The organism is Desulfobacula sp. (assembly GCF_030145145.1).
Taxonomy (GTDB): Bacteria; Desulfobacterota; Desulfobacteria; order Desulfobacterales; family Desulfobacteraceae; genus Desulfobacula.
Map to the genome: position 1 here is coordinate 57,672 of NZ_JAQYWD010000010.1, position 85,474 is coordinate 143,145.

General features: G+C 45.8%; 69 protein-coding genes and 2 pseudogenes. 46 read left to right on the top strand and 25 right to left on the bottom strand.

The window, feature by feature from the left end:
* Window positions 1-257: 257 nt before the first annotated feature.
* Complete coding sequence (locus tag Q1Q15_RS07400; protein WP_300458091.1) at window positions 258-917, top strand: transglutaminase-like domain-containing protein; 660 nt, start codon at window positions 258-260, stop codon at window positions 915-917.
* A 20-nt stretch (window positions 918-937) separates the two neighbouring features.
* Here Q1Q15_RS07400 and Q1Q15_RS07405 read toward each other — a convergent pair whose 3' ends face one another.
* Together Q1Q15_RS07405 and Q1Q15_RS07410 are read right to left on the bottom strand one after the other, a co-directional pair.
* Window positions 938-2,005: a hypothetical protein gene (locus Q1Q15_RS07405; protein ID WP_300458093.1), complete on the bottom strand. Its 1,068-nt coding sequence runs from the start codon at window positions 2,003-2,005 to the stop codon at window positions 938-940.
* 177 nt (window positions 2,006-2,182) lie between these two features.
* A complete protein-coding gene (locus Q1Q15_RS07410) occupies window positions 2,183-3,997 on the bottom strand; it encodes an acyl-CoA dehydrogenase (RefSeq protein ID WP_300458095.1) in 1,815 nt (604 codons plus the stop codon).
* A gap of 310 nt (window positions 3,998-4,307) precedes the next feature.
* On the opposite strand from Q1Q15_RS07410, the gene Q1Q15_RS07415 reads away from it, so the two are divergent.
* Both Q1Q15_RS07415 and Q1Q15_RS07420 read left to right on the top strand, forming a co-directional pair.
* Window positions 4,308-4,811, top strand: a complete 504-nt coding sequence (locus Q1Q15_RS07415; RefSeq protein ID WP_300458097.1) for a DUF523 domain-containing protein — start codon at window positions 4,308-4,310, stop codon at window positions 4,809-4,811.
* Between the two features lie 681 nt (window positions 4,812-5,492).
* A complete protein-coding gene (locus Q1Q15_RS07420; RefSeq protein ID WP_300458099.1) occupies window positions 5,493-6,215 on the top strand; it encodes a GntR family transcriptional regulator in 723 nt (240 codons plus the stop codon).
* 611 nt (window positions 6,216-6,826) lie between these two features.
* Here Q1Q15_RS07420 and Q1Q15_RS07425 read toward each other — a convergent pair.
* A pseudogene (locus Q1Q15_RS07425) lies at window positions 6,827-7,033 on the bottom strand (IS1380 family transposase); the annotation flags it as partial.
* A 369-nt stretch (window positions 7,034-7,402) separates the two neighbouring features.
* On the opposite strand from Q1Q15_RS07425, the gene Q1Q15_RS07430 reads away from it, so the two are divergent.
* The 21 genes from Q1Q15_RS07430 (at window position 7,403) to Q1Q15_RS07530 (ending at window position 32,271) form a co-directional block, all read left to right on the top strand.
* On the top strand, window positions 7,403-7,996 hold the full coding sequence (locus Q1Q15_RS07430) for a 4Fe-4S dicluster domain-containing protein (RefSeq protein ID WP_300458100.1): 594 nt from the start codon (window positions 7,403-7,405) through the stop codon (window positions 7,994-7,996).
* Window positions 7,997-8,011: 15 nt separating this feature from the next.
* Window positions 8,012-8,896 carry an NrfD/PsrC family molybdoenzyme membrane anchor subunit gene (gene nrfD, locus Q1Q15_RS07435; protein WP_300458102.1) on the top strand — a complete coding sequence of 295 codons (885 nt, stop codon included), beginning with the start codon at window positions 8,012-8,014 and terminating at the stop codon, window positions 8,894-8,896.
* A gap of 50 nt (window positions 8,897-8,946) precedes the next feature.
* Window positions 8,947-11,508, top strand: a complete 2,562-nt coding sequence (locus tag Q1Q15_RS07440; RefSeq protein WP_300458195.1) for a molybdopterin-dependent oxidoreductase — start codon at window positions 8,947-8,949, stop codon at window positions 11,506-11,508.
* Between the two features lie 71 nt (window positions 11,509-11,579).
* On the top strand, window positions 11,580-13,067 hold the full coding sequence (locus Q1Q15_RS07445) for a UbiD family decarboxylase (RefSeq protein ID WP_300458104.1): 1,488 nt from the start codon (window positions 11,580-11,582) through the stop codon (window positions 13,065-13,067).
* A gap of 24 nt (window positions 13,068-13,091) precedes the next feature.
* On the top strand, window positions 13,092-14,519 hold the full coding sequence (locus Q1Q15_RS07450; protein ID WP_300458105.1) for a CoA-binding protein: 1,428 nt from the start codon (window positions 13,092-13,094) through the stop codon (window positions 14,517-14,519).
* Window position 14,520: 1 nt separating this feature from the next.
* A complete protein-coding gene (locus tag Q1Q15_RS07455) occupies window positions 14,521-15,222 on the top strand; it encodes an acetate--CoA ligase family protein (protein ID WP_300458107.1) in 702 nt (233 codons plus the stop codon).
* Between the two features lie 2 nt (window positions 15,223-15,224).
* Complete coding sequence (locus Q1Q15_RS07460; protein WP_300458109.1) at window positions 15,225-17,042, top strand: aldehyde ferredoxin oxidoreductase C-terminal domain-containing protein; 1,818 nt, start codon at window positions 15,225-15,227, stop codon at window positions 17,040-17,042.
* A gap of 316 nt (window positions 17,043-17,358) precedes the next feature.
* Complete coding sequence (locus Q1Q15_RS07465) at window positions 17,359-17,685, top strand: antibiotic biosynthesis monooxygenase (protein WP_300458110.1); 327 nt, start codon at window positions 17,359-17,361, stop codon at window positions 17,683-17,685.
* 156 nt (window positions 17,686-17,841) lie between these two features.
* A complete protein-coding gene (locus Q1Q15_RS07470) occupies window positions 17,842-19,485 on the top strand; it encodes an NAD(P)/FAD-dependent oxidoreductase (RefSeq protein ID WP_300458111.1) in 1,644 nt (547 codons plus the stop codon).
* Window positions 19,486-19,536: 51 nt separating this feature from the next.
* Window positions 19,537-21,216 (top strand): NAD(P)/FAD-dependent oxidoreductase, encoded by a 1,680-nt coding sequence (locus Q1Q15_RS07475; protein ID WP_300458112.1) that lies wholly within the window; start codon window positions 19,537-19,539, stop codon window positions 21,214-21,216.
* Window positions 21,216-21,491, top strand: a complete 276-nt coding sequence (locus Q1Q15_RS07480; RefSeq protein ID WP_300458114.1) for a hypothetical protein — start codon at window positions 21,216-21,218, stop codon at window positions 21,489-21,491. Before Q1Q15_RS07475 ends, Q1Q15_RS07480 begins: the two co-directional genes overlap by 1 nt.
* Before the next feature lie 93 nt (window positions 21,492-21,584).
* Window positions 21,585-22,340, top strand: a complete 756-nt coding sequence (locus tag Q1Q15_RS07485) for an SDR family oxidoreductase (protein ID WP_300458115.1) — start codon at window positions 21,585-21,587, stop codon at window positions 22,338-22,340.
* Window positions 22,341-22,641: 301 nt separating this feature from the next.
* Window positions 22,642-24,486 carry an aldehyde ferredoxin oxidoreductase C-terminal domain-containing protein gene (locus tag Q1Q15_RS07490; protein ID WP_300458116.1) on the top strand — a complete coding sequence of 615 codons (1,845 nt, stop codon included), beginning with the start codon at window positions 22,642-22,644 and terminating at the stop codon, window positions 24,484-24,486.
* A gap of 235 nt (window positions 24,487-24,721) precedes the next feature.
* Window positions 24,722-25,741, top strand: coding sequence for a TRAP transporter substrate-binding protein (locus tag Q1Q15_RS07495; protein ID WP_300458117.1), 1,020 nt, complete (start codon window positions 24,722-24,724; stop codon window positions 25,739-25,741).
* A 298-nt stretch (window positions 25,742-26,039) separates the two neighbouring features.
* The gene (locus Q1Q15_RS07500) at window positions 26,040-26,243 is read left to right on the top strand and encodes a hypothetical protein (RefSeq protein ID WP_300458119.1); all 204 of its coding nucleotides are present in this window, start codon (window positions 26,040-26,042) and stop codon (window positions 26,241-26,243) included.
* Window positions 26,230-26,718 (top strand): TRAP transporter small permease, encoded by a 489-nt coding sequence (locus Q1Q15_RS07505; protein WP_300458121.1) that lies wholly within the window; start codon window positions 26,230-26,232, stop codon window positions 26,716-26,718. Before Q1Q15_RS07500 ends, Q1Q15_RS07505 begins: the two co-directional genes overlap by 14 nt.
* A 1-nt stretch (window position 26,719) precedes the next feature.
* Window positions 26,720-28,024: a TRAP transporter large permease gene (locus Q1Q15_RS07510; protein ID WP_300458123.1), complete on the top strand. Its 1,305-nt coding sequence runs from the start codon at window positions 26,720-26,722 to the stop codon at window positions 28,022-28,024.
* 448 nt (window positions 28,025-28,472) lie between these two features.
* Window positions 28,473-29,522, top strand: a complete 1,050-nt coding sequence (gene dctP, locus Q1Q15_RS07515; protein WP_300458124.1) for a TRAP transporter substrate-binding protein DctP — start codon at window positions 28,473-28,475, stop codon at window positions 29,520-29,522.
* Between the two features lie 95 nt (window positions 29,523-29,617).
* On the top strand, window positions 29,618-30,124 hold the full coding sequence (locus Q1Q15_RS07520; RefSeq protein ID WP_300458125.1) for a TRAP transporter small permease: 507 nt from the start codon (window positions 29,618-29,620) through the stop codon (window positions 30,122-30,124).
* A 2-nt stretch (window positions 30,125-30,126) separates the two neighbouring features.
* Window positions 30,127-31,437 carry a TRAP transporter large permease gene (locus tag Q1Q15_RS07525; protein WP_300458126.1) on the top strand — a complete coding sequence of 437 codons (1,311 nt, stop codon included), beginning with the start codon at window positions 30,127-30,129 and terminating at the stop codon, window positions 31,435-31,437.
* Between the two features lie 18 nt (window positions 31,438-31,455).
* Window positions 31,456-32,271, top strand: a complete 816-nt coding sequence (locus Q1Q15_RS07530; RefSeq protein ID WP_300458128.1) for a class I SAM-dependent methyltransferase — start codon at window positions 31,456-31,458, stop codon at window positions 32,269-32,271.
* An 89-nt stretch (window positions 32,272-32,360) separates the two neighbouring features.
* On the opposite strand, the gene Q1Q15_RS07535 is transcribed toward Q1Q15_RS07530, so the two are convergent.
* Window positions 32,361-36,050: a carboxypeptidase regulatory-like domain-containing protein gene (locus tag Q1Q15_RS07535; protein ID WP_300458130.1), complete on the bottom strand. Its 3,690-nt coding sequence runs from the start codon at window positions 36,048-36,050 to the stop codon at window positions 32,361-32,363.
* Between the two features lie 289 nt (window positions 36,051-36,339).
* Between Q1Q15_RS07535 and Q1Q15_RS07540 the strand changes: the two genes are divergently transcribed.
* From Q1Q15_RS07540 to Q1Q15_RS07560, 5 genes are read left to right on the top strand one after another with little or no spacing between them, the layout of a single operon-like run.
* Complete coding sequence (locus Q1Q15_RS07540; RefSeq protein ID WP_300458132.1) at window positions 36,340-37,761, top strand: MmgE/PrpD family protein; 1,422 nt, start codon at window positions 36,340-36,342, stop codon at window positions 37,759-37,761.
* Between the two features lie 9 nt (window positions 37,762-37,770).
* Window positions 37,771-40,173, top strand: coding sequence for a pyruvate formate lyase family protein (locus tag Q1Q15_RS07545; RefSeq protein ID WP_300458134.1), 2,403 nt, complete (start codon window positions 37,771-37,773; stop codon window positions 40,171-40,173).
* Complete coding sequence (locus tag Q1Q15_RS07550) at window positions 40,157-41,512, top strand: MFS transporter (protein ID WP_300458136.1); 1,356 nt, start codon at window positions 40,157-40,159, stop codon at window positions 41,510-41,512. Before Q1Q15_RS07545 ends, Q1Q15_RS07550 begins: the two co-directional genes overlap by 17 nt.
* A 35-nt stretch (window positions 41,513-41,547) precedes the next feature.
* A complete protein-coding gene (locus Q1Q15_RS07555) occupies window positions 41,548-42,150 on the top strand; it encodes a DUF4125 family protein (protein WP_300458137.1) in 603 nt (200 codons plus the stop codon).
* Between the two features lie 18 nt (window positions 42,151-42,168).
* The gene (locus Q1Q15_RS07560; protein WP_300458138.1) at window positions 42,169-43,338 is read left to right on the top strand and encodes a CapA family protein; all 1,170 of its coding nucleotides are present in this window, start codon (window positions 42,169-42,171) and stop codon (window positions 43,336-43,338) included.
* 80 nt (window positions 43,339-43,418) lie between these two features.
* Here the strand turns inward: Q1Q15_RS07560 and Q1Q15_RS07565 are convergent, their stop codons facing one another.
* The 6 genes from Q1Q15_RS07565 to Q1Q15_RS07590 form a co-directional block, all read right to left on the bottom strand.
* A complete protein-coding gene (locus Q1Q15_RS07565; protein WP_300458139.1) occupies window positions 43,419-44,726 on the bottom strand; it encodes a TRAP transporter large permease in 1,308 nt (435 codons plus the stop codon).
* The gene (locus Q1Q15_RS07570) at window positions 44,723-45,205 is read right to left on the bottom strand and encodes a TRAP transporter small permease (protein WP_300458141.1); all 483 of its coding nucleotides are present in this window, start codon (window positions 45,203-45,205) and stop codon (window positions 44,723-44,725) included. The genes Q1Q15_RS07565 and Q1Q15_RS07570 overlap by 4 nt, the downstream gene beginning before the upstream one ends.
* Window positions 45,206-45,288: 83 nt before the next feature.
* Window positions 45,289-46,341, bottom strand: a complete 1,053-nt coding sequence (gene dctP / locus Q1Q15_RS07575; protein WP_300458142.1) for a TRAP transporter substrate-binding protein DctP — start codon at window positions 46,339-46,341, stop codon at window positions 45,289-45,291.
* A 154-nt stretch (window positions 46,342-46,495) separates the two neighbouring features.
* A complete protein-coding gene (locus Q1Q15_RS07580) occupies window positions 46,496-48,883 on the bottom strand; it encodes a pyruvate formate lyase family protein (RefSeq protein WP_300458143.1) in 2,388 nt (795 codons plus the stop codon).
* A 27-nt stretch (window positions 48,884-48,910) separates the two neighbouring features.
* Window positions 48,911-49,834 carry a glycyl-radical enzyme activating protein gene (locus Q1Q15_RS07585; RefSeq protein WP_300458144.1) on the bottom strand — a complete coding sequence of 308 codons (924 nt, stop codon included), beginning with the start codon at window positions 49,832-49,834 and terminating at the stop codon, window positions 48,911-48,913.
* A 229-nt stretch (window positions 49,835-50,063) separates the two neighbouring features.
* On the bottom strand, window positions 50,064-50,939 hold the full coding sequence (locus Q1Q15_RS07590) for a helix-turn-helix domain-containing protein (RefSeq protein ID WP_300458146.1): 876 nt from the start codon (window positions 50,937-50,939) through the stop codon (window positions 50,064-50,066).
* 254 nt (window positions 50,940-51,193) lie between these two features.
* Here Q1Q15_RS07590 and Q1Q15_RS07595 point away from each other — a divergent pair, with 254 nt between their 5' ends.
* Window positions 51,194-53,716: a helix-turn-helix domain-containing protein gene (locus Q1Q15_RS07595; RefSeq protein WP_300458148.1), complete on the top strand. Its 2,523-nt coding sequence runs from the start codon at window positions 51,194-51,196 to the stop codon at window positions 53,714-53,716.
* A gap of 90 nt (window positions 53,717-53,806) precedes the next feature.
* Window positions 53,807-55,090 carry a CDP-alcohol phosphatidyltransferase family protein gene (locus Q1Q15_RS07600; protein ID WP_300458150.1) on the top strand — a complete coding sequence of 428 codons (1,284 nt, stop codon included), beginning with the start codon at window positions 53,807-53,809 and terminating at the stop codon, window positions 55,088-55,090.
* A gap of 46 nt (window positions 55,091-55,136) precedes the next feature.
* Here Q1Q15_RS07600 and Q1Q15_RS07605 read toward each other — a convergent pair whose 3' ends face one another.
* The 6 genes from Q1Q15_RS07605 to Q1Q15_RS07630 all read right to left on the bottom strand — a co-directional run bounded on the left by Q1Q15_RS07605 (window position 55,137) and on the right by Q1Q15_RS07630 (window position 63,289).
* Window positions 55,137-56,168, bottom strand: coding sequence for a fatty acid desaturase (locus tag Q1Q15_RS07605; RefSeq protein ID WP_300458151.1), 1,032 nt, complete (start codon window positions 56,166-56,168; stop codon window positions 55,137-55,139).
* Window positions 56,169-56,604: 436 nt separating this feature from the next.
* A complete protein-coding gene (locus tag Q1Q15_RS07610; protein WP_300458153.1) occupies window positions 56,605-59,733 on the bottom strand; it encodes an efflux RND transporter permease subunit in 3,129 nt (1,042 codons plus the stop codon).
* 1 nt (window position 59,734) lies between these two features.
* Window positions 59,735-61,090 carry a hypothetical protein gene (locus tag Q1Q15_RS07615; protein WP_300458155.1) on the bottom strand — a complete coding sequence of 452 codons (1,356 nt, stop codon included), beginning with the start codon at window positions 61,088-61,090 and terminating at the stop codon, window positions 59,735-59,737.
* Window positions 61,091-61,095: 5 nt separating this feature from the next.
* Window positions 61,096-61,563 (bottom strand): hypothetical protein, encoded by a 468-nt coding sequence (locus Q1Q15_RS07620; protein WP_300458157.1) that lies wholly within the window; start codon window positions 61,561-61,563, stop codon window positions 61,096-61,098.
* Window positions 61,564-61,690: 127 nt separating this feature from the next.
* Window positions 61,691-62,341, bottom strand: coding sequence for a cobalamin-dependent protein (locus tag Q1Q15_RS07625; protein ID WP_300458159.1), 651 nt, complete (start codon window positions 62,339-62,341; stop codon window positions 61,691-61,693).
* A 159-nt stretch (window positions 62,342-62,500) separates the two neighbouring features.
* Window positions 62,501-63,289, bottom strand: a complete 789-nt coding sequence (locus tag Q1Q15_RS07630; protein WP_300458161.1) for a GntR family transcriptional regulator — start codon at window positions 63,287-63,289, stop codon at window positions 62,501-62,503.
* 348 nt (window positions 63,290-63,637) lie between these two features.
* Between Q1Q15_RS07630 and Q1Q15_RS07635 the strand changes: the two genes are divergently transcribed.
* From Q1Q15_RS07635 to Q1Q15_RS07680, 10 genes are all read left to right on the top strand, one after another.
* On the top strand, window positions 63,638-64,270 hold the full coding sequence (locus Q1Q15_RS07635) for a cobalamin-dependent protein (protein ID WP_300458162.1): 633 nt from the start codon (window positions 63,638-63,640) through the stop codon (window positions 64,268-64,270).
* 4 nt (window positions 64,271-64,274) lie between these two features.
* Window positions 64,275-65,618 carry a uroporphyrinogen decarboxylase family protein gene (locus Q1Q15_RS07640; protein WP_300458163.1) on the top strand — a complete coding sequence of 448 codons (1,344 nt, stop codon included), beginning with the start codon at window positions 64,275-64,277 and terminating at the stop codon, window positions 65,616-65,618.
* Window positions 65,619-65,696: 78 nt separating this feature from the next.
* The gene (locus Q1Q15_RS07645) at window positions 65,697-66,551 is read left to right on the top strand and encodes a dihydropteroate synthase (RefSeq protein ID WP_300458164.1); all 855 of its coding nucleotides are present in this window, start codon (window positions 65,697-65,699) and stop codon (window positions 66,549-66,551) included.
* Between the two features lie 142 nt (window positions 66,552-66,693).
* Window positions 66,694-67,503, top strand: coding sequence for a GAF domain-containing protein (locus tag Q1Q15_RS07650; RefSeq protein WP_300458166.1), 810 nt, complete (start codon window positions 66,694-66,696; stop codon window positions 67,501-67,503).
* Between the two features lie 148 nt (window positions 67,504-67,651).
* The gene (gene hypD / locus Q1Q15_RS07655) at window positions 67,652-70,012 is read left to right on the top strand and encodes a trans-4-hydroxy-L-proline dehydratase (RefSeq protein WP_300458167.1); all 2,361 of its coding nucleotides are present in this window, start codon (window positions 67,652-67,654) and stop codon (window positions 70,010-70,012) included.
* A gap of 189 nt (window positions 70,013-70,201) precedes the next feature.
* Entirely contained in the window at window positions 70,202-71,797 is a 1,596-nt protein-coding gene (locus tag Q1Q15_RS07660; RefSeq protein ID WP_300458168.1) for an ABC transporter substrate-binding protein, read from the top strand.
* A gap of 82 nt (window positions 71,798-71,879) precedes the next feature.
* The gene (locus Q1Q15_RS07665) at window positions 71,880-72,890 is read left to right on the top strand and encodes an ABC transporter permease subunit (RefSeq protein WP_300458169.1); all 1,011 of its coding nucleotides are present in this window, start codon (window positions 71,880-71,882) and stop codon (window positions 72,888-72,890) included.
* Window positions 72,891-72,899: 9 nt separating this feature from the next.
* Window positions 72,900-73,799, top strand: a complete 900-nt coding sequence (dppC, locus tag Q1Q15_RS07670) for a dipeptide ABC transporter permease DppC (protein WP_300458170.1) — start codon at window positions 72,900-72,902, stop codon at window positions 73,797-73,799.
* Between the two features lie 23 nt (window positions 73,800-73,822).
* On the top strand, window positions 73,823-74,794 hold the full coding sequence (locus tag Q1Q15_RS07675; RefSeq protein ID WP_300458171.1) for an oligopeptide/dipeptide ABC transporter ATP-binding protein: 972 nt from the start codon (window positions 73,823-73,825) through the stop codon (window positions 74,792-74,794).
* Window positions 74,787-75,764 (top strand): dipeptide ABC transporter ATP-binding protein, encoded by a 978-nt coding sequence (locus Q1Q15_RS07680; protein WP_300458172.1) that lies wholly within the window; start codon window positions 74,787-74,789, stop codon window positions 75,762-75,764. Before Q1Q15_RS07675 ends, Q1Q15_RS07680 begins: the two co-directional genes overlap by 8 nt.
* A gap of 164 nt (window positions 75,765-75,928) precedes the next feature.
* Here the strand turns inward: Q1Q15_RS07680 and Q1Q15_RS07685 are convergent, their stop codons facing one another.
* The 4 genes from Q1Q15_RS07685 to Q1Q15_RS07700 form a co-directional block, all read right to left on the bottom strand.
* A complete protein-coding gene (locus tag Q1Q15_RS07685; protein ID WP_300458173.1) occupies window positions 75,929-76,726 on the bottom strand; it encodes an alpha/beta hydrolase in 798 nt (265 codons plus the stop codon).
* A gap of 146 nt (window positions 76,727-76,872) precedes the next feature.
* Window positions 76,873-77,313, bottom strand: a complete 441-nt coding sequence (pspC, locus tag Q1Q15_RS07690) for an envelope stress response membrane protein PspC (protein ID WP_300458174.1) — start codon at window positions 77,311-77,313, stop codon at window positions 76,873-76,875.
* Window positions 77,310-77,561 carry a phage-shock protein gene (locus tag Q1Q15_RS07695; RefSeq protein WP_300458176.1) on the bottom strand — a complete coding sequence of 84 codons (252 nt, stop codon included), beginning with the start codon at window positions 77,559-77,561 and terminating at the stop codon, window positions 77,310-77,312. The genes pspC and Q1Q15_RS07695 overlap by 4 nt, the downstream gene beginning before the upstream one ends.
* 36 nt (window positions 77,562-77,597) lie before the next feature.
* The gene (locus tag Q1Q15_RS07700) at window positions 77,598-78,281 is read right to left on the bottom strand and encodes a PspA/IM30 family protein (protein WP_300458178.1); all 684 of its coding nucleotides are present in this window, start codon (window positions 78,279-78,281) and stop codon (window positions 77,598-77,600) included.
* A 250-nt stretch (window positions 78,282-78,531) separates the two neighbouring features.
* Between Q1Q15_RS07700 and pspF the strand changes: the two genes are divergently transcribed.
* The 4 genes from pspF to Q1Q15_RS07720 all read left to right on the top strand — a co-directional run bounded on the left by pspF (window position 78,532) and on the right by Q1Q15_RS07720 (window position 81,459).
* Window positions 78,532-79,611 carry a phage shock protein operon transcriptional activator gene (pspF, locus tag Q1Q15_RS07705; protein ID WP_300458180.1) on the top strand — a complete coding sequence of 360 codons (1,080 nt, stop codon included), beginning with the start codon at window positions 78,532-78,534 and terminating at the stop codon, window positions 79,609-79,611.
* A gap of 252 nt (window positions 79,612-79,863) precedes the next feature.
* Window positions 79,864-80,343 (top strand): 4Fe-4S dicluster domain-containing protein, encoded by a 480-nt coding sequence (locus Q1Q15_RS07710; protein ID WP_300458182.1) that lies wholly within the window; start codon window positions 79,864-79,866, stop codon window positions 80,341-80,343.
* Between the two features lie 32 nt (window positions 80,344-80,375).
* Window positions 80,376-80,765, top strand: coding sequence for a 4Fe-4S binding protein (locus Q1Q15_RS07715; RefSeq protein ID WP_300458185.1), 390 nt, complete (start codon window positions 80,376-80,378; stop codon window positions 80,763-80,765).
* A gap of 10 nt (window positions 80,766-80,775) precedes the next feature.
* Complete coding sequence (locus tag Q1Q15_RS07720; protein ID WP_300458187.1) at window positions 80,776-81,459, top strand: methylenetetrahydrofolate reductase C-terminal domain-containing protein; 684 nt, start codon at window positions 80,776-80,778, stop codon at window positions 81,457-81,459.
* Between the two features lie 62 nt (window positions 81,460-81,521).
* On the opposite strand, the pseudogene Q1Q15_RS25460 reads toward Q1Q15_RS07720, so the two are convergent.
* Window positions 81,522-81,626 (bottom strand): annotated as a pseudogene (locus Q1Q15_RS25460) (dual CXXC motif small (seleno)protein); the annotation flags it as partial.
* Between the two features lie 180 nt (window positions 81,627-81,806).
* Here Q1Q15_RS25460 and gpt point away from each other — a divergent pair.
* A complete protein-coding gene (gpt, locus tag Q1Q15_RS07725) occupies window positions 81,807-82,289 on the top strand; it encodes a xanthine phosphoribosyltransferase (RefSeq protein ID WP_300458189.1) in 483 nt (160 codons plus the stop codon).
* 49 nt (window positions 82,290-82,338) lie between these two features.
* Here gpt and Q1Q15_RS07730 read toward each other — a convergent pair whose 3' ends face one another.
* From Q1Q15_RS07730 to Q1Q15_RS07745, 4 genes are all read right to left on the bottom strand, one after another.
* A complete protein-coding gene (locus Q1Q15_RS07730; protein ID WP_300458190.1) occupies window positions 82,339-83,568 on the bottom strand; it encodes an argininosuccinate synthase in 1,230 nt (409 codons plus the stop codon).
* Window positions 83,569-83,739: 171 nt separating this feature from the next.
* Complete coding sequence (locus Q1Q15_RS07735; protein ID WP_300458191.1) at window positions 83,740-84,276, bottom strand: hypothetical protein; 537 nt, start codon at window positions 84,274-84,276, stop codon at window positions 83,740-83,742.
* A 101-nt stretch (window positions 84,277-84,377) separates the two neighbouring features.
* Window positions 84,378-84,914 carry a hypothetical protein gene (locus tag Q1Q15_RS07740; RefSeq protein WP_300458192.1) on the bottom strand — a complete coding sequence of 179 codons (537 nt, stop codon included), beginning with the start codon at window positions 84,912-84,914 and terminating at the stop codon, window positions 84,378-84,380.
* Window positions 84,915-84,989: 75 nt separating this feature from the next.
* Window positions 84,990-85,271, bottom strand: a complete 282-nt coding sequence (locus Q1Q15_RS07745; RefSeq protein WP_300458194.1) for a hypothetical protein — start codon at window positions 85,269-85,271, stop codon at window positions 84,990-84,992.
* Window positions 85,272-85,474: the final 203 nt, after the last annotated feature.

Sequence of the window (85,474 nt, forward strand, 5' to 3'; positions counted from 1 at the left end):
CTAGATACAAAGCGGATATATAAATACCCGAAGGTATCGTTTTGATAAAATAGTCGCTTTTTGGCTTAGAAAACTGTACAAAAGAGACAGCGTAGTAATGAACTCAGATTTATATGAACAACTCCGTAATGGACGGAGTCAAGCCTTTTTTATGGTGGTTTTATACTATTTCATGACCAGACGGGTAAAAAGCGCCATAAAGAAAGCCTGATTCCAAGTATAAAGTTGAGTAATGAAAATTAAATCAGGTCTAAAACATGGAAAAATATCTTACCCCTACTGACTATATTGATAGTGATCACCCGGCAGTGATTGCCTTTGCCCGGCAGAATTGTGAATCCGCTGAACCCCAGATTGAAAAGGCGGTTCATCTTTATTATGCCGTCCGGGACGGCATCCGATACAATCCCTACAGCCTCGATCCTTCAAAAGCGGCCATGAAGGCAAGTGCAATCCTGAATAAAGGCAATGGCTATTGCGTGGCCAAGGCAGTCGTTCTGGCCGCCTGTGCCAGAAGTCAGCAAATCCCCGCAAGACTCGGATTTGCAGATGTTAAAAATCATCTGAACACCAAACGGTTAAAGAAATTGATGGGAACGGATATTTTCGTTTACCACGGATATACAGAGTTGTTTTTAAATAATACCTGGGTGAAGGCAACCCCTGCATTTAACTTGGAACTTTGCCAGAATTTTAATGTAAGGCCCCTGGAGTTTGATGGAACAAAGGATTCCATCTTCCATCCGTTTGATAAATCAGGGAATCTGCACATGGAATATGTGAAGGAACACGGCACATTTTCAGACCTTCCCTGGGATCGCATTCTTGCCGAATCAATGGCGTGCTATCCATTGTATTTTGAAGATCTTGAAAGACGTTCCAAAGACTTTTCAGCAGAAGCGTTGGAAGAGAATTAATCCTATTTTATTTGCGGTCCTTAGTTTTGTCTGAATGCCGCAGATACCTCCCGGGTCAATTTTAATACGGTTTTGGCTGCATCAAGATCCAGGGAACCGGTACCGCAGCTGGGGGTAATAAAAGCCTGGGACAGGATGGTCTTTTTATCGATGCCGGTTTTATTGGATACCGCATCCATCTGGTCATGGAGCCGTTTAACCAGCCCCTGGGTTGTTTGTGCGGCAATGACCTCTGCGCTGTCCGTGGGAACAATTCCCCAGGCAAGTAGTTTCCCGAGATCTAAGTAGGCCTTAATCATTTCAGGGTAAAGGATAAATTTATCAAAAAAGGAATAGGCATCAAAGCTGATAATATCTATATTTGATCCTAAAAGCAGATCCCATTCTGTGTTGGCACAGACATGGACGCCGGCCAGACCGTTTTCAGCATGGATTTCCTGGACAATTTCTTCAATGCTCTGGGTCACATCCTCTTTGGTAATGGTAATATAGGCGGAGGTTCCAAACCCGGCCAATGCCGGTTCATCAATGAAAATAATGGGAACCACCCCTCTTTTTGAAAACTCCCTGGCCTGCCATCGGGCATTCATGGCCAGTTTTTTTATGGCGGCATCCTTTAGCTGGGCATTGTAAAAAATATCTCTGCCCTGTTCATCCTTTACTGCGGTTCCAAACGTGATGGGACCTGTCACCTGGCCTTTCAGGGCAACAAACGGTGTTTCTTTCTCATCCACCTGTTTTAAAAATTCAAAAAACCCTTTCCCTCGTGTGCCTGAAAGGGCAAACCGTGAGCCACCTAAATCTGCTCCGGATTCGGATACTGATAAGTAGTCTTCAAAATAAGCAATAAATTCTTCGTCAAATTCAGGCGTTGAGGTATCCAGAACGCTTTTTTCATTTCCTTCGATAAACCCGGGAAGACCGGCGAGAAACTGATGAATCATCCCTTCTTCCCTGTAAATCGGCAGTTGTATCCATAGCGGGATGTCAGGGGTGTGGTCAAGCACCAGTTGTGTTGCTTCTTCATGGTTGTCCATGGGGAGGCTTCCGATTAACAATGGCAATCCATTGGCCTTAAAATTTTCCATCTTTCTCTTTTCCATCCAAGTTAAGTTAAAAATCGGTATTTCCATATACGAAATGGATCAAGTATAGCATTTTTGTCACTGAATGAGAATAGGGGACCCGGAACAAAAAAAGCACCCGGGTGGCTGTTAAAACAGCCACCCGGGTGTAAAAATGCATCGTTTAAATCCGCAGGGGTCTTAACTGGGGAACATGGTGTCATCCATATCCACGGCAACGCTGCTGGTATTCATCAGGGCATTAAATCTGCCCAGGGTTATGGGCAGTTGGGTATCCACATAAAACTGAAGGGATTTGATGATGCCCGCATAAAAAGAGTTGTCTTTCTTTTTAGCCGTTTCAAGTTTTTCAGTGGCAATAGTGGCTCTCCAGAGCAGCATCCATGCCATGGTGACATCCCCTGTGGCATCCTGGAAAGGATGGGCATTGGCAAAGGCATTCAAGGCTTTCGCAGACATGGCTGTCTGACCCATGTGAACGGCAACTTCTGCCAGTTTGTTCATGGCTTCTTCTACTTTGGCCGCCTGCTTTTCAAGCCCGGACAAGGCTTTTGCAGCAGCGATAGTCTTTTGCATTTCAACAAACAGATCCATGATGGGCTTGCCTTTGTTAAGACCGAGTTTTCTTCCCAGGAGATCCATGGCCTGGATACCATTGGTGCCTTCATAAATCAGTGTAATTCTGCAATCTCTTAAGAGCTGCGCCATGGGATACTCTTCAATAAACCCGTATCCGCCGTATACCTGCATGCCCTGGCTGCAGACCTCAAAAGATCGGTCGGTGACATATCCTTTGGCAATGGGGGTCAAGACTTCAACAAAGCCCTGATATTTGTCTTTTTCTTTCTGGGTCGGCGCATGGCGGGCCATATCAGAACAATACTGAACAAAATAAAGAAGCGACCGCATGCCTTCTACATAGACCTTCATCATCATCAACTGCCGCCTGACATCCGGGTGTCGCATGATGGAGACGGATTTGGCTTCCGGGTTCATGAATTCAAGGATGTCTTTGCCCTGGATCCTGTTTCTGGCATAATCCAGGGCATACATATAGGCTGTTGTGGCGCAGGCGAAGCCCTGGAATCCCACCAGACATCTTGCTTCGTTCATCATCAGGAACATGGCTTTCATGCCTTTGTTTTCTTCACCAAGGAGCGTGCCAATGCAATGGCCCTTGGAACCCAGGGAGAGGGAACAGGTACTGTTGCCATGGATACCCAGCTTATGTTCTATGCCCGTACAGATGACATCGTTGAATTCACCCAGGGTTCCGTCCGGGTTTACCCGGTATTTTGGAACAAGAAACAGGGAAATCCCCTTGGTGCCTTCCGGCGCGCCTTCTATCCGTGCCAGAACCGGATGGATGATGTTTTCAGCCAGGTCATGCTCTCCGCCGGAAATGAATATTTTTTCACCAATGATGGAAAAGGTACCGTCATCATTTCTGACGGCTTTGGTGGTCAGCGCCCCCACATCAGATCCTGCACCGGGCTCGGTGAGGAGCATGGTGCCGGTCCATTTGCCGGTGAACATGTTTTTAAGATAGATGTCTTTTTGTTCCTGGGTACCGAAGCTTTCTACCAGGTGACCAGCGCCCTGGGTGAGGCCGGGGTACATCATAAAGGGGAAGTTTGCACCATTGAAATATTCAGCTGCAGCAGCAGCAACGGTTCTTGGCATCCCCTGGCCGCCCCATTCCGGATCTTCGGTAACCGCAAGCCACTCTCCCTCATTAAATATTTTATACAGCCGTTTGAATGACTCCGGGGTGGTGACCTTACCGTTCTTAAGTTTGCATCCCTGTTCATCCCCTTCTTTGTTGGCGGGCAGCAATTCTTTGACGGCAAAGTTTTTGGCTTCTGAAATCACAAGGTTGATGGTTTTTTTATTAAAATCAGCAAAATCATCATGAAGCCGGGAAAGTTTTTCTGCTCCAAGCTGTTCATGGACAACGAACTCAATATCCCTTCGATCGGAAATAACTTGTGTCATTTTTAGATATCCTCCTGCTAGTTATGGTGCAAAATTTATGTATGTTTAAAATTTGGGTTGTCAGATAATGAATTGATGCTCATTGATATATCCCCCATAATATTTCTTCCAAAATGAGTTTGATTATGGTTTTTAATAATAATATTGAACAATGAAAATAGAAAGTTATATAAAATATGATGTGGCATAAATCAAAAAATATCTCCTGTATTGCTCTGTTTTTCAAAAATGAATACTAATTCATTACATGAAACTTTTAATGTGTCAATGATTATTTTACAAATTCAGGACAATTCTATATAATCCCGGCATGAAAAAAATATTAATCAGTGCCTGTCTGGCAGGGGATCGGGTCAGGTATGATGGGAAGCAGGTGCCGTTAACTCACCCCTTGTTGAACAAATGGCATCAAAAAGGAATGCTGGTCACAATCTGCCCTGAAGTTTCAGGTGGATTGAGCATCCCAAGACCCCCGGCGCAAATTGTTAACGGGAACGGCCTGGATGTCTTGGAAGGCCGGTCCCGGGTTCTGGATATTGCGGGCCGGGATGTAACGGGTCCCTTTATCCGAGGGGCTGAATATGCATTCACTATTGCCCGGAAAAATAAGATTAACATTGCCATATTAAAAGAAAAAAGTCCTTCCTGCGGTGTCCGCCAGATTTATGATGGTCGGTTTGCCGCCCGTCTCATACCCGGATTTGGCGTTACCGCTGCCCTGTTGAAACAAAACGGCATCCAGGTTTTTTCAGAAAATGAACTGGATCGGGTAAAGGCTTTTTGGGAAGATGATTACCTTAGCCTGAGATGCTGATCTTAAAAAAAGTGCTCAAAGCCCCTGTGATTGCCCTGGAATAATATACATTTTTTATTGACAAAAAGACCAGTTTGATTTAAAAAGACAGACATATGGACATATTTCTTTTTAAGAAACAGGATAAAGCAAAAGGCAGGACGAGTTAAAAATAAGAAAGAGGGCCTTATTTTTCAGTAGATAGAGATTTTCCTTAATTGACAGTGGTTAAACTTTCTTGCAGCCGTTCTATCCTTTTTGGGAGGTTTGATTTGAAAGGCCGCTTTGGATGGATCGGAATTCACTTATGGTCAAAGAAAAAATCGTGGGAACATTCTGTATCCCTCTGCACTACTTTAAATTTATCATACCTGCGGGAGCTTTTCTTTTAATCCTTGACGAAAAATTTGTTTTATCCGAAAAGAGGAGTAAAATTTTTGTTTAGAAAACCATATTCAAATCCGGGGTCTAACGGATAAAAGTGGATGAGATATTATGAGGAATGAATCGGTTATGATTCGATATGGTTACGAACAGACGATTGGTGTTCGCTTTGCGTTATTTATATGCGGGGAATTTGCGCCCGGTGCATGGCCTTGGGCTACTCAATTGGATCCGTGGCTTCCTGCAAAGATATTTTAATAAATCGTTAAAAATTATCAGTAATAGTTTTTACATGTATTTTGAGAAGGATTTGTATTTATGGAGAAAAAAATTTCAGATCATATATTTGAGCCCGTCGAAACAAAACAAGCCTATAAAGAGGTATCTGAAAAGATCAAGACCGCCATTTTCAATGGGACATTAAAGCCCGAAGACAGGCTTCCTTCAGAAATAGCCCTGGCCAAGCAATTTCAAGTTAGCCGCCAGACGGTACGAGAGGCACTCCGGTTGCTGGAAATGTCAGGTTTTATAACTATCCGCAGAGGCAGTGCTGGTGGTCCGATTATTGAAAAAACGGTCTTGCATGCTGTCAGTAATGCTTTGTTAAATGCTCTACAGATGCAGAATGTCACTTTGAATGACATTACTGTTGCAAGAATTGAGACTGAAAAAAGTGTCCTACGGTATGCGATCAAAAATGCTGATCAAGCGGATATCAATGCCCTTTCGGAAAACATTTCTACAGCAAAACGAAAGGTGGAACAAGGGATTACGGTCTTCCCCGATAATGTTGAGTTCCATATATTGTTGGCCAGAGCCTCGAAAAATCCTGTTTTTATTGTTGTGGTTGAATCTATTTTAGCACTTGGAGCTGAATATATAAGTCGGTTCGGACTCAATTTTGAAGCTTCCAAGAAGACCCTTGCAGAACATGAAAAGATTCTGAAAGCGGTGATTGAACGAAATACAGAAGAAGCGATCCGTTTGATTAAAGATCATTTACTCAGAATTGGACATCGGAATAAATCGACCACCGAATAACGCGTCTATGACATTCTTATCTCTTCAGCAAAACTGATACACCTGGGGTGATGAAAATTAATGTAGAATAGCCGATCTTATCAACAGCACTTCCATAACCGATTATATAAATGTTGATGATACCGGGGCACCTCACAATGGAAAGAATGGATACTGCACTCATATTGGCAATCAATATTTTGCATAATTTGAAAGCTCTGGCAGTAAAAGTTGGATAAATTTTTTAAAGCGTCTGCGCATAGAATTATGATGACTTCATCATTAATGTTGATGCAGGCCAAGTCAATATTTTTTTACACGGGCTTTGTTGGGTGCATGCAAAAAGAACCGTTCATAAACTGATCGGGTTTACAGAAAAGCACACCAAATTATTGGAAAACACAAACAGGGAAAAAATGCCGAGACAGCTTTACGAGCTTAAAAAAGAGCTGTAAAAAATTATAAACATCCTTTTGGGTGGGAATATCTGAACGATCGAATATGTCAAAAAAAATAAAATTCCTCCCTTATATGAAGTGATGGCATCTGAAATAAATAAAGCCGTCACATAGGTATATCCGTCTTACCCCTTAATTTTTGAGATCTTACAAAAAGTTTATACGTATAAAACCTAACAGTTCTCCATCTAAAAAAGCGTTACAAGCTCGAACAAAAACTTTCCAGCCCCGCTTTGGCAGTTTGGAAAAACATTCTTTTATAAACTCAACACTGCCATTATTAGAATATGCACTTCCTGTAGGGAACCAATTATGGAGGCATTCTCGGATTTTGGCGACAAAGCATAGAAGTAGGGAGGGGTAGCTTCGTTGCCTTTTTTTTAGTTGTACCCCTTAGCTGTTCTGGGGATAGGCTGCTCCGGTCTGCATTATTGATAACCTCCAATCTTGCCCGTCTTCGGGGAAGTGGTAAACTCATCTTTATGGTTTGATGTCGTAACTAACTAATATTTAATGTAAATATTTTTTTTCCAGATGACTTCTAAGCAAACAACATTAAATGTGCAATTATATCCATTTTTCTGTTGACAACCGGATAGAATTCAATTTAATCTGTCAGACAGATATACAATCTGACACATGGACATAAGCATTTTTCCTCTCCGGTTGAACGGGGGGTAAAAATAAAAAGAATGAGGGTCATTTTGTTTCGAAATTTAAAAGCGGAGAGAATTTAAAATGCATTGGGGAATGGTAATAGACTTAAAGTCATGTATCGGATGTAATTCGTGCGTTCTTGCCTGCAAGGCTGGAAATGGAACACCTAAGGGTATTTTCTGGAATAAAATTCTTGAAAGGGAAACAGGAAAATACCCAACAGCAATACGCCAATTCTGGTCTATGCGTTGCATGCAATGTGAAAATCCCGCTTGTATGGAGGCCTGTCCTACAGGGGCAACATATCAGCGTGAAGACGGAATCGTCGTGATTGATGCGGAAAAATGTGTGGGATGTAAAGCTTGCATGCTTGCATGCCCCTATGATGCCCGCTCAATTTGGGAGGAAAGAATCCCTTATTTCAAAGAAGGTGAAACGCCCTATGAAAAGGTGGTCTACAAAGAGCATGTGGTAGGGGTGGTACAGAAATGTGATTTTTGTTCCGATAGACTCGATCGGCAACTCGAGCCGCGTTGTGTTGAGACTTGCCCTACTGGAACTCTGATTTTTGGAGATCTTGATGACCCCATGAGCGATGTGTCAAAAGCGCTGGGCCATAGACGTCTCGCGTTCCGGCTGCATGAAGAGCTGGGAACATCCCCATCAATTTATTACCTCGGATATTAGTTTAAGGAGAAATATATGAAAACCAAGGAGTTCATCATAGGTACAAGATCCCAGCAAGAGTGGGGCTGGTTATTGATTCTTGATCTGTTTTTCAATGGAACCGGTGCTGGCTTGTTCCTGATAGCCCTGATGCTGGGGTCTTTGAAACATATGCTGGCAGGTGTGGCATTAGTTTTTCTGGCGACCATATTTCTATTCATTGAGCTTTCCAAACCGGCAAATGTCTGGCGAATTGTTTTAAAACCTGGAAGGTCATGGATATCAAGAGGTGCCATTGGCATTTTTATTTTCTTTGCTGCAAGCTTCCTTTACATGGCAGTTTTATCAATGCAGGGCAATGGGTCGGCAATTGATGGAACAATAACATTTGGTTCTAACCATGCGTGGCAGATGTTCATGGGTGTAATTGCGGGATGCGCTGCCGTATATGTAGCCGTTTATCATGGGTTTTTACTGGCCAGCATGAAGTCTGTACCCCTCTGGAGCAATAGGGTTCTTCCCGCCCTTTTCCTGGTGTATTCCCTTTTGGGTGGATTGGGTGTTTTGATGGTGTTTCCTTTTGCATTGGAACAGCAGGCACTGCTTTTTTCATTTTTCGCCAAAATATGGGTTGGTATAATGGTGTTTGGTTTGCTGATGATGCTTAGTTTTAGTTCAATAAAAACAATTACAGGGAAAGTGGGATCTCTTGATTCAGCACCAAAAAATTCTCTGCCGGTCGGTCATATCGCGCTTATACTGGCTACATCCATTTTTATCCCAATAATCAGTATGCTTTACTTCCAACAGGTGGGGGGATATTTGATTTTATTTCCGCTATCCGGATTGTCGCTCCTCTTTGGGGCTTTTTTGCTCAGATACAGCATTATTAAACTTGCTGTGCAAAGGTCTGCTGTTTAATTGGAAATAACATTCAATAAGGTTAAGGATTTAATAATACGATGAAAGATATGAATAAGAAAGAGGACGTTTGGATTCACACTTCTTGCGATCAATGCCTTGGAGAGTGCGGGATTATGGTACGCCGCGTTGACGGTATTGTCAGGGAGATAAAGGGCGACCCAGAATGTCCCAACAGTAATGGTAAAATATGCGGCAAAGGTCAATCAGCAATTATGCGTCTCTATGATCCAAATCGGGTTTTACAGCCGATGAAGCGCACCAATCCAAAGAAAGGGCTTGGAATTGATCCTGGCTGGGAAGTTATATCATGGGAGGAAGCCCTGGAAACGCTGACAAAAAAACTGGTTGAAGTTAGAAAAAAAGATCCGAGGAAACTGGTCTTTTCAACTTTTGATACTTATGCTTTGTGTCACTGGCTTCCATCATGGACCCAGGCCTTTGGAACACCCAACATCTGGATCGTCTATTTTTGCGGGCAATATCTACATTCTTCCATGTATATCACAAATGGTACATTTCATTGTGATTTTGATGCCAAATACTGCAAGTATCTCCTTTTGGTCGGAAATCAATCCGGCTTTGGCGCAGGTCTTGGTCCGAATATAAGTGTTCAGGCTGTAGCCGAGGCTAGAAAAAAAGGAATGAAAGTCGTTGTGATTGACCCTGTCTGTAATCAGGCCGGTTCAAAAGCCGATGAATGGGTGCCGGTTCTACCGGGTACAGACGCGGCCCTTATGCTTTCCATGGCCAATGTCATGGTCAATGAGTTAAAGGTTTATGATATTGATTTTATGAAAAAATACACCAATGCGCCTTACCTTGTTCAAAAAGACGGGACCTACCTGAGAATGAACGAAAAACCCCTGATGTGGGATCCGGTGGACGTTATGGCAAAGCCTTATGATGCTGATTTCAAGGATTATGCTCTTGAGGGAACCTATGATGTAGATGGGGTTTCGACGACTACCGCATTTGATATTTTAAAAGCCCATTTGAAACAGTATACACCGGAAAGTGTTACAAAAATAACCACAGTCTCGCCCGCGACAATTCGCAGAATTACAAAAGAATTCAGCGAGGCTGCGAGTATTGGCACAACGATTACAATTGAAGGAGTAGCCTTTCCTTACCGGCCGGTGGCTGTCAATATCTACCGCGGTGCAGGGGCTCATAAACATGGCGTTGCAGTTGCGCTTGCGACTCAACTTTTGAACCAATTGGCCGGGGCACTCTATGTACCCGGAAGCCACAGGGGAATCAATCCGGTCGGTCCTCGTCCGAACAGGGACGCACCTCCTGGATTTGATATCATGCCGAATTGGGGATGGAACTTTGATAGCTATGAAGGATTGGTCAGTCCCACTCCAGGACTCCCCAGGGCCCCGAATTACTATCACTATGTGGCCAAACGTCCCGAGACGGTCATGCTCAGAGAACTTTTTCCCCTTTCGAGTACTAGGGCGGCTCACGCAGTATTAACCAGTGCAAATCCGGAAAAATATAAGCTCGACTATCAACCCGAAGTGTTGATAAATTGTCGGCGAAATCCATTTGCAGGAGGGTTTGATTACAAAGTGACAGCGGAGGCTTTTAAAGCTTATAAGTATATCGCTGTCTTTGCCACTCACTTTGATAAACTTTCTGATTTCGCGGATCTGTTATTGCCGGAAGCAGTGGGAATGGAAAAGCTTGAGGCCTTTCCCAATCTCCTCAATTGGGGGCACAACGGACAAAGCGCTCAATGGTACTGGGGGATCAAACAACCGGTTATCGATAAACCCATGGGAGAAGCACGTGACTGGAGAGATGTCATGATGGAGGTTGCCGACCGAATGGGAATTTTGGAATATGTATATGATAAATTCAACACATCTAACTCTATTTCACACCATTTTTCAGACCGCTATAAGCTGGATGTGAAAAAAAAGTACACCCCTGAAGAGCTTTGCGACAGGCGTTTTAAAAGTCAGTTCGGTGAAGAAAAAGGATTGGAATGGTTTAAAAAGAACGGTTATTTAAAATGGACAAGAAATATAGATGAACAATTCCCGCTACCATGGCTGAAGGTACGATTTCCCATCTATCACGAACTTTATGTAAGAGCCGGCCGGGATATGGAAAAACTGGTCAAAGAAATAGACCTTAAAGACTGGGATCTTGAAGATTATGTACCGCTTCCCACATGGAAACCTTGTGATTCCTATGATCGCAGGGGAACCCATGACCTCATTGCCATAAATTTCAGGGTTCCCACCCATGCCCAGTCTCATACTGCCAATAATGCCTGGCTAAATGAAGTTGCTGAACTCAACCCCTATACACAAAAGATAATGATTTCCCCCGAAGCCGCAGCCAACAATGGCATTGAAGATGGGGACACGATATGGGTTGAATCCAAAGTGGATCGCGCCCAGGGGATTGTCAAGGTTACCGAATGCATCCATCCGGAAGTGGTGGGCATATCCAGCCATTTCGGGACGATTGCCAAAGGCAAACCCATCGCGTATGGGAAAGGCGTTCAGTTCAACCGGCTTTTGCCCGGCGATATGGACCCGGTCAGTACCGGGGTTGACGCGTGTGTCAGGGTCAAAATTTATAAAGCTGGCTGAAACAATTCCTTAACCTGATGATTATGGACGGAAGTGATATTTTTTAAGCACCATCCAGAAAGGAGAACGATATGGAGCATCATATCAGCAAAGTTAGAGACTGTGTAAATTTTGCAAAAGAGACTGGAAAATTTATCAACATCAGCAAGGCTGTAGATCCGCATCTTGAAATGGCTTCAATTATCAAGGCGTTTGACGGCGGCCCACAGATAACATTTGACAATATTAAAGGGTATCCCGGTTCAAAGGTTCTGGCCAACCTCATGGGTAACCGGGATATGATAGCCGGATATTTCAACACGACAAAGGAAAAACTTTCAGAGCGGTTGATCCGCTGCATGCTGGATCCCATCAACCCTGTCGTTGAAAAAAATCCTCCCTGTCAGGGAAATGTCATTGATAAGGATATTGATGTACTCGGGACCCTGCCGGTTCTCACCCATACTTCAATTGATCTGGGTCCGGTTATTACAAGCGGTATCATAATGGTGAAATATCCTGAGGAGATGGCCAAAGAGGCGTTTGCCTTCAACCTTTCCTATCATCGCCTCAATCCCAGCAGAGGGCCAGACTGGCTCACGCTTGCCTCTTTGTACAACCGGCATTTTCTGGATGTGCTTCATTATCATAAAAAACGGGGGGAAGAATATCCCATCACCATAAATATCGGATTAGGACCCGGCCTCAACGTCATGGCTGCGGGCGGAACCTTGCCCCAGATAAGGACCCGGGGACTTGATGATCTAAGGGTTGCCGGCGGACTGCAGGGTGAAGCAGTAAGAATCTGCAAGGCCAGGACTGTGGATGCCTATTGTATCGCAGATGCCGAAATCGTACTCGAAGGAAAGATTCTTTACGGAGAACGTGTTTTCGAATATGACAAAGAAGCCCACACTTCGAAAAATCCACCCTATTATTTCCCGGAATTCATGGGTTATGAAGGTGTTGCAGAAAAAGCCTTCAAGTTCCAGGTCACAGGGATAACCTATAAGAATTCCCCATACTATTTGTCTCAAATGGGTGATTCCATAGAAAGTTCAAACCTGGGTGCCATTGTTTCCGAAGCCAGTATCTACAATGCCTGTAAGAACCATGCGCCAGACAGTTTTATAAACTGCCATATTCCTGATCCCATGAAAGGTATTCTGGGTGCGGTTATTCAATGCAAAACCAATCATATTATGGAAACCGGCATCTCCCAGGGATTGATTAATGCAGCATTTGGTGCGATCCGAAATTTGAAAATGGTCGTAGCCGTTGATGAAGACGTGAATATTTATGATCCTGAAGATGTCCTATGGGCCATAAATCTTCGTACAAAACCGGATCGCGATATCAATATCATCAAAAAGGCGGGGCTGGGAGAACTCTTCGAAACCAGATGGTCGGTCGATACAACGGTTCCGTTTACAAACAAATGGCGGGCCAGGAGACCCGTATATCAAAAAATTAACCTGGGGGATTTTGTTGAAAAAACAGATGTTGAAAAGGGATTATCCTTTTTAAGCGATTCAGCAAGACGTAATACGTTGGCAAATATTATTAAACCTTTAACTTGAATAAATCATTCAAGGACATGAAACATGAAACATGAAAATAATTTGTTAAACAACTTTTTTTATCCAAAAAGTGTGGCAATTGTCGGGGCTTCGGCAGACCCCAAAAAATCGGGAAATGCTCTTGTAAAAAATTACCTGGATTATGGTTTCAAAGGAGAGATTTATCCCATTAATCCCAAAGCCGATGAAATCCTGGGACTGAAGGCATATTCTTCAATCCGAACCGTACTTAGAGATATCGATCTGGTGGTTTTCGCGGTTCCTGCCAAGGTTGTCGTAAAGGTAATCGAAGATTGCGCTTCCAAGAACGTAAAGGCGGTTGTGGTTCATTCTTTCGGTTTTGCTGAAAGTGGTCCTGAAGGTAAGGGATACCAGGACAGGCTTGTCGCTGTTGCACGGGAATCTAACATTAAAGTGGTGGGACCAAACTGCCAGGGTGTGATGTGTGTGGATTCAAAACTGCCTTGGTCAAGGAGAAGCACCTTCCCGGAACAGGCAGGACACGTATCTGTTATTTCCCAGTCCGGTGGCGGTGGCGGATCATTTGTCAATCTGGCCGATGTCAGGGGCATAAAGTTCAGTAAGATAGTTACCATAGGCAATGAATGTGATGCCTCGGTCATGGATTTTATTCAATATTTTGGCGATGACCCGCAGACAAGAACACTATTTCTTTTTCTGGAAGGATTCAGGGACGGAGAAAGGATATTGGACGTTGTCAGACCTGCCTCTGTCAATATGCCCATTATCGCCTACAAGACAGGCCGCACAGCGGTTGGGGCAAAGGCTGCAGCCTCTCATACCGGATCTTTTGCCGGATCCATTGAGGTATATGACGGTGTATTCAAGCAGACCGGTATTATTCGCGCAGAAAGCCTTGATGATGGACTCGATTATCTCGTTGCCTTTGAGAATTTATGGTTTGGCGATAAGCAGATACAAGGATATCGAGTGGGAATCGTTAGTGGGCCCGGAGGACCGGGAGTGGCAGCAGCCGATGCCATGGTGGAATCAGGTCTGTCGGTCCCCCCGATTGCTGAGGCCAGCAAGCAGCGCTTAAAAGAGGCGATTCCAGGTGCCACCGCGGCAAATCCAATGGATATGGGAGATTTTTCCCTAGTTGGCAAGCTAAAGGAGGAAGGGCCTTATTCCAGCATGTCCAGAATCATGTCCGAAGACCAGAATATTGACATACTGGTCGTCATCGGTCCAGGGGAGTTCAACCCCGAGGGGTTCAGGGATGAACTTTATAATATCAAGCGGTTTTGTGAAAAACCCTTGATTGTAATCTGGCCATCGGCCGGGGGAAACGTTGAAACATGCAAAAAAGAACTCAGGGAAGCCGACTTTGCACTTTTTGACACCCAGGAGAGGGGTGCCAGGGCTCTTGGAGCAGTAAAAAGATATGATTCATTACGTTCCCGAATAAAAAGGGAGGTTGAAGGTGCCTGATATGGAAATGATAAATGCGCTTATGAATAAAGTTATAAAATCAGATAGAGAGATATTATATCCCTCGGAATCAGATGCCGTGCTTGACTATTACAAAATCCCGCAGCCCAAGTGGATGACAACGGGGAATAATGTTGAACAGGCCGTGCAGGCAGCTGAGCAGATCGGTTTTCCGATCGCCCTTAAACTGATTTCTCCTGATATACTGCACAAATCAGATGCGGGGTGTGTAAAGCTGGACCTGAATAATTCTCCGGAAGTTGAACACGCGTGTCATGACATTCTGGAAAAGGCTGCCCATGCCCATAAAACCCCCAGGATTGAAGGGTTTTTAATTCAAGAGATGGTTAAAGAAGGGCATGAGGTCATTATCGGGCTGGCCCAGGATGTCACTTTCGGTATGATAATTGTGTTTGGACTGGGGGGTATTTTTGTAGAAATTCTCAAAGATGTGGCCATCAGAAAAGTGCCGATTACACCTGCGGATGCAATGGACATGATCGAAGAGATCAAGGGTTATAAAATTTTGAAAGGCGCCCGGGGAAAAGTGGTTGCCAATATTGATCTGTTAAAAGATATGCTGTTGAAAGTTTCCCAAATGGGAATGGAACAAAAACAGATAACGGAGCTGGACTTTAATCCGGTTTTTGTGGATTCTCACCGGGCCCTTGTGGCTGATTCAAGAATCATTTTAAAGGGCTGATAATGTACCGAACAATAGAAATAAATCTTACAACGGGACGGGTTTCACGAGAAGATCTACCCGAGGATACCCGGAGGCAATACCTCGGTGGTGCAGGAATCGGTATCAAACTTTTATATGAAGCGGTTCCTCCCCATACAGTCTGGTCCGATGAAAACAACCTACTGATCTTCGCAACCGGCCCCCTAAATGGTACCAGTGTTCCGGGCTCTGGTACCATCTGCGCCATAACCAAAGGGTGCCTCACCAATGGCGGTGCATCGAGTCAGGCCAATGGATATTTTGGCGCTTATCTTCGTTCTTTAGGAATTGATGCCCTGATCATCCGGGGTATTGCAGAACAATGGAAATATCTTCATATTCGTGAAAATAAGATCGAAATCAAAGATGCCAGGCATCTGATCGGAAAAGATACGATTGATGTGGAAGTGCAGCTCAAAGAAGAATTGGGCAAAAAAGAAAAAGATGCCAGCGTTTACAGTATCGGCCCTGCCGGAGAAAACCTGGTCAGGTATGCCATGATTTCCGGAGACCGGGGACATGTTATCGCCCATAACGGTTTTGGAACTGTCATGGGTTCAAAACGGTTGAAATCAATTGTTGTGGACAGGGGTCATGAAAAACCCTTTGTCAATGATCCAAAAGGGTTGTCCGCATTATCCAAAGCAATGGGCGAACAGGCCAGAGCTCATCCGGTGTACGGACGAATCCATAAATACGGTACTTCTATGCTGTGGCCGATGTTGGCAAAGAACGGAATTCTGCCGGTAAAGAACTTAACTACAAATATTTTTCATGGCAGTGAGAAATTTTCAAGAGAATACTATGGCCCTAACTATGAGATGAAACGTATCGGTTGCTGGGCCTGTTCCCTTCATCATGTTCAGCATATGAAAATGAACCGGGGTTTAGAAGGGCAGCAGGACATGAAAGATCCTGAATATGAATGCAGTGCTGCCTGGAGTTCCCTCATCGGAAACGATGATTTTGAGTCCGCGGTTTTCTTAAGCGACCTTACTGACAGGCTTGGCATGGATGCCAACGAGGCTGGGTGGGTTATTTCCTTTGCCATTGAGTGCTATGAAAAAGGCATCCTGACAAAAAAAGACACGGACGGAATTGAGATGACCTGGGGCAATGTTGAATCCGTTGAAAATATGCTTCTTAAGATTGCCTGCCGTGACGGTTTCGGGGATCTTCTGGCCCAGGGTGTCAAGCAGGCGGCCGAGACAATCGGCGGGGAGGCATTGAATATCGGTGTTTATCTGGAAAGAGGACACAGCCCCCGTACCCATGATGCCAGAGCCAGGTGGGGTGATATACTGGACTATGCCACCGGAAGTATGGGGACCAGTGAAAGCAATAGTGTTGCAAGTGATGATCCATTTAACCCCGGAAATGTCGCCCAAAGCGTTGTCAGCGGTAAGATACGCGAATTTGTAGATTCCCTGGTTGTATGCAATATCGCCACCATGAGTTATATGGGAACGGAAATCGGCAACCTTATCAAGGCATTAAATTTAGTAACCGGTTGGGACTACACTGAGGATGAGGCCGTGGACATGTCCCTTCGGGTCATCAATCATTTCAGGGTGTTTAACCTGAGATGCGGGCATCGTCCGGATCAGGAAAGACCTTCGGTACGATACAGTTCCACTGCAGTTGACGGCCCTGCCAAAGGGAAAGGTATAGAACACGACTGGGATGAAATTTTGGAAAAGTATTACAGGCTGATGGGATGGGATCGTGTTTCAGGACGGCCTCTGCCTGAAACGCTTAAAAAATTTGGACTTGAATATTTAATTGCAGATATTTGGTGAAAATGGGGATCCATTTTAGCGAAAACCGAATCTTCTTATTTCGGGTAATAAAGGTGCAATTATATCCATTTTTTTGTTGACATGAAGATATAAATCATATTAATTTGTCTGACAAATGGACATATTAATTTTTTGCCTCGTTCTTCGAAACATCAGCTAAAGCAAAAGGCATGAGGATTTAAATGGAACTCAAAATGAAGTTAGAAATAGGGTTTGTCTATCAGCCCTTAGGTATAATAATCGCTCAGATATTGGGGTAAAATTTTAAACTTTCGGCATGGTGAGAAAGCTTTAGCCGGTTTACTTGAGAGGAGAAATGGCAATGTATGTAAAAATGGTTTTTCTAAAACTAAAAGAGAATAATATTATCAAATTCCAAGACACATATGTAAAGGAGGTCATACCTTTGGTTACTTCTCATAAGGGCAACAGGTTCACTCATTTACTCCTGGATAGAGATAATGACAATGAAGCGATTTCAATTACAGCCTGGGATAAAAAAAAAGATTTTGAGGCGTATTTAAATAGCGGTGATTTTAAGAAAACTTCAGATAAATATTCAAGCATGTATATAGAGCCTCCAATTGAAAAATCATACGAAGTGGTTGCAAGCTCTGATCCATTAATTATTCGAATATTTTGAGAATTTTTAAATTAAACTGTTCCATGAAAAAGACTAACAGTATCTAATACACAAAATAAAATATTTGTATATAAATTGGTGAAAAATAGACATGAGATATTAACAACATGAAAATCAAACGATTCGCCAGACAAAAAATTTTAAAGGAGAAAAAAAATGGCAGATGAAAAATTTGACGTGGTCGTGATTGGAGGAGGGTCAAAAGCATTGGTCACAGCCCTTTACCTGCAGGCCTATGGCGGGATGAATGTATGCTTATTTGAGAGGATGCATGAACTTGGTGGCGCGTGGTGTTCATTGGAAAGGCTTGCTCCTGGTTTTATCGGTGATACACATTCCAGCACCATGTCCGATTGGTATTTTTTGCCACTTTTGTATGATTTTCCTAAGTTTGAAGAATATGGTGGGAAATTCTTTGGATACAAAGCCGGGTTGTCTCAGGTTACAAAGGGGAAAGAGGAGGATTCATTACTAATTTACTCACATTTTGATGATCCCAATGGAGAAAAAAGCGCTAAAGAAATTGCTAGATACTCCGAAAGAGACGCAGAAACTTTTTTGAAATTTGACGATATGCATTTTAGGGAAGGAAGAAGAGAAGCATTACTTGAAACTATATTTTCAATCGCACCCACACCCGATGAATTAGACCCATCTCAAAAGTGGATGAAGGAATACATGAAGCGCAAAGATGCCATTTTAGATCCTCAATTGGCGATGATGTGTATGATAGACAGCGGTAGGGCGTTGTTTGAAAATCAAGAATACAGAGCTTTGATGACCAGTGTGATTGCGAGGATGGACATTAGCCCTATGAAACCAATGACTGGGCTAGGGTGGTTTATTGCTCAAGGTAGAAGAGAAAATAATCGGGTTGTAGGCGGGACGCATAACATAGCCCATGCTGTTATTAGACTCTTTGTAGAAGCTGGAGGCAAATTCTACTCTCGGAAAGAAGTTGATAAAATTACAGTTGAGAATAAAACAGCAACGGGTATCCGCTTGACTGATGGTACTGAAATTGATGCAAAAATAGTGGTGAGTGGCCAAGATCCTTACCAATTGGCCAACAGGTTTCTTGGAAAAGATCATCTGGACCGAAAAGTATGGATGAAGGTTAATGCGCTTGATCGTTCGGAAAACATGATTAATTGGTATACTTTTGCACTTCATGAAATTCCGCATTATACGGCAGCTGCACGAAACCCGGACATAGATACGGCACAATTTGTACACATTGCCAATGGCGATGATAAAGAGATGGCTAAGGAGGCCTGCTTAAGGTATGCCGGCATTGAGCCCCCTTGTCCTCAGGTGCGTGTATGCCCAACCAATTCAGATATTGATCCGACCAGGCAACCGGAGGGGAAAGCTACTCTTTTAGTAGAAACACTGACGTTACCAAAAACAGCAAGAACTGAAAAAGAATGGCTTGATTACAAGATGAAGATGGCAAAACATATGATAAATGAAATTAACATCGCTGCACCCAATATTACCTGGGACAGCGTTATCGGGGTGGATACAAATTGTCCTTATGATATTGGGAATAGACATCTTAACATGGCGACAGGTAATCAGCTGGTGGTTGATCCGAATCCTGGGACAAGTGGAAAATTTGCGCCAATTATCGAATGGGCACAGCATAGAATACCAGGAATAAAAAATTTGTATGGAACAGGTTCTGCATGGTCGTCATTTGCTTCGGCATATTGTGGTCAAGGGTATAAATGTTACAAAGCGATTGCGGAAGACTTTAATTTGAGAAAACCATGGGAAGAAAAAGGACGTCCTTGGTAGGCTGATATAGCTGTGAAAAAATATAAATAAAGAAAATTAAAGGAGAACAAAATGATTCCTATTCGACCTCATATGACAACGTACCCGGAATTCGTGGATGAATCCGTAAAAAACAATAAAAAATACAATTACGATGTGGTGATTATCGGTGCCGGGCCAAATGGTCTATCGGCTGCTGCTTATTTGGCAAAAACCGGACTAAGAGTTATTGTTCTTGAAAAACGATGCGAAGCGGGCGGTGGTTTGGCCACAGAAGAAGTTACCGTTGCGCCACATGCCCATAACACACATTCGATATACCATCTTATGGTAGATTATGCACCGGTCTACAAGGATTTTAATTTATCAGAAAAATATGGGTTAAAATATGTACACCCCGAGTTACAGTTTGCGCTTCCTCTTTCAAATGGAAAGTCAGTGAGAATTTACACGGATGTGGATAGAACGTGTGAATCTTTTGCCCAATTTTCAAAAAAGGATGCTGAAACTTATCGTGAAATTTTTTATACTTTTGAAAAATATATAGATAAATTTCTTGCACCTGCTACATATGTACTGCCAATGGCCGCACCGCTTCAAGCCGCAAAATTAGATGCACACGAGTTGGGAAGAGAGTTGAACGAGTTTTCCTGGAAAAGTCCAAAAACATTGGTTTGTGATCTATTTGAAAATACGCATATAAAAGCATTGATGCTATATGTCGCAGCCCATTGGGGCTTGGAGCCGGATGTAGATGGTATTGGGTATCTTGCTATGTTGTATATGGGTATGGCCAACAAATATAAATTATGTGTGGGCGGTTCTCACATGCTGGCACAAAATATTCAAAAGGCTGTGGTTGAAAATGGTGGCGTTATAAGAACCAGTCAAGTGATCAAACGTTTTATTATAGAGGACGGAACTGCTAAGGGCGTTGAATTGATCGATGGAACCATTATTGAGGCAAATAAAGCGGTCATAAGCACAATAGACCCTATACAAACTTTTAATAAGTATACAGGGAAAGAACATCTAAATGAGGATTTTATTGAAAAAATAGACAATTTTAGATGGGATCATTGGAGTTTGTTAACAGTCCATCTACTAATGAATGATGCACCTGTTTTTAAAGATCCGGAAATCAATAATGCATTTGTGTATGCTCCTGTTGGAATAGAAACATATGAAGAGTTGTTGGAAATGTGGGAAGGTGTAAGTGGTGGTAACGTTTGGACTAAAGGATTTAATTGTTGTTTTCCGACTGTCCACGATTCCTTGCAATCCTTTGGGGGGAAACATACGGCAGTGATTTCACAAATAGCGCCATATGATTTAAAGGAAGGAACAGACAAATATTACAATTTCGAATATAAGCAGGAACTAGCCGCAAGGTGTATCGAAACGCTTGCAAAGTATACGACGAATATTAATAGTTCAAATGTTCTCTGGACAGCCACGCATACCCCTCTAGACATCGCAAATAAATTTCCGAATATGGTAAAAGGGTCCATAAAAGTTGGCGCTTATGAGCCACTTCAAATGGGATTTTTAAGACCTAATGAAGATTGTTCAGATCATCGGACACCAATAAAAAATCTTTATCTTGGTGGCGCGAGTACACATTCTGGTGGTTTAATCACTTTTGGACCAGGGTATCAGGTTGCCAATGTAGTGGCTGAAGATTGTGGGGTGGAAAAGTGGTGGTCTGAATTGGAAAATGTAATAAAAGCAAAAGATGAAGGATTATTGTAATGTTAATGAGATCAACAGGGTTGGGGCGGACCGAACTAGAAGGTCACGTCACCGGTATAACTGTTAAGGGTGATTATGTCATAATTGCCATGAAAACAACAGAGCCGGTGAAGTGGCAGGTAAGAATTGCTGCTGACTTGCCGGACCTTTTATCTATGGCAAGATTGCTGGTATTCTCCCTTAAAGGGATAAAATTTTTTATAGTTCAATTCTTTAAATCGTTGCTCCTGCCGTTTAAGAAAAATAAGGGACGTGTAAAGCCTGAGGACTTTTGAGTTGCCTTGGTTAAAGCTTTACCACTAACGGAATGGATAAATATTCGACTTTCGTCGTTATTTGTTATTGTATTTAAGAATATGGAGAGACTGATGAGACTTAAAGATAAAGTATGTATAATAACAGGTGCCGGGCAAGGCATCGGAAAATATTATGCAAAAAAGCTTGCAGGAAAAGGCGCCAAAATAGTTGTTGCTGAATATAATGAAGAAAGTGGTCAGGCTGCAGCCAATGAAATCACTTCAAACGGTAACGAGGCTTGTTTTATACAGACGGATGTTTCCAATGAGAATAGCACGATCAACATGGCAGAAAAGACCGTTCAAAAATATGGCAGAATTGATGTGTTAATCAATAATGCTGCCATTTTTGCGAGTTTGGGGTTCAAATCGTATGACCAGATTCCTGTCGATGAGTGGGATCGAGTAATGGCGGTCAATCTAAAGGGCTTATGGTTTTGTTGCAAAGCAGTAATTCCGTATATGAAGGAACAAAAAAAAGGGAAAATAATCAACACCTCCTCCTCCGCTTGGGATTTGGGTAGGGCACAGTATCTCCACTATGTGACTTCCAAAGCCGGTGTTGTCGGCTTTACAAGAGGCCTAGCAAAAGAAGTTGGGGATTGGGATATCAATGTGAATTGTGTTTCATATGCAGGTGTTATTACGGAGATTGAGCGAGAAAGCTATAATACTGATGCCCAACAATGGGTAATGAACCAACAGTGTATCAAGCGACCGGGGGCTCCAAATGAATTGGTGGGAACCATTATTTTTTTGGCATCAGATGATAGTGATTTTATAAGCGGACAAACCATACATCCAAATGGTGGATTTTATTTTCATTAAAATCGAATGGGTTTTGCTGATCAAAATCCTAAGCACGGTATAGGAGATGAAAATGGAAGGAACTTTTACAACCGATAGGTGTTGCATTAACTCCACACATTTCAAGGAGGCAGGCCCTAAGGAAAATTCACACTATATTTTATGGATGTGTTGTTAAAAGCGGCTTAAAAAACGGAGGACATAATTTAAAATTTTTTTAACGTTAGGTTGACCCCAAAGGTATATGAGAAATTATGGAAAATGGGAAAACAGCCTATGAGACATGATTATTTTTAATTGACTACATCAGGAGTGAATATTCATGGGAATAAAAAAATTAAGAGGATATACAGGAAAACTTTTAAGGGTCGACCTAACGGATGAAAGTTCAAGGATTGAATATATAGGAGAAGAAATATATCGAAAGTATATAGGCGGAGCCGGACTTGGGATAAAAATACTTTATGATGAAGTGCCACCGAAAATATCGTGGTCCGATCCTGGAAACAGACTTGTTTTTGCAACAGGGCCTTTAAATGGAACAAGCATCCCCGGCTCCGGGACAATATGCGCAGTGAGCAAAGGTTGTTTGACAAACGGGGGGGCATCCAGTCAAGCCAACGGTTTTTTTGGGGCTTACCTCAAATTGTCTGGACTGGATGTGGTGGTCATACAAGGTGCAGCATCAAATTGGAAATATCTATACATTCATGATGGGAAGGTTGAAATAAAAAATGCTGACCATTTGCTTGGTAAGAACACTGATGAAACAGAACAGGTGATCAAAGATGAATTTGGTAAAAAAGATAGTAACATTAGTGTATACAGCATTGGGCCGGCTGGAGAAAATCTTGTAAAATACGCCATGATATCTGGGGACCGCGGGCATGTTTTGGCACATAATGGATTGGGCGCCATAGCCGGTTCCAAAAAATTAAAAGCGATTGCAGTGGAACGGGGAAAAGCGAAAGTATTGATAAAGGATCCAACCGGTCTCGCAGCATTGGCTAAACAAATTAGCAAGCAGGCAAAAGAACATCCTATTTATGGACAAATACATAAATACGGCACATCTGTGCTGTGGCCTATGCTTGCAAAAAACGGTTTGCTACCGGTTAAGAATTTGACTACGAATATTTTTCCCCATCCTGAAAGATTTTCTAGAGAATATTATAAAGACAAGTATGAAATGAAGCGAATTAGGTGTTGGGCCTGCCCGCTTCATCATGTGCAGCATATAAAAATAAAAAAAGGGGATATTGATAAAGTAGGGATGAAAGATCCTGAATACGAGTGTTCAGCTGCTTGGAGTTCATTAATCGGAAACGAAGATTTTGAATCCTCGGCAATATTAAGTGATCTTGCTGACCGCCTTGGTCTTGATTCTAACGAAGCCGGGTGGACTATGGCACTGACGATCGAATGTTATGAGAAAGGGATCTTGAAAAAAAAGGATACTGACGGGATACCAATGAACTGGGGTAATGTGGAAGCTGTTAAGGAAATGTTGAAAAAGATCGCAAATCGAGATGGCTTTGGAGACATAATGGCTGAAGGCGTCATGCATGCGGCCAAGAAAATTGGTGGAGAAGCCCCTTCTTTGGGTGTTTATTTGAATAGAGGCCATAGCCCCCGGACTCATGATGCAAGGGCCCGGTGGGGAGATATGCTCGATTATGCAACAAGCGGGGTAGGAACTAGTGAAAGTAATTCTGTATCGATGGAGGAACCATTTTTGCCCCAAAATGTCGCTTTATCGGTTAAAAAAGGTAAAATAAGAGAATTTGTAGATTCTCTTGTTGTGTGCAACATTGCAACAATGACATATGCTGGAACTGACATAGTGACTTTGATTGAGGCGCTCAACTTGGTAACAGGATGGGGATATAGTTTAAATGATGCTATTGAGATGAGCGAGAGGGTTGCAAACCTTTTCCGGGTTTTCAATATCCGACATGGTCACAAACCAGAGCATGAATGCCCATCAGTTCGTTACAGTTCTGTGCCAGTGAACGGCCCCATGAAAGGAATAAATATTAGAGAACATTGGGAAACCATGATTCAGGAATATTATAAGCTCATGGGATGGGATCTGAAATCTGGAAATCCCTTACTAGAAACACTTGAACGTTTAGAACTCGAATTTACAATCACCGATATTTATTAACAGCAAGATACGAAACCGTTCCTTTAAAGGAAGCGTGAACAAAGGTAAGCATAAAGAGGATCATCTGATTTGGCTTAAAATCGTATGTGGTATTAATTGGGAAGAAATAATATATAGAAATATATTCCACGATAAAGAATTTGAAATTGAAAGGAGGTGAATAAGACCACCGGTAAGGTAGCAATGCTCTATAACTTTAAGCGGATTAACCTTAATGACAAGGAGATGTACCAAAATGAAAAGAAAACCTTTTATAGTGACCGTTTCTTTAATAATGACTTCTTTGGTGTTTGTACTGTTAGATTATAAACCATCAATAGCTCAGACAGTTAATTTGAACTACGCTAATTTTCCACCTGCCTCTACCTTTCCTTGTGTGCAAATGGAAAGATGGAAAACTGAGGTTGAAAAGCGTACAAATGGCCGTGTAAAAATAAACACTTTTCCTGGTGGTACGCTCCTGAATGCTAAAAATATGATTAACGGTGTAATTTCAGGCGTTGCTGATATAGGTTGCCTGTGTATGGCATACCAGCCTGGTCGTTTCATAGTAACGAACGCGACGGGGTTACCCCTTGGATTATCCAATGCCCGGATAGGAAGTCTTGTTTTATGGGAAATATATAAAAAGTATAAACCCAAAGCATTTTCAAAAGTTAAGGTGCTGACAATGTTCAATACGGCTCCTTCAAACATTATGTCCAAAAAACCAATCCGAACACTGCAGGATTTGAAAGGTTACGAATTGAGAGCTTCTGGTAATGCAGCAATTGCCCTTGGCCTCTGGGGGGGAGCTGCCGTTGGAATGCCAATGTCCCAAACACCGGAAGCATTACAGAAAGGTACCGTCCAAGGTTTGTTTACAGCGCTTGAGGTTATGAAAGATTTTAAATTTGCAGAATATTTAAAATATGTAACAAGGACCGATACCCTTATGTATCCGTTTGCCGTCGTTATGAATAAAAATGCATGGAATAAGCTACCTAAGGATGTGCAAAAAGTATTTGACAACTTGAGTGCTGAACAATCAGAGTGGACAGGCAACTACATGGATAAACACGTCGAAGAGGCAATACAATGGTCTAAAGAAAACCATAATCTAGAAATCATACAATTACCAAAAGAAGAAAAGGAAAACTGGGATAGGATATTAGAACCTATGATCACTGACTGGATAGAAGAAGCAAAAGAAAAGGAATTGCCTGGTGAAGCAATTATAAAAGATATAAAAGCTTTTTCAACCCAGTTTAAATAGAAAAGGGGTTTATTTAAAAAAAGCAAAATGTTTATAGAATACGGCAGGTAGCTAATTTAAGGCGCTGTGTCAAAATCGTCCATGACAGAGTTGGGCAATCATAGGTATGAATAGCAAGTGCAAATAATGTATATTTTTAGTGGCCGATTTATTTATGTCTTTTTGCCTAAAGCAAACTAAAGTTTCTTTAGGCAAACGCTGATAAGATTCAGAAAATCAGGGGTACCGTGCGTTGGTTCTGTTTGCAGTCCTATTATTATTTTAACAGTATTTATATAATACTACTCAGGAGGGTAAAATGAAGAAATTTTTTTTCATTAGCCTGTTAATAGTGAGTCTAATCTTGTTTCCACTGATAATCTTGGCGGAAAGCGATATGGGCCAGGCCATTGTTAAAAATAAAGCTATCAACATCGTCATTTGCGGCAGTATGAAAGTCCTGCCTCCATTTATTGAAAATGCTGATTTTAATAAGGACAAGGTACGCTATGAATTTCATTAAGGCTCTAAATAGCAGGCTGAATAAAGTTTCATTGCAGATTGCCGGGTTTTTTTTGATAGCGATGATTCTGATTAGCTGCGGAAATGTTTTTTTAAGAATTGTTTGGATGCCTATTAAAGGCACATATGAACTGCTTGGTTTTTTTAGTGCCTTGGCTGCGGCCATGGCACTCGGTTATACCCAAATTAACCGCAACCACGTGGCCGTTGATATTTTGATCACACGGCTTCCCAAAAAAACAAGCAAGATCATTGACGGTTTCAGCTGTCTTATTGGTTGCCTGTTTTTCATTATTGCAGGCTGGCAAGTCTTTGAATGTGCGGAAATTTTACGCGAGTCCGGTGAAGTTACGGAAACACTAAGGATAATCTACTACCCCTTCACCTATGTTATGTCGATGGGGTTTTTTCTATTATCCTCAACATTGTTTGTCCAGTTTCTAACCTTGTTTGATAGAGAAGAAGGAGAGAAGTGAAATGGATTTGCTTTATGTCGGCCTTTTAGGAATAGTGATTTTGATTTTACTTCTTTTTGTTTTGGGCATGCCTGTAGGTTTTACTATGGCTGTTGTCGGATTTTTAGGTTTTGGGTATGTTATTTCCTTTGAAGCGGCTCTGGGTATGATCGGTACTGATCTATGGAGCACCTTTTCAAGTGACGGCTTTACAGTCATTCCCCTTTTTATCTTCATGGGGTTCTTGTCATTTAATACGGGAATTGCTGAACGGCTTTACCTTAGCGCATACAAGTGGTTTGGCCACTGGCGAGGCGGGCTAGCCATTGCCACCATCGGAGCCTGTGAGATGTTTGCCGCCATTTGTGGGTCCAACACGGCCACCGCAGCGACCATGGGTGCCGTTGCACTGCCGCAGATGAAAAAATATAAGTATGATATGGGTTTGAGCGCTGCTTCCGTAGCAATTGGTGGCGCCCTAGGAACCGTCATGCCGCCAAGCGTTGTGCTGATTATAATTGCACTGCAAACCGAGCAATCGATCGTAGATTTGTTTTTCGCCGGGATAATCCCAGCTCTACTGATGGGTCTACTGTTGATTGTTACAGTCTACATTCTGTGCCTATTTAATAAAAGCCTTGGCCCAGCGGGCCCTAAAACTTCATTTGGGGAAAAAATTCAATCTCTCTACTCCGTCGCGGAGGCTCTCGCCATATTCATCCTTGTTTTGGGAGGTCTCTATGCCGGCTTTTTTACACCAACCGAAGCCGGTGCCATGGGTGTATTTTTCACTTTGTGTGTGTCCCTCGTCGGTAAACGGCTCACCATGAAAAAGGTCATTGATGCGATGGATAGCACACTAAAAATATCGTGTATGGTGTTCATGCTAGTGTCAGGCGCCATTATCTTCGGTCGGTTCCTTGCCGTGACTCGCTTACCCTTTGAAGTAGCCAGTTTTATTTCTGGGCTCTCAATGCCAAGCTACCTGATTCTAACCTTTATTTTGATCATTTATCTGATTGGTGGGTGCTTCATGGATTCACTCGGCTTTTTGGTCCTGACCATCCCAATTTTTTTCCCCCTTGCAACCGCTTTGGGTTTTGATCCCATCTGGTACTCGATCATTCTAACCCTCGTTACGACCATGGGGGCAATTACCCCGCCGGTGGGGGTAAATATTTATGTCGTAAAGGCGTTGGACCCTGATATACCATTAGAAGATATTTTCAAGAGCATCAGTTTTTTTATGCTGGCATGCGTTATTACGATTATCATGCTATTTATTTTTCCGGATTTGGTTCTGTTTTTACCACGCATGTTAAAATAAATAGGATTTATTAGATAGGCGTTTTTTGTCTTAGTTGAAGCACGGCAAAATATTTAACAGCTGAAAAATACTTTCGGCTCGGCACGATTTTAATGCACTGTATCCTTGCCGGGAGTGCTTAAAATTAAAATATTACGGAAAACGAAATGCTGATTGACTTATTTTTGCTGCTTAGTTGATCAGCTTAAAATTGAAGCTTCTCATTTCGGGTAATAAATGAGCAATAATATCCATTTTTTTTGTTGACATGAGGATATAAGCCATATTAATATGTCTGACAAATAGACATATTGACTTTTTGCCTAGTTCTTTGAAGCATCAGCTAAAGCAAAAAGCATGAGGGTTTATATGGAACTCAGATAGATAAAAGAGATGTAATACGCCAAGGTTGCGTTATCGACTACGCGTAAATGCCATTTTTAATAATTTATTCAGAAAGGAGTAATCAATGAAAAGAGGACATTTTGCGAGTGTAGTAGGTTGTTGTTTATTGGTGGGGCTGATGGCCCTGATTGTTATACCGGCCATGGCCGAAGCAAAACCCATCGTTTTAAAATTTGGAACCTGGATGCCCGAGAGGCATGAGACAAGCAAGCAGTCACGCTGGTGGGCAGAGCAGATAACCATGCGAACCGACGGTAATCTCAAATTTCAATTTTTCTATGGAGGAGTTCTCGGAAAAGGCAAAGACCAGTTGGACGGATTGAAATATGGAATATTCGATGTCGGTCCTATCTTGCCGGCATACGACCCTGCTAAATCACCACTCTGGACCATACCCTACATTCCTTGGGCGATTCCCGATCCATGGGTCAGGATGATGTCAGTGAACGAAGTTTCAAGGCTTCCGGAAATGAAAAAAGAACTTGAAATGTGGGATACCATGTTTTTGTTCCCCTATGCACTGGGAGATATTTATCATCTCTGGACCACTAAAAAACCGGTTGCCGGAATTAATGACTTAAAAGGACTGAAAATTCGTTCCCTCGGTGAGATGGCTAAATCACTCAATGCCATTGGATCCAGTCCCGTTTCAGTGCCCATGCCGGAAGTTTATGACGCTTTGTCTAAGGGGATTTTTGATGGAGGCTGCTTTGCTACAGCACCTGTAATGGGCTATAAGTTATATGAAGTTTGTAAATTTAAAAGCACTATAAGGCTTGGTATGGGCGGCCCCATTTGGGTTATGAAAAAAAGTGTTTTCGAGAAATTACCTGACCAGATGAAAAAAGTAATCCAGGATGTTTCACTGGAAATGGCAAAACATATGGCTGAGAAGGAAGTTGAATTTTTGAAGAAAGCTGATGATGCTTTCAAGAGTGCCCATGTAAAAATCTTGAACTTTCCCGCGGAAGACCAGCGCGAATACGAAAAAATAGCAGTCATGCCTGTAATAGAAGACTGGATAAAAGACAAAGAAAAGAAAGGATTAGAAGGAAGAAAAGTTTGGGAAACTCTCAAAGATGCCGCGTTAAGATATGAAAAAATAAAAAATTAATCTTAATATTTAAGGCGGTGATAATATTCGGCAAATGCCTCTTCTTGATGTAAGGGGACTGCATATTCTCAATTTTGATTAGGAGATATCCACAATTGAAACATCTACTAAGGCTCATGGGAAAATCCACAGATGCCATCGAAAAGGGATCAAACGCCTGTTCGGGATGGTTGATTATTTGTTTGTTATTAATTGTGACTGCAGATGTTTCCTATCGATTTGTATTTAATAAGACCATTGCAGGGGCATATAGTCTTTCAGAATTAATAATGGTGGGTATATGTTTTCTTTCAATGTCTTATACCCAAAAGGAAAAAGGTCATGTCGCAGTGGATTTTTTCATTCTTAAACTGGAAGGCCGAACCTTACACTTTGTGGAAATAACATCTTCCCTCATGTCAATAATAATATCATTCCTTTTGTTTTATCGCTCTGCCGTAGAGGCCCGAATAGCAGTTAAAATAGATCTTGTCACATCTGGAATTGTTAACTGGCCGGCATGGCCCTTAAAAATAATTGTAGCATTTGGGTTCTTGATGTTGACGATCAGGATAGCCATCCAGATCAAACAGCAGATTTATTTGATTAGAATGGGGGATTAATAATGTCGTCCGAAATCGTAGGTATGATGGGTCTTGCCGGATTACTAATATGTCTGTCGACGGGTATGCCGGTAGGCTTAAGTGCAGCATTTATAGGCTTTTTCGGCATATGGCATCTTTCAGGATTGGTTCCGGCATTAGGTTTAATCGGACTTGTCCCCTATTCAAAGGCTGCAACTTATGCTTTTACTGTTCTGCCTCTTTTTGTAATAACTGGATATTTTGCCCTTAATGCCGGAATCGCTGCAAAAACTTTTGAGACAGGGAAGCGGTGGATGGGGCATCTTCCAGGGGGGCTGGCTATGGCAACAATAGCTGCCTGTGCTGCCTTTGGTGCGTGTTGTGGCATGAGTGTCGCCACGACCGCTATCATGGGTAGACTTGTTATTCCGGAAATGGAAAAATTGCACTATAAGCATACGTTAGCAGCCGGTGTGGTAGCCGCTAGCGGAACCTTTGCCGCCATGATTCCGCCTAGCGGAATCATGGTGATTTATGCCATTATGGCGGAAGTTTCTGTGGGTAAGATGTTGATGGCAGGTCTATTCCCTGGCATACTTACAGCATTGCTTTATGGATGTATGCTTTACGTAAGGGTAAAGAAAAACCCATCATTAACGGGTGATTTAATAAATCCCTGCGCTTGGAGAGAAAGGCTTCGATACCTGCCTAAGTTGTGGAGTATCTTTATTATAGCTTTTGTGATCATCGGTGGTATCTATACAGGCATCTTCACCCCTACAGAAGCAGCCGCAATCGGCGCTTTAATATCACTTATCCTTCTTCTGATCACTAAGGGGTTAAATAAACGGGAAGCATTTACGAAGTCAATAAATGAGACGGCCAAGATTACGGCTATGATTTTTTTGATCATAATAGGTATTGTAATATTTGCCAAATTTTTAGCTTTAAGCCGACTACCTTATACTCTGGTTGAATGGATCGCAGGCTTAAATATGAACAGGTACGGCGTCTTGGTATGCATTTTGTTTTTTTATATTATCCTAGGTATGTTTATGGAATCTATCGGGATGCTTTTATTAAGTATACCTGTTGTACTACCCATTATTGAATCCCTGAATTTTGATCCGATTTGGTTCGGTGTAATTGTTATCAAGACGATTGAAATTGCCCTTGTAACTCCACCTGTAGGGCTAAATGTATATGTATTAAAAGGAATAGCACCACATATTGCAATAGAAGATATATTTAAGGGAGTCCTGCCATTCATAATTATGGATATTATTGTACTCATATTGATGATATTATTCCCTCAAATTGTGTTATTCCTACCAGCAACGATGGGCAATTGAAGAATGGAGGAGTAGTCAATGAATGATGGGGTAAAAAATTATTATTCGGATTTGGACATTGCTAACCGAGCTTTGGCTGCACTAGGCCCGGGTGTGGAAATTACTCCTGATACGCTGGCCTCAATGGATCACTTCCATGGCCGGGGTCTGGAAGCGACGCGTGAACTGGCGGATCTTTTGGATCCAAAACGCGGTGAGCACCTTTTGGATTTCGGTTGTGGAATCGGTGGCCCGGCCCGTTGGCTTGCTGCTCACTTCGGTTGCAGAGTCACTGGAATAGACCTGACAGCCGAATACTGTGCGGCAGCCATCGCATTGACGGAAGCAACCGGGCAGGTAGACGACGTGTGCATTATGCATGGGAATGTTATGGAAACACCATTCGAGGATGATACCTTTGACCGAGCCTACTCACAGAACGTAGTAATGAATCTTGATGATAAACAGAGGTTCTATCGCGAAGCGTTTCGTGTGCTGAAATCTGGTGGTGTGCTCGCGTTATCCAACATAGGTGAGGGTCCAAACGGCGCTCCATATTACCCAACCCCGTGGGCTGAGTCTGCCGAGACAAGCTTTCTTAGCACCCTCGAAGAGACAATCGGTGACCTTCTGGCGTGTGGATTCGAAATTCAATTTATAGAAGATACGATGCCTCGTGTTCGACCACTGGTAACCGAGACATTAAAAAGATTAGAAACGGAAGGTTTCCCAGATCGTAATGTCGCTGTGGTGTTGGGTGAGCATTTTAAGGCCTTACAATTCAACTCAATACGCAGTATACGAGATGGGCGAACAACTTTGATCGAAGTATTGGTGCGCAAACCCTATCAATGAAAGCTATACATGATTAGTGATTACTGTTGAAACAAAACGGCATCCAGGTTTTTTCAGAAAACGAACTGGATCAGGTAGAACTCAACCACCTATTCCCGCATACCGGATAACATCTGCAGGGTACGGGTTATTTCAGGGAAACCCATTTTCCGGTCGCCGCCCACATCAAAGTTTTCAAGTGCTTTGTCGATTGCTGCCTGCAGCTGATCAGCGGTATAGAGGGTCGAAAGTGTCTGATTTAACGCCTCCAAAAGCGTTTCTTTTTCCTTGAGGTCTTGGCGGAGGTTTTCTGCGATTTCATATGGATCGGTTACGGCCCTGGTTGTTTTAAAATCGGCCATAACGGATTCGCTGGCTTTATCGATATGGATATAACTGCGAATTGTTGCCAGGCCTTTCCCGGAGACAACCACCTCATACCGGCCGGAGGGTGTGTTATCAAGCCCAATGGAAAATTTTCCCAATGCATCTGTCTTTGCGGTCATCTGGGTACCCAGGACCTGGACAATGGCATCGTTAAAGGGCTCACCATAGGGGTCCATAACCCTGCCGGATAGACTTGGCGTGATGGCTGTGGCTGAAAGAATGACCGGATGTTTACTCACCGCCTCTGCCGACAAGATGCCATCCGAGGCGATGATCTTGATCCAATATCTTCCCTGGGCAAGGGTTTTTGTGTTTAGAAAGACATAGTCAGTCCCTGAAAGATCCATGGTCACGGGAAACCAGTTGATGTTATCCCGGCTTAAGGCCAGACAGAAGGTCAGTTGGTCGCCACTGTCTGCATCGCTGGCAAACCAGGAAACAAAGATATCATCACCCGGCAGTATGGTTTCTCCACCCAGGGGGGTGAGCAGCTGAATCTGGGGAGAGGAAGGTGAAACAGACCGTTGGGCGATCACTTTTCCCTGCCTGTCTTGAAGTTCAATGGTGTGAATACCCTCCTGCCAAGCCATGGCGGCAACAAAGGGAACGGTATCCGCCGGGCTGACCGCCTGGGTAAGGGATGTTAACTTAACGGATCCGTCCGGGGGCGGGAGCGTCAGATTTAAATTGATTAATGCCGTGTTGTTTTTGTCTAGGCCCGCAAGGGTATGGGTCCATTCGACGGACGCTTGGGACGCTGCTGCAGTGGTCATAAAAAAAGGTTTCAGTAAAATGGAGGCATCGGGCTGAACCGCAGCACGAAATACGAGTACCATGGGAATCTCGGGCAGGTCCCGGGTCATGAAAACAGGGTCCATGAGCTGAAGTTCTTTGAGCCCTTCGTGGATTTCCTTAAACCGCATGGCTTCGTACTGAAAAGTTAAAATCCTTAATTTTTCCTTGTTATACGATTCAATGCTGGGGACGGTAAAGGTCACTGATTCAGAATCGCCACTGCCGTCCTTGTCCCTGGCATCAAGTGTCAGGGTATATGTTTGTTCGGTATCTTTGCAGGCATAGTACCGCTCTGTTGTGCCGAGCAGCAAACTGTCGCCGGTGGTGCCATGTCCATCTCCCCAATCAATGATAATGGCATAGGGTTCATCATTTCGGCCGCCAGGATCTGATATCCCCATGTGAAAGGTGAAGTCATAGCCCACCGAGGTCCAGTTCAAAACGCTTTCAGGAGACCAGATGATAACCCGGGGCGGCACATTATACGTATCGACTTGAAACGCTCGAATCCCTGCACATTTAGTGCCTTCCACCGTCGTTCGGTCACCGTCCCATGCCCCCACCGTTACAATTGACGTGCCGTTGTCCGGCCATGTGTGGGCAACAGTGGTGCCTTCATCATCATAAAAAGCATCTCCATCAAAATCCCAGCGATAATACATTGTATTTCCTTCAGGATCCTGTGCCCGGTGGATCCCCCCGTAAACCGGGTCTGCCGGAAACGTTAAGCGGGTCCCCTCGGGAATGGCGATCCTGTCTGGAAATTCAATGTAATAGGGATTAAAATTGGGCAATCCTGAAACATATCCCGTCAGCGTATCGGATCCGTAGGCTGTGTCGATGTCCGCGGCCCAGGCAGCATCCGAGTGGCCATAAAGGAGAAGGGAAACAAATTCACCGGAGGTAATGGCGTTTTCTGTCAAATCCAGACGTCTCCAGCGCATGGGTTTCCCATAAAACGGCCGCCCATATCCGTCCAGGGGATCAGCCAGGTAAATATAAAAATGATCCAGTGCCTCCCAATACCCCATCAGGGTATTGAAGTGCCCGCCATTTTCTACACCCACCACCAGGGGGATATCGTGATCCACGTATCCCTTGATGACGGCCTTGAGATGATCCAGGCCGGTAAAATTTCCATCACTGCCAAAGGTTATGGATACTGGATTGGCATCCGGACTGCCATTGGCAAATTTGTTGGCAACCCAGGCAAGTCCTCGAATGGCCCTTTCAGCAACATCTGATTTTCCACTGGTACCCACAGCCGGACCCGTTTGCATCCAGTCTTCCACCCCGCGAATCAAGGGATAGTCAAACTGATAATACCCCAATCGGGTCAGGTCAGCCGGCGAGATATTCAGCAGGCCCCCTGAAGACAGGTAATCGTCTTCCTGCCATGTGGGGTCAAGAATCCGATACTGATGATACCCTTCATACATGATATGTTCCATGGAGAGCCAGTGACCGACATCCACCGTATCCGGGCCGAATCCGGTACGGGGAATCGCCGGGTCATCCAGACCAACGGGCATGAAAAGAGATCTGGATCGATCTGTACGGCCCAGTTGAGCCATCACCATGTTCAAAGCGGTTGGGCCGCAGGTGTCGGGATATTGTTTGTGGGTGGTATGAAGGGGGTAACCAACGGCATCAAGAAGGATAACAGCACCGGCTGCATCGTCAGATAAAACAAGGGCATGGCTGCTCGTGGTCTCAAATGCATAGCGAATACCCTTGCCCCAGAACCACATCGGTGTCCACTGGGTATAGGGATCGTTGCTGATCTGAGTCTCCACATTCCGCCGGTAATGGCCGGTATCTGCACAATCTGTTTCAATATCCGGATCATTATCATACACGGGTATGGCGTTGAGATCGCTGCGGCAATAAAACCGGTCCTCGCCTGGGCCGCCGTCAATATCGTCGAGACCGATCCCCCCCAACAGGATATCGTTGTCTTCATCCCCCCAGAGGACATCATTATCCTGAGAACCGCACAAATAGTCGTTTCCAATTCCCCCATACAGATGGTCATTCCCGTCCCATCCTGAAATAAAATCATCCCCGGCATTGCCATACAGATGGTCATTACCAGCATTCCCGATGATCCTGTCATTCCCATCGCCCCCCTGGATGGTATCATCCCCTGAACCGCCGGACAGGACATCCTGACCACTGCCGCCGGAGATGGCATCATTTAGCGGGGAACCCGTGATGGTGTCATCTCCATTTCCACCGTTCAGTTCAATAGCGGTAAATCCCAGCCCGACAAACGGACCAAAAGAAAAGATGTGCTTTCCACTGCTGTTTTCCAGTTCTATGGTCCCGGCATCAACCGCCGCGATCTTATCATTTCCCTCACCGCTGTTAATGGTGAGGGTGCCGCTTCCAGGATCAGATATGTCCTCAATGATGGTATCACCGGTCTTTTTGAGGATATACAGTCCCGGTCCGCCGTCGTTACAGGCAGTGCAAAGTCCAAAATATATGTCATCGCTGTTTGAAGTCCCTTCATAGCTATGGGCATTTACCACGGTGAAAACACAGAATCCTGTCTCAACGAATATAAAAATAGTCGCCAATACAAAGCGGCTGGCTTGTTGGAGAAGCGATTTCATTGCAGTCCTCCCTCTGAAAATATTTGTGATGCGATACCTTCCGGGAAAGCCATGTTTTTCAGAACAATATTGATGAAAAGGTATCTTATTTTATAATGTGAAAAGCCCATGAGTGTCAACCGCAATTCCCGGTCATTATTTTTCATTGACAGGTGATGCCGGAACGAACTCAAAAGATATCTTTTGTGTTTTATACAAAAGGTCTAAAAAATCCTTGACTCTCCCAGGTTGGGAAGGTTTATCCTGGTTTTGCTAAGATAAAGGTCTTTTCAGGAAATGAGGGAAACAAATGAATTGTCACGACCGTTTAACTGATGCCGGTATTTCCAATATGTCGATATCTTCAATTCTTGCAAAATATGTCGTTGAGACATCCTATGATGAGATAGATCATCAAGCCGTTGAAATGGCCAGGCGAAGCTTGCTTGATGCAGTGGGGGTCACCCTGGCAGCCAGTGGATTGACGGCTAGCTGTCAGCCGTTTGTAGAATTGGCCATGGAAAGCAGGGGGAAAAAAGAGAGTACCATCCTGGGATATGGAAAGAAAGTATCGGCAGAGATGGCGGCATTTGCCAATGGTTCCATGGCCCATGCCATTGATTTTGAAGACGCCCACGATCTGGCTCTGGTTCACCCCAACGCCCCTCTGGTGCCGGCAGCACTTGCCCTGGCTGAGTCCATCGGCACTGTCAGTGGAAAAGAGTTCATTGCTGCCATGGCTCTGGGATGCGATATTGTCTGCCGCCTGGGTCTTGCCCTGGGGGTCAATCCAATAGCGTTCGGCTGGTATATTCCGCCGGTTCTCGGTGCGTTTGGCGCCACTGCGGCAGCAGGGAAATTATTACATCTCAATGCGGTGCAGCTGCTGGATGCGTTTTCTTTAACCCTCTGTCAGACCACCTGCAGTGCCGAACTGCGATACAATCCCCATTCCGATATCAGAGCGGTAAGAGATGCGTTTGCATCAAAAGCAGGCGTTGTTTCCGTTCTGCTGGCCAAAAAAGGCATAAAAGGGTTTGCGCTGCCCTTTGAAGGCAAAGCCGGATTGTTCAGTCTTTACGCCAGGGGCAATTATGATCCTTCTGCATTAACCCGGAACATGGGGAAAGTATACGAGGGTGCCAATATCAGTTTTAAACCCTGGCCCACCTGCCGGGGAACGCATACTTATATTGAGGCGGCACTCGGGCTTATGGCCGAATATCCAATAAATATCCATGATATCGCAGCGGTGAACATCATTGTCAGTCCGTTTAACAGCATGCTTTGCGAGCCCCTGGAAGCAAAGCGACACCCGGCAATCGCCATTGATGCCAAATTCAGTTTGCCCTTTGTTATTGCCACCGCCCTTTGCCATAAAGACGTGGCATTAAATCGATTTACAGCCGATGCGATGAACGATGGTAAGGTGCTGGGGTTAGCCCGAAAAGTCGCTTATACGGTGAATCCTGACCCGGGCCTTACAAATATTCTTCAAGGGATTGTGGAGATCAAGATGAAGGACAGCACCGTGGTGTCAAAAAAGGTGACCCACGCACTGGGGAGTCCTGAAAATCCGATGTCAAAAAAAGACCTGGTTGCCAAGTTTATTGACTGTGCAAAACAGTCTGTGAACCCATTATCCATGGAACAATTAGACATTGCCGCTCAAAAGATTCTTTTCCTGGACAAAATGAAAAATATGAATGAACTGATCCATTTTATATCATAAGGAATTACCATGAATAAAAGAATACAGGCACTGAGTAACCGACTCAATGTAGATCAATTTCCCATCTGCGTGGAAAAGGCCGCCCTGGTGGTGGAATCCCTGCGGCAGACTGAAGGAGAACCCGCAATCCTGAGACGGGCCAAGGCCACGGCACATTTTCTGGACAACCGCAGCATTTATATTGAAGCGGATGAATTGATTGTCGGTAATATCGCCGGCAAACCCATGGGCATGGAGGCCGGATCCATGGGGCCCACATGGCCTGAAGAAGATCTGGCCAAACTGAAAAAAGGCGGACTTTTCATCTCCGAAGCGGATGAGGCCCTGCTGCGGTCCCTGGACGAGTATTGGAAGGACAAGGGCCGGACCCTGGATGAACGCCAGGGCATGTTTTATAATGATGACCGCCTGTGGCCCTTTATCCAGTCGGGTATCCTGTGCCCGCCCTGGAAGAAAAGAAATGAAGGCAGGGGCCAGGGGGCTGCCGGTGTCGGCTGGGGCTTGGGCCTGGGGTATACCCTGATCATTGTAGATTTTGCCAGGGTTCTCAACCAGGGCCTGAACAGCATCATCCGTGACGCTGAAACTGAATTGAAAGGATTACGCTTTTTTAGTGCCGATGATATTAAAAAATCGGTATTCTTAAGGTCCGTCATTATTTCCCTGTCAGCACTTGTGCGCATTGCCGGACGGTATGGTGACCTGGCAGAAAAGATGGCCCTGACGGAAAAAGATCCCGCTCGTGCAAAAGAATTGCAGGAGATCGCCGAAGCCTGCCGGCAAGTGCCTGGAGAGCCGGCACGCACCTTTAGAGAGGCCATGCAGTCGTTCTGGTTTGTCTGGTTGATGATCCTGGCTGGTGCCACGCCGGGTGGGCGTTTCGACCAGTTCATGTATCCATTTTATCAACAGGACATTGATGCAGGCCGCATGGATGATGCGTCGGTTTTAGAATTGCTGGAATGCCTGCGTGTTAAGGTCATGCAGTATAATTTCATGGCCGGGGGAAAACTGCAGCGTGAGAAATGGTCCGGCATGGCCCGCTGGCACAACTGGGTGATCGGTGGCGTGACCCCGGACGGCAAGGATGCCAGCAATCCGCTCTCCTATTTGATCCTGGAAGCCGCCAAAAATTTTCCCTGTCCCCATCATACCATTTCCCTGAGGGTCCACGACGGCACGCCTGAAAAACTGATGCTGAAAGCCCTGGAAGTGGTCAAACTCGGCATGGGCATGCCGGCATTTCTGGGTGACATGTCGTATATCGGCTACCTCACGGGACAGGGCGTTCCCCTTGAAGATGCCCGGGATTACGGCATTTCAGGGTGTCTGGATGTCAACCTGCCCGGCAAATCCCGTACCTCCGCCATTGGCATGTTCATCGTCCCAAGGGTATTTGAAATTTTTATGAACAATGGGTATGATGCCATCACCAACACCCAGCTGGGTCCTGAAACCGGAAAACCGGACAGTTTTGCAACCTTTGAGGCATTCATGACTGCGTTCAAGCAGCAATTGACCCATTTCATGGCTTTGGCGGCTGAAGAGCACAACATTTTGCTGCAGGCCCACACCGAGCTGTTCCCTGATGCGTTTCATTCCGCGTTGATGGATGACGCCATCACGGTGGGACGAGACGTTCTGGACCGGACCATGCCCTTTGAAAACGGGTCTGTTCTCAATATGGTGGGCATGGTCAATGTGGCTGATTCCATGGCCTCGGTGAAAAAATTGATTTTTGACGAACAAAAAATCAATTTGCCGGAGCTTAAGGCGGCCATGGATGCGGATTGGAAAGGAGACCGATTTGCTGCCATCCGTACGATGTGTTTAAATGCTCCCAAATACGGTAATGGCGACCCCTATGTAGATGAAATTGTCAGCGATTTGTATGCGTTCTGGGCAGAGACCGCCGTCACTTTCAAAACCGCATGGGGCGGAACGGTAAAACCCACGGGTATCTCCATTACCGCCCATGCCCCCGGTGGTGCCATGACCGGTGCCACCCCCGATGGTCGCCGTGCCGGAGAGACGCTGGCCGACGGCACAGTATCGCCGGCCCAGGGCAAAGACACCCAGGGACCCACCGCTGTCTTAAGAAGCGCCATGGCCATTGATCAGGTGCCGTTTCAGGCAACATTGCTGAACATGAAATTTGATCCGTCTGCCTTGAGAACCGAAAAAGACCTGCAAAAGCTTTCCATGCTGATCCGGACCTATTTTGGCAACGGCGGTAAACACGTTCAATTCAATGTGGTCGACCGGCAATTACTCCTGGAAGGCCAGACAGCCCCGGAAAAACACAAGGATTTGATTGTCCGGGTGGCCGGATACAGTGCCTATTTCATCAGTTTGACCAAACCGGTGCAGGATGAGATCATCTGCCGGACTGAATATGGATCCGTCAATTAAATCCAGGCGGTTATCACCGCTTAATCCCTCTAAGATTTATTTTGGGTGGTGGACGATCCTTGTCACGGGTATGCTCTCAGGCTTGGGGCATGGATTCTACGGTTTGGGGATTTCCATATTTTTTAAAGACCTTTCAGCCGAGTTTGGAATTAACCGGGCCATGACCTCTCTTGCAGCAGGGATTGGACGATTAGAGGGGGGGATAACCTCTCCTCTGGTGGGATGGCTTTCTGACCGGTATGGCCCCAAATGGATTATTTTTACCGGTGTCAGTATCGCCGGAACCGGTATGATTCTGATGAATTTTGTCTCCACCCTGTGGGAGTATACCCTTGTCTGGGGGGTTATGATCGGAATTGGCGTAAACATTGGCCTGACAATTGCGGTGGATAAAGCCTTAAACGATTGGTTTATTTTAAAAAGAGGACTGGCCCAGGGAACTAAATTCGCATTGATTGGCATTGGCAGTGTCATCACACTACCCATTGTAACGGTTCTGGTCAGCACTTTTGGCTGGCGTATCACCTGCGTTGTATGGGGATGCCTTATCCTGGTGTGTTCTCCCCTTGTGCTGTTATTTGTCAAGCAACACCCACCTGAATATTATGGATTACTTCCGGACGGTAAAAAAGCAGATACAGATCAACCAGACGTATTGGATGGCGAAAACCATCCGGCATTCCCCCAAAAACCGACGATTCTTCATTTCGAAAAGCAAGAAATTAATTTTACATTTCAACAGGCGATTAAAACCCGGTCGTACTGGTTTATTGCCATTGCCATGGGCATGGAGATGTTTGTCGTGGGTGGCATGAATATTCACATGATTCCCTTTTTGACAGACCTGGGCATCCGTCTGGGCACTGCAGGTGCCATGATGGGAATGATGGTCTTTTTTACCATTCCGTCTCGATTTTTTGGTGGGATTCTTTCCGATCGTGTGGGGAGAAAAAATCAATATCTTCTTTTAGCCGGTATTTTATTTATACAAACCACCAGTTTAGCCATCATCCTGATCAGTCAGAAAATGGTTCCCATCTATCTGTTTATCGGGCTGTATGGATTTGCCAGCGGTGCCATTACGCCGTTATTTATCATTGCCATTGGCAGTTATTTCGGTAGAAAATCATTTGGGATAATTTTTGGCAGTTCCATGGTCATTCGGGCACCGCTCTCTCTTGCGGCGCCTGTTTTTACCGGATGGATATTTGACAGAACCGGCAGCTATAACACTGCATTCATTGTATTCTTTGCATGCAGTCTGTTGGCTGCGTTGCTCATGTGCATCTTAAGACCGTCAAAACTGTATGCGTTAAAAACGAACGACATTAAAGACTAACCTGATTTTATATCGGGTTGGATTGAGGCAACGTTATGAACCGGAAAATTCAGCTGATTGATCGTATATTGACCATTGAGTTGAATATGTTTTTAGCGGTTCCATCTCAACAGGCGGAAGGTTGTCAACGCTATCCTGATCAATTCAAGCACCATCGGAAAGCACAGTTTATGGCCTGGTCGGAGAGTACACTGGCAAGTTATTTCAAAGATTTGAAAGACGCGCAAACGAACAATGAGAACCTGATGACGTTCAAATATGCCAGAATGGAGAACCTTCTGCCTCCCCGGTTTAAGCGTCCTTTAGTCAAAAAAATGGTTGCCATCCAATTGAACTGGCAACGGGAAATGTTCAAAAAATATCCAGCATTGATGAAAAGAGCCCGGTCCCTGGAACCATCTTCCGACACAGTCTCACAGACCTCTTTTGAGACATATTTAAGCGGGGAATTGGAGTCCTATTCTGAACATACGCTGCACTGCCTATACCAGGATATCCAGGATAAATTGAAGCATCAAATAAATATGGCCGAAGAAATTTATGATTATTTGGTTCGAGCCATGGGGTATGAATCATTGGTACAGGTTGAAAAAAGTCTGGGAGAGGCGAAAAAAAAGGTCTCTGACAAAAAAATATAAGCGCTTAAAGGAAAAACAATGAAAAAAACCGTTGTAAATCTGGTGGCGGTTGGGGATGTCGGCCCCAAGCGGGAAAATGCGGAAGAGGTGTTTGATTTGACGCGATCCATGTTAAAAGAGGGCGATATTACCTTTGGCCAGCTGGAAAGCAATTTGTCAACACGGGGTGTCCCCCAGGTGGCCATGGGATTGGGCTCCATTGCGCATCCCCGTATGGCAGCCGTATTGGCCAACGCGGGGTTTGATGTAATGTCCTTTGCCTCCAACCATTCACTGGACTGGAGTGAAGAGGCCATGTTTGATACTTTGGACGTGATGAAGAAAAACAAGATTGCAGTGATCGGCGCGGGGGTCAACTTGAAAGCGGCCAGAAAACCGGCTATTATCGAACGGAAAGGTACAAAAGTCGGATTCCTGGCCTATTGTTCCGTGGTTCCCAAAGGCTTTGATGCCAGAGACGACAAATCAGGCGTTGCCCCGGTCAGAGCTTTTACGTCTTATGAGCAGGCTGACTGGCAGGCTGGAACCCCCCCCAGAATCCATACAAAAGTTTTTCCTGAAGATTTAAACCATATGATTGATGACATCACGGCATTAAAATCACAAGTGGATGTCCTGGTGCTTTCCATGCACTGGGGGGTTCATTTTGTTCCTTCCATTATTGCCCAGTATCAATATGAGGCGGGTCATGCTGCCATTGACGCAGGGGCGGATATCATCATTGGAACCCATGCCCACATATTAAAGGGGATTGAGGTTTACAAAGGAAAAGTGATTTTTTTCAGCTTGTGTAACTTTAATATGGACCTGCCCATTACCGGTCCGGTGGCAGATGCAATGGCGAAAAGCCAGGGCCGACCGGGGATGACGTCTGTAACCCTGGATAAAAAAAACAGATGTCAGATTGGTCATTACAGCTGGGAAGTTGATCCGGAATACCCAACCTATGCGTTTCCCATTGATTCTCAAAAAAGTATTCTGGTTCGATGTAGAATCGTTGATAAAAAAATTGAACGCGTGGCGTTTCAGCCGTTGTGGATGACAAAAAAGGGGCAGCCTGAACCATTATCGCAATCAGATCCGCGCAATGAAGACGTGTATCGTTACATGAAATATTTATGCGAGGATCAACGGTTAGATACGAACTTTGTACGGGAAGGGGATGAGATCGTTGTTGTTCGGGCCTGATGGGTTTCGCCGGTCACAGCCTTTTAATGGGAACCGCAGCCGGCGAAGGGCATGTCTTTTCAGTAAAGACAGGCTCAAGGTTACATCAGTATGCTGACCAGGTACAAAGAAATTCCTGGAAACAAAATAAGCAAAAATAAATGTAAAAAATCTGCGATAAGGAACGGAAGAATCCCTTTGAATACCGTGGTCATGTCAATCCCCATTTCCCTGGCGATTCCTGCGATAACAAAGGTGTTCATCCCTATGGGGGGGGTGATCATGGCGATCTCTGCCATCCGGACAAAAATGATGCCAAACCATATCGGGTTGAATCCCAGTTCCATCACCATGGGAAAAAAGATGGGTATGGTCAAAACTGTCATTGCCGCCACATCCAGGAAACACCCCAAGAAAAAATAAAGAACCAATACCAGGGCTAAAATTGCATAGGGGGGCAGCGGTAATCCGCCAATGGTGTCTGCCAGAACGTAAGGAATCGTAGAGGCGGCCACCAGGTAATTGAAAATTAAAGCACCAATCAATATGCCATAAATCATGCCGGTGGTTTTTAGTGTGGCCATGATGGCCTGTTTAAATTTTTCCCAGTTCAGGCGGCCCCTTACCAGGCACATGATGATCGCCCCAAACGCACCCACGGCACCCGCTTCGGTGGGTGTAAACCACCCGATAATAAGGCCGGAAAGGACAAAAACAATGAGAACGATCATCTCTCCACATTTGGAAAAGGCTTTTATCCTTTCTGAAAAGGGTGCTTTCTCAGCACGGGGGCCCCAGTTGGGTTTCCACCAGCATAGAATGGCAATCACGGCGATATAGAAGAGGGCTTCGAGTATCCCGGGAATAACCCCTGCTGCAAACAGCTTCCCGATGGAAGTCTCCGTCAGGATACCATAAATGATGAGCGCACCGCTGGGCGGGATCAAAACCCCCATGGTGCCGCCCGCAGCCACAGCCCCGGTTGCCAGAGCGGGATTGTATTTCAGCCGCTGCATTTCGGGGATGGACACCAGTCCCATGGTGGTTGCCGTGGCAATACTGGAGGCTGAGACGGCTGCAAATATTCCGGAACCCGCAACAGCGGCCATGGCGACGCCCCCTCTTCTATGACCCAGTAATTTAGAGGCAAGGTTAAACAGGTCACGACCCATGCCACTGACAAACACCACCTGGGCCATGAGTAAAAACAGGGGGAGCACCGCCAATGAATAATCCGTGATGGTCTGGAAGGGTACAACCGCCAGTTTAGTGAACGCCGCTACATCAGAGATTAAAAACCACAGCCCGGTAAACCCCACCAACGCCATTCCCGCACCAATGGGGACGCCAAATGCCAACAACGAAAAAAGAACCACAAATGCAATAATGCCAATCAGTACCGGACTCATTTTTCGCAATACCTCCTGTAGGCCTTGTAAAAATCAAGAAGACATGTCAGACAAAAAAGGAAGGTAAAGAAGATATAGACCATCCGAAAGGGCAGGTAGGGAATTTCTAATACTTCCGTGGCTTCTCTTGTGCCGTTTTCAAGTGCTAACCGCGTGCCGGCCCAGGCAATCAACGTCCATATGACAAAGCTGAGAAGGGCCGCGACCATTTGCGTCACAGCGGTAAGCCTCGGGGGGAATCGGGAGACAATCAGTTCGACAATAACATGGTATTTTTCCTTTGCAGCGTAAAACAGCGCAAAAGAAACCGGAAAGACCATCAGCATTTCAAACAGTTCATAACTCCCTGGAATGACGGTATTGGTAAGTCTACCGACAATATTACTAATTAAAAGCAGCATGGCTGCTATCAGAAAGACCCCACCAAAAAATCCGCCGGCTTTGGAGATGCGGTGGAGAAAGCCGGTTACGACATTCATTTTTCCCCCTCTAATATTGATTGTTTTAATTATTTAAAAGCAGGTCAAAGGTTCATTTTTGTCCCTGAAGGTTAAATACGGTTTTATTTGTTTGCCGCTTTTATTTGAGCTCTTATCTCATTATATACATCCGTGCCCGGTAGTCCTTTATCATCCAGCTTTGCCATCTGAGATAATATCTCTTTGTTCACCACGGTATACACTTTATTCAGTTCTTCCGGAGAAAGGGAGATAAACTTGACATTGTTCTTTTTGCCAAGTGCTATGCCGAGCGCTTCACCGGCAAAAACCAACTCTTCAATTTTTCCTCCAAACCACTCAATATTATCTTCAAACACTTTCTGGATATCCGCGGGCAATTTGTTCCAGGATTTAAGGCAGAAGCCCCAGTGACCGGCCGGAGCAGATGCGATGTTCAATTCCAGGGCGTACTTGACAACTTCTGCGAAACGAAAAGACTTCATGGTTTCATATGGGGCAAAAACGCCGTCAATAGTGGTCTTCTGCAGTGCTGTATAACTTTCACTCATGGGCATCACAATCCCTTCTCCGCCAAGCCCGGTGGCCACCTTGGCAAGATCACCGCTGGCTTTGATTGTCATGCCTTTTATGTCCGCTGTTGTTTTGACCTCTTTTTTTGAAAGAAGCAATTGATAGGGGGGGATAGAGGCATAGGCCATTACCTTGATGCCGGCTTTTGTAAATTCTTCAGTGAGTTGGGGATATTTAGCCATTACGTTATGGTAGACTGTTCGGGCAAATTTTTTGTCGTTGACCCCCCAGAAAACCATCCGCATTGACTTTTCAAAGTCATATCCCATGGGCGCATATGCGCCGGAAAAATCTCCGATATCTGCCACCCCTTTGGCAAGTTCCATGGCCGACGCTCTGGGTCGATACAAAGCACCCGCCCAGAACGCCTTGATTTTTACCCTTCCGTTGGTCTCCTTTTCTATTTTTTCAATCCAGAGTTTTGTGGCAACGGACATGGGGTGTGCCGGTGGCCATAATCCAGCATAGGTAAGCGTGATGGTGTCTGCAGCATTGGCATTACTGACGCTGTTTACAAATGTAAGCCCTGATAAAACCCAAATTCCCAAAACAACAATGATTAGACGATTAAAAATTTTTTTCATTTTTTTCTCCTTAAACTTTGTTTTATGAAACCGACTCTGCCATTTGCCAACCCCTGTTCCTTAAAGTGTCAAAGTGTTCTCTGCCAGATGAAAGACACTTTCGACCCAGGGGATAAAAATTCTTTTTATCGCACTGCTGTGTTACTAGTTTTGATTACCACCCCAACTCTGTGCGGGCGATCACTTCGTCCTGCACGGGTTTGTCAAGTGCTACGAAATGCGCACTGTACCCCGCCACTCTGACCACCAGTTCTTTATGTCTGTCCGGTAGTTTCTGTGCTTCTTTCAATAATTTTGAATCAACAACATTGAACTGGACATGCTTCCCCCCCATTTTAAAATACGTTTTGATCAACGCTGAAAGTTTCATTAAATCCTGGGTTGTTTTCAAAGCGGATGGATGAAATTTCATATTCAGCAAGGTTGCATTAATGGCAGCCTGGTCTATTTTACCGGCACTTTTAAGTATGGCAGTGGGTCCTTTTTTATCCATGCCCTGCATGGGGGACATGCTGCCATCCGCCAGAATATCGCCCTTGCATCTGCCGTCTGGCGTGGCGCCGGTTAAAGCGCCGCCTGGCTGGTGAGAAGAAATGGATATGGCGGTTGTGGTCACTTTTCCCCCATACACCGTATCGAATTCTGCCATTGACCGTTCAATAAATTTATACAGATCGGCAGCCATAAGATCAACATAATCATCATCATTGCCATATTTGGGTGCGCCCAGAAACAATTTGTGCAGGTCTTCAGCCCCCTGCCAGTTTGCATCCAATGCCGCTTTGAGTTGCTTCATGGACACTTTTTTTTCTTCGAAAACCAGTTTTTTAACCGCAGCTAAAGAATCAACCGCATTGATTGTGCCCACTAAACACTGCACAGATGCATTCTCAAAGGGCATTTTGCGGCTCAAGATATCCTTGCCTTCTTTAATGGCATCATACATCAAAGAAGAACGGAAGGGATCGGAAAACAATTCTCTTTGTTTCACCAGTTCAATATTGCTTTTTTCTGCCACAAGTCCCAATATATATTTGAGCTGCCTGTGAAAGGCATCCAGGAATTCATCAAAGGACGTCATGTTTTCCGGGTCACCGGTATCCATTCCAACCTTTTCGCCGGTGCCCGGATTAACGCCATTGTGCATAAAAATCTCAAATATTAAGGGGATGACAACCATTCCAACGGCGACATTACGGGACTTTCCCGGGATATTACCGTCCAGGCAACCGGTCATGATATATTCCCTGGCATCTTCCAGGGACATGCCATTCCGCATGAAATAGTCCACATAGGATCGGTCGCTGACAAATGCCGGCATACCCAGCCCGGTTTTCACGACTTCAAGGGCCTTTATCATCACGTCATCCGGGGTATCATCATGGACACGCAGGGTGAGGGTATGGTGGGGGATCTGTGTGTCTTTAGCGGCTTTCATCAGCAGATAGGTCAGTTCGTTGGATGCGTCCCTGCCATCCACGGTAACGCCCCCAATGGTCCAGTTATGCCATTTGGCCATGCCGGAATTCTTCTTCCGGTTCTGCTGGCCCGACACCCGGTTCATTTTGATGTCTTTAATCCTCAGGCACTCTAGCAGTTCCAGTACTTCTTCGTCTGTTATGCGCCCCTGTTCTTTGTCCCGTTTATAGAACGGATACATATACTGGTCAAATCGACCCGCAGCCGAGGTCGGTGAAGGCGATATCAGCAGGAAGGTAAACCAGAAGGATTGCAACGCATCAAAAAAATGTCTGGCCGGTTTTGCCGGAACCCATTTACAGGTATCTGCTATTTTTAATAATTCATTTTTTCGGGTGGGATCACTTTCTTGGTTTGCCATTGTTTCTGCCAGTTGGGCATATCTTCCGGAAAAATTGATCAAGGCTTTATGCACGAGAATAACGGACGTTAGAAAATCTTTTTTTTCCAGACAGTCACTGGCAAAATACCGCAGGTTCTTTAACTCTTCCTCGGCATCTGCAATGATTTTTAATGATCCGTCATTCAGCATCCGGGAATAATCCACGCCTAAAAGAAAGAACCCAGGGCCGAGACCTAATCCTGACTGGGCATACCCGCCACCACTTCCAACTTTTTTCCCTTTCCAGGGCGGTAAAATAACCCCGGATTTCATCAGCGGCCACAGGCGTTCACTTTCAAAGAAAACGTCTCCCATGGCTTCAACCAGGGTTTTTTCTTTGAATTGTGCATTTATGATCTGGAGTTCTGCCTCATCTTCAGGTGTAATGACATAGTGTTCGTTTTTCAGTGCATCAATTTCATCCTGGGTCCATGTCCCGTATTCGTAATCGATTTCCATGCCAAATGGTTTGCTGGCACCGGCTCCCACAAAGGGTTCATCCTCTTCAATAAAAATAGTGATATGGTTGAGGACGCCGGCAATAATTTTCCCCCGCCGGATGATATTGGGTTCACCCTGGGTATTGGCAAGCACCTGTGTTGCGATGCGAAATTTCTCAATACACAAAGGATATTTTTCCACATCAAGACGGTCTTTTAATCGTTGAACTCTCTTATTCATAACTGCCTCCTGGAAATCAGTGATGGGTTAGCCCCCTATCACTGACGTTAAACCAAATTTTTTAAATATTTGCTGGAGCTCGTCCATCCGATGTTCATCCGGCGGTGTACTGGTAAAATCCGGTCTTTTTTGTTCCATATTGTTATACTTTCCTTCACCCATTCGATGATAGGGGACCAGATGAACGGTAATGGTTTTGTCCAGTTGCTCAGCAATAAATTTTGCTGTAGCTTCAATGTTCTCTGTTGAATCATTATATCCCGGGATGATGGGTATTCTTGCCTTCAGAGGGATGCGAAGGTCATGGTGAATTCGTTTGGCATTCTCTAAAATAAGTGTATTCGATACCCCGGTATATGATTTGTGCCGTGTATCGTCCATATGTTTAAAGTCAAACAAAACCAGATCCACATGGGTGAGAATCCGTTTAAAGATGTCCCATTTGATAAATCCGCAAGTATCTATAGCCGTATGAATCCCTGCCTGGTGGCATAATTTAAGAATACCGGCGGTAAAATCAGGTTGCCCGACAGGGTCGCCCCCGGAAATGGTAATCCCGCCGCCTGAATTTTCATAGAATATGGCATCCGCATTTACTCGTTCAAAAATTTCACCGGCCGTCACATGCTCCCCCATTAAAAGTCTGGCTTCCTGGGGACATGCCGCTGCACATTTGCCAGAGCCTTCACACCGTGTGCGGTCTGTTGTTGATTTGTCCTCAAAGATTTGAATAGCGCCTGCCGGACAAACTTCAAGGCAGTTTCCGCATCCTGTACACTTTTCAGGGTTAAAAAAAATAACCGGTTTATGACTTTGTGATTCCGGATTTTGACACCAGAGGCATCTCAGCGGGCATCCCTTTAAAAATACAGTGGTTCTGATACCTGGACCATCATGGATGGAATAGGGTTGCACATTAAAAACAACCCCTTTAATATTTTCGGTTTTCATTGATCCGCCTGCTCATGTTCTGTCATATCTGTCTTCTCTTGTTCGGGTTTGACACGCTTAATCCTTGGACAAGGCAGCACATGCAAGGGGTTTTGTCGTTTGTTTTTTTCCAAGCATCCCCGCCCTTTTTTTTAAGGATAAACTCTCCCCTCTTGGGAAGGTCAAGCGATTTTTTTAATTTATTTGCTCATCTTTCGGACGCTATCTTTAATGGGCGGGGTCAGGCTTTTTATTGTATGCGAACAGTCACTTCTGCCAAATGCCCCTTCATTGCAGGCAAAAATCCCGGTGCCACACATCGTCGCATCACATTGCCACAGGGGATATGGTTGTTGTTGTTCATGAAATCGGTTAATTTTTTGTGATGATGCCCCGATGACTCGATCCTACCCCAGAACCGGATAATCGCATATTTTCCGGCCGGTAGTATCCTGACATGCTTTTTCAAGGCAGATCGTCCCTCCAGGGGGATAAATACACCACTAAAAGAATAGATAGCACCGGATGCAAAATTTTCAGTCGTCATTAATAATCCAACAGATGGCAGCAGCAACGTGGGAGATCCGTCAATCACTTTTTCCAATCGTCGGATGGCTTTTTCAAAATGGATTCGAGAGTTAATAGGGGTGTCCACGGCAATAATGGACCGCTCCGGGTAAGACTCTATTTTGGCCACATCAATATTTTTCATGGTCATGGCTTCTTCAATGGAAGACAGGTGGGAGGAAAAAGAGGATTTGATATCTTGCAGCTGCTGGATCCGATGGTCGATGGAATCCAGTTGTGTCTTCAATAGCAAGGCAAGATTGTTCATTTTTGTTTCGTGCAGGTCCTTTTTGATTTCTGAATAAGGAACGCCAAGTTCTTTTAAATACTTGATGAAATTCAGCAGATAAAACTGTGAGGATGAATAATACCGATACCGGGTTACCTCATCCACAATCTGGGGTTTGAGCAGGCCGATGTGGTCCCAATACCGGAGCATCTTCAAGGAGATCCCATGCATTTTAGACACTTCTCCAATGGTCAATTTATCCTTTGTCCACATGTCGTTCATGGTCCTGTTATCTTGAGTGTCATCTGTTGAATCTTTTCTAATATTCATTATATATTTATTCTATTGCCTTCAAGCGCAATGGTCAAGTGGTGGATGTCTTTGCCTTATACATTTAAAAGTAATAAGGTGTGGTGATATTTTTTCCTTGATTTTTATCGGTTTTTTACTGATATTCTTGTGTTGATCAACAAACTTTTGGATTGTCCCGGAAAAGGCAGACGGGTTTGGCCAAAAAGGATAACAACCGCTTGTTTCACCATAAGCAAAAACAAAGAATGCTGCACAGGGCCGGGAAATAATATATGTCTTCAACACCGTATTCAAACCACGAACTGCAGCTGGCCAATGAGTTTGTCCAGCACACGGGCTGCAATATCTTTCTGACAGGCAAGGCCGGTACCGGTAAAACCACTTTTTTGCATCAACTGAAAAACAACACGGCAAAACGAATGATTGTCACCGCCCCCACCGGGGTGGCGGCCATTAATGCCGGCGGTGTTACGCTCCATTCTTTTTTTCAATTGCCCTTTGGCCCGTTTATCCCGGGCAGTGAGACATCTGAGATCAATCGCCAGCGCCAGTTCCGGTTCAGCAGGGAAAAAAAACAAATTATACAAAGCCTTGATTTGCTGGTCATAGATGAAATCAGTATGGTGCGGGCGGATTTACTGGATGCCGTGGATGCGGTGTTGCGGCGTCATCGCCGCAATAACCAGCCCTTCGGTGGTGTGCAACTGCTGATGATCGGAGATCTGCACCAGCTATCGCCTGTGGCCAAACCGTCAGATTGGCAGATTTTACAGCAATTTTATGATTCGGTTTATTTTTTCAGCAGTCAAGCCCTTGAACAGACGCAATTGTTAACCATTGAATTAAAACATATTTATCGTCAGTCAAACCCCCGCTTTATCAACCTTCTGAACCAGGTGCGGGACAACCGGCTGGATGGTGCCGCTATTGAAGAATTGAACCAGCAGTATATTCCAGGGTTTATCCCTGAAGACGATCAGGGCTATATCACCCTGACCACCCATAATAACGCTGCCGATGCCATGAATCAGTCCAAACTCCGGGCGCTGACGCAAACAATGCATTCTTTCAAAGCGGAGATTTCCGGGGATTTCCCCGAGCACACCTATCCGACCCCGGCCAGGCTTGAGCTTAAAGAGGGTTCCCAGGTGATGTTCCTTCGCAATGATACGGCTGTCGAAAAGCGGTATTATAATGGGAAAATCGGTAAAATCAAAACGATTTTCAACCACACCATCCGCGTGGTCTGCCCCGGCGATTCAGAGGAGATCGTGGTTGAACCGGTGGAATGGGAGAATATCAAATATACCGTGAACCCTGAAAATAAGGACGTTCAGGAAGAAGTTATCGGCAAATTCAAACAATACCCCCTGAAACTGGCCTGGGCCATCACCATTCATAAAAGTCAAGGGCTGACCTTTGACAAGGCCATCATTGATGCCCAATCCGCTTTTGTCCAGGGGCAGGTGTATGTCGCCTTGAGCCGCTGTAAAACCTTTGAGGGAATGGTGTTGACATCTGCCATTCCTTCCCGGGGCATTGAAACGGATCAAGCCGTTTTGGGCTTTGATGAAAAGGCCAGGCAACATCCACCCTCCCAAACCCGTCTTATGGCAGCTAAAATTCGCTATCAGCAAGACCTGCTCCTGGATTGTTTTGATTTTCAACTTCTGAACAACCGCCTGGGCTATCTTGTCCGGCTGTTGCTGGGAAATGCCAAACGGGTTCATCTGTCGGGTCTGGTGGATATCAGTCCCCTGCAGCAAATGGCCCGGGAAAATATTTTCAGGGTCAGTGAAAAATTCAAGGATCAATTGTGCACCATTTTTACGGACGACAGCCTGCCGGCATCCAATGCCCATGTGGTGGAACGAATCGGAAAAGCTTCAGCATGGTTCCAGGAGAAATTCCACCTTATTTTTGACGACCTGGTCAAAAAATTTCATGTGGAAACCGACAATAAAGAACTGGGTAAAAAAATTGACAATGCCCTGAATAACCTTAAAAAAGAAATTGCCGTAAAGTTGGCGGGCATTCTTTGCTGTGAAAACGGATTTTCACCATCAAATTATCTGCGGGCCATATCCCATGCCGAGATCGAGTTTGCCCCGGAAAAAGCAAAAAAAAGTCAGGTTCCGGCCTATGGTGAATCAGACATTGAACATCCCGCATTATTCCAGGATTTAAAAGACTGGCGGTCCCGGAAGGCCAGAGAAGGGGGCATTGCCCATTTCCAGGTGTTACACCAACGGGTATTAATCCAGGTTGTGGTCTGTCTGCCCGACACGATTACGGACCTAAAAAAAATAAACGGTATTGGCAGGAAAACGCTTGAAAAATATGGTGAAGACCTTGTGACCATGGTATCGGCCTATCGCAAAAAATACGGGATAGACAAGGTGATCCTGCCCCCCCTCAAAGCGGTGCCGGCAACAAGTGACCCTGCCGTAAAAAAGGGGTCTTCTCCTGACACCAAACAAATCAGTTTTGATATGTTCAATAAGGGCGTTGCCATTCCCCGGATTGCAAAAGAAAGAGGTCTGGTAGAAGCCACCATTCAAGGGCATTTGTGCTTTTTTGTGGAAAACGGCCAATTGGATATCCGCCGGCTGATGTCCCCTGAAAGACAAACCACCATTGAAAAACAACTGGAACAAGCCACCGATAATTCCATCAAAACCGTAAAAAATGAGCTGGGAGACGACTACTCGTTTGGTGACATCAAACTGGTGCTGGCCCACCAGAGTTTTCTGGCATCAAAACAAAAAACCGGATCATGGACTATTGACGGTTAAAATGATAAATAGACAGGAATAAAAAAAGGAGGCTGGTGCTGAAAAGAGAAACCAGGCTTAAAAATTAATTGAATAAATTGAGACAATAAAATGGAAAGATTTTTGGTTATCGCTGTTTCAGCTGCTATTGGAACGGCTTTTTACGTATGGTTTTCCCAATCAGTGAAAAAGCAATCCATGCAGGACTATATTCTGTCACACCAGTGGCTGTTGCACCCGAACTCAATTTGCTACTGGCGGACTGTCATGGCTGTCCTGGGATTTGCCCTGTATTTTTTTTCCCCTTATCAAGCCGTTGCCATCTTTATCTTTACTTTTGCAGCAATCCTTGATGGTGCTGACGGTGTTGTGGCAAGGGGGTGTGATCTGGGGTCCCGCTGGGGAGAATGGCTGGATCCCATGTGTGACAAATTGACCTATTTGCCACCATTGATTGGATTCGCCTATGCCGGAATTATATCATTAGATCTGATATGGATACTTGTGGCCATTGAGTTGGTCGGCCAGTTTTTTGCCCGGCGGGTTTTGACCTGGATGAACGTCTCCGGGGCGGCCAATAATTTTGGAAAGATTAAAGCCATTATCTGCTTTGGCCTTGTTATTTTATGTGCGCTGATGGATAAAAATCCGGGTATCATCAACATTGCCGATGAAGTGCTCATGGCCTGCATTATCCTTTCCTCTGCATCCGTGGTCTTTAAATTTATTCCCAACCGGCTCTACGCGGATATCCTTTCTGCGTTAAATTTTTGTTGTGGTGTGACCAGCCTTATCCTGACCCATCATCATTATTTTGCCTGGGCAATTTGTATTATTATCGTGGGGCAATTGTTTGACTTGTTTGACGGGCGTATGGCGCTCAAGCACGGGGGAACCAAGTATGGCCCTTATCTGGATGATATTGCGGATTTTGTCAGTTTTGGCCTGGCCCCGGCCTATGTGATTGTGCAAAAAGGCGGTTCATTGGCATGGGGTGTCGCCGGGCTCTTTATTTTTGGGGTGGCATTTCGCCTCATCCGGTTTATTTCGATGGATAAAAAACGGACCGACCTGCCCGAGGGCATATTCAACGGACTTCCCAGTCCTGCAGGAGCATTGATCGTTCTGGGCGCCTCTCTTATCGCACCGCCGGCCATATTGTGGGGACTGGCCAGTGTTTCTGTGAGTTTAATGGTGACACATATCCGGTTTGTCCATTTTGGACGGGTGATGCTTAAACAGATCCCTAAACCCGTATTTTTCGTGATCAGTGCTGCCATTATCATTACGCTTTCTTTTATTTTTAAAACAAAAAATGTCCAGATGTTTGGATATCTGATTCTGGGATCTGTTTTTGCCTATATGGTTATCGGCAGGAAGTGGATACACGGATAAAGGCAAGGCCATGAGATCCATCCATTCCTTAACCTACCCATCCGAGCTAAGAAAAAGCAACCAATTCCTGTCGTTCCTCATCCCACAATTTTAAACGAACACAAGACAGGCTATCCATCATTGTAAGCTGTTTTTTGGCTTGGAGTGCAGGAACTGCATCGTAACACTTTTTCAGGCTATAATTGGGGATTTTTGGGTTCAGATGGTGAACATGGTGATACCCGATGTTGCCTGAAAACCAGGCCAGTAAACCCGGCAACCGGTAAAAGGAACTGCCTTCCATTGCCGCGTTCAGCGGCGTCCATTCGTTTTTGTGTGCCCAATACCCCCCCGGAAACTGGTGCTGCAAATAAAACAGCCAGATTCCCGCCATCCCGGCAAGCCATAACACGGGTACCTGGATCAACAGGTATGTTTGCCATCCAATAAACCAAGCGGCAATCAACATCATCAAGAGGATCAGCAGGTTGGTGAATAAAACATTCCGTCGTTCTTTCTGGCCCACCGTTCGCGTTGAAAACCGGTTACCGACAAGAAAACTGAAAAATGACCCCACTCCTATCAGGACCACGGGGTTGCGGTATAGCCTGTAGATCAATTGTTTTCTCTTGGGTAACGCGGTATATTCCTTCAGCGTCAAGGTCCAGATATCGCCGAATCCCCGTGCATCGAGATTGGCGCAGGTCCCGTGATGCCGAAGGTGGCTGAAGCGCCAGTCTTTAAAAGCCGTGAACACCAATACGCCGAGAAGGTAACCAAAGAAGGTGTTGAGCCGCTTTGATATGAAGAACGAATCATGTACACAATCGTGAAACAATATGAATATCCGGACCAGAAAAGCGGCAGCCGGCAGGGCCAGTATCAAGGTCAGCCAATAGGGATATCCGAGTTGTACGGATCGGATCATCAGATACCATAGACAGGCATAAGGGATTAATGTGTTTGCCAACTGCCAGCTGGCTTTGCCCGGGGCTGGATTCCGGAAAGTTTTCAAAAGCGGGTACCAGTCTGGCCAGGCACGACCCAAATGCGCTTTTGCGCCATTGCTGTTTTTTATATCAAGGTCATTTAAACTCATTTTAAGCCTCCATTTGACGCGGCTGATTTTTTAAATATATAAGTGGATCGTCAGCCATTGAAATCGTCCCCACCGATAATTTGCCACACCCGCTAACAAATTGTGTTTGAACGAAAACTCACCCATCTGCTGCGTTGCTGCAAAACTCTGAAATCTTCATGTACATTAGTACACTCCGGTTTCAGAGTTTCTTGCGCCTTGCATATGGGCAATTTTTCGTCCAAACACGGGTTCCCGTTCAGGCACTAGCTAACCGATGGATGCGCCAGCGATGTAAATAAAATTGAGACTGTGCTTGAAAATTCAGTGTATGAAGAAACCAATCAGATTAATTTTTGTATAAAATTTTATCAATATCTGTGGGGATTGTAAATAATATTTTAATTATCAACTCCGCGGTCGATCCTATTTTGACAATCAAGTATTCGTGACAAATTTATTCAGATCCTTTTGCTTTGACTCTCACCAGGTGAAGATCCGCCAGGATGGTGTAAAGACAGGGAACCACCAGCAGCACCAGTACAGTGGACATCAAGAGTCCGAACACAATGGCACAGGCCAGTGGAATGAGGATCTGTGCCTGCATGGACCGTTCTGAAAGAAGGGGCAAAAGTCCTGCAATCGTTGTCACAGAGGTCAGTATTACCGCCCTGAACCGCTCCCTTGAGGCCAGTTTGCCTGCTTCGGCCACGGATTTACCCGCCGCTGTATGGCGCCGGATAAAACTGACCAGCAAAATGGAATCATTTACCACGATACCAGCCAGGGAGATAAACCCCAGAATACTGGGCATGCACAGATCCAGTCCCATGATCATGTGACCCCAGACCACACCGATAAAGGCAAACGGAATGGTGATCATGATCACCAGCGGTTCCTGGTAGGACCGGAACTGAAAACTCAACAGGCAGAACACACCGAAAATGCCAATTCCCAGGGCTTTTACCATACCGCCCATGGACGTTTTCAACTCTTTTTCCTGGCCTTCCAGTTCCACGGTGATACCGGGAAATTCTTTGGTCAATTCCGGCAGGAATTGGTGTTTTGTGTCGGCGATGATATCAACGGCATTGGCCACCCGGGTGTCCACGTCACCGGTCACGGTAACGGTCCGGTCCGCATTCACCCGTTTGATCCCGGCATAACCCCGGGTCCGGGTAATGGCGGCCACGGTATCCAGGGGAATCCGATCCCCGTTGCCATTCATCAGATAAAAATTTTCAAGCTGGGACAAGCTGTTTCTGTCATCCCCTGCCATCCTGAGATTGACCTCATAGGATTCATCCCTCACAATGATTTCACTGGCCGTGGCGCCGTAAAAAGCGGCTCTTAATTGTTTTGAGACACTCCTGGCGTCAAACCCTCGGATCTGGGCACCTTTTTTAAGCATTACCTGGATTTCAGGCTTGCCGGGCCGGAGATCATCATAAAGATCTGATACCCCTTCATAGGCATAAAACCAGTTGATCAGTCGGGCAGATGCCAGTTTTAATTCATCCAGGTCCTTTCCCTTGAGGCGGATTTCAATGGGCAGTCCGCCGGGCCCGATGGTGGGTTCTTTAAACGCGATGGCAATGGCATCCGGGATATCGCCGGCCAGGGTTCGCCATTGATGAATGATGTCATCCATGGTGCTGGACCTGTCTTCAGCATTTAGCAGGTCCAGGGAAACCGTTGCCACATGGGTGCCCTGTTCTCCTGCATCTGCATTGGTGTTGAACAATATGCTGATATGCTTCACCAGGTCTGCCTCTCCCGGCTGGGACCCAGACAGATTTTTGTTCATCTGGTGGGCTGCCACCACCATCTGGTCCACATACCTTTCAGTTCTTGCCAGCGGGGTCCCCTGGGGGAAAAGAAGCCTTGCCTGGAGAACCTCTCCTTCGATATCCGGGAATGCCTGAATTTTCAGATGTCCGCCAGCAATTAAAGCGATGGATGCAATAAAGGCAAAGATGACCATTCCGACAAACAGATATCGAAGATTCACCACCCCATCAACGACTGGGCCCAGGACATTTTCCCGGAACCCGTTGAGCCCGTCATCCATTTTCTGCCGGAATCGATTTTTCGGTTCATCCGTCCGGAGGGTTGAAAGGGAATGGGACAGGTGATGGGGAAGAATAAAAAAGGCTTCCACCAGACTGACGGAAAGGGTCAGGATCAGGATCACGGGGATGACATAGAGCACCTTTCCAATATCGCCGGCCATGCTCAATCCCAGGGCCCCGAAAATAAACACCGTGGTTAAAAATGACGAAAATACCCCTGCTGCCACTTCAGAAATGCCGTCCACCGTTGCATTAAAGGCTTTTTTGCCCTTTTCCAGGTGGGCGGCAATATTTTCGGCTATCACGATGGCGTCATCCATCAAAAGGCCCAGGCCGATCAGCAGCCCCACCATGGAAAGCATGTTAATGGAAAGTCCCAGGTGCCGCATAAAGAAAAAGGTCAGAAAAAAAGACACTGGCAGCCCCATGGCCACCCAGAAGGAAAAGCCAAACGGGAAAAAGAGCAGCATGGCTAAAAACACGAGAATCAGTCCCTGTACGGCATTTTTTACCAGCATCAACAGTCGGTCCCGGACAATTTTGGACACATTCTGGGTAATGGTAAAGGAGACACCCGCCGGTGCCCGGATCTGTTCCTCCGCTAAAAACCGGGTCACCGTATCCATTATTCTCAAAGCGTCTTCAGACTTGGTCTTGTTGATCTGGAGAATCCCGGCCCGGCGCCCGTCAAACAAAATTTTATCCTCATCATCCATGAACCGATCAGAAATCTTGGCAATGTCTCCCAGACGGATTTCAGTCCCGGTTTCAGAAGAGGCCACAATGAGATTTCCCAGATCATACCGTGTTTTCCTTTCTTCGGAAAACCGGATCAGGATCTCTGCGTCCTTTGTTTCCAGGCTTCCGGCGGGCAGGTCCAGGTTCTGGCCTGCCACTGCCCCTTCAATATCAGATACAGACAGGCCCAGCCGCATCAGGGTGTAAAACGGGATTTCAATTAAAAATTCATGGTCTGAAAACCCCAGGATGTCCACCTGGGAAACCTTATCCAGGCGCTTCAACCGATCTTTTAAATCCTCGCAATACAATTTCAAGTGCAGGGGACTCATGGGGCCGGTCACGGCCACCGCCACCACCGGGTCTATCCGGTTGACCCGTTTGACAATGACATCTTCCACTTCCCCTGGAAAATCACTGATGGCCTCCACTTCTGTTTTAAGGTCATTGAAAAACTCGATCATATCATTGCCTTCCACCATTTCCACCAGGACAGAGGCCCGGTTTTCCATGGCCGTGCTCTTGACCTCGGCAATATTGCTCACACTGTCAATGGCATCTTCAATCCGCTGGCAGACCGAGGCTTCCACATCATCGGCCGTGGCCCCGGGATAGACCACGGATATTTCCACCGCGTTGACGGAAAAGTCCGGAAAGGTCTCGCGTTTCAGATCGGTGACAGAGATGACACCCAACGCCACAAACAGCAGCATTAAAAGGTTGGATGCCGTGGGATGACCAGCCATATAGGAGATGATCTGTTTCAAGGGGGTCATTTTATTTTGTCTCCCCAAGGGCCTGTTGCTTCAACGTTTCCAGGACATCCAGGACCGCCAATGGTTTTAACCGCATCCCCTGGATGGCAGGCACCAGATCTGTCAGCACCAGGACGTCCCCCTGTTCAAGCCCCCCGGACAGCACTGCCATGTCTTGCATATAAAACTCAACGCCCACGGGCCGGATTTCAAGCCGGCTGCCCGGGGTGCAGATATACACCGTTCCGTCATGGACCGCACTCCGGGGTACCACCCAGCTGTCCGGCAGCAGCCTGCCGTATAATGTCACTTCCACATACATATTGGTCACCAGGGGCGGTCGTTTTCCCGGGATGATATTTTCATAGGGCTTGTCCACGGTGATATAAAGGGTCAGCGCACCAGTCTTAAGATCCATGGATTCACTGGTCCGGGAAAAAATACCCTCCCACTCAATGGGAAACGCCACGTCCATGGGGAGTGTTACCTTGGCTGCAATACCGATGGCCCGGCGGATGGTTTCCAGATCCGGCATCTGACTGAGATTGCCGTCATAATTCCTGGGCAAAAGGGTCATGAAACTTTTCGGTGTCAGCGACACGGGGATTTCCGCCCGGTCAACGCTTTCAGCTTCAACCAGAACCGTTCCGGCAGCCGCAAACTGGTGCAGCTCGATATTCACAACCGACAGGCGGCAGTCAAAGGGGGCACGAATTTCCGTTCGTGCCACATCCAGTCTGCGCTGGGTTACCGTGGATTCTCCGGATTTTTTCTGGGCCAGCAGGGCTTTTTTCTGGGACGGGATCAGATCCAGTGTGTTCTGCAGATTGTTCACTGTGGTCTGGCGGGCCAGAAACGTTCTTTCTTCCTTTTCAAGATCAGAAGCGGAAATATACTGGTTTGCAAATAATTCTCGTTTTCGTTTCAACTCCAGGCCGGCACTGGCAAGGGATTTTTTTTCAATGGCCAACAGGCGCTGGGTGTTTGTCCTGGATTGCTCCAGCTCCTTGAGCCTGGCATCCACATTCATCAGGTCGGCCACCCCCCGGGTTTCAGCCAGGCCATATGTCGTTGTGTCGATTTTAAACAGGACCTCATCTTTTTTTATGAAATACCCTTTTTTCAAATCCTTGTGAACAGACACCACCTTTCCGCTGACTTCGGATATCGCCTGCCAGGTGCGGTCAGCCGCCACATACCCGTATGTGATAACCCGGGGCACCACCGGCATTTTTTCCAAAGGAATCACCCGGACGGCCTGAACCCGTTCCTGGTTTTCAAGACGGATGGGGGGCTTTTTGTTTGTTTTCATTACGGCGAAAAGGACTATGCCGCATACCACAGGAAGAATGATCAATAGCTTTTTCAAGAGTTTCATAACGGTCACCGGTTGTTTGTTCGTTGGTTTTTTTTATCATTATGGCCTGCGCCGGTGGTCAGGTTGGAAATGCCGGCAATGGTTCGAACGTTAAATCCCAAAAGATCCGGCAGCATCCGGATTACATTCAGGACAGCCCTTGCCTGGACAATGCCGTCCGCCCATACCAGCGGCGGCACCACCGGATCTATAATGATCCGATTATCAGCTACTTCAAGTCCGGCCCGCATGGCAGCCGGATTGGAGGTATCAATGAGCAAGGGCAGGTCCGTTACACGCTGAACTGCCCGGATGAAAAATTGCATGCCCGCTTCAGGCTGTTTCCCCAGAGGCCCGGTATTCAAATCAATGGCCCATGCTCCTTTTGCCACACATTGTTTTACAAGCCCCTGTATCGGTTTGGGATCAAGGTCTTTGAGTGCCTCCTGGATGTCTGTTTTTGTAATCCTTAGATTATCAGCGATCAATTCCATAAGCTCACTCCATATTCACAAGTTCAATCAATCAGCAGGATGATACCATTGACACGACAGATAAAAAAATGATTTTTTGTGTTTTAATTCGGTTATAACGAAAAACCATCCAGGCGCCGGTAAATCCTCACCCTGAAAGGATGGTCTGGCACAATCGAATGCCTTCCATGCTGTCCGTCGTACACAGGTCTGCCCCCACAGCCTTGCACACCCGTTTGCTCATCAAATGTCCGCCGGCCAGGTATGCCCGGGGTGCCAGACCTTGGGGAACATGGATTTTCAAGTGGGCAATGGTTTCCTTGAGCGTGTCCAGACAGGTGCTGATCAAACAGGAAAACCCGACAATATCCGGCTTGTATTCATGAACCGCAGATAAAAATGTGGCTTTCGATACATCCACCCCCAGGTCGTGCACGGCAAAGCCATGGCCGCGTAAAAAAGCCTTGAAGATATCTTTGCCGATATAGTGGATGTCGCCTTCCACGGTTCCGATGAGGATTCTGCCCACACCCTGTTGAAGCGACGACCCCATGGTGAGGGGCAGAACCATTTGACTGATTTGTTCCATGATTTCACCGGCCATGATCAGCCCGGATATAAAATAGATTCCTCGTTCATAGCGGAGCCCGACTTCAGTGATTCCTTTATGGGAATAGGCGATGATCTGCAATGGATCCATTCCATCGGAGATCAACTGCCGGGCCATGGCAAGTGCTTTTTCTTCATCCAGCGCTGCAATCATGGTGCTCAGGCGGATTAATTTTTTTTCCCTTGTCATTGCATCCTTTGTTTTTATTTCACTGAACTTTCGTATGCCTGGGATTCAGGCTTTTTTTATGGCACTTTTTACCCGTTTGGTCATGAAATAATGATAAAAAGCACCAAAAAAAAAGCCTGATCCCGCTCATTAAAGCTGAAGACCGAAAGTGGAGTTATTTCATCTGCTCAGGTCAAACCCCACCATTGTTTTAAATCGAAGCTTATCTCCCCGGCAGATAAATTGTCCCCAGCTGATGGGGGTTTCATCAAAATCATAAAACAAATGTTCTATCCTGAAAGCCGGTTGAAGCGGCATTGTGTTGAGCAGTCCGGCCTCTTCCGGGTTGAGGACCATGGCTTCCAGGGTTAAATTTCCTCTTTTTAAACATGTCTGCCCGTTTCTTTCAAAAAGCCCGTATAGGGTGGTGACCTCAAGCTCAGTTTCGATGACGGGCCTGAACGGGTCGTAAATCAGGTATTCCTTGTGGAAAATAACCGGATCTCCATCCTTTAATAACAGCCGTCTGAGCAGGAGAACCCGCTGCCCTTCGGAAAGCTGAAGTCTGGCTGCCGTATCTGCATCGGCTTTTAATGTTCTGGCTTCAAGAAGCTTGACCTTTGCCCGATCCTGGTCTTTGAAAATGTCGTAGAATTCATTCAGGCTGAAAGTTGCTCCCCCCAGATCAGGTGCCTTGACAAAGGTACCGCTGCCCTGCACCGTTGTAACGATTCCCTGGTCCAACAGCAATTGAATGGCACGGCGAACGGTCATGGGGCTGACCTTGTGGATACGCCTCAATTCAGATTCTGACGGCAGCCGACTGCCCGGCAGATAAATCCCTTTGGAGATTTTTTCCCTTAACAGGTTGCAGATCTGTTCGTAGGCCGGTTCATGGGACCGGCGATTTACAACGTCTTCGGTATTGCCGCTGATGTCAGTTCTTAAATGGGAAGCATGTGTTGTCATGATCTATATATATAAATTATCTGTTTTTAGAAGTCAAGGCATTGGAAAATCCGGGTCCGATCAGCGATTTGCCGTAAAACAAACCCGGGTTTAATGGGGGGTATAACCGGCTGCCTGAAACAGGGCTGTCCTTTTTTGGGATAGGACCAAACGTATATGGTTCTATGGTTTTACTGGAAATCAAGGGATGGCTGTCGATCTGGCAGGATGTTGATAAAAATATTTTAAAAGCATTGACAAGTTATCTATATAACTTTATGATTTCTATCTCATAGGGATAAAGGGAAACAAGAAAAAGCAGGTTTGAAGGGGATATGAACTTGGAACCTTAATGAAAGGAAATGAAACGTGTTTGACAAATTAATTGATGCCGTGACCAACATGAAGGAGAACGAGGCATTGAGCCTCACCCAGGAGTTGCTGGACAACAATGCCGATCCGGTTCAACTTCTGGATGCCTGTACCCGGGCAATGGAAATTGTCGGCAAAAAATTTGAATCCGGTGTCTATTTTTTGCCGGAATTAATGATGGCTGGTGAGATCCTCAAACAGATTTCCGGAAAGGTGAAACCCATGATACAGGATCAGGCTGAAGGGGAAAAAGTCGGCAGGGTCATCATGGGAACCGTTCTGGGAGATATTCATGATATTGGCAAGGATATTGTCATCTTTCTTCTGGAAGTCAACGGTTTTGAAGTGTATGATATTGGTATTGATGTGCCGCCGGAAAAATTTGTAGCGGAGATCAAGGCGTTTAAACCCCAGGTGGTGGGCATGAGCGGGTTGCTTACCCTGGCCTTTGATTCAATGAAAGATACGGTAACCGCCATTTCGGATGCCGGGTTAAGAGAGGATGTGAAAATTATTATCGGTGGCGGTCAGATGAGTGATAAAATTAGTGCATATGCCGGTGCTGATGCCTGTGCCAAAGATGCAATGGATGGCATTAACATTATCAAAGAATGGACCCGAAAGGTTTGAAAAAATGAAAGAGCGTTGGACAAAAGAAGCAGCCGATGCCGGGGAAAAATTATCCCAACAGTTTGACATCTGGCTTGCCGCTGAGAATATTCCCTTTGTGAGCCCGGAAGCCGAAGCCCTTTACCGAGAAAGAGTTGAGCTGTATCGGGATGCCATTCAGATGAAAACCGTCCCCAAACGTATCCCGGTATGTCCTTCAGCCGGCAGTTTTCCCATTGAATATGCCGGGATCACCTGGAAAGAGGCCATGTATGATTACAAAAAGCTGGGGTATGCATGGAGAAAATACCATGATGATTTTGATCCGGACGGGTATAGTGCACCCCGGACCATCGCCCCCGGCAAGTCCCTGGAGATACTGGGGCTGGAGCTGTATCGCTGGGCCGGCGGCGGTCTGAGGGATGACCAGGAATACCAGTTCGTTGAAAAAGAATATATGCGGGACGATGAATACTATGATTTGATTGACGACCCCACGGGGTTTTTCCTGAACACCTATTTCCCCAGGATTTTCAAGGAACTCGGCGCGCTTAAGAAAATGCCCATGCTCCCGCCGATCCATGAACTGCCCGTTATCCCGTCCGGCATCATTCCCTTTGGCATGCCGGATGTGCAGGCGGCATTTGCCAGGCTCTGTTCAGCAGGCGAGGATGTGAACCATTGGCTGGCCGAAGTGACAAACGTCTCCATTGCCCAGATGGCCAATGGCAAACCCAGCTTTTCAGCCGGATTTACCAAGGCACCCTTTGATGTCATTGGTGACAGCCTTCGGGGAACGAAGGGGGTGCTCATGGATATGTTCCGCCATCCCGAAGAACTGGTGGAAGCCTGTGAAAGAATTACACCGTTCATGATCAAATCCGGTGCGGCAGGCTGCAAGGCGGCAGGTCATGTCATGCCCTTTATTCCCCTTCACAAGGGAGCGGATACGTTCATGTCCGAAGACCAGTTCATGACATTCTACTGGCCGACCCTGAGAAAGCTGATCATCGGTTTATCCAATGAAGGCGTCGTTCCCCAGTTGTTTGTGGAAGGGGCTTACAACCGGCGCCTTGACCTCATTGATGACCTGCCCCCGGGCAAGGTGGTCTGGTGGTTTGATGCCACTGACATGGCAGCCGCCAAAAAAACCGTGGGCCGGACCAATTGTATTGCCGGCAATGTTCCTTTGGATATTTTGTGTACGGGTACGCCGGATGATGTAAAGGTCTATTGCAAAGACCTGATTGATACCGCCGGCAAGGATGGCGGATTTATCATGACCAGCGGTGCCGGTGTCCAGGGGGCAAAAGCTGAAAACGTAAAAGCCATGATTGATTTTTCCAAAAAATATGGGGTCTATTCATAAGCCTGGCGGGTCACAAGGCCGTTGTGACCCAAACCGCTTTAGCGGATTAGATCACCTGAAAAGGATGGGTGACAGCATATGATAACATTAAAAACAATCGTATCAAACAAGGACACGTCAGTCACCATAGGTGGTAACGGACCCACCATTATGATTGGTGAGCGGATCAACCCCACGGGGAAGAAAAAACTGGCTGATGCCTTGCGCAAGGGAGATATGGACGCTGTAAAGGCCGAGGCAAAAGCCCAGATCGCCGCTGGCGCCCAGATTCTCGATGTGAATGTGGTAACAGAAGATGTCAATGAGATGGATATCCTTCCCAGGGCCATTGCGGCCATCCTGGAAGTGGCCGATATTCCCCTTTGTATTGATGTCAACAATCCCAATGCCTTGAAGAAAGCATTGGACCTGTACCCGGGTAAAGCCCTTGTCAATTCAGTCTCTGCAGAAAAGCGGTCTTTGGAAGAGGTGCTTCCCCTGGTAAAAGAATACAATGCCGCTGTGATCGGGCTTGCCCTTGATGATGACGGTATCCCGAAAACAGCAGAAAAACGGCTGGAAATTGCCTGCCGGATTATTGACGCGGCAAAGGCGATTGGCATTCCCAAAGAGGACATCATTATTGACTCGTTATCACTGGCCCTGGGAAGTGATGACCAGGCAGCAGCCGTCACCCTGGATTCGGTTCGGATGATCAATGAAGCGCTTGGGGTGAACCAGACACTGGGGGCGAGCAATGTCTCGTTTGGACTGCCCAACCGGATAGAGGTCAACAAAGCCTTTCTTCCCCTGGCCATTTCTGCCGGGGTGACCTGTCCCACAGTCAATCCCCTGCATGTGGGGGCAACCATTATGGCAACGGATCTGATCCTGGGGCGGGATCGATTTTCAATGCGGTATATCACTGATTATAGAAATCGAAACAGCTCATAAAAAAATCATGTGTGTGTTTATCTGAAATTCAAATTGTTTTGTGAGAGTATCTGTTGTATTCTTATGTCATTCAAAATAGATTGGAAAATAAGGTTTTTCCGGAGTATCATTGAATGAGCATTTATTTTTAAAAGGTATTATCATGAATATTAATTCACATCTTTTGGGTGACCATCTTAAGAGTATGGGAATCATTTCTGGAAAGCAGTTGGAAGAAGCACTGCAGATTCAACAGGGTTTTTTTTCTGATAGCATATCTGAATCCCATATGAATCGGGCGGAATTGATCACGAAAAGCAGGAGGGGAAGCAAGGATGTCCCCATGCTGGGACAGATTTTGCTGGAAAAGGGGTACATCACAAAAGATATGCTTGATTCAGTTCTTGCCATACAGAACTGCCAGGTCAGGGAGTTGCGTCTTTTGAGCAGCGAAAAACTTGCTCTTGTTATCCAGATAGGCTTTATTATTAATTCCACGGTTAATTTGATCGATGTCTTATCACTGATTATGAAGTATGCCAATATCGTGACCGATGCCATGGCCAGTACCCTGATGCTCCTGGATGATAACACCGGGGAGCTGGTATTCAGTATCCCTACAGGTCCCAATGCAGATGAGTTGAAAGATATCAGAATCCCTTCAGGGGTTGGTGTGGCCGGCTGGGTGGCAAAAAACCAGCAGTATGTTTTGATAGAAGATGCCAGAAAAGATCCTCGATTTTATCAGGGAATTGATGATATGACCAGCGTTGAAACAAAATCTCTGCTGTGTGTTCCCATGAGATCCAAACGAAAATTTATCGGCGTACTGGAGGTGATCAATAAAAATGAAAGCCCCTGTTTTACAGAAGACGATGCGTTGTTATTAAGTATCTTTTCCCATCAGGCTGCGATTGCCATTGAAAATGCCATGTTGTTTAATTCCATTGAAACTCACCGGGATACCGTTTAGCTTAAGCGTTCTATCTTAAGGCGGGGCGGTCACACGTCTGGTGCGATACCTGCTCGGCAGCAACGGGAAGCAGGATTTGTCTGACGGTAACAGATGCGACACTTAATCTTGGCGCCACCATCGAACAAAAAGACCCTGGGGGATAACCATGACGTTACGAATAACACGCTTAAGAAAAAAAACCCGGGAGAAAGCGGTGACCCTCTCCCATGAAAGGGCCGACCTTGTTACCTCTTTTTATCAGACCCATGTCCGCATGGATAAATCGATTTGTGTTCAAAGGGCCTTATGCCTCAAACATGTGCTTGAAAATAAAAAAATATATATTGGCGACGATGAATTGATTGTTGGCGAAAGGGGACCTGAGCCCAAAGCAGTGCCCACCTATCCTGAAATCTGTCTGCATTCCCTGGCTGATCTTGAAATTTTGGATTCAAGACCCAAGGTGGCCTATAGGGTCTCCCGGGAAACCAGACAAGTGTATGCCGAAAAAATCATCCCGTTCTGGACGGGCAAGACCATAAGAGAAAAAATATTTACAGCCATGGAGTCCCCGTGGATCGATTCTTTTAACGCCGGGATTTTCACTGAGTTTCAGGAACAACGATCCCCAGGGCACACGGCGGGCGGGGCGTTGATTTATCATAAGGGATTCAATGACCTGAAGACCGACATTCAACAGGGACTTGAGAGGCTTGATTTTTTTGAAGATACCAAGGGCCTTGAAAAGCAGGAGGTCTTAACCGCCCTGGAGATGGCTGCAGATGCCTTGATCGCCTTTGCCCATCGGCATGCGGATGTGCTGGACCACAGGGCAAAGCAGGCAACAGATTTAAATCGGAAAAGGGAATTGGAGGCCATGGCCCGGGTCTGCCGGAGAGTGCCGGCCCATCGGCCGGAAACCTTTCATGAGGCATTGCAGTATTACTGGTTTCTGCATGTCGGGATCATCACGGAACTGAACCCCTGGGATGCCTATAATCCGGGACGGTTTGATCAGAACCTCTATCCGTTCTATAAAAAAGATTTAGAAGACGGAAGATTAACCCGGGAGCAGGCAAAGGAATTGCTGTGCTGTCTCTGGATAAAGTTCCATAACCATCCCGCACCGCCAAAGGTGGGTGTCACTGCGAAGGAAAGCAATACCTATGTTGATTTCTGCCTGATCAATCTTGGCGGCGTCACAAAGGAGAACCAGGATGGGGCGAACGAATTGACCTACCTTATCCTTGACGTCATCGAGGAAATGCGGCTTTTACAGCCCAGTTCCATGATCCAGGTATCCCGGAAAAATTCGGACCGGCTTATCAAACGGGCATTAAAGATTATTGCCACCGGGTTTGGTCAGCCCTCCGTGTTTAATACCGATGCCATTCTCCAGGAGATGGTCCTGCAGGGCAAATCCCTGGAAGATGCGAGAAGCGCAGGTGCATCGGGGTGCGTGGAGGCCGGTGTCTTTGGAAAAGAGTGTTATATTCTGACCGGCTATTTTAATCTGCCTAAAATCCTGGAAATTACCCTTCACAATGGGTGGGATTCCCTGACAAGTCGTCAAATCGGCCTTGAAACAGGAGATCCGAGACGCTTTGAAACCTTTGAGGATCTTTTTGATGCCTATAAAAAGCAGGTGGAATATTTTGTAAAGATCAAGATCAAAGGGAACAATATCATTGAACAGATTAACGCAAAGTACATGCCCGTTCCGTTGCTGTCCCTTGTCACAGAAGATTGTATTGGAAATGCAAAAGATTATAATCAGGGCGGTGCGCGATACAATACCTCCTATATACAGGGCGTTGGTATGGGAACCATCACAGACTGTCTGTCCTCACTGAAATTTAATGTGTATGATCAGCAGCAGGTTTCCATGGAAGCGCTGTTGAACGCCCTGGAAAAAAACTTTGAAGGACATGACACCCTTGTTCGTCAACTGGATCAAGCGCCCAAGTATGGCAATGATGACGATTACGCAGATGATATCATGAAAAGCGTGTTCGGGGTATTCCATGACGCTGTGACCTTCAAGCCCACTGCCAGGGGAGGGGTCTATCGGATTAATTTGTTACCCACCACCTGTCACGTGTATTTTGGTGAAATCACCGGCGCGTTGCCGGACGGGAGAAAAAAGGGGGTACCGTTTTCTGAAGGGATATCTCCGGTACAGGGTGCAGACCGGCACGGTCCCACTGCTGTGCTTAAATCCGCAGGCAAAATGGATCATTTAAGGACCGGGGGAACCCTTTTGAACCAAAAGTTTCTACCTGATCTGTTGACCGATGAAAACGGGTTTCAGGGTCTTGTGCACTTAATCCGGTCTTATTTTAAAATGGATGGCCATCATATCCAGTTTAATGTGGTATCGGAAAAAACGCTGAGAGATGCCCAGGCCCATCCGGAAAAGTATACGGATCTGATTGTCAGGGTAGCAGGATATTCCGACTATTTTGTGGACCTTACCCAGGGCCTGCAGGAAGAAATTATACACCGGACAGTCCACAGCACTTACTAGATGGAAAAGGCTAGTCGACAGATTGCGGTTAAAATCCCCTTTTTTTCCTTGACTTGTCCGTCGGGTATTAATAGATATAAGTATCTTGTCAATTTTTGAATCCAACAAAGAAATGGTCTGTATTTCATGGATTCATAAAATGCTTTGTCACATTTTTTATTACTAATTACTTTTAAGGGGAGAAAAAAGATGAAATGGCGTAAATTTTTATCTGTCGCAAGTCTTGCCGTCCTTTTTTGTATGGTGGCCATATCTGTTCAGGCGAAAACCTTTGTTTACTGCTCGGAAGGCAGTCCGGAAGGCTTTACTCCGGCACTATACACATCCGGAACCACCTTTGATGCATCATCCCGGCAGTTGTTTGACAAACTGGCGATGTTTGAGCGCGGTACCACAAAAATTATTCCAGGACTTGCCACATCCTGGGATGTCTCTGCAGATGGTAAAACCTATACTTTCCATTTGAGAAAAGGCGTTGATTTCCATACCACTTCTTTTTTTACACCCACCCGTCAGTTCAATGCAGATGATGTTATCTTTTCTTTCATGCGGCAGTTTGATAAGACCCACCCCTACCATAAAATTTCCGGTGGCAGTTATGAATATTTTAATGGCATGAGCATGCCGGATTTGATTCAATCCATTGAGAAAAAAGATGACTATACCGTTGTTTTTAATTTGAACAAACCGGAATCCCCCTTTATTGCCAATATGGCAATGGATTTTGCCTCTATTCATTCAGCAGAATATGCAGACAAAATGCTGAAGGCCGGAACCCCTGACGAATTCGACCAGAAACCGGTTGGAACGGGACCGTTTGTGTTTGTTTCCTATCAAAAAGATTCCACTATCCGATACATTGCCTTTGATAAATACTGGAAAGGCCGGGCCAAAATTGACAAACTCGTTTTTTCCATTACCCCGGATGCATCGGTTCGGTATGCCAAATTAAAGGCGGGTGAAGCACACCTCATGCCTTATCCCAATCCTGCGGATATTAAAGCCATGAAAAAAGATGCCAGCATCCAGCTGATGGAACAGGAAGGGTTGAATGTGGGGTATCTTGCATTTAATGTTACCGTAAAAGAATTTGAGAATGTTAAGGTTCGTCAGGCATTGAGCATGGCCATTAACAAACAGGCCATTATTGATGCCGTATTCCAGGATTCGGGTAAAATTGCTAAAAATCCCATCCCGCCCACCATCTGGTCGTATAATGATAAGGTAAAAGATTATCCCTATGATGTTGCCGGCGCAAAAAAATTATTGGCTGAAGCAGGATATCCCAATGGGTTTGAGACGGATATCTGGGCCATGCCGGTACAGCGTCCCTACAACCCCAATGCCAGGAGAATGGCTGAGATCATCCAGGAAGACTGGTCAAAAGTCGGTGTTAAAGCCAAAATCATCTCCTATGAATGGGGGGAATATCTCAAACGCTCCATGAATGGTGAACATTCCACCGTTCTTCTCGGATGGACCGGTGATAATGGTGATCCGGATAATTTCCTGGCGGTTCTCCTAGGGTGCGATGCCGTGGGCGCTTCCAACAGGGCACAATGGTGCTATAAACCCTTTGATGATCTTCTCATGAAGGCGAAACAGGTATCAGACATCAAAGAAAGAACAAAACTTTATGAACAAGCCCAGGTTATCTTCAAAGAACAGGCCCCCTGGGTTACCATTGCCCATTCAATTGTATACAAACCCATGAGCAAACAAGTGGTTGATTTCAAAATTGATCCCTTTGGCGGACACGTTTTTTACGGTGTAGATCTGAAATAATCAAGGGTCGGTTGAATGATTAACGGCGGTGCAGCAGCTGACTGCAGCACCGCCCTTCTTACTATATGAATGTGATGCCATCATGATTCAATTTTTTTTTAGACGACTGCTTGATATCTTTCCCGCCTTTATTGGCGTGACCCTCCTGACGTTTTCCCTGATTCATTTGATTCCCGGTGATGCAGTGGAACTGCGTGCCGGAGAGCGAGGGATCGATCCTGCCCGGCATGCCGCCATGAAAGTGGAGATGGGTCTGGATAAACCCCTTTATGTGCAATATTTCAAATATATTGGTGGCGTTTTTAAAGGCGATCTGGGGCGGTCCTTTGTCACCAAGAAACCCATTTTGGAAGAATTTTTAACGCTGTTTCCCGCCACCCTTGAACTGTCGACCTGCGCCATGATTTTTGCGATCCTGGTGGGACTTCCGGCCGGCATTATCGCCGGGGTGAAAAGGGGGACGGTTTTTGACCATACCGTCATGGGGGCATCCCTTACCGGCTATTCCATGCCGATTTTCTGGTGGGGACTGTTAATGATCCTGTTTTTTTCAGTCCACTTGGGGTGGACCCCTGTTTCAGGGAGGTTGTCCGCCCTTTTCTGGATTGATGTGGATACGGGTTTTATGCTCATTGATACCCTGCGGTCTGATGAACCCGGGGCCTTTAAATCCGCCCTGAGTCATTTGATCCTGCCGTCCATTGTTCTTGGCACCATTCCCCTGGCCGTTATTGCCCGGATGACACGGTCTTCCATGCTGGAAGTTCTCAAGGAAGATTATGTCAGAACAGCCAAAGCCAAGGGCCTGACCCCAAACCGTGTTATCCTGGTCCATGCATTAAGAAATGCAATGATACCGGTCATTACGGTTATCGGCCTTCAAACAGGGGTTCTTCTGGCCGGTGCCATTCTGACGGAAACGATTTTTGCCTGGCCCGGCGTGGGAAAATGGATTCTTGAATCCATCAACCGACGGGATTACCCGGCCATCCAGGGGGGGATACTTATTATCGCCACATTAATTATTTTTGTGAATCTAGGGGTAGATATCCTGTATGGGATTATTAATCCCCGTATTCGGTATACCCGTTAGGACGTTAAGATGAGTGACACTATCATGGAACACCTGGACGCAGCACCTCCCCCCCATCCGTTAAAAGAATTCTGGGTATATTTCAGCGAGAACAAGGGCGCGGTCATCGGCTTATATTTTATTGTGTTTGCAATCCTTCTGGCCGTTTTTGCAGATGTTATTGCCCCCCACAACCCTTTTGACCAATACCGGGATGCCATTTTGCAGCCGCCGGTGTGGATGGATGGCGGCAGCAGCAAATTTTTTCTCGGCACGGATGACGTGGGACGAGATATCGTGTCACGGCTGATCCATGGTGCGCGATTAAGCCTTTTGGTCGGGGTTATTGTGGTGACACTGTCCCTTGCCGCTGGTATTATTCTGGGGATAACATCGGGGTATCTGGGTGGGTTTTATGAAATTCTTGTCATGAGGCTTATGGACATTATTCTTGCCCTGCCAAGTCTTTTGCTTGCCCTGGCCATTGTGGCCATTTTGGGGCCCAGTCTTCAGAATGCCATTCTGGCCATCGCTATTGTGGTGTTGCCCCATTATGTCAGGCTGACCCGGGCATCGGTGATGGCGGAAAAAAACAAGGATTATGTGACCGCATCACGGGTATGCGGTTCAGGCCCTTTTCGAATGATGTTTGTCGTCCTGCTTCCCAATTGCATGGCCCCGTTGATTGTCCAGGCAACCCTGGGATTTTCAACGGCGATTCTTGATGCCGCTGCCCTGGGGTTTCTGGGCATGGGGGCCCAGCCGCCAACCCCTGAATGGGGGGCGATGCTTGCCAATGCCCTGCAGTTTATTCAACGTGCCTGGTGGGTCGTGACCTTTCCCGGGCTGGCCATTCTGTTGACCGTACTGGCGTTTAACCTGGCAGGTGACGGTCTTCGGGATGCACTTGATCCAAAAATGAAGCGGTAAACATGACCATTTGAGAAAAAATTATGACGCAAGTATTAGAAATAAAAAATTTATCTGTTGATTTTGATGGATTCAAGGCAGTGCGAGATGTGGACCTGTCTCTGGGCCGGGGAAAAGTTTTGGGAATCGTGGGGGAATCCGGGTCTGGAAAGAGTGTGACCCAACTGGCATTGATGGGATTGATCCCCTATCCCGGCATCATTGAAGCAGATACGCTTTCGTTCAACGATCATGACCTGTTGCGCCTGTCAAAGAAAAAGAAGCGACAGATCACGGGAAAAGAGATTGCCATGATTTTTCAGGAACCCATGACCAGTCTGAATCCCTGTTTTACGGTGGCGTTCCAGCTGACAGAAGCCATAAAAGTCCATGAAGGTGGATCAAAAAAGCACCAGCGGCAGCGTGCCATTGAACTATTAACACAGGTGGGTATCCCGGCACCGGAAGAGCGGATGAAAAGCTTTCCCCATCAATTGTCCGGCGGTATCAGCCAGCGGGTTATGATTGCCATGGCCATTGCCTGTAACCCAACCCTTCTTATTGCAGATGAACCCACAACGGCCCTGGATGTGACCATCCAGGCCCAGATCCTGGATCTTTTGATTGACCTGCAGCGGAAAAATAACATGGCCCTGATCCTTATCACCCATGACATGGCAGTGATTGCTGAAACGGTGGAGGATGTGGTGGTGATGTATGCCGGTCAGGTGGTTGAGAAAAACACGGCAGACCATATTTTTACGGCTCCCCGACACCCCTATACCGATGCCTTACTGGGCTCACTGCCGGAGCGGAATGTGAATGCCACCCGGCTGCCGACCATTCCGGGTGTGGTGCCGGGGAAATACGACAGGCCGACGGGATGTCTTTTCCATCCCCGGTGCCGGTTTGCCAGACAGAAGTGTTCAACCACGGCCCCGGTCTATACCAAAGAAGGCGATAGTGCGTTCAGGTGTCACTTCCCATTGCTAAACGGAGTCCCCCAGTATGATTGAAAACACAATTATAACCGCCAGAGATCTTAAAAAATATTACACCGTTAAAGAGGGGATGTTTTTCAAAACTTCAGCAACCTTGAAAGCACTGGATGGTGCCTCTTTTACCATTCAGCCGGGCAAGACGTTTTCAGTGGTGGGGGAATCGGGTTGTGGTAAATCTACCCTTGCGCGGCTGATCACCATGATTGAACGGCCGACTTCCGGGGATTTTGAAGTGGATGGTATCAATGCAGTCACCTCGGGCCCTAAAGCAATGAAAGCATTGAGAGAAAAAGTGCAGATCGTGTTTCAGGATCCCTATGGCTCTCTAAATCCCCGGAAAAAAGTGGGTGCCATCCTGGAGGAACCCCTTAAGATTAATACCCGCCTGAACAAAGCCCAGCGGCGGGAGAAATCGCTGGCGATCATGGAAAAGGTGGGATTAAGTCCGGACCAGTATTCCCGGTATCCTCACATGTTTTCTGGGGGCCAGCGACAGCGGATTGCCGTTGCCAGGGCCTTGATGCTCAATCCTGCCCTGGTGGTGGCGGATGAACCCGTATCTGCCCTGGATGTTTCAGTCCAGGCCCAGGCCTTGAACCTTCTCATGGACCTCCAGGAGGAGATGAACCTGGCCTACCTGTTTATCTCCCATGACTTGAGCGTGGTTCGCCTGATTTCCGATGATGTCATGGTGATGTACCTTGGTCGTCCCGTGGAGCAGGGGGAGAAAACAATTATTTTTGATCATCCCCTTCATCCCTATACCATGGCATTGCTGGCTGCAACCCCCCATGTGGATAAAAGTTTCAGAAAGGACAGGATTATTCTGTCAGGAGAAATTCCGTCTCCTTTGAATCCGCCACCGGGATGTACCTTCCATCACCGGTGTGCCCATATGACCGATATCTGCACGACGGATGCACCTGAACTCAGATGGGTTGGCCAAAGAAGTGTGGCCTGCCACCATGCGGAAAAATTTTATTAACTCAACTTTCGGAGTTGGTCATTTTTACATGGGGTCAGGCTTTCCTTATGGCACTTTTTACCCGTCTGGTTATGAAATAGTGATAAAAAGTACAATAAAAAAAGCCAGACCCCGTCGATTAAAGCTAAAGTCCGAAAGTTGAGTTATTAATAATGACCCCTTTATCAGTAGGCCTGGGAGATTAAAAACTTTTCTATGATGGTATTGACTGTTTTAAAATGTGTGATGGGCGCCATATGCCCCCCCGGCACAGAATAACTGGAAAGGTAGGGAAGCGAACGTTCCAGTATCCGGAAGACCTGAAGAGAGGACAGGGGACTTGTTTCTCCTTTGATCATGCACACGGGAATATGAATGCCGGAGTAGTCTTCCAGTGTCAATGATTCATTAAACAGGGCTTGGAAATCGAGCAGGACTTTTTCAATATATCGAATATACAGGGCCTGGTTTTTGGGGACCAGGTTTGTAAAGGTTTCTTTCCCTGACCAGTAATCGATAAACAATTGCGTGGCAACGGCCTTGTCCTTTTCTATCAAGGCATGGGTGAACTGCTCGCGAATTTTTGTAATCTCTTTATGGGCAGCCTCCTCTGGCGGCAGCAGATGGAATGTGACAGGTTCAAACAATGTCAGGGTTTTGACCCGGTCAAGCATTTTTACGGCCAGCTTTAACGCGATGGCCCCCCCGTAGGAATGGCCGATCAGGTGGAAGGGCGTTTCGTTGCCCATTTCTTTTGTCATAATGCGTTGTGCAAGACGAACCTCGTCCTCGGTGGAAAATGTCTGGTGATTTAACGGCAGGCCATTGTCACCATAGCCTGACAGATCAATGGATATGAATTTGAACTTGGCGGCCAGCAAAGAAATTAAGGGTTTCCACTGGTCTTTTGAACTCATTGAACTGTGAAGTAAAACCGTTGCAGGCCCCTGACCGCAAACCGTATATCCGGGTGTTATATCCAATTTTTTGTCTCCTGAAACGTCATGTTTTAATCTCAAAAAAAACAGTATTCTCAGCCTGAAGGCTGACATAAAAGCTTCCCTTTATACCCATTTTTCTGCCCGTCTTGCAATGGAATCATCATGGAAAAAAAAATACGGGTGCCGCCTTATTTCCAGTCAAACTCCTTTGACGTGACCGTATCTTCCATCCGCTGGATGCGGCGTTCAATATTTTCAAATTTTCTTTTAACTCTCTGGATGGCCGATTGCCTTGAATGGGTATAGGTATCATAAAATTCCTGATCTTTTTCATCGTGCAAAGGGGAAACCGGCTCCATTTTCAGCAGCAGTCCCGCAATGATATACATGACACCGATGGGCCAGAAACCCGTAAAAAGAAATAAAACAAGGGTGATACATCTCAGCCAGAAAACGCTGACATTGAAATAATCCGCAAGCCCCCGGCACACGCCCATGAAGATGCCCCTTCTGGACCGATAGATCCCCCTGCTTGATGCCAGGCTTTCAAATCTGTTTTTCAGCCCGCTATACTGACGTTTGCAGTTTTCAAAGTGACCGTTTCGTCTATGTCCATACCGTCGTCTCATTTGTGAAACTCCTTTTTTTGTCGCTCAATGAGAATGGTTTCCAGGGCTTCAACCCGCTCTTCCATTTTTGACAATCCATGATATATGTCCTGGATCATTTTGGTTTCCTGTGTCTGGGTCTGTTTGTCTTTTTGGGACAGTCCCCCTGTTTTGGAAGCCCTGATGATGCCGATCAAAATCAATCCAAGGGTGGCGATTAAGAGGATTGCCCCGCCAATGCAGATGCCTACGATAAGTGCGCCCATCATAATACAATTACTCCCCTTTGCTTGAATGTGGATGGTTTATGCATCTGTTGTATCATCGTTTTTTAAAGATTGGGAGGACTTTAATCTGCTGAGTTCTTTTTCGATTTCGTCATCCGTTTCCAGGGCGTCAAACTGGCCTTCCAATGCTGAATGTCTGCCATAGTTCACCAGGTCTGCCTCGGCTTCCATCCTTTCGATCTGCTGTTCTAACTCTTCAAATTTCTGCATCACCTCGGCACTGTCGGCACGCCGGATTTCTTCCTGGGCTCTTTTTTTGCCTTTGGCCCGGATATGTCGTTGAACCAGCATCCGTTGCTTTTCCCGGGCAGATTTGAGTTTGTTTTCAAGGGCCTGGATATCTTCCCGGTATTGTTCGATGATCACGTTCAGTTCGGTTAATTCGATCTCAACACCTTCAACTCTCCGGGTATACCGTCTTTTTTCCTGGAGGGCCTGTCGGGCCAGCGCATCTTTTCCTTTTTTTACAGCCAGTTCAGCCTTCTGAATCCAGATCGCCTCTTTTTCCTGGATGTCGTCCAGGAACCGACGCACCTTTTTATGATTGGCAATGGCATTTGCACAGGCAGATTTGATTTCAATCAATGTGTCTTCCATTTCCCGGATCATTAGTTTGATTAATTTTTCTGGATCTTCTGCATTGTCGAGCATTGAATTGATGTTGGATGCAACAATGTCTTTAAATCGTGTAAAAATTCCCATTTTATGTTCTCCTTTGATTTGTGGTTGTTTTCTGACCTCATGTCCTATCAAGTGGTTACTGCCTCTCATCTGGTTGGATAAATAGCATTTAACGTGCCAGGCAGGTTATATATACGAAACGATCTGTGATTTTAGCGGGTTATGGTATTGACAACCGTTGGACTGGCATGGTACTTTTTGCCATTAGTTGGTTTTTTATGCCAAATAGTAGAATTATTCATCAAATTGATCACTTGTTTCAGGAGGTAAGATGGGTTTTTCAAGCCAGACCCAGGGGATGGATAAAGAAGCGTCACTGCCGGAAGCATTGGGTCAGTCCGAGGCCTTTATTGATTTTCAGGAACAAATATCAAAGGTGGCCCCCATTGAGCGGCCGGTTTTGATACTGGGTGAGCGTGGTACGGGCAAGGAGCTTGCCGCGTCACGGATTCACTTTTTGTCCAAGCGATGGCAAAGGCCGTTTGTTACATTGAATTGCGCTGCATTGACACCAACATTGATCGGGTCCGAACTCTTCGGGTATGAAAAAGGCGCATTTACGGGTGCGGGTGTGCGGCAGGCCGGTCGCTTTGAAACAGCCTCTGAAGGGACCCTTTTCCTGGATGAAATCGGGACGATTCCCATGGAAGTTCAGGAGAAGATTTTAAGGGTAGTGGAATACGGCAGTTTTGAACGGGTTGGCGCCTCCCGGTCCATTCATGTGGATGTTCGGATTGTGGCGGCAACCAATGTGGATTTGTTTTCCATGGCCCAGTCTGGCGAATTTAAACAAGATCTTCTTGACCGGCTTTCTTTTGAGGTGATCTATGTACCGCCCTTGAGATATCGGCGAGACGATATACTGGTTCTATCCAATCATTTTGCCGGAAGAATGGCATTTGAACTTGGCTGGGAGGATATCCCCGAGATTTCTTCCCAGGCGTTGAAGGCGCTTGAGGCATATCCATGGCCGGGAAATATCAGGGAATTAAAAAATGTGATCGAGCGAGCCGTTTATAAATCACCCACTCCTGAAATTAAAGAAATTTCCTTTAATCCCTTCACTTGTCCCTATGGGGATACACTGGAAAAAAGGAACGGCTCAAAAAAAACGGGGCAGGGACCGGAAATTTCGTCGATACGGGGAGAAACCGCGTTGGAAGAGGGGGCGGTCCTGCATAAACTTCTCAAGGAAAAATCATTTAAGCAGGCAATGGGTGAGTTGGAATATTATCTGGTGTCAAGGGCGTTGAAATCGTGTCGATTTAACCAGAAAAAGGCAGCCCAGAGCCTTGGGCTGTCCTATGATCAGTTTCGAGGTATCCGGAAAAAGCATGCCGGCAGGATGTGACCCGTTCCCCTTCCATGTTCATTATGATGAACGGAAACCATCGGGGGATGAATGTCTTGAAAACAGTGGAAACATAGTTCTGAAGGGTGTTTAGGGATAATTCAAGCCCCCTTAAAAAGAAGTTGACCCCCCCTTTTTCATCATGTATCATGACCGGTATCATGTTCATAATGATGAACGGCTTTGTGTTCAATACCAATCGATTCAATGCCTTTCACAAGGTTGAGATGATAAGAATGGAGATATCTGCTAATGGATGTTAAAACGCTTATAATCCACCCCGACAAATGCAATAATTGTGGCGACTGTGAAACTGCATGCATTAATACCCATAAAAGCTTAACCAGCCCTGGCCTGTCCTGTATCCGCATCTTGAAAGATGCGGAAGACGATGATTTCTTTTTCCCCATCGCCTGCAAGCAATGCGAAAATCCGCCTTGCCTTTCCGCTTGTCCCAAAGACGCAATCTATCATGATGACGAATTGAATCTGGTTTTGATTGATCGTCAAAAATGTGTGGGATGCGGTATGTGTGTGACCGCCTGCCCTTTTGGCGCGATGAAACTGGATAAACAAAAGGCCAAATCCTATAAATGTGACCTGTGCGGCGGTGAACCCGAATGTGTGAAAGTGTGTGAACCTGGTGCCATTGTATACCAGGATGTTGAAATGCTTAAATATCCCAATATGGTTCATGTGGCAGGAAAACTGGCCCGTATGGAAAAACATTAAAGGCCTCAGGAAAATTTTAAGGAGATACGGATATGTCCTTTTTTAAAGTGAATGAGAACTGCAATGGATGCCTGGCCTGTGTACAAAATTGTCCGGCAAGCGCATTGAATTATTTTGATCAGGGAAACAAGCGAAAGATACTGCATAATATGTCTCTTTGTGCCAGATGTGGCCATTGCTGGCGGATCTGCCCCCAGGATGCCATTGAATTTAAAGTCTTGCTCACCGGTAATTTTGATCTGGTGACAACCTTGGATTTGGTTCATTGCAAGGTGTGCGGCGAACCCATTTATACGAAAAGCCTGGGTGACTCGGTTGCCGGGAAGACGCATGAAACCATTGAGGCCTTGTGCCCGGATCATAAAGGGTCAGAACCTGTAAGTGTATGGAAAAACCTTGCCTCCAAGAAAGTTTCCCAATAGGAGATGATGTATGATAGTCGGCGAAAATAAACCCATTGAAGAGATTATAGCATCGGTAAACGAATATCACAATGTCCTGGTCGTCGGATGTCAAACCTGTGTGGCCGTCAGCCTTACCGGCGGTGACAGGGCGGCAAGATCAATGACGGAAGCCCTCACCCATGCATTTAAAGACAGTAAACCCCTTCATCTGTTTGAAACCAGCATGCTGGAACGGCAATGCGAACGGGATTGGATTGAACCGTTTTTTGACCTTCCTGAAGGGATAGATGCCATTTTGTCCCTTGCATGTGGTGCGGGTGTTCAAACCATGGCAGATGCATTTAAAGGCATTCCCGTGTTGCCGGCATTAAACACCACGTTTATGGGCGCATTGGATCAACCCGGCATCCTTAATGAAAAATGTGTGGGATGTGGGGATTGCCTTCTGGCCTTGACCGGTGGCATCTGTCCCATTGCCCGATGTGCCAAGCGGCTGCTTAACGGACCCTGCGGCGGATCATCAAACGGGTTATGCGAAATTAGTATTTCCATGGGCCGGGAGGTTGAATGTGCCTGGCACCTGATTGTTGAGCGTCTAAAAGCGCTTGGCAAACTGGATAACTATGAAAAAATCAGTGAACTGAAAAACTGGAGTCCCGGAGGTTCCGGAGGCCCAAGGCAGCTTATCCATCCGGGGGAAACGCCGTTTTAACCCTGGTGCAACCCCTTTGAAGGATCTTTTGACTGCTTCAAAGGATATGGGGTTTTATCCCGTTACAATCGGTTTATGGGAACATTGGCCAGTTTTTCTTCAAGATAATCATCCATGAGGTCTTTATATTTGTCTTCAGGGTATTTTGTTGTGCAGGACCTGCAGCAAAAATAAACGTTTGTTCAGGTTCTTTTGATGGTTAGATCTCCGCCACAGTTCAGGCACTTTTTTTTGATGTCGCTCAATATTTTTATCCTTTATTTTTTAGTATTGTGTGGCTAAAATAAAGCCAAACAGGATAAAAGTCAAAACAATACAGCAGGGATAACAGGGGGCCTTGAAAATAAATGGATAAAAATAAGGACAGATACAACCGAAGCTATCCCATTTCCTGGGAGCAGCTTCATCGGGATTCAAAAGCCCTGTCGTGGCGACTCCATGACAGGGAAGACGCATGGACCGGCATTGTCGCTGTCACCCGGGGCGGCCTGGTGCCTGCGGCTGTCATTGCCCGGGAACTGGGGATTCATCATATTGATACCGTCTGCATTACCAGTTATAACTGGCAGCACCAGGGAGAGACCAAAATCCTGAAGCAGGTGGAGGGGTCCGGGGAAGGACTGTTGATTATTGATGATCTTGTGGATACGGGTTCAACGGCCCGGATTGTCCGGAAAATGCTGCCGAAAGCGTATTTTGCAACCGTATATGCCAAACCGGCCGGTAAACCCCTGGTAGATGCCTATGTGACCGAAGTCAGCCAGGATACCTGGATCCTCTTTCCATGGGATTCAGAGTCTCAATTTGTAGCGCCCATTGCCGGGAAATAGACAAACCCTTCCCGGGAGGTCACGTTTGACTCCCGGGAAGGGATTTAAATCAGCTTTTTTTGTTGATGATACTTCTATGGGCCATCAGGCGAATGGCATTGATTTTAATAAATCCTTCCGCATCTTCCTGGTTATACCCCCCTTCAATATCCATGGAGGACAGGTCCTGGTTATACAGGGATGAGGGGCTTGTTCGTGCAATGGGGTATGCGGTCCCTTTATACAACTTGAGGGTGACCTCACCATCAATGGCCTCCTGGCTCTTATCAATGGCCACCATGAGGAATTCCATTTCAGGACTGAACCAGAACCCGTTGTATACCAGTTCTGCTAATTTGGTAGACAGCATGTCGCGAAGCCGCATGACCTCCCGGTCCATGGCAATGCCTTCAATATCTTTGTGGGCTTCCAGGAGAATGGTGCCCCCGGGGGTTTCATACACGCCCCGGGATTTAATGCCCACAAACCGGTTTTCAACCATGTCCAGCCGGCCAATTCCGTTTTCCCGCCCCAGTTCATTGAGGTATTCAAACAGTTCAAGGGGATCGGTTTTAACGGTGTTGTTTTCAAGATGGGTGACCTTGACCGGGATGCCGTCCTTGAATTCGATTTTGATTTTTGTGGGGGTGTCCGGTGCGTCTTCCGGGGAGACCGTATGGGAATAAATGCTGTTCTCACATTCATGACCCGGGTCTTCAAGGATGCCGGCTTCGTGGGAAATATGCAGCAGATTGTCATCTTCACTATAGGGCTTGGATGCGGACTGCTTGGTGGGGATACCATGCTTTTCAGCATACTCGAGCAGGTCGGTTCTTCCCTTGAAGGTGTCTAAAAACGCCGTGTTTTTCCAGGGGGCAATCACTTTGATCTGGGGGTTTAATGCATAATAGGACAATTCAAACCTGACCTGATCATTGCCTTTGCCGGTTGCGCCATGGGAAACATATTCGGCCCCCACCTGTTTGGCGATCTCTATTTGTTTTTTTGCAATAATGGGCCGGGCAATGGCTGTTCCTAAAAGGTATCGCCCTTCATAGATGGTGTTGGCTTTATACACGGGAAAGATATAATCGGTGACAAACTCTTTTCTCATGTCTTCGATAAAGACTTTGGATGCACCGATTTTCAGTGCTTTTTGTTCTGCAGCCTGGAAGTCTTCTTTCTGGCCGATGTTGGCCATATAGGCGAAGACTTCATACCCCTGCTCCAGCAGCCATTTTAAAATAACAGAGGTATCAAGCCCTCCTGAATAGGCCAGAACAACTTTTCCTTTTGACATTGGATCTCCTTTATTTTCTTTAATTCCAATTTAGTTCAAATATCATGGCCTATTAATGAAGAAAAACAGTCAAATAGTCAACGGGAATCTCATTGCGGCCACACAAGATCTGAAACAACCTAGACCCGTGCAAGGGGAATGGATGATCACGGGTTTGACCGGGATCGGTATTCAGGTTGTGATCAGGCTGTTTATTTTTGCTGCCAGGTCTTTGGGACCGGCTGGGGCCATGCTCTGGTGCAAAGATCGCAATACTTCCCGAATGATAGCTGTCTTGGGTTGGGGAGACAGCATCTGGACCTCAATGGTTTTGATGTCCATCACTATTTCCGCCAGTTGGGCATAGGGTTGTTTGAGCAGGGCCAGACCCGTTTTGATATCTTGAAGAACCTGTTCCACGTTTTTTTGGTCCTGATCTTCCAGAACCGGACCGGTGCCCAGCTTCAAGACGGTCTTGTCAGGGCTTGGAACCCCCTCCACCTGCAGTACGTCCAATCCCTGACGGGTGATGCCGATACCGCCGGAAAGGGTTTTGAGTTCTGCAAACCCCTGAATAAAAAGGTCTTCCGCCATTGTCCCGGCGTCTGTCTTTTCCAGGCCCAGGGTCGCCCCCACATCATACATGGAGACCTGTGCTTCAGGGTCGCCCTGGGTCATGGTATACAGTTCAAATAAATAGGCTTTTGCTTCAGGGTTATCAAGGTCCATAGGATTATTCCTTTGTTTAAGGGGATTACAATGCCCGTCTATCATAGCATGGAAGTCAAATCAAAGGAACGGTTAAAACAGGAATGGTTGCCGGTTTATCATCACAGGAAAGGCTTTAACCATATCTTATTCGTTCTCCGGGGAATGTGAAGTTTTAAAAACGGGGTTTCTGCGGGCCGGATGACGGGCAGTGCTGTTGCGCCGGCAATTTTTTCAGACTGGGGCCTGGAATAGAGTTTTGCCTTATTAAAGACAAGGGTCACATACTGAATACCAAAATTACTTAATGTTTTTTGTATCCCCCCATCCTGTAGAAAGGGTCCAGCAGTTTTTTTCCCGATGTTCCAGGTCAGGCCGTTTTTTTTGCCTTTGTAAATCTGGCTTCTGAGTTTTGACTTGAAACCGGCCATAATGTTTTGCTGTGATCCGGAAATACGGATGCGCAATTCCACCTTTGCGTGATAAACTTTCGGAACCGCCCCTTTAATTGTCATGTCCGGAATATTCAACGGCCTGTCCTGTCGCAGTTCCATTCCAGAAATGTTTGATTCCCTGGAAAAAGTAGGGCTCTGCTCAAAAAGGAACGTTGCTGTTTCCCTGTCCCGGGCCAGAATCCCTGCCGTATCAAAAAAAGGCATGGACACAAGCCTTGATCTGCCCGTAATGCTTCTAAAGTGGAACCGGTCTTGTCCATGGGCGCAAATTTTGCCATTTTATTCATCTTCCGGCAGTGAAATTTCCGGGGTAGCCCACAGAATGTATTCTTTGTTAATGAACAAGGTCTCGTATTTTTCCGGATTTTCAAGGCCGGGTTTATAAATCGTCGGATTCATCAGGATTAAAAAAGGTTCGCGTTCGCTGCTGATTAAATCGCTTAATCTGCTGTAGCCTGGATCTCGATCTAAATTGACACAGGCGTTTATTTGAGTGCCATCCACCAGGGTGATTTTGACGGTATGGGAATTAATGTCCCTGCAAATTTCTTGGTCATTCATGATCACCTCCATTTGATCTAAAAAGATAAAAATTTTTTAGTTGTGTATTGTTCAGGATTACATATTCATGGAAAGAATGTCAACTCAACCCCGGCTTCCAGCAGGGCCAACGCAAGTAAATATTATAAGGTCCCTATGGTCTTGGTAACTGGCAATGGTCAGCCGAACATGACTTCCTCCAGATATTTCGGGTCTAAAGCTGC

Bases quoted from the DNA above. Each gene is read 5' to 3' on its own strand.
- Q1Q15_RS07400 (WP_300458091.1), top strand. From the start codon at position 258: ATGGAAAAATATCTTACCCCTACTGACTATATTGATAGTGATCACCCG.
- Q1Q15_RS07405 (WP_300458093.1), bottom strand. From the start codon at position 2,005: ATGGAAAATTTTAAGGCCAATGGATTGCCATTGTTAATCGGAAGCCTC.
- Q1Q15_RS07410 (WP_300458095.1), bottom strand. From the start codon at position 3,997: ATGACACAAGTTATTTCCGATCGAAGGGATATTGAGTTCGTTGTCCAT.
- Q1Q15_RS07415 (WP_300458097.1), top strand. From the start codon at position 4,308: ATGAAAAAAATATTAATCAGTGCCTGTCTGGCAGGGGATCGGGTCAGG.
- Q1Q15_RS07420 (WP_300458099.1), top strand. From the start codon at position 5,493: ATGGAGAAAAAAATTTCAGATCATATATTTGAGCCCGTCGAAACAAAA.
- Q1Q15_RS07430 (WP_300458100.1), top strand. From the start codon at position 7,403: ATGGTAATAGACTTAAAGTCATGTATCGGATGTAATTCGTGCGTTCTT.
- nrfD (WP_300458102.1), top strand. From the start codon at position 8,012: ATGAAAACCAAGGAGTTCATCATAGGTACAAGATCCCAGCAAGAGTGG.
- Q1Q15_RS07440 (WP_300458195.1), top strand. From the start codon at position 8,947: ATGAATAAGAAAGAGGACGTTTGGATTCACACTTCTTGCGATCAATGC.
- Q1Q15_RS07445 (WP_300458104.1), top strand. From the start codon at position 11,580: ATGGAGCATCATATCAGCAAAGTTAGAGACTGTGTAAATTTTGCAAAA.
- Q1Q15_RS07450 (WP_300458105.1), top strand. From the start codon at position 13,092: ATGAAACATGAAAATAATTTGTTAAACAACTTTTTTTATCCAAAAAGT.
- Q1Q15_RS07455 (WP_300458107.1), top strand. From the start codon at position 14,521: ATGGAAATGATAAATGCGCTTATGAATAAAGTTATAAAATCAGATAGA.
- Q1Q15_RS07460 (WP_300458109.1), top strand. From the start codon at position 15,225: ATGTACCGAACAATAGAAATAAATCTTACAACGGGACGGGTTTCACGA.
- Q1Q15_RS07465 (WP_300458110.1), top strand. From the start codon at position 17,359: ATGGCAATGTATGTAAAAATGGTTTTTCTAAAACTAAAAGAGAATAAT.
- Q1Q15_RS07470 (WP_300458111.1), top strand. From the start codon at position 17,842: ATGGCAGATGAAAAATTTGACGTGGTCGTGATTGGAGGAGGGTCAAAA.
- Q1Q15_RS07475 (WP_300458112.1), top strand. From the start codon at position 19,537: ATGATTCCTATTCGACCTCATATGACAACGTACCCGGAATTCGTGGAT.
- Q1Q15_RS07480 (WP_300458114.1), top strand. From the start codon at position 21,216: ATGTTAATGAGATCAACAGGGTTGGGGCGGACCGAACTAGAAGGTCAC.
- Q1Q15_RS07485 (WP_300458115.1), top strand. From the start codon at position 21,585: ATGAGACTTAAAGATAAAGTATGTATAATAACAGGTGCCGGGCAAGGC.
- Q1Q15_RS07490 (WP_300458116.1), top strand. From the start codon at position 22,642: ATGGGAATAAAAAAATTAAGAGGATATACAGGAAAACTTTTAAGGGTC.
- Q1Q15_RS07495 (WP_300458117.1), top strand. From the start codon at position 24,722: ATGAAAAGAAAACCTTTTATAGTGACCGTTTCTTTAATAATGACTTCT.
- Q1Q15_RS07500 (WP_300458119.1), top strand. From the start codon at position 26,040: ATGAAGAAATTTTTTTTCATTAGCCTGTTAATAGTGAGTCTAATCTTG.
- Q1Q15_RS07505 (WP_300458121.1), top strand. From the start codon at position 26,230: ATGAATTTCATTAAGGCTCTAAATAGCAGGCTGAATAAAGTTTCATTG.
- Q1Q15_RS07510 (WP_300458123.1), top strand. From the start codon at position 26,720: ATGGATTTGCTTTATGTCGGCCTTTTAGGAATAGTGATTTTGATTTTA.
- dctP (WP_300458124.1), top strand. From the start codon at position 28,473: ATGAAAAGAGGACATTTTGCGAGTGTAGTAGGTTGTTGTTTATTGGTG.
- Q1Q15_RS07525 (WP_300458126.1), top strand. From the start codon at position 30,127: ATGTCGTCCGAAATCGTAGGTATGATGGGTCTTGCCGGATTACTAATA.
- Q1Q15_RS07530 (WP_300458128.1), top strand. From the start codon at position 31,456: ATGAATGATGGGGTAAAAAATTATTATTCGGATTTGGACATTGCTAAC.
- Q1Q15_RS07535 (WP_300458130.1), bottom strand. From the start codon at position 36,050: ATGAAATCGCTTCTCCAACAAGCCAGCCGCTTTGTATTGGCGACTATT.
- Q1Q15_RS07540 (WP_300458132.1), top strand. From the start codon at position 36,340: ATGAATTGTCACGACCGTTTAACTGATGCCGGTATTTCCAATATGTCG.
- Q1Q15_RS07545 (WP_300458134.1), top strand. From the start codon at position 37,771: ATGAATAAAAGAATACAGGCACTGAGTAACCGACTCAATGTAGATCAA.
- Q1Q15_RS07550 (WP_300458136.1), top strand. From the start codon at position 40,157: ATGGATCCGTCAATTAAATCCAGGCGGTTATCACCGCTTAATCCCTCT.
- Q1Q15_RS07555 (WP_300458137.1), top strand. From the start codon at position 41,548: ATGAACCGGAAAATTCAGCTGATTGATCGTATATTGACCATTGAGTTG.
- Q1Q15_RS07560 (WP_300458138.1), top strand. From the start codon at position 42,169: ATGAAAAAAACCGTTGTAAATCTGGTGGCGGTTGGGGATGTCGGCCCC.
- Q1Q15_RS07565 (WP_300458139.1), bottom strand. From the start codon at position 44,726: ATGAGTCCGGTACTGATTGGCATTATTGCATTTGTGGTTCTTTTTTCG.
- Q1Q15_RS07570 (WP_300458141.1), bottom strand. From the start codon at position 45,205: ATGAATGTCGTAACCGGCTTTCTCCACCGCATCTCCAAAGCCGGCGGA.
- dctP (WP_300458142.1), bottom strand. From the start codon at position 46,341: ATGAAAAAAATTTTTAATCGTCTAATCATTGTTGTTTTGGGAATTTGG.
- Q1Q15_RS07580 (WP_300458143.1), bottom strand. From the start codon at position 48,883: ATGAATAAGAGAGTTCAACGATTAAAAGACCGTCTTGATGTGGAAAAA.
- Q1Q15_RS07585 (WP_300458144.1), bottom strand. From the start codon at position 49,834: ATGAAAACCGAAAATATTAAAGGGGTTGTTTTTAATGTGCAACCCTAT.
- Q1Q15_RS07590 (WP_300458146.1), bottom strand. From the start codon at position 50,939: ATGAATATTAGAAAAGATTCAACAGATGACACTCAAGATAACAGGACC.
- Q1Q15_RS07595 (WP_300458148.1), top strand. From the start codon at position 51,194: ATGTCTTCAACACCGTATTCAAACCACGAACTGCAGCTGGCCAATGAG.
- Q1Q15_RS07600 (WP_300458150.1), top strand. From the start codon at position 53,807: ATGGAAAGATTTTTGGTTATCGCTGTTTCAGCTGCTATTGGAACGGCT.
- Q1Q15_RS07605 (WP_300458151.1), bottom strand. From the start codon at position 56,168: ATGAGTTTAAATGACCTTGATATAAAAAACAGCAATGGCGCAAAAGCG.
- Q1Q15_RS07610 (WP_300458153.1), bottom strand. From the start codon at position 59,733: ATGACCCCCTTGAAACAGATCATCTCCTATATGGCTGGTCATCCCACG.
- Q1Q15_RS07615 (WP_300458155.1), bottom strand. From the start codon at position 61,090: ATGAAACTCTTGAAAAAGCTATTGATCATTCTTCCTGTGGTATGCGGC.
- Q1Q15_RS07620 (WP_300458157.1), bottom strand. From the start codon at position 61,563: ATGGAATTGATCGCTGATAATCTAAGGATTACAAAAACAGACATCCAG.
- Q1Q15_RS07625 (WP_300458159.1), bottom strand. From the start codon at position 62,341: ATGACAAGGGAAAAAAAATTAATCCGCCTGAGCACCATGATTGCAGCG.
- Q1Q15_RS07630 (WP_300458161.1), bottom strand. From the start codon at position 63,289: ATGACAACACATGCTTCCCATTTAAGAACTGACATCAGCGGCAATACC.
- Q1Q15_RS07640 (WP_300458163.1), top strand. From the start codon at position 64,275: ATGAAAGAGCGTTGGACAAAAGAAGCAGCCGATGCCGGGGAAAAATTA.
- Q1Q15_RS07645 (WP_300458164.1), top strand. From the start codon at position 65,697: ATGATAACATTAAAAACAATCGTATCAAACAAGGACACGTCAGTCACC.
- Q1Q15_RS07650 (WP_300458166.1), top strand. From the start codon at position 66,694: ATGAATATTAATTCACATCTTTTGGGTGACCATCTTAAGAGTATGGGA.
- hypD (WP_300458167.1), top strand. From the start codon at position 67,652: ATGACGTTACGAATAACACGCTTAAGAAAAAAAACCCGGGAGAAAGCG.
- Q1Q15_RS07660 (WP_300458168.1), top strand. From the start codon at position 70,202: ATGAAATGGCGTAAATTTTTATCTGTCGCAAGTCTTGCCGTCCTTTTT.
- Q1Q15_RS07665 (WP_300458169.1), top strand. From the start codon at position 71,880: ATGATTCAATTTTTTTTTAGACGACTGCTTGATATCTTTCCCGCCTTT.
- dppC (WP_300458170.1), top strand. From the start codon at position 72,900: ATGAGTGACACTATCATGGAACACCTGGACGCAGCACCTCCCCCCCAT.
- Q1Q15_RS07675 (WP_300458171.1), top strand. From the start codon at position 73,823: ATGACGCAAGTATTAGAAATAAAAAATTTATCTGTTGATTTTGATGGA.
- Q1Q15_RS07680 (WP_300458172.1), top strand. From the start codon at position 74,787: ATGATTGAAAACACAATTATAACCGCCAGAGATCTTAAAAAATATTAC.
- pspC (WP_300458174.1), bottom strand. From the start codon at position 77,313: ATGAGACGACGGTATGGACATAGACGAAACGGTCACTTTGAAAACTGC.
- Q1Q15_RS07695 (WP_300458176.1), bottom strand. From the start codon at position 77,561: ATGATGGGCGCACTTATCGTAGGCATCTGCATTGGCGGGGCAATCCTC.
- Q1Q15_RS07700 (WP_300458178.1), bottom strand. From the start codon at position 78,281: ATGGGAATTTTTACACGATTTAAAGACATTGTTGCATCCAACATCAAT.
- pspF (WP_300458180.1), top strand. From the start codon at position 78,532: ATGGGTTTTTCAAGCCAGACCCAGGGGATGGATAAAGAAGCGTCACTG.
- Q1Q15_RS07710 (WP_300458182.1), top strand. From the start codon at position 79,864: ATGGATGTTAAAACGCTTATAATCCACCCCGACAAATGCAATAATTGT.
- Q1Q15_RS07715 (WP_300458185.1), top strand. From the start codon at position 80,376: ATGTCCTTTTTTAAAGTGAATGAGAACTGCAATGGATGCCTGGCCTGT.
- Q1Q15_RS07720 (WP_300458187.1), top strand. From the start codon at position 80,776: ATGATAGTCGGCGAAAATAAACCCATTGAAGAGATTATAGCATCGGTA.
- gpt (WP_300458189.1), top strand. From the start codon at position 81,807: ATGGATAAAAATAAGGACAGATACAACCGAAGCTATCCCATTTCCTGG.
- Q1Q15_RS07730 (WP_300458190.1), bottom strand. From the start codon at position 83,568: ATGTCAAAAGGAAAAGTTGTTCTGGCCTATTCAGGAGGGCTTGATACC.
- Q1Q15_RS07735 (WP_300458191.1), bottom strand. From the start codon at position 84,276: ATGGACCTTGATAACCCTGAAGCAAAAGCCTATTTATTTGAACTGTAT.
- Q1Q15_RS07740 (WP_300458192.1), bottom strand. From the start codon at position 84,914: ATGCCTTTTTTTGATACGGCAGGGATTCTGGCCCGGGACAGGGAAACA.
- Q1Q15_RS07745 (WP_300458194.1), bottom strand. From the start codon at position 85,271: ATGAATGACCAAGAAATTTGCAGGGACATTAATTCCCATACCGTCAAA.